Source organism: Streptomyces sp. NPDC088733 (genome assembly GCF_044751185.1).
In the GTDB taxonomy this organism is placed as follows: Bacteria; Actinomycetota; Actinomycetes; order Streptomycetales; family Streptomycetaceae; genus Actinacidiphila.
Map to the genome: position 1 here is coordinate 57,672 of NZ_JBIVLH010000021.1, position 96,780 is coordinate 154,451.

Below are 96,780 nucleotides of genomic sequence, written 5' to 3' on the forward strand. Positions count from 1 at the left end.
AGCACGACGAGTACCAGACGGCGCTGGACTCCCTGGTCGCCGCCCGCCTGGAGGGCGAGCCCGTGCCCGAGACGGCCGAGGTGGCCTCCGCCCCCGACAACGTGGTGGACCTGATGGCCGCGCTCCAGGCCAGCATCGACGCCCGCGGCGCCGAGAAGGCCGGGAGCACCCGGAAGCCGGCCGCCGCGAAGAAGACGGCCGCCAAGAAGGCCCCGGCGAAGAAGACCACCGCGAAGAAGACGACGGCCAAGAAGACGGCGGCGCGCAAGAAGGCCGGCTGAGCACCGGCCCGCGTCACAGGGGCTCTTGCAGCAGCACGATCGTCCCGGAGAAGGTGAGGGCCCCGCCCTCGCGGTAGACGGCGTCGAAATCCCGCTCCCCCAGGTGCGTGCGCAGCCGGGCCGCGTCCTCGTCGAGGCTCTGGCGCTCCCACGGGGTGCAGGCGGTCTGCCGCAGGCTGTCGTGGGCGCCGAGCACCAGCGCGGCACGGCGCGCCGCTTCCCGCGCGTCACCGTCGTCGCGCAGTCCCGCGATGCCGGTGAAGAGTGTGACGGCCGGCGGGAAGAGCAGCACACCCATGCGCGGCCCGATGACCGGGCTCAGTGGATGGGCCTCCATGTAGTCGACGGCCTCGCGGAGATGGGGCAGCCCGCCGTACGGATCCCCGGCCATGCCGGTCAGCCAGCCGCGGATCGCGGCCAGCAGCCCGAAGATGAACGAGGGCATGCCCCGCGGGGGGTCGGCCTGCATGGCGTCGAGCAGTGCGAAGCCCTCGTCCAGGTCGCCGCGCCGGGCGAGCATCGCGACCAGCAGCACCCTGCCGTAGTAGCTCGCGTCGTCGCCGACCGGGCGGAAGCGCTGGGCGTCGGCGATCCCCTCCCGGACCAGCCGCTCGCCCTCCTCCTCCTGACCGCTGTTGGCGAGGGCGTCGCCGAGGCGGACCGTCATCATCGGGATCTGCTGGTGGGCGCCGAGCTTGAGCGCGAGGGCGATCGCCTCGCGGCAGCTCTCGGCGGCGCGGCCCCAGTCGCCGGCGTTGGCGGTCGCCTCGGCCTCGGCCGCCAGCACTTCCGCCAGGCCCCAGTCGTCGCCGGCCTCGCGGAACAGGGCCCGGGCCTCGCGGATGTCCTCCATGGACTGGGCGAACCGGTCCTCGACGTCGTTCATGATCTTGGCCCGCAACTGCAGCGCGAACGCCAGCTCCCACGTCCGGCCGTGCCGCCGGCAACTGCTCACCGTGGAGTCGATCAGCTCGGGCATCAGGTCGAAGCGCCCGGTCAGCATGGCGCCCAGCATGCGGAAGAGCCCTGGCCGCAGGCTGGACTGGGGCAGGTCCGGCGGATAGGCCTCGATGAGCGCCTCGCCGAGCGCGACGTACCGCGGGTCGCTCCAGGCGTCGGTCTCCTCCATGCGGGCGAACACCTCGGCGGTCCGCACCCAGCGCCTGGCCTCGGTGAGCAGCTGCGGCGCCATCGGCAGCGGGTCGTCCAGCGGACCGCGGTCCAGCGGCGGCAGCGCGAGCGGTGCGGCGAAGGCGTCCACCGGACTCATCTTCGCCACCACGCCGGGCCAGTAGCCCATCTCACTGCGGTAGTTGCGCATCTCCCAGAACCAGCTGGAAGCCAGCACCAGGCAGAGCGCCTCCTGCTCGTCGCCCGTCTCCACCGCCCGGCGGATCGCGGCCCGCAGGTTCTCGTGCTCACGCTCCAGGCGGTCCAGCCACAGCAGCTGGCGCGCGCCGCGCAGTTCGGGATCGGCGGTGCGGATGTACTCGCGGAAGTACGCGATGTGGCGGCGCCCCACGATGTCGCGCTCGCCGGCCTCGTCGAGCCGTTCCGCCGCGTACTCGCCGATGGTCTCCAGCGTGCGGTAGCGGGCGCCGTCCTCGGTGAGGTCGGCGACCACGAGCGACTTGTCGACCAGCGAGGCCAGAAGATGGGCGACGTCGCGCGGGTCGACGGAGCCGGCGCCCTCCCCGCCGCACACCGCCTCGGCGGCGGCCAGGTCCCAGCCGCCGGCGAAGACCGCGAACCGGCGCAGCACGGTCCGTTCGGCCTCGGTGAGCAGGTCCCAGCTCCAGTCGACCACGGCCCGCAGCGTCTGCTGGCGGGGCAGCACGGTGCGGCTGCCCGCGGTGAGGATGCGGAAGCGGTCGTCGAGCCGGTCGACGAGCTGACGCGGCGTCATCATCCGCAGCCGGGCGGCCGCGAGTTCGATGGCCAGCGGCAGGCCGTCCAGCCGCCGGCACAGCTCCGCGCACGCCTCGGGATCCTCGTCCGGGGTGAACCCGGGACGGGCCGCGGCGCCGCGGTCGGCCAGCAGGCGCAGTGCGGGGGGCTGCGGCAGCGGGTCCAGCGGCCGGATCAACTCCCCCGGCACGCCCAGCGGTTCACGGCTCGTGGCGAGCACTGCCAGGTCCGGGCAGTCGGCGAGCAGCCGCTCGGTCAGCTCGGCGGCGGCCCCGATCACATGCTCGCAGTTGTCCAGGACGAGCAGCAGCCGGCGGTCCGCGCAGTACTCGGTCAGCTGCAGCAGCGGGTCCTTGGCGACCGCGCCCTTCGCCTCCGCGGCGAGCGCGGCCTCGGTGGCCGAGCCCGCGTGCAGCAGGGTCTCGCGCAGACCGAGGGCGTTGACCACGGCCACCGCCACCGTGCGGGGGTCCTCAACGGGGGCGAGCTCGGCGAACCACACGCCGTCCGGCCAGTGCCCGGCGACCGCGTCCCCGGCCTCCTGCGACAGCCGCGTCTTGCCGGTGCCCCCGGGGCCGGTGATCGTCACCAGCCGGGCGGCGGACAGATCGGACGCCAGCGCCGTCAGGTCCGACTCCCGCCCGACGAAGCTGGTCAGCCGGGCGCGCGCGTTGCCCCGGCGCGGCGGCGGCAGCGGTGCGGGGGCCGGCGTGGCCGGTGCGAGCAGTTCGGCGTGGAGTGCACGCAGTTCCGGCCCCGGGTCGGCACCGAGCGCCTCGGCGAGCTCCCGCCGCACGTCCTCGTATGCGACCAGGGCGTCCGCGGTCCGTCCCGCCTCCCGCAGCGCCCGCAGCCGCAGGGACTGCACCGGCTCGTTGAGCGGATGGGCCGCCGCCAGCTCCGCGATCTCGGGGAGCACCTGCTCGGCGCGGCCCAGCGCGACCTCGGCGGTGATCCGCAGACGGCGGGCGTCCAGCCGCAGCGCGTCGTAGCGGGAGGCGACGGAGACCCGGTCCGGAAGATCGGCCAGCACGGGCCCGCGCCACAGCCCGAGCGCGCCGTCCAGCGCGTCGGCGGCCTTCGCCGCGTCGCCGTCGGCCAGGGCGCGCCCGCCGTCCTCCACCATGCGCTCGAAGCGGAACAGGTCCACGGCGTCCGGCGCCGCGTCCAGCCGGTAGCCGCCGTCCGCGGAACCGACCGCCTCGTGGCCGATCGCCCGGCGCAGCCGCGCCACCAGCGCCTGCAGCGCGCCCGTCGCGTCGGCGGGCGGCTCGCCCTCCCACACCTCGTCGATCAGCGCCTCGGTCGTGCGCACCCGTCCGGGGCGCAGGGCGAGCGCGGCCAGCAACGCCCTCAAGCGCGTCCCGGCAAGGGGCACGGGGGTGCCGTCGTCGCGGTGGGCCTGTGTCGTCCCGAGGATGCCGTAGCGCACGCCCCCCATTGTGTCCGAGTGCGGCGCCGCGGTTCCGTGGGCCCGGGTTTTTCCCCCACCCTCCCTCCCGAGTGCCCGGCACGGTAAGTGCGGGCCCTGCGCTGCGTGCGTTGTGGGGTCGGCGCCGCTCCGGAGTCCGTCCTCGGGGCTCGCGGTTTGCCCCCACATCATTCGGCATCGACCACGCAGTCTCCGCTCGTCCCCTGCGGGCGGACCCCGGCGCACCCCCTCCCGGGCCGGTTGGGGCGACTGACGGCCGGTGGGGGTTCAGAGGGCACTCGCGGCAACCCCGGACAGCCTTCTCGCCCACCCACCGGGGATCAGGCGCTTGCAACTACGGAGGGGGCGGGGTCGTAGGGGTGGCGTTCTGGACACTGGAGCATATTTGGGTGCGTGACCCGGAGTGCTCAAGCCGGATACCTGAGGCACCTAAATGTGCTGTCCAGAATGGCAGCCCCGGAGGCCCCGAACCCGGCCCCCCAACAACTGGCGTCGGGGCGCGTGACTTCACAGGGCACACGGGCGGGCGGGCGGGGAAAGGCGGGCACCCCGGAACGTCTCGCGTTGGCGGAGCGTTATCGGCCCGTGGGTGTGCCCGACCCCGCACGGATGACATGATCGGGCGGCCGGCCCGGCCCCCTCCCCGAACAGCCCTCCGCAGGAGCCCGCACGATGACCACCGCAGCAGCCCGCAGTGAACGGCGGATCAGCCCGATTTTCCTCGGGCTGGTCGCGATCATGGCCGTCTCCGGGTGGGCGGTGTGGACCGGCTTCTCCTCGAACACCGGCTTCGCCGTCTTCCTGTTTGTCGTGTCCGGCTGGGTGGTCTCCCTGTGCCTGCACGAGTACGCGCACGCGCGCACCGCCCTGCACGGCGGCGACATCTCGATCGGCGCGAAGGGCTATCTGACCCTCAACCCGCTGAAGTACACGCACGCGCTGCTGAGCATCGTGCTGCCGCTGGTCTTCCTGATCCTGGGCGGCATCGGCCTGCCCGGTGGCGCGGTGTTCATCGAGCGGGGCCGGATCAGCGGCCGCTGGAAGCACAGCCTGATCTCGGCGGCCGGACCGCTCACGAACGTGCTGTTCGCGATCGCGGCGATGCTGCCGTTCACCCTGCACCTCGTGGACCCCGAGAACCAGGACCAGCTGGCCTTCGCCGCGGGTCTGGCGTTCCTGGCCATGCTCCAGGTGACGGCGGCGATCCTGAACCTGCTGCCCGTGCCGGGGCTGGACGGCTACGGGGTCATCGAGCCCTGGCTCTCGTACAACGTGCGGCGCCAGCTGGAGCCGTTCGCGTCCTTCGGCCTGCTGGCCGTGTTCGGCGTGCTGTGGATCCCTGAGGTGAACTCGGCGTTCTTCGGCTTCGTGGACGCCGTGACGGGCGCCTTCGGTCTGCCGGACGGCCTCTCGGGCCTGGGCTCGCAGCTGTTCCGCTTCTGGGAGAACGGCGGCTTCTAGCCGGCCGCCTTCTCCAGCTTGGCCTTGCGCGCGTAGTACCAGCACATGTTGCTGGTCAGGCCGGTGATCGCGAGCCACAGGACGCCGAGCCAGCTGCCTTCGACGAAGGAGACGACGGCGGCGACCACGGACAGCACGCACACGATGAGCGCGTAGAGGGCGAGGCGGGGCATGGGGGCGGCTCCTGTCGGGTCGGTCACGAACCCGCTCATTGTCCCCCATGCCCTCGCACGGGCCTCGCACGGCCCCACGGCGGCTACACGTCGGTGAGGCGCACCCCCGCGTGCGCCTTGTAGCGGCGGTTGACCGAGATCAGGTTGGCGACCAGCGCCTCGACTTGGTGGGCGCCGCGCAGCCGGCCCGCGAAGACGCCGCGGACGCCGGGGATGCGTGCGGCCAGCGCCTGCACCAGGTCGGTGTCGGCGCGGGACTCGCCGAGGACGAGCACGTCGGTGTCGATGGTCTCGACGTCCGGGTCCTCCAGTGTCACCGCGGACAGGTGGTGGAAGGCGGCGGCGACCCGGGAGTCGGGGAGCAGCGCGGCGGCCTGTTCGGCGGCGCTGCCCTCCTCCGGCTTCAGGGCGAAGGCGCCCTTCTTGTCGAAGCCGAGCGGGTTGACGCAGTCGACGACGAGCTTTCCGGCGAGTTCCTCGCGCAGCGACTCGAGCGTCTTGGCGTGGCCCTCCCAGGGCACGGCGACGATGACGATGTCGCTGCGGCGGGCGGTCTCGGCGTTGTCCGCGCCCTGGACGCCGTGGCCGACCTCGTCGGCGGTGGCCTGCGCCCGGTCGGCGGCGCGGGAGCCGATGATCACCTGCTGGCCCGCCCGGGCGAGCCGGTAGGCCAGGCCGCGGCCCTGCGGGCCGGTGCCGCCGAGGACGCCGACGACGAGGCCGGAGACGTCGGGCAGGTCCCAGGGGTCCTTGGCGGGAACCTTCGGGGCGGGGGTGTCATTGCCACTGTCAACAGTCATGTACGTGATCCTGCCACGGTCACGCCGTGACGCTGCCCTCGCTGAGGCCGCCCCGCCAGTGGCGCTGGAGCACCACCATGAGCAGCATGAGCGGCAGGACGGACAGCAGCGCGCCGCCGACCGTGTACTGGTAGAGCTCCGGCTGCCGGTCGGCGTAGCCCTGCCAGGAGGTGAGCCCGAGCGTCACCGGGTACAGGTCGCTGTCGGAGAGCATGACCAGCGGCAGGAAGAAGTTGTTCCAGATGTGGACGAATTGGAACAGGAAGACGGTGACCAGGGCCGGCGTCATCAGGCGCAGCCCGAGGACGTGGAAGATCCGCCACTCCCCCGCCCCGTCGAGCCGGGCGGCCTCCAGCAGGGAGCGCGGGATCGCGGCGGTGGCGTAGATCCGGCACAGGTACACGCCGAACGGGCTGACCAGGCCCGGGACGAGGACCGACCAGTAGGTGTTGGCGAAGCCGAGGTCGGTGAAGAGCAGGTAGAGCGGCAGGGCGAGGGCCGTGGAGGGCACGAGGACGCCGGCGACGACGGCGGTCAGCACCGCCTCGCGCCCCGCGAAGCGGTACTGCGCGAGGGCGTAGCCCGCGGCGGCCGACAGCCAGGTCGCCCCGAGGGCGCCGACGCCCGCGTAGAGCAGGCTGTTGCCGAACCAGCGGACGTAGACGCCGCCGTCGTAGGTCAGCACCCTGCCGAGGTAGTCGATCGGGTGGGGGTGGGCGAACCAGAGGCCGAAGCTGCCGAAGAGGTCGGCGCTGGACTTGGTGGAGGAGACCGCCAGCCAGTACACGGGGACGAGGAAGTAGACGGCGGCCAGGGCGAGGGCGGTCGCGGTCAGGACGCGGTGGCGGAGCGGGACGGTCATCGCAGTGCCCCGTCCCCGCCGCGGCGGCCGACGAGGCTGAGGAAGCCGAAGGACAGCGCGCACGCGACGAGCGCGAGCAGCACCGCCTCGGCGGCGGCGACGTGGTAGTCGTTGGCCGCGAACGCCTCGTTGTAGGCGTGCAGGTTGGGCGTGTAGCCGGAGTCGATGGCCGGGGAGAGCGGACGCAGCACGAGCGGCTCCGAGAACAGTTGCAGTGTGCCGATGATGCTGAAGACGGCCGTCAGGACGAGCGCCGGGCGGATCAGCGGCAGCTTGATGTGCCAGGCGACGCGTGCCGCGTTCGCGCCGTCGAGGCGGGCGGCCTCGTACAGTTCGGCGGGCACGGCCTTGAGCTGGGCGATCAGGACGAGCATGTTGTAGCCGGTGAACTGCCAGGTCACGATGTTGGCGATGGACCACAGCACGGTGCTCTTGGACAGGAAGTCGACCTGCCAGCCGGCCGAGTGCAGGATCTGCACCAGGGGGCTGATCCCGGGGACGTAGAGGAAGCCCCACAGGATCGAGGCGATCACGCCGGGCACGCCGTAGGGCAGGAAGTACGCGGTGCGGAAGAAGCCGATGCCGCGGGCGGAGGCGCTGTCCAGGAGCAGCGCGAGGGCGGCGGCCAGCGCGAGCATGAGCGGCACCTGCACGACCCCGAACAGCAGCACGCGCCCGAAGCCCGCGAGGAACGAGGGGTCGCGCAGCGCGTGGGCGTAGTTGGCGAGGCCGGCGAACGCGTCGTGCGAGCCGCCGAAGCCGAGCGGCCCGGTGCGCACGGTCCGCAGCAGGCTCTGCTGCACGGCGTAGCCGATGGGGACGACGAAGCAGAGCAGGAACAGCGCGCAGAACGGCAGGAGGAACGCGGCCGCGGTGCGTGCCTCGCGCGAGCCGGCACGGAAACGGCTCCGGGGGCGGGCGGGGCCGGCGCGGTGCGTACGGGCCCCGGACACCGGGGCGGAACCGGGGGCTTCAGGCGGCACGACGTCCGCCCGCGCGGTCATGCGGCCTCCGCTTTCAGGCCCTTGTCGCGCAGGTCGGCGAGGGTGCGGGCCTGGAGTTTCGGCAGGGTGGCGGTGAGGGAGGTGCCGTCGCTGACGGCGCCGCTGAGGGTGTCGGTGAGCCGCTGGAAGAAGGTGTCCATGGTGGGGCCCCAGGTCCAGGCGCGGTCGACCGCGGCGCCGGAGGCGGCGACGACCGCGCCGTAGTCCTGGCCGCCGAAGTAGGCCGCGCGGGTGTTGAGTTCGGCCGGGGTGAAACCGGAGGTGGGGGCGGGGTAGCCGTAGCCGCCGCGGATGAGCAGGCGGACGCTTTCGGGGTCGCTGTTGAGCCACACCGCGAAGTCCAGCGCGGCGCGGGGGTTGCGGGTGCCGGTGAAGACGGCGGTGGTCGAGCCGCCCCAGTTCCCCGAGGAGGGGGCGGCGCCGGAACCGGCGGCGTGCCACTGCGGCATCGGCCGGACCCGCCACTTGCCCGCGCCGCCGGGGGCGTTGCCGGTGAGCAGGGCGTCGCCCCAGCTGCCGCCGGTCCAGCTGACGAGGTCGCCGGACTGGAGGCCGGCGTACCAGGCGCTCTGCATCATGGGCTGGGTGGTGACCAGCCGGTCCTTGATGAGCCGGTCCCAGTGGCGGGTGACGCGGCGGGTGGGCTCGTCGTCGATCGAGACCAGCCAGGTGTCGCCGCCGGCGCGGAACCAGCGGGCGCCGGCCTGCCAGGCCAGGGCGGTGAACCAGCCGGGGTTGGAGGGCGAGAAGGAGGTGAGGTGCGCGCCGCGGCGGCGTACGGCACGGGCCGCTGCGGTGAAGTCGTCCCAGGTGGCGGGGGTCTCGATGTCCCAGCGGTCGAGCAGGTCCTGGCGCTGGAACAGCACCATGGGCCCGGAGTCCTGCGGGATGGCCCAGACGCCTCCCGCGTACACGCTCTGCTGCCACAGCCAGTCGGCGAACCGGGTGCGGTAGCGGTCGGCACCGTGCCGGGCGAGGTCCACCAGGCCCTGGTCGAGCAGGAATCCGGGCACCATCTGGTACTCGACCTGCGCGAGGTCGGGCGGGCTGCCGGCCTTGAGCGCGGCGTGCATCTTGGCGTACTGGGCGCCGCCGCTCGCCGCCACCTTCTCCAGTTCGACGCGGACGCCGGGGTGCAGCCGGTTCCACAGCGCGACGTTGCGCTCGATGCCGGGGACCCAGGACCAGAAGGTGAGGGTGGTGCTGCCGCCCGCCGTGCCGGTGGTGGCGGCGCAGCCGGGCAGGGCGAGCGCCGCCGCCGTGCCGCCGGCCGCCGCCAGCACACCGCGCCGGCCGATCAAGAGACCAGCTCCGCGAGGGGGACGCGGCGGAAGGTGATCGTCTCGTAGGGGCCGAAGTCGCCGGTCTCGTACAGCAGTCCGACGGTGTCCTCGTCCAGCCGCACCAGGTCGGAGTAGGCAGCGGGGAGGCCGTCGACGGTGTGCGCGGTCCGCCAGGTGACGCCGTGGTCGTGGCTGGCCCGGATCGTCATCAGGGCGCGCGCGGCAGGGTGCCCGGGGCCGGAGAGGAGCAGCACGTCGGGGGTGCCGAGGTGCAGGACGCTGCACTGCACGACGGGGGCGACCAGGCCGGCCTGCGGGCGGAAGCGGCGCTCCAGGGTGGCGCCGCCGTCGGCGGAGACGGCGTCGGCGCGGTTGCCGGGGCTGCGGGAGTCGGTGCGGGTGTTGAAGTAGACGGTGCCGTCGGGGAGTTCCGCGGCGGTGGTCTCGTTGGGGTTGACGTAGTCGTCGGACGAGTCGTCGGTGTAGCCGAGTTGCCAGGTCTCGCCGAGGTCGTCGCTGTACAGGCAGTGGCCGCCGTTGTAGCGGGGCTCGGCGCCGGTGTCGGGGCCCTCGGGCGGGCGGGTGTGGTTGCCGGCGACGACGATCCGCCCGGCGTGCCGGCCGGTGCGCAACTGGAGCGCGTGGCCGGGGGTGGTGGCGTACCAGCGCCAGCCGGGGCGTTTGACGGCGGCGGTGATCTCGCGCGGCTCGGACCAGGTGGCGCCGTCGTCGTCGCTGTGCTGGACCCAGACCCGGCGGCCGTCCTCGTCGGGCACCTTGCCGCGGATGATGTCCCGTTCCTCCGCGGTCCCGGCGTTGCGCACGTGGACCAGGACGACGCGGCCCTCGGCGGTCACGACCGGGGCCGGGTTGCCCGCGGTGCCGGAGCCGTTGGACGTCACGACCCGCAGGTCGTCCCAGGTGCGGCCGCCGTCGTGCGACCGCCGCAGGACGAGGTCGATGCGCCCGGTGTCGGCGGCCGAGGCGTGCCGCCCCTCGGCGAAGGCCAGCACGGTGCCCGCGCCGGTCACGACCACCGCGGGGATGCGGAAGCTCGCGTAGACGGGCCCCGGGTCTTCCCCGGAGGTTCCCCCGGTACCGCCTCGGTAGGGGACGGATGTGAGGTATGACATCGGTGTTGCCTCCGATGCGCCCTTGAATGGCAGACGTAGGACGTCCCTTGTCGTCAAGGGACGGTAGACAAGACACTGACGGCACGTCAAGAAAGCACGACAGCACGTGGGAAAGGCGGCCACTTGTGACCAGAACCGCCGGCGGGGGCCGCGGCCCGACGCTCCAGGATCGCATCATCGAGCTCATCCACGAGCAGCGACTCGCCCCCGGCGCCACATTGCCGACCGAGCCCCAGCTGATGGATCTGCTGGGCGCCGGCCGCAACAGTGTGCGCGAGGCGGTGCGCGCGCTCCAGGCGCTCGGCATCGTCGAGATACGCCACGGCACCGGCACCTTCGTGACGGACGCGCCGCTGCGGGTGCTGCTGCCCTCGCTCACCTTCCACATCCGCTCCCGGGTACGGGCGCTGGCCGATCTGGTGGCCGTGCGCGAACTGCTGGAGGTCGGGCTGATAGGCGAGGTGGCCGGCACGATACCGCCGGAGCGGCTCGACGAACTCGACGCGCTCGCCTCCCGGATGGTCACCGATCCGGACGCCGACCGCGCCTTCCACGCGCTGTTGTACGCGACCTGCGACAACGAACTGGTGCTCCAGCTCATGGACCTGTTCTGGAGCGTCTACCAGGACGTCGGCTCCGCCCTGGCGCCCGCCGACGACCCGGTCGAGCGCATCATCGCCAACCACCGCGCGGTGGTGGGCGCGCTGCGCACCGGGGACGCGGGCGCGGCGCGGGCGGCGATGCGCCGGCACTTCACCGACGTACGGGCCAGGGTCTCGAGCGCCCTTCCCGCACATTGACCCCCTTCGGGTGAGCCGGGCGGGAAGCCGCCTGCGACGGCGGGGGCCTGCGCCAGGATCCCGTGGCATGGATGCCGTACGGGTCGAGGTCGTCCGTGAACTGCTGGCCGGCAGCGAGTGGCCGGAACGGACCCGGGCGTTCGCGGGGGCGCTGCGCGGCGCGGTCCGCCGCGGCTCCCCGGGCGGCCTGCTGCTGGTGGGCGGCGGCGGGTACGAACCGTGGCACATGGCCGCGCATCTGGACGACGAGGCCGCCTGGAGCGGGCTGCCGGAGCTCTCCCCCACTCTGGTGCGGCAGTGGGTGCCGCCCGGCGCGCCCGCGCACCTCGCGGTGGGCACGGCCCGGCTGGAGGCCGCGCGGCGCGGCGAGACGGTGCTGGTGGTCGCGCCCGAGCAGGCGGAGCCGGGGTTGCTGGAGCGGGTGGACGGCGCCCGGCGGGCCGGGGCGAGGGTGCTGGCGATGGACGCGGGCGACCGGGAACTGGCCGGCCTCGCCCATGAGGCGCTGTCGGTGCCGCCGGAGCCCGGCGAGGTGGGACTCGAACTGCTGCAGCACCTGGTCAGTGCCGCCGCGGGGCGGCGGGTACGGCTGCGGGACCGGCTGCCGCGGCTCGCGCGGCTCGCCGAGCAGTTCGTGTCGCCGCCCCCGGCAAGCTGGTAGAAGTGGGCGTTATGACCGATATGCACGCCCCCTTGTGCGGCGTCGTACCTCCTCTGTGCACTCCCCTCACTCCCGCGGGCGACGTGGACACCGACGGGCTGCGCGCCCTGGTCGGCCATGTGCTCTCGGCGGGCGTCCACGGCGTCTTCGCGCTCGGGTCGAGCGGCGAGACGGCCTATCTGTCCGACGCGCAACGCCGGATCGCGCTCACCACCGTCGTCGAGGCCGTCGGCGGGCGCGTCCCCGTGCTCGCCGGGGTCGTCGACATGACCACGGCCCGGGTGCTGGACCACGTCCGGGCAGCCGTCGCGGCGGGCGCGGACGCGCTGGTGGCGACCGCGCCCTTCTACACCACCACGCACCCGGCCGAGATCGCCGACCACTTCCGCCGGGTGCGGGACGGCGCCGACGGCCTGCCGCTGTTCGCGTACGACATCCCCTCCGCCGTGCACACCAAGCTGCCCGCGGCGACGGTGCTGGCGCTGGCGGAGAACGGCACACTGGCCGGCCTCAAGGACAGCAGCGGCGCCGACGGCGGCATGCGCCGGCTGCTCGTGGAGCTGCGCCGGCGCGGTCTGTCCGGCTCCTTCTCCCTGCTCACCGGCTCCGAACTCACCGTGGACGCCGCCCTGCTGGCCGGGGCCCACGGTGTCGTGCCGGGACTCGGCAACGTCGACCCGCACGGCTATGTGCGGCTCTACGAGCACGCGCTGGCCGGACGGTGGCGGGAGGCCGCGGCGGAGCAGGACCGGCTCGCCGCGCTCTTCTCCATCGTCGACATCGGCGCCGCGGCCGCCCCGATGAGCGCCAGTGCCTCGGCGCTCGGCGCCTTCAAGGCGGCCCTGCACCTGCGGGGCGTCATTCCCTGCGCCGCCACGGCCGCGCCGCAGGTGCCGCTGGACGACACCGCGGTGAAGGGTATCCGCGAACGCCTGGAGGCGGCGGGCCTCATGGCCTGAACGCGCCCCCTGGGACGGCCCGGTGGACCACGGCGTCCACCGGGCCGGCGCCGGAAAATGCGTTGCACCCCGCCGCCCGCCCGCGAAACATGCGAGGGTGCGCAATCTCCTCCCCGACCTCGCGCCGTGGCGCAGCTCCCGCGACTTCCGCCTGATGTGGTGTGCCGGGCTGATCACGAACTTCGGCAGCTTCCTGACCTTCGTGGCGCTCCCGGTCCAGATCAAGAACCTCACCGGATCGACGCTGGCGGTCGGCGCGCTGGGGGCGGTGGAACTCGTACCGCTGGTGGTGTTCGGGCTCTACGGGGGCGCCCTGGCCGACGCCCTCGACCGGCGGAAGCTGATCCTGTGGACGGAGGCCGCGCTCGGCCTGATGTCGGTCCTGCTGCTGGCCAACACCCTGCTGCCGCAGCCGCTGCTGTGGCCGCTGTACGTGGTGGCGGCGCTCACGAGCGCGCTCGGCGGCCTGCAACGCCCCGCGCTGGAGGCGATCGTGCAGCGCATCGTGCCGCACGACCAGCTCACCGCGGCGGCCTCGCTGAACGCGCTGCGCTGGCAGCTCGGCGCCATCGCGGCCCCCGCGCTGGCCGGCGTGCTGATCGCCTACGCGGGCCTGCGCTGGGCGTACGCCGTCGACGCGCTGACCTTCGCGGTGTCGCTGCTGCTGGGCCTGCGCCTGCGGCCGTCCCCGCCCTCGCACGACGCGGAGCGACCCTCGCTGCGCTCGATCGGCGAGGGCGCGCGCTACGCCTGGAGCCGCAAGGAACTGCTGGGCACCTATGTGGTGGACATCGCCGCGATGGGCCTGGCGTTCCCGATCGCCGTGTTCCCCTTCATGGCGGACGACCTGGGCGCCCCGTGGTCGCTGGGCCTGATGTACGCGGCGCTGCCCGCCGGGGCGATGCTGATGAGCCTGACGAGCGGCTGGTCCTCCCGGGTGCACCGGCACGGCATGGCGATCGTGCTGGCCGCGGCGGGCTTCGGGCTGTGCATGGCGGGCGCCGGGCTGACCCGCAATGTGTGGCTGGTGCTGCTCTTCCTGGTGCTGGCGGGCGCGCTGGACATGATCAGCGGGGTGTTCCGCTCCACGATCTGGAACCAGACGATCCCGGACGCCCTGCGCGGCCGTCTCGCGGGCATCGAGCTGCTGTCCTTCATGACCGGCCCCCAGCTGGGCCAGGTGCGGGCCGGCGGTGCGGCGGCGGTGCTGGGGCTGCGGGCCTCGGTGTGGACCGGCGGCCTGGCGTGCGTGGCGGCGGTCGGGACGCTCGCGGTGTGCCTGCCGACGCTGATGGCGTACGACGCGCGCACCAACGTGCACGCGGTGGGCATGCGGACGGCGGCGGAGGACGCGGTGTCCCCCGCCGCCTGACCCGTGGGGCGGTCGGTGGGCCCGGCCGGTGTGGGCGGCCGGGCCGTGGATCAGCCGGTGAACCCGGCGGTGATCGAGGTGAACTGCCAGGTGCTCTGGTTGATGCCGGAGCAGTTGCTCACCACGCCGCCGCCGGCGCACGGCCGGTCGCGGTTGACGGCCCAGTAGGCGAGCCGCGCGATGTGGTGCGAGTTGGCCCAGTCCCGGATCTGGGTCCAGATCGCCGGGGTGGTGGTCTCCTGCTGGTCGCTGAGGCCGTTCATGCCGGACAGGCCCATGTGGGCGTAGGCGGTGGCGTCGTCCCAGCCGAAGGTGGACTTCAGCTTGGCCTTCAGCCCCTCGGCGGCGTTCACGGTGTTGCCGTACATGTCGGCGCCGCCGCCGAAGTCGAACGGCATGATCGTGAAGACGTCGATGTTGGCGCCGAGCGCGTTGGCCCGGTCGATGAGCCGGCCGCCCCAGTAGGTCGGGCCGGTCGTCGACGTGCCGAAGGTGAGGATCGTCCGGATGCCGGGGTTGTTCTGCTTGACGATCTTCAGCGCGTTGAGGATGCGGTCCTGGACGACCTCGGACTCGAACTCGTCGGTGTTCTCGATGTCGACGTCGATCGCCTTGAGCCCGTAGGCGTTGATCACCTGCTGGTAGGCACCGGCCAGGGCTTCGGGGGTGGAGCAGTTGGGGCCGAGCTTGTTGCCCTGCCAGCCGCCGATGGACGGGACGATGTCGCCGCCGGCCGCGCGGATGGAGTTGATGGTCGACTGGTCGACGCCGCCGGTCAGCGGACGGGAGCCGTCCCAGGCCGGGTTGCAGCCGCCGGAGGAGAGGATGAAGGCCATCGTGAACCACTTGACGCCGGTGGCGCTCATCACGCTGGTCGCGCTCGGCGGGTCGCCCCAGCCGAGGAAGAGGTAGGGCGCGGCCTGCTTGAAGCCGGTGCCACCGCCGCCGCCCGCGTTCGTGGTGACGCTCACCGCGTTGGAGGCCGCCGAGGTGTTGCCCGCGCCGTCGCGCGCCTTGACGGTGAAGGTGTACGCGGTGCTGGCGGCCAGGCCGGTGACGGTGGCGGAGGTGCCGGTCACGGTGGTGGCCAGGGTGCCGCCGCGGTAGACGTCGTAGCTCGTCACCCCGACGTTGTCGGTGGAGGCGTTCCACGCGAGCGAGACGCTGGAGGACGTCTTGCCGGTGGAGGTGAGGCCGCTGGGCGCGGTGGGCGCCTGGGTGTCCCCGCCCCCGCCGCCGCCCGGCCCGTCGAGGCTGATGTCGTCGGCGTTGTAGGTGCCCTGGGCGTACCAGCCGTGGACGTACAGCTGCACGCTGGTCTGCGAGGCCCCGGTGGTGAAGGGGACCGTCAGCTGGGTGTAGGAGCCGGCGGACGGCGTCCAGGTGGAGGCGCCGCCGGTGACACCGAGGTAGACGTACGCGCCGCGCACCCAACCGGTGAGCGAGTAGGCGGTGTTGGGCTGCACGGAGACGGTCTGGGTGCACTGCGCGGTGTCGCTGCTGCTGACGGCGCCGGCCAGCGCCTTGGTGCCGCTGTGCACCGGGCTGCTGACGACGGAGCCGCCCGAGCAGGACCAGCCGGACAGACTGCCGCTCTCGAAGCCGGGGTTGGTGACGAGGTTGGCCGCCTGGGCGGTGCCGGGCAGGACGATCAGGGATCCTGCGGCGGCCAGGAAGGCGGCGGTGACGACGGAGAGGATGCGGGATCTGCGGGATCCCGGACGCGGGACTCGACGACGGAAGAGCACGTGACCTCCCAGTGGGGGACGGGGGGTTCGGGCGGTGCCGGGCAAGTGGTCTGGACCGTTGGTCTGGACCTGTAGTGCCGGATTGAAGCCGAGTGTCGTGCCCGCGTCAAGAGGTCCGGGCCACCGCCGCTTCCTGGTTCGGCGGCGGCCCGGACGGCTGGGTGATCGCCGGAGACCGGCGGAGGGGTCGGCCCGTCAGCCGACGCGCTCGATCCGCGCCTTCCGGATCAGGAACTTCCCGGGCTCGCGGACCTGCTCGAAGGCGGCGTTGTTCAGCAGCGCGCAGCTCCCGGACGGCGATGTCACGGTAACCGTCGTGGACTTGCCGTTGTCGAGGTTGGTCACCTTGAGCCTGGTGCCCATCGGGAACTGGTTGCTGGACGCGGCCGGGGCGCCCGCCTCGCCGGACAGCGTCACCGTCGAACCCGGGCACACCACCTGGCCGGTCACCGCCCCCGCGGGCGGCGCGGCGGGCGGCTGCTGCGCCTGGCCCTGGTTCTGCCCCTGGCCCTGGCCCTGCCCCTGACCCTGCCCCTGGCCCTGGCCCGCGGGCGCGGCGGGCGCCGCCGGAGCCGCCGCCGCGGGAGCCCCCGGGGCCGCGCCGCATCCCGAGGCCTGGCGCTGCACGTTGATCTGCGCGATGACCGCCTCACGGTTGGCGATCCGGGCCGCCGACTGCGCGTCGGGATTCGCCCGCTGCCCCGCGATGAAGGCCTGGTTGTTGCGAATCGCCTGGTCGAGGCCGTCGCACACCACGGAGGCGTGACCGCTGGCCATGGTCGCCACGGCGAAACCGCCGGCGAGCGTCGCCGCGCCCGTCATCAGCGCGATCTTCTGCTTGGTCCCGAGCCTGCGTTTCCTGGACATGGGGCCCCTTTCCTCCGGTTCGTCAGGTTTTCTCGGGCTTCGTCCGACCTGCCGTGGTCGGATCCGGTCCGCATGTCCTGTGAAACGGAGCGCCCTTGGTCTGAACCTCAATACGTTCGAAACCTCGGACGGGAAAGGGGCTGATGTGCTAGACGCGAGTGGCCGCCGGGTGGTCCGGGCCGGTCCGCCGGGACTGGCCAATCGGGTGACGCGGCGGGGGGCGCGGAGGAGTCCTGCCGCCGCACCCCCGCGCCGTGCGCCCGGCAACGGCCGGTCGCTCAGTCGCCCTCGTCCTCGCGCGGCTGGTCCTTCCACCGCGGGTCGTTCTCCCACTGCAGGTTGCGCTCGGCGGCGGTCTCCATCGCGCGTTCGGCGTCGGCCCGGCTGGGGTACGGCCCCATCCGGTCCTTGGCCGGGCACTCCGGGCCCTCCTCCACCTTTCTGTGCTCGATGCAGTAGAACCACTCGCCGGGCTTCCCGGCCGGCTTGCGGACCCTCCTGAACGGCGCCATCGCTCCTCCTCGTACGACATCCTGCCGCCATGCTGCCCGACCGGCCGCCGATACACTCGCTGACATGTCTGTCCTGGTGCCCGGCAAGCTCTCCCCCACGCGTCACGTCCCCGCCTCGATCCCGCGGCCCGAGTACGTGGGCCGTCCGGCCCCGCAGCCGTACGACGGGCCGGAGGTGCAGTCCGCGGAGACCGTCGAGAAGATGCGCGTCGCGTCCCGGATCGCCGCACGGGCGATGGAGGAGGCGGCGAAGGCCATCGCGCCCGGGGTCACCACGGACGAACTGGACCGGATCGCCCACACCTACATGTGCGACCACCAGGCCTACCCCTCGGACCTCGGCTACCGGGGCTTCCCCAAGTCGCTGTGCTCGTCCATCAACGAGGTCATCTGCCACGGCATCCCCGACTCGACCGAACTGCGCGACGGCGACATCGTCAATCTCGATGTGACGGCTTTCATCCACGGGGTGCACGGCGACACCAACGCCACCTATTTCGTGGGCGAAGTCGCCGAGGAATCACGGCAGTTGGTGGACCGCACCCGGGAATCGCTGAATCGCGCGATCAAGGCGGTCAAGCCGGGCCGGCAGATCAATGTGATCGGCCGGGTGATCGAGTCGTACGCCAAGCGCTTCGGGTACGGCGTGGTGCGCGACTTCACCGGCCACGGCATCAACACGTCCTTCCACTCGGGCCTGATCGTCCCGCACTACGACGATCCGCGCGCCACCACGGTGATGAAGCCGGGCATGACCTTCACCATCGAGCCCATGCTGACGCTCGGCACCCACGAGTACGAGATGTGGGACGACGGCTGGACGGTGGTCACCAAGGACCGCAAGCGCACCGCGCAGTTCGAGCACACCCTGGTCGTCACGGAGACGGGCGCCGAGGTACTGACCCTGCCCTGAGCCCCCCGCCCGACCCGCACACCGCCACGCCCCTTCATTACTCTTTCTTTACTCAATAGTGGGCAAGGCGAGATGAGGCTTGGGTAAGTTAGGCAAGCCTTTCCACAGAAAGGCTCACCTAAGTCCTCGCCTCACCGATCCGCCAGGAGCCTGTATGTCCGCCGTCCGCATGTCCGCAGTAGCCGCCGCCGGCATAGTGGTCGCCGTCACCGCCGTGACCGGGTGCGCGGAGAAGGCGGACAGCGCCTCCTCGGACGCGATCACCGTGACCGCCTCGGACACCGCATGCGACGTCTCCAAGACCACCTTCCCGGCCGGGCACGTGCAGCTCGCCGTGGAGAACAAGGGCTCCAAGGTCACCGAGGTCTACGTCTACACGCCCAGCGACAAGATCGTGACCGAGCGGGAGAACATCGGCCCCGGCACCAAGGCCACCATCACCGCCGAGATCAAGGCCGGCTCCTACGAGATCGCCTGCAAGCCCGGCATGCAGGGCGACGGCATCCGCCAGAAGATCACCGTGACCGGCAAGGGCGCCGTCAAGAGCGACCCGCGCCTGGACGCGGCCGTCGCCGCGTACCGCAAGTACGCCCAGGAGCAGGCCGACCAGACCATCCCGGTGGTCCAGCAGTTCGCCGACGCCGTCAAGGCCGGCGACGTGGAGAAGGCCAAGTCGCTCTTCGCGCCGTCCCGCGTCGGATGGGAGCGCACCGAGCCGGTCGCCGAGTCCTTCGGCGACATCGACCCCCTGACCGACACCCGTGAGGACGGTCTGGAGGACGGCCAGAAGTGGACCGGCTGGCACCGGCTGGAGAAGTCCCTGTGGAAGGACAAGAAGGCCGGCGCCGAGGAAGGCACCCTCGCCGACCAGCTCGTCACCGACCTCAAGGACTGGCAGACCCGCGTCGGCAAGGCCGAGATCACCGCCACCAGCATGGCCAACGGCGCCAAGGAACTGCTGGACGAGGTCGCCACCGGCAAGATCACCGGTGAGGAGGACCGCTACTCCCACACGGACCTGTCGGACTTCCAGGCCAACGTCGAGGGCGCGCAGAAGGCGTACGAGCTGCTGAAGCCGGTCGCCGCCGAGAGCGACCCGGCGCTCACCTCCGAACTGGACAAGCAGTTCACAGCCCTGACGGGGCTGCTGGGCAAGTACCGCAAGGGCGACACGTTCGTCTCGTACGACACCGTCGGCAAGGCCGACCGCAAGGAGCTCTCGGACGGCGTCAACGCGCTGGCCGAGCCGCTGTCCAAGCTCGCCGCGGCCGTCGCCAAGTAACCGTCACCACAAAGGACTGGGGAGCATGTCCGAGGAAACCACCACCTCGCGGCGCACACTGCTCGGCTGGACCGGCGCCGGGGTCGTCCTCGGCGCCGCCGCGGCCGGCAGCGCCGTGGCCGCCGTGCGCACCGGGAACGACGTGCAGCCCGCGGCCTCCGCGGGCAGCGCGATCGCCTTCCACGGCCCGCACCAGGCCGGCATCACCACCCCGGTCCAGGACCGGCTGCACTTCGCGTCCTTCGACGTCACGACCGAGGACCGCGAGGAACTGATCGCGCTCCTGAAGGAGTGGACCGAGGCCGCGCGCCGGATGACGCAGGGCCGGCCGGTCGGCGAGGGCGCGGTCGGCGGCCTCGCCGAGGCCCCGCCGGACGACACCGGCGAGGCCCTCGGCCTCCAGCCCTCCCGGCTCACGCTGACCGTCGGCTTCGGCCCCTCGCTCTTCCGCGGCGCCGACGGCAAGGACCGCTTCGGGCTCACCGGGCAGCGCCCCGAGGCCCTGGTGGACCTGCCGAAGTTCCCCGGCGACAACCTGGACGCGAGCCGCAGCGGCGGCGACCTGTGCGTCCAGGCCTGCGCCGACGACCCGCAGGTGGCGGTGCACGCCATCCGCAACCTGGCCCGCATCGGCTTCGGCAAGGTCGCGATGCGCTGGTCGCAGCTCGGCTTCGGCAAGACCTCCTCCACCACGCCCGACGAGCAGACCCCGCGCAACCTGATGGGCTTCAAGGACGGCACGCACAACGTCGCCGGCTCCGACAGGGCCGCCCAGGACAAGCACGTGTGGGTCCCGTCCAACGACGGCCCGGCCTGGATGGCCGGCGGCTCGTACCTGGTGGCCCGGCGCATCCGGATGCACATCGAGACCTGGGACCGGACCTCCCTGCGCGAGCAGGAGGACGTCTTCGGCCGGACCAAGGGCGAGGGCGCCCCGCTCGGCAGGAAGCACGAGCGCGACACCCCGGACTTCAAGGCGATGAAGCCCGACGCGCACGTCCGCCTCTCGCACCCCGACAACAGCGGCGTGACGATCCTGCGGCGCGGCTACTCCTTCACCGACGGCACCGACGGCCTCGGGCGGCTGGACGCCGGTCTGTTCTTCATCGCCTACCAGCGCGACGTGCGCGACGGCTTCATCCCGCTGCAGATGCGGCTGGCCAAGACCGACGCGCTCAACGAGTACATCCAGCACGTGGGTTCGGCCGTCTACGCCGTACCGCCGGGCGTCCGGGACTCCGGCGACTGGTGGGGCCGCGCGCTCTTCGGGAACAACTGAAAGGAAGTGACGGCGGGTGTTCGGCAACTACCTGATCGGACTCCGTGAGGGCCTGGAGGCCAGCCTGGTCGTCTGCATCCTGGTCGCCTACCTGGTGAAGACGGACCGCAAGGACAAGCTGCCGCCGGTCTGGCTCGGCGTCGGCGCCGCGGTGCTGCTGAGCCTCGGCTTCGGCGCCGCGCTGCAGTTCGGCTCCTCCGAACTCACCTTCCAGGCGCAGGAGGCGCTCGGCGGCTCGCTGTCGGTCATCGCGGTCGGCCTGGTGACCTGGATGGTGTTCTGGATGCGGCGCACCGCGCGGCACCTGAAGGCCGAACTGCACGGCAAGCTCGACGCCGCGGTCGCCATGGGCACCGGCGCCCTGATCGTCACCGCCTTCCTCGCGGTGGGCCGCGAGGGGCTGGAGACCTCGCTGTTCATCTGGACCGCCGTGCAGGCCACCGACGACGGCGTACGGCCGCTGGTCGGCGCGGCGCTGGGACTGCTCACGGCCGTGGTCCTCGGCTGGCTGTTCTACCGCGGCGCGGTCCGCATCAACCTGGCCAAGTTCTTCACCTGGACCGGGGCGATGCTGGTCGTCGTGGCGGCCGGCGTCCTCGCGTACGGCTTCCACGACCTCCAGGAGGCCGACTGGCTGCCCGGACTGGGCTCGCGGGCCTTCGACATCAGCACGACGATCCCGGCGGACTCCTGGTACGGGACGCTGCTCAAGGGCGTGTTCAACTTCCAGCCGGACCCGACCTGGCTCCAGGTCGCGGTCTGGGCCCTGTACCTCGCGCCGGCCATGTTCTTCTTCCTGCGCCCCGGCCGCCCCGCCGCGCCGGCGGCGCGCGCCGGTTCCGGCGAGCGAGTGCCTGAGGGGGCACGGCCCGTCGGCGACGGGGGCTGACGCCCGTAGGCGTGGGTCCGTCGGCTCCCGGCCCTGCGGGGCCGGGCCCATGCCGCGCCGCGAGCGCGGCACGCGGGGGCTTCGTGCCGCCGGCACCGCGTGCGGCGGCAGGCCGGTCGTACCGGGGCACGGCCCTTCCGTGCCTCGCACCACACGGCGCGCGGCTGGGCAGGGCATGCGACCTTGCCCCGGATCCGGCGGCGGGCCGCGCTGCTCTTCCGTGTCTCGCTTCGAAGGCCCGAGGCGCCACGGCCGCCGGGCTGCGGTCCTCCTCCTCGCCGCGAGGATCAATACCGGCACCACACACTGACGACAGGCAGCGGATCCAGCGGCAGGCCCGTCCCGGCAGCCACATGCCCAGCCGGACCCCGAACTTCTGCGCCACGCTCCACACCGCGCCTCGACAACGGAAACCGCGACAGCGGCAAAGCGCCACAGCCGGGCGCCGGCCCTCCTTGCCGCGAGCATCACACCGCGCCCATCGACCCCGGCGCCAAGACCCTGGCAACGAGCAGCGGATCCAGCGGCACGCCGGTCGCGGCAGCCACATGCACGGCCGAAACCCGGACTTCTGCGCCTGGGCAACGGGAACCGCGATGGGCCGGACCGCACAACAGGCCCGTCCCGGGGGTCAAGCGACACAGCCGGACGCCGGGCTTCCGCACCCCGCACGGGCCGGGGCCGGCGGCACGGCGGCGTGACGGGCACGTGCCGGGAAGGCTCACCGCCGCCGGGAGGGGCGGCTCAGGCGATCCAGCCGGCCGTTTCGGGCTCGTGCTCGACCTGGGCGCAGGCGTCCGTCAGGACGGCGAGCAGTGGCAGGGGGTCGGGCAGCGGGCGGTCGGGGCCGTGGCCGGGCAGCCAGGTGACGACGGCGCCCGACGGCAGGCGCGAGGGCGGCATCAGCACATAGCTGGCGCGGCAATGCCAGCGCAGGCCGGGGTGCTCGTCGAGGGTCTCGGGGTGGCAGTCCAGTTCGCAGGGCCACCACTCGTCCTCGTCGGCGGTGGCGCGGGTGCCGGTGAAGAACAGGGTCCGGCCGTCGGAGACGGCCACCGGCCCGGTGGCGGCACCCTCGGCGGCCAGGCGTTCCAGGGCGATCCGGCCGGCCTCGGCGGGGACGTCCAGGACGTCGTGGGCGATGCCGGTGGCGGTGATGAAGTTCGCGAGCGGCTCGGTGCGCAGCCAGCGGCGGATCGCCTCGGGGTCCGTGGTGGCCTGGGTCTGCCAGGCGAAGGAGACGGGGTGCCGGCCCGGGGTGGGGCAGCCGATCCGGTCGCAGGAGCAGCGGTAGCCGGACTCGGCGGAGGGGTGCGCGGCGAGGGCCAGTGGCAGGCCGGCCTCGGCGGCCGCGAGCAGCAGGTCGTCCCGGTCGCGGGCGCCCGGGGTCCGCTGGGCGAGGGCGTCCTCGCCGTCGGCGTCCCGCTCCCCCGCTTTCCGGCGCAACCAGCCGGACAACCTGCCCTTGGTGACCATCGAGCCCCTTCCCTCGCCCGTGTGAACCCTCGCTCCACCCTACGTAACGAAGGAAAAGACGTGAGCGGAATCCACGGATGGTGGAATTCCATCCTGCGCCCTGTACGGATCCGGTTTGCACCCGGGGTGCCCGGAAGGTCCCCCGAAGGGGGGATGGGTGCCCGCAAATGACCCCATACCGCCCCACCGGGACGTAGCCTGGTTTCCGACAGGCTGTCGGCAAGCCCATTGACTAAGGCAAGCCTAAGTGGGCACGATTCCTGCACGGCCCGACCGCAGGAGGCTCCCCTTGACGACCGCCGGCCCCTCCGGAGCGCCACCGTTCTCCACCGTGATCCGCGCCGCCTCCCACGACCGCCACACCGAGGCGGAGAACTCCACATTCATCGGCGACCTGCTCGGCGGACGCCTCGGGGTGGCCGCGTACGCCCGGTACACCGAGCAACTGTGGTTCGTCTACCGGGCCCTGGAGGACGGGGCCGCGGCGCTGGCCGGCGACCCCGTCGCGGGCCCGTTCCTGCGGCCGGAGCTGCCCCGGGTCGCCGCGCTCGAACGCGACCTCGGCCACCTGCTCGGCTCCGGCTGGCGGGAGCGGGCGGCGGTCCTGCCCGAGACCGCCGCATACGCCGCCCGCATCACGGAGACGGCGCGCGACTGGCCGGCGGGCTATGTCGCCCACCACTACACCCGCTACCTCGGCGACCTCTCCGGCGGCCAGGTCATCCGCGGCATCGCCGAGAGGACCTGGGGCTTCACCCGCAAGGGCGACGGCGTGCGCTTCTACGTCTTCGAGGCGATCGGCAACCCCGCCGCCTTCAAGCGGGAGTACCGGACCCTGCTGGACGCGCTGCCCGCCGGCGAGCTGGAGAGGCAGCGCGTCGTGGAGGAGTGCCGCCGGGCCTTCGCCCACAACTCGGCGGTCTTCGCCGCGCTCGGACGGGAGTTCCCGCTCACCGCCTGAGCGCGTACGGCTCCCTCATGCCCCGTGCGCCCCCCAGCCGGCCGGGTCGACGCCGCCGGGCACCGGGGCGGCGGGGTCGTAGGGGGTGCGGGTGAGAACGAACGTGCCGACGTCGAGGTGGGTGACGGTGCCGTCGGCCGAGCGGACCACGCGCAGCGTCTCGCCGTCGTAGTAGCCCTCCAGCCCGGTCCAGGTGCCGTCCGGTTCGGCGCGGAAGCGGGCGCCGCGGCCGCCGCCGGGGGTCGCGGGGGCGAGTTCCAGGTCGCGGCCGGCGGTCAGCCGCAGCACGTGCGGGGAGGTGCCCCAGTACCAGGGGCCGGTGAGCGCGAGCAGTTCGGGGTCGGGGTCGGAGACCGGGCGCCAGGGCTCGGGGATGCGCGGCTCGTGCTCGGTGACGATGCGCAGCAGGTCCCGTGCGACCACCCCGGTCTGGGCGCCGGTCGTGGAGTTGGCGAGGACGACGGCGCCCACCTGCTCGGCGACGTCGCACCACAGCCCGGCCACGAAGCCCGGCATCGAGCCGCCGTGCCCGACCAGCGGCCGCCCGTCCGCCGCCGCCGTCAGCTGGAGCCCGAGGCCGTGGTCGCCGCCGGGCGCGGCGGGCCGGCGCATCTCCTCCAGGGTGGCGGCGGACAGGACGGCCTCGTCGCCCGCGGCCAGGAAGGCGGCCCAGCGGCACAAGTCGTCTGCCGTCGACCACAGTTCGCCCGCCGGTGCCATCAGGCCGGTCTCGTGCACGGCCTCCGGCAGCATCAGTTCGGCGTACGGGTGCACGGCCCAGCCGCCCGCGTGCGGGGCCTGCGGGCGGCGGGTGGTGCGGGCCATGCCGAGCGGTTCGAGCACCTGGGACCAGAGCAGTTCGTCCCACGGCTGCCCGTCGTGGAGCCGCTCCACGACGGCGCCGAGCAGGGCGAAGCCCGGGTTGGAGTAGTGGTGGCGCTCACCGGCCGGGTGCAGCCGGGCGTGCTCGCCGAGCAGCCCGTCGATGTCGGGGCGCAGCCCACCGGGGGTCCGTTCCCACCAGGGGCCGGGCGGCTCGGAGGCCAGTCCCGCGGTGTGCGCCAGGAGTTGACGGATCGTCACCCCGGTCGCGGCGGTGGCGCCGAGATGCTTGTCCACCGCGTCGTCCAGCCCGAGGCGTCCCGCGTCGCGCAGCCGCATGACCAGCACGGCCACGAAGGTCTTGGTGATCGAGCCGATCCGGTACTGCGTGTCGCCGTCGGGCGCGTGCCCGTCCACGCAGGACCGCGCGCCGGTCCACAGGGTGCGGCCGTCCCGGACGACGGCCGCCACGAGGGAGGGCGTGCGGGAGGTGGACTGGGCGACCGCGATCCGGTGCAGCAGGGCACGGCGGGTCCCGGGGAGCAGGAGGTCGTCGGAGGCGGTGCTCGGTGTCGGCATGCGCTCACCCTAGAGGCCGCCCACCAGGGCCGAACGGGCATTTTTCGGTCCGCAATCCGGTGCGCGACGTCCGCCGCGGGTCCACCATGTGCACAACGGCCTCAACCACACCGTGAGGAGCCTTCATTGAGCGCAGCGCGAACCGCTTCGTTCCGGCGGTACCTGATGTGTCCCCCCACGTACTTCCGGGTCACCTACTCCATCAACCCGTGGATGGACCCCGCCAAGCCGGTCGATCCCGCGCTCGCCCTCTTCCAGTGGGAGGACCTCCGCGACCGGTACCGCTCGCTGGGCCACGCCGTCGAGATCCTGCAGCCGCTGCCCGGCCTGCCGGACATGGTGTTCGCGGCGAACGGCGCGACCGTGGTGGACGGACGGGTCTTCGGCGCCCGCTTCGCCAACATCGAGCGCCAGGCGGAGGCCCCGGCGCACCGCGACTGGTTCCTCAGCCGCGGCTACACCCACGTCCACGACCCGCAGCACATCAACGAGGGCGAGGGCGACTTCGCGGTCACCGAGAGCTGGCTGCTGGCCGGCAAGGGCTTCCGCAGCAGCCCGCTGTCGCACTCCGAGCTCCAGGAGTACTTCGGCAGGCCCGTGATCGGCCTGGAGCTCACCGACCCGCACTTCTACCACCTGGACACCGCGCTGTGCGTGCTCTCCGGCGACGAGATCATGTACTACCCGGACGCCTTCTCCCCCGGCAGCCGGTCGGTGCTGCGCCGGCTCTTCCCCGACGCGCTGGTCGCCACCCGCGACGACGCCCTCGCCTTCGGCATGAACTGCGTCAGCGACGGGCTGAACGTCCTGGTCCCGGCCGCGGCGAAGGGGCTGCTCAAGCCGCTGCGGGAGCGCGGTTTCGAGCCGCTCACGGTCGACATGTCCGAACTGCACAAGGCCGGCGGCAGCGTGAAGTGCTGCACCATGGAGCTGCGCGACTGACCGTGATACGAAGGGGCCCATGGTTCAGCAGCCGCAGCCGCCGCGGTCCCACCGGCCCCTTCGGACCACCTACGACGCCGTGATCGTGGGCGGCGGCCACAACGGCCTGGTCGCCGCCGCGTACCTCGCCCGGGCCGGCCGCTCCGTACTCCTGCTGGAACGGCTGCCCTCGACCGGCGGCGCCGCCGTCTCGACGCGGGCGTTCAGCGGCTTCGACGCGCGGCTGTCGCGCTACTCGTACCTGGTGAGCCTGCTGCCCCGGAAGATCGTCGACGACCTGGGGCTGCGCTTCGCGGTGCGGCGGCGCCGGATCTCCTCGTACACCCCGCACGGGGACGGCGGCCTGCTCGTGGACGCCGGGTCGGCCGCCCGCACCCGGGAGAGCTTCGTGCGGCTCACCGGCTCCGACCGCGACTTCGAGGCGTGGCAGCGCTTCTACGGGATGACGCAGCGGGTCGCCGAGCGGGTCTTCCCGACGCTGACCCGTCCGCTGCCCTCGCGCGGCGAGCTGGAGCGGATCGTGGACGACAAGGCGGCCTGGGAGCAGTTGTTCGAACGGCCGCTGGGCGAGAGCGTCGAGGCGGCGTTCGACGACGACGTGGTGCGGGGCGTGGTGCTCACCGACGCCCTCATCGGCACCTTCACGCACGCCCACGACCCCTCGCTGCTGCAGAACCGCTGCTTCCTCTACCACGTGATCGGCGGCGGCACCGGCGACTGGGACGTGCCCGTCGGCGGCATGGGCGCGCTCACCGACGCACTGGCGGACGCGGCGCGGGCGGCCGGGGCGGAGATCCTCACCGGCACCGAGGTCACCGCGATCGCCACGGACGGGACCCGGGCGGAGGTGGACTTCGACGGCGGCCGCGTGTCGGCCCGGCACGTCCTGGTCAACGCCTCGCCGCACGCCCTGGCCGGACTGCTCGGCGAGCCCGCCCCGGACCGGCCCGAGGGCGCCCAGCTCAAGGTCAACATGCTGCTGCGCCGCCTGCCGCGGCTGCGGGACGCGGACGCGGACCCGCGCGAGGCGTTCTCCGGCACCTTCCACATCGCCGAGTCCTACAGCGGGCTGCAGAGCGCGTACGAGGAGGCCGCGGCCGGGGCGGTGCCCACGGCCCCGCCGTCGGAGATCTACTGCCACTCGCTGACGGACCCCACGATCCTGGCCCCCGGGCTCGTCGCGGAGGGCATGCACACCCTCACCCTGTTCGGGCTGCACGCTCCCGCGCGGCTCTTCGCGGCCGACCCCGCCGGGGCGAAGGACGCCCTGCTGAGGGCCACGCTCGCGCAGCTGGACGCGGTGCTCGCGGAGCCGCTGGCGGACTGCCTGGCGGTCGACGCGGACGGGCGGCCGTGCATCGAGGCCAAGTCGCCGCTGGACCTGGAGCGGGAGGTCGGCCTGCCCGGCGGGCACATCTTCCACCGGGACCTGTCCTTCCCGTACGCACGGGAGGACAGTGCGGACGGCGAGGACGCCGGCCCCTGGGGCGTCGGGACGGCCCACGCCAATGTGCTGCTCTGCGGCGCGGGCGCCGTGCGGGGCGGCGGCGTCAGCGGCATCCCGGGCCACAACGCGGCCATGGCGGTGCTGGGCGCCTGACGGCGCGGGACCGGGGTGGGCCGGAACGGCCCCGGCCCCGCGGCGGCGACGCGCCACGCCGCGGGCACACCGGCACAGGGCTCGCGACATCCAACACGAAGGTTCAGCCCGGCGCCCAAGCCCGCCACGCAACGCGACGCAGCCGGAACGCCCCCACCGGCTACTCCGGCCGCGTCCAGGGGCGGCCACGCGTCGCCCCACGCCACGTCCCGCGCCGCCCGGTACAGGGCGCCCTGCCACTCCGGCGTCGGCCCGGGCAGGAAAGTGGCGCAGCCGAACCGTCCACGTACGGCAGCGACCCGCCCTTGGCTGGACGGGGCGACGACCCGCGCCCGGCGGGCCCCCTCCCGGACCGGCTACTCCTCAGCCGCCTCCGGGGGCGGCCAGACATCACCCCAGGCCGCGTCGCGCGCCGGTCGGTACGGGGGGCGTGTCATCCGCTCCGGCGTCGGCCCGGGCAGGAAAGTGGCGCAGCCGAACCGTCCACGTACGGCAGCGACCCGCCCTTGGCTGAACGGGGCGACGACCCGCGCCCGGCGGGCCCCCTCCCGGACCGGCTACTCCTCAGCCGCCTCCGGGGGCGGCCACGCGTCGCCCCAGGCCACGTCCCGCGCCGCCCGGTACAGGGGGCCCTGCCGCTTGCTGACCGTGGTGCGCCGCAGCCCCTCCTCGACGGTGCACAGGTCGATCAGCACCTGCCCCTTGCGGATCTGCGGGTGGCGCACCACCCGGTCCGGCGCGGGCCCGGCGGGGAAGCGGGCCGCGGCGACGTAGCTGAACTTCTCGTCCTCGTAGGGCAGCGAGCCGCCCTTGACCTGGCGGTGCAGCGAGGTCCGGGCGACGCGGGCGGCGAAGTGGCACCAGTCGGGGGCCTGCACCGGGCACGCCCCGTCGTGCGGGCAGGGCGCGAGGACGTGGAGGCCGGCCGCGACGAAGGTGTCGCGGGCGGCGAGCACCCGGGCGTAGCCGTCGGGGGTGCCCGGTTCGACGACGAGGACGGCCCCGCGCGCGGCCCGGGCGGCCTCGGCGACGACGGCCTCGCGGTCGGCGTCGGCCAGTTCGCCGATGACGTACGAGAGCGTGATCAGGTCGGCCTCGGGGAGCCGCGCCGCGGTGCCGAGCGGCGCCTTCACCCACTGCGCCTGCCGTACGGCCTCGTGCCCGGCGGCGGCGGCCAGGTCGCGACCGAGGGCGAGGGCGGCGTCCGACCAGTCCAGGACGGTGCTGGTGTGCGTGCCCTCGTCCCAGGCGTCGGCGACGGCCCAGGTCGCGGCGCCCGTGCCGCCGCCCACGTCGAGGTGGCTGTCCGGTGCCCACTCCCCTGCCCGGTCGCGGAACTCCGCGAGCGCCGCGGACACGGCCGCGTAGGTCGCGGGCATGCGGTAGGACGCGTAGGCCGCCACGTCGGAGCGGTCGCGGAGGATCGGCGTGCTGCTGGGCGTACGTCCCCGGTAGGTGGCGATCAGGCGGTCGACGGCCTGGGCGGCGCGGCCCGGGGGGAGCCCGTCGAGGAGATCGGCGAGGGCGGCATGCAGAGTGGACACAAGGGACAAGGGTAAGGGCCGCTTCCGCACCGCCCGCCCGGCCGGGCGGCGCCCCCCGGGTCGCCGTCCCCCGCCGCGCGTCACCCGGACGGCCGAACGTGCGGACGATCGTTCGCCGGTCCCCCGGGTCCGGCCCGCGACGGGCAAACCCACCGGTTGATCTCCACAGGCCGCAACACAGGCGCAATCAGCCACAAAAGGGCGAACGCTTCACTGGAGTGGTCAGATCCAGCCGAACGTGAACTTCAGGACAACGGACCTCCGAAATTTCGTAAACCGCAGCGAACGTACAACTGTTTGGCATAGCGTTCCGGCTTACTACGGCACACCGCTGCTTGGGGAAGTGGCAGGCGTGCCCACTTTGTCGCGTTGTGCCAGGGGGGTCCATGCGGCGGGTCGGTACACCCAGTTCGGAAGAGATACAAACAACTCCCGCGCAGGGCCGCGCCGTCGCGGCACCGCACGGATCGAGCGACAAGGCGCGCTGGTACCTCCCGGTGGCACTCGTCACCGACGCGGCCGGGGCCGGGGTCCCCGTCGAGCTCGTCTTCGACGCCACGGGCCAGCCGCACCCCCTGCTCTGCGCGGGGACCGCGGCGCTGTCCTGGGCCTGTGTGCAGGCCGGGCGGCACCGCTACGCGAGCCGGGTGCTGGGCGAGTCCCGCAGCGCGCGCTCGGTGCTCCACGACTGGCTGATCCTGCTGGGCGTGCTGGCCATGGTCCGCACCGTGGTGGGCGAGGCCTCCGAGCCGCTGGTGGCGCTGCTGGCGCTCACCCCGGGGCTGCTGCTGACCGCCGCCTGCCGCAAACTGACGTACCACCACCTGATCGCCTCGCGGCGCGTGGCCCACGCCGTGCGCCGGGTGCTCGTGGTGGGCGAGCCCAGCGCGGCGGACTACGTGGTCGACCATCTCGCGGCGCGCACCGACCACGAGTACGTGGTGGTCGGCGCGGTCCCGGTCGGCCTGGCCAACCTGGAGTGCGGCGCCCCGGTCGCCGCCCGGCTGGACTCGCTGCCGCCGGCCCGTCCGAGCGGCGACTCGGGCGCGGTCCTCGCCGCCGCCCGCGAACTCGGCGCGGACCTGCTGCTGGTGGCACCCGGTCCGCGGATGGCCGGGGAGCGGCTGCGCCGGCTGTCGTGGGCGGTGCACGACGCGGGGGTGCCGCTGGCCGTCCTGCCCGGTCTGACCGATGTCTCCGAGCGCCGCGTGGAACTCGCCTCTGCCGCCGGGCTCACGCTCCTGCACATCAGCCCGCCGGTGCGGCGCGGGGTGCAGATCACCCTCAAGTCGGCGCTGGACCGGGTCGGGGCGGGGGTCGGGCTCCTGCTGCTCTCCCCGCTGTTCGGGCTCATCGCGGCGGCCATCCGGCTGGGCTCCAAGGGCCCCGTGTTCTACCGGCAGATCCGGCACGGGCTGGACTGCGTGCCGTTCACGATGTGGAAGTTCCGCACGATGGTGGCCGACGCGGACGACCGCAAGCCGGAACTGGCGCCCGCCAACGAGAACGACGGCCTGATGTTCAAGATGCGCCGCGACCCCCGGGTCACCCGGGTCGGACGCATCCTGCGCCGCTGCTCGCTGGACGAACTGCCCCAGCTCCTCAACGTTCTACAGGGTGACATGTCCCTGGTGGGTCCGCGTCCGCCGCTGCCCGAGGAGGTCGCGCGCTACGACGAGGTCGAGCTGCGGCGGCTGGCGGTCAAGCCGGGCCTGACCGGCCTGTGGCAGGTCAGCGGGCGCTCCGAGCTCTCCTGGGACGAGACCCTCCAGCTCGACCTGCGCTACGTGGACAACTGGACGTTCACCAGCGACGTCGACCTGATGGCCCGTACGCTCCGGGCCGTCGTCGACGGCCGCGGAGCGTACTGATGCCCAGGGGCTCAGTCCGCGCCGTGCTCCCGCCACCAGGCATAGGTCGAGGCGATGCCGTCGCGCAGGGCGATCTCCGGCTTCCAGCCGAGGCCGGTCAGCCGGGAGACGTCGAGCAGCTTGCGCGGGGTGCCGTCGGGCTTGCCGGTGTCCCAGACGATGTCGCCCTCGTAGCCGACGACCTCCCGTACGGTGTCGGCCAGTTCGCGGATGGTGAGGTCGGCGCCGCAGCCGATGTTGACCGGCTCGTCGCCGTCGTAGGCGCTCAGCAGCAGCGCGCAGGCGGCGGCGAGGTCGTCCACGTGCAGGAACTCCCGGCGCGGTGTGCCGGAGCCCCACAGCACCACCTCGGGGGCCCCGGCCGAGCGCGCCTCGTGGAAGCGGCGGATCAGGGCCGGCAGCACGTGCGAGGACGCGAGGTCGAAGTTGTCGCCGGGCCCGTAGAGATTGGTCGGCATGGCGGAGACGAAGGACGCGCCGTACTGCCGCCGGTAGGACTGCACTTGGACGATGCCCGCGATCTTGGCCAGCGCGTACGCCTCGTTCGTCGGCTCCAGCGGGCCGGTGAGCAGGGCGTCCTCGCGGATCGGCTGGGGTGCGTGCTTGGGGTAGATGCAGGACGAGCCGAGGAAGAGCAGCCGGGCGACCCCGGCGGCGTGCGCACCGGCGATCACGCTCAGCTGGATCCGCAGGTTGTCCTCCAGGAACTGCACCGGGTAGGTGCTGTTGGCCATGATGCCGCCCACCTTGGCGGCCGCCAGCACCACCGCGTCCGGGCGGGTCCCGGTCAGGAACGCCTCGGTGCGCGCCGCGTCGCGCAGGTCGAGCTCGTCGCGGCCGCGGGTGACCACCTCGTGGCCGTCGGCCTCCAGCCGGCGGACGAGCGCCGATCCGACCAGTCCGCGGTGGCCCGCGACGAAGATCCGGGCACGCTCCGGCAGGGTTGCGTTCGCTTGGGTCATGACAGGCGATTCTGCCAGCCCGGGTCACCCCATAGGGGCTGAACCCAAACATCTGTACGCAAAGGAAACATATCCGACCCCAGGGGGGACAGCGCATGGGCAAGAGCGCCCTGATCACGGGTGTCACCGGCCAGGACGGCTCCTATCTCGCGGAGCTGCTGCTGAGCAAGGGCTACACGGTGCACGGCCTCGTCAGACGGTCGTCCAGCTTCAACACCGAGCGGATCGACCACATCTACCAGGGACCCCAGGAGGCGAATCGTTCCTTCACGCTCCATCACGCCGACCTCTCCGACGGCGTGGCCCTGGTCAACCTCCTGCGCGACCTGCGCCCCGACGAGGTCTACAACCTGGGCGCGCAGTCCCATGTCCGCGTCTCCTTCGACGCCCCGCTCTACACCGGCGACGTCACCGGCCTCGGCTCGATCCGGCTGCTGGAGGCCGTGCGCGCCAGTGGCGTCGACACCCGCGTCTACCAGGCCTCGTCGTCCGAGATGTACGGCGCCACCCCGCCGCCGCAGAACGAGCGGACGCCCTTCCACCCGCGCAGCCCCTACGGCTGCGCCAAGGTGTACGGCTACTGGGCGACCGTCAACTACCGCGAGGCGTACGACATGTTCGCGGTCAACGGCATCCTCTTCAACCACGAGTCCCCGCGCCGCGGCGAGACCTTCGTGACCCGCAAGATCACCCGCGCCGTCGCCCGCATCAAGGCGGGCCTGCAGGACCGGCTCTACCTGGGCAACCTCGACGCGGTCCGGGACTGGGGCTACGCGCCGGAGTACGTCGAGGCGATGTGGCTGATGCTCCAGCGCGACACCCCGGACGACTACGTGGTGGCCACCGGGGAGGCCGCCACCGTACGGCAGTTCCTGGAGACCTCCTTCGCGCACGCCGGCCTCGACCCGTCCGAGTACGTGCGCTACGACCCCAAGTACGAGCGCCCCAGCGAGGTCGACGCCCTCATCGGCGACGCGAGCAAGGCCGCGGACCTGCTCGGCTGGAAGCCCTCGGTGCGGGTGGACGAGCTGGCGCGGATCATGGTCGACGCGGACTGCGAGCAGGTCGCGCGGCAGCTCGCGGGCGCGACCGTGCGCATCGACCGCTGACGCGGCCGCCGGGCTCCCGGCGGCTCCGCGCTGCGCCCCTCCCCGGCCCGCACCTGGCCATATCCGCTTGCACAGGGGCGAATTCCCCCTCGCAGATGTCGGACAGGGAACATCCGGCCGGGTATGGGGTGAACACAATTTCGTCAAACTTTCTACCGGCCCTGTTCGCACACCCCTACGCTGCGGTCCACAGGCGGGCGATTGGGCCGCTTGTGGACGAGTGGGCCTTGGGGGGCACATGCGAAGACTTGGGGCAATGACGGCAGCCGGTGCGCTGGTCGCGGGCGCGCTGGCCGGGGCGGGGGTGGCGGCGGCGCCCGCCGCGACGGCGCTCACCTCGCCGGTGGCCATGACCGCCGACGACCTGCCGACCTGGCAGACCAACGGCATCGTCTGGGCGATGGCCCAGGCGCAGGGGGTCGTCTACGCGGGCGGCACCTTCTCCACCGTCCGGCCGCCGGGATCGGGGCCGGGCAGCAACGAGCAGCCGGCGGTGAACTTCGCCGCCTTCGACGCCTCGACGGGCGCGCCGACCGGCTGCAAGCTGTCGTTCACCATCGGCGCGGGCAGCACGGCCACCGTGCGCGCGCTGGCGGTGTCGCCGGACGGCGGAACGCTCTACGCGGGCGGGTACTTCAGCGCCGTCAACGGCGTCCAGGTCAACAGCCTGACCGCCGTCGACCTGTCCACCTGCACCCCGATCGCCTCCTTCCACCCGGCGGTCTCCGCGACCGTGCGGGCGCTGGACGCGACCGCGGACACCGTCTACGCGGGCGGTGACTTCACCACGGTCGCCGGGCAGTCCCGCCGCTACTTCGCCGCGCTGACCTCCTCGGGGTCCCTGACCTCGTGGAACCCGGCCGGCGACAAGCCCGGGCGTGCGGTGCAGGTCACCCCGGACGGCGACCACGTCATGATCGGCGGGGACTTCGACACGATCGGGGGCGCCGACTCGCACGCCCTGGCGGTCGTCGACGGCGCCGACGGGGCGCTCACGAAGGCGTACCCGATGGGCTTCTTCCCGGCGACCTCGGTCGTCAAGGACATCACCCGGGACGCCACCGGCCTCTACGCGGGCAACGAGGGCACCGGCGGAGGCGTGTTCGACGGCCGCACCGCCTTCGACGCCGGCAGCTTCGACCAGCGCTGGCGCGACACCTGCCTGGGCGCCACCCAGTCCGTCGAGGTCTACCAGACCGTGCTGTACAGCGGCTCGCACGCGCACGACTGCAGCAGCATGGGCGAGTACCCCGACCAGCGGCGCAAGCACCTGCTGGCGGAGTCGGTGACCGATCCGCACCTGCTCGGCTGGTTCCCCGACACCAACGACGGGCTCGGGGAGGGCATCGGCCCGCGCGTGATGGCCGTCTCGTCGCGGAACAGCACCGACTACCTGTGGGTCGGCGGCGAGTTCACCACCGTCAACGGCAGCGCGCAGCAGGGCCTGACCCGCTTCGCGTCCGGCCCCGACACCGGCAACCCGACCACGCCGGAGGCCGGGGCGGCCAGTCTGTCGGCGGGCAAGGCCAAGGTGACCTGGCAGGCGAGCCTGGACAACGACGACAGCGTGCTGACGTACAAGGTCTACCGGGACGGGGGCGCCACCCCCGTGTACACGACCACCGCCACCTCCATGCCGTGGGTGCGCCCGCAGCTGAGCTTCACCGACTCCGGTCTCACGCCCGGTTCCACCCACAGCTACCGGGTGTCGGCCGGCGACGGGACCAACACCAGCCCGCTGTCCTCCACCGCCACGGTGACCGTCGCCTCGGGCAGCAACAGCTACGCGGCCGCGGTCCTGGACGACGGGGCCGCCCTGTACTGGCGCTACGACGAGACGGGCGGGACCTACGCCGCCGACGCCTCCAGCGCGGACGACAACGGCGACTACGTCGGCGCCCCGTCCTACCGGCAGACTCCCGCCGCGGTGACCGGGCCCAGCACGGCGATCGGTTTCAACGGCTCCAACCAGTGGGTCTACAGCGACCGCAGCCACACCCGGCCGGCCACCTTCTCCGTGGAGTCGTGGTTCCGGACCACCACGACCTCGGGCGGCAAGATCGTCGGCTTCGGCAACTCGACCACCGGCACCAGCGGCCAGTACGACAAGCACGTCTACATGACCAACGACGGCCGGCTGGTCTTCGGCGTCTACACCGGGGCCACCAACACCGTCACCACCGGCGCGTCCTACAACGACGGCGACTGGCACCACGTCGTCGCCACCCAGGACGGCGGCGGCATGAAGCTCTACGTCGACGGGGCCCTGGCCGGCACCAACCCGCAGACCGGCAACGAGAACTACACCGGCTACTGGCGCGCGGGCGGGGACAACCTCAACGGCTGGCCCCTGCAACCCTCCAGCAACTACTTCAACGGGCAGATCGACGAGACGGCGGTCTACCCGGCCGCGCTGACCGCCGCCCAGATCGCCCACCACTACGAGCTGGCCAGTGCGCCCGCCGACACGGTGACCACGCTGACCGCGACCGAGGACACGTACGTCAACGCCGGTGCGCCGTCCACCAATTACGGCACCTCCGGCTCGCTCGCGGTGCGCGGCAGCTCGGCGTACCTGACCTATCTGCGCTTCAGCCTGCCGGCCGCCCCGGCCGGCCAGACGCTGAAGAGCGCGTTCCTGCGGCTCACCACCAGCACCGACCCGGCCGCCGGGACCAACGACACCGCCAACGTGGTGCCGGTGACCGGCGCCTGGACGGAGACCGGGGCCACGTACGCCAACCGCCCGGCGCTGTCCTCGACGGTGCTCGGCAGCCTGACGGGTGCCACGGCGATCTCCACGGCGTACGCGGTGCCGCTGGACGCCGCCCAGCTCAGCGGGGCGCTCGGCGGCTCGTACGGCATGGCGGTGACCAGTACCGGGACCGACGCGCTGTGGCTGTGGTCGCGGCAGGCGCCGTCCTCGGCGAACGCGCCGAGGCTCGTGCTGACGTTCGGCTCCTAGCGGGGCAATCCGGAGACCCCGGCGGAAAGTACGCGCCGGGGTCTCCTCCGGGCCGCCCGGTACGGCGTACGCTGCCGTGCCAGGCGGTTCGTCACTTCGCCGCCGGGGGTCGCGAGGGCTGGGGGGCTCATGCGCACTGCGGGAACCGCGAGAACGCTTTCGACCGCGCTCGCACTGACGGCGGCGTCACTGGCCGGGGCGGGGGTCGCGACCGCGCCGCCCGCCGCGGCGCTCACGGCACCGGTCGCGATGACCGCCGACCCGCTGCCGACGTGGCAGACCAACGGCGTCGTGTGGGCGATGGCCCAGCAGGGCGGCACCGTCTTCGCGGGCGGCACCTTCTCCGTCGTCCGGTCCTCCGGTGCGGGCACGACCACGCAGCCCGCCGTCAACTTCGCCGCCTTCGACGCGGCGACCGGCGCGCCCACCGGCTGCCGCCTCTCCTTCACCATCGGCTCGGGCACCGCGACCGTGCGCGCCCTGGAGGTCTCGCCGGACGGGCGGACGCTGTACGCCGGCGGCTGGTTCAACGCCGTCAACGGTGTCACCGTCAGCAGCCTGGCCGCGATCGACATCGCCACCTGCACCCCGGTCGCCTCCTTCCGGCCGTCGTTCTCGGCCACGGTGCGGGCGCTGGCGGTCACCGGCGACACCGTCTACGCGGGCGGCGACTTCACCTCCGTCGCGGGCCAGTCCAGGGCGCGCTTCGCCGCCCTGTCCACGGCCGGGGCGCTGCGGGCCTGGAACCCGGACGCCGACAAGCCCGGCCGGGCGATCCAGCTCGCCCCGGACGGCGCGCACGCCGTCCTCGGCGGGGACTTCGACACCGTGGGCGGCACCGGCTCGCACGCGCTGGCCGTCGTCGACACCGCGGGCGGCGCCCTGACCCGCGCCTACCCGGTGGGCTTCATCCCGCCGACGTCGGTGGTCAAGGACCTCACCGCCGACGCGACGGCGGTCTTCACCGCCAACGAGGGCACCGGAGGAGGGGTCTTCGACGGCCGCATCGCCCTGAACACCTCCGACTTCGGGCAGCGCTGGCGGGACAACTGCCTGGGCGCCACCCAGTCCGTCGTCGTGTACCGCACGGTGCTCTACAGCGGATCGCACGCGCACGACTGCAGCAGCATGGGCGAGTACCCCAACCAGCGGCGCAAGCACCTGCTGGCGGAGTCGGTGGACGACCCGGTGCTGCTGCCCTGGTTCCCCGACACCAACGACGGCATCGGGGAGGGCCTGGGGCCGCGGGTGATGACGGTGGCCTCCTCGGGCGGCACCGACTACCTGTGGGTGGGCGGCGAGTTCACCACCGTCGCCGGGGCCGCCCAGCAGGGTCTGACGCGCTTCGCCTCCGGTCCCGACACCGGGGCGCCGAGCGTGCCCGAGGTCAACGTCTCCAGCGTCCGGGCCGGTGAGGTCGCGGTGCGCTGGCGGTCCAGCCTGGACCTGGACGACGGGCCGCTGACCTACCGCGTCTACCGCGACGGCTCCGGCACGCCGGTGTACACCACCACCGGCGCCTCGCTGCCGTGGTCGCGCCCGCAGCTCACCTTCACCGACACCTCGGTCACCGCGGGCACCACCCACTCCTACCGGGTCAGCGCGAGCGACGGCACCAACACCAGTGCCCAGTCCGCCGCCCAGTCGGTGACGGCGGCCGGCGGCACGCAGGCGTACCCCGCGCGGGTCGTCGCCGACGGCGCGACGCTGTACTGGCGCTACGAGGAGGCCTCCGGCCAGTTCGGCGCCGACTCCTCGCCGGGCGGCGACAACGCGGTCTACCTCAACGGGCCGCTGTACCGGCAGAGTCCAGGCGCGGTGCCCGGCGGCGGCACGGCCATGGGCTTCAACGGCAGCAACGACTACGCCTACAGCGACGCCCGGCACCCGCGCCCGGCCGCGTACAGCATCGAGACCTGGTTCCGGACGACGACCACCTCGGGCGGCCGGCTGATCGGCTTCGGCGACCGCAATGTCGACGACAACCTGAGCGCCAGCTACGACAAGCACGTCTACATGACCAACGACGGCCGGCTGGTCTTCGGCGTGTACTCCGGCGGCACCCGCACGATCGCCACCACCGGCGCCTGGAACGACGGCGCCTGGCACCACGTGGTCGCCACCCAGGGCGGCGACGGCATGAAGCTCTACGTCGACGGGGCCCTGTCGGCCTCCGGCACGACCACCACCAGCCAGGACTACGCGGGCTACTGGCGGGTCGGCGGCGACAACCTCGGCGGCTGGCCGTCGCAGCCGGCGAGCAACTTCTTCGCCGGTCAGCTGGACGAGACCGCCGTGTACCCGCACGTGCTGACCGCCGCCCAGGTCGCCGCCCACCACACCCTGGGCACCGGCGGGGGCGGCACACCGCCGCCGCAGGACACCCAGGTCACGGTGGCGGCGGCCGAGGACACGTACGTCAACGCCGGGGCGCCGTCGAGCAACTTCGGCACCTCGGGGTCGCTGGCGGTGCGCGGCAGTTCGGCGTACGTCACCTATCTGCGCTTCGCGCTGCCGTCCGCGCCCGCCGGGACCGTGCTGAAGTCGGCGGCGCTGCGGCTGCGCACCAACTCCGACCCCACCGCGGGCTCGGCCGACACCGTGAGCGTCGTCCCGGTCACCGGGGCCTGGACCGAGACGGGCGCCACGTACACCAACCGGCCGGCCCTGTCCGCCGCGGTGCTGGGCACGCTCAGCGGCGCGACGGCCTCCCAGACCACGTACACGGCGGCGCTGAGCGCCGCGGGGCTGAGCGGGGCGCTGGGCGGCTCCTTCGACCTGGCGCTCACCAGTGCCGGTACGGACGCGCTGTGGCTGTGGTCGAGCGAAGCGGCGGGCACCGGGAACCGTCCGGAACTCGTTCTGACATTCGGCGCACCTTAGTGCTCACTTTTTCTTCAAACCGCGTCCATCGGACGTATGCCACGCCCTACCCTGCGGTGCACGGGCGCCGAAGGGGAGGCCCGGGTTCTGGGGGCCTTGGGGGGCACATGAGAAAGCTCAGATCCATATCCGCCGTCCTGACCGTCGCGGCGGGCTCGCTCGCGGCCGGCGCGGTGGCACCGCAGCCGGCCGGGGCGCTGACCGCGCCGGTGTCGATCACCGCCGACGCGCTGCCGACCTGGCAGACCAACGGCATCGTCTTCGCGATGGCGGAGGCGAACGGGACGGTCTTCGCGGGCGGCACCTTCTCGTCGGTCCGGCCGTCCGGGGAGGCGGCCGGCGGCGCGGGCGAGCAGGAGGCGGTCAACTTCGCCGCCTTCGACGCCGCGACCGGCGCACCGACGGGCTGCAACCTGTCGTTCACCGTCGGCTCCGGGACGGCGACCGTGCGCGCGCTCGCCGTCTCACCGGACGGCACCACCCTGTACGCCGGCGGCTTCTTCGGCGCCGTCAACGGGACGCCGGTCAGCAGCCTGGCCGCCATCGACACCGCCACCTGCACCGTGAAGTCCGGCTTCGGGGTCGCGGTCAACGCCACCGTGCGCGCCCTCGCCGTCAGCGACGACACCGTCTACCTGGGCGGCGACTTCTCCTCCGTCGGCGGCCAGGCGCGCGACAACTTCGCGGCCGTGAGCACCACCGGCGCCGTCACCCCCTTCACCGCCGACGGCGACGGGCCCGGCCGCGCGCTGGCGCTCACCCCGGACGGGACCAGGGCGATCCTGGGCGGCGACTTCGACCGCGTCAACGGGACGGCCTCGCACGCGCTGGCCGTCGTCGACTCCGGCAGCGGTGCGGTCGTCAAGGGCTACGGTTCCTCTTTCATCCCGTCCACCTCGGTCGTCAAGGACATCACCACCGACGCGACCGGCTTCTACACCGGCAACGAGGGCACCGGCGGCGGCGTCTTCGACGGGCGCATCGCGCTCAACCTCAGCGACCTCAACCAGCGCTGGCGGGACACCTGCCTGGGCGCCACCCAGTCGGTCGAGGTCTACCACGACGTGCTGTACAGCGGTTCGCACGCGCACGACTGCAGCACCATGGGCGAGTACCCCAACCAGCGCCGCAAGCACCTGCTCGCGCAGCGCGTGGACAACCCGGCGAAGCTGGGGTGGTTCCCCGACACCAACGACGGCCTGGGCGAGGGCATCGGCCCGCGCGCCATGAGCCTGGCCTCCTCCGGCTCCACCGACTACCTGTGGGTCGGCGGCGAGTTCACCACCGTCAACGGCGTCGCCCAGCAGGGCCTGACCCGCTTCTCCTCCGGCCCCGACACCGGGGTGCCGACCACGCCGAACGTCAACGCCTCCAGCGTGACGCCGGGCTCGGTCAAGGTCCGCATCCAGACCAGCCTGGACCTCGACGACAGTTCGCTGACCTACCGCGTGTACAAGAACGGCGGCACGACCCCCGTGTACACCACGACGGCCTCGTCGCTGCCCTGGGTGCGCCCGCAGCTCACCTGGACCGACACCGACGTGACCGCGGGCGCCACGTACACCTACCGCGTGACCGCGAGCGACGGCACCAACACCACCGTCAAGTCCCCGACCCAGACGGTGACCGCGGCGACCGTGCCCGAGGCGTATCCGACGCAGGTCCTCGCCGACGGGGCCACGCTGTACTGGCGCTACAACGAGACCGCCAACACCTTCGCCGCCGACACCTCCCCCGCGGACGACGGCGGCAACCACGTCGGCGGTCCGACCCGCGGCGTCAGCCCGGGCGCGCTGACCGGCTCGGCCAGCACGGCGGTCACCTACAACGGCACGACGCAGTGGTCGTACAGCGACGCCAAGCGGGGCCGCACGTCCGCGTTCAGCGTCGAAACCTGGTTCAGGACGACCACCGCCTCCGGCGGGAAGCTCGTCGGCTTCGGCGACCGCACCTCGGAGATCAGCGCCAGCACCGACAAGCACATCTACATGACCAACGCGGGCCGGCTGATCTTCGGCGTGCGCAGCGGCAGCAACCGCACCATCACCACCCCGGCGGCCTACAACGACGGCCAGTGGCACCACGTCGTCGCCACGCAGGGCTCGACGGGGATGCGGCTGTACGTCGACGGCGTGCTGCGGGCGTCCAGTTCCCCCACCACCGGGGGCTCGGACTACATCGGCTACTGGCACGTCGGCGGGGACAGTCTCTCCGGCTGGACCAGCCGCCCCACCAGCGACTACTTCGCGGGCACCCTCGACGAGACCGCGATCTACCCGAGCGCCCTGTCGGCCGCGCAGATCGCCCAGCACTACACCCTCGGAACCACCGGATGACCCGCGCACCCCGCCGGGTCCGCCTCGCCGCCGCCGTCCTCGTGACGGCGGCGGCGGTGCTGCTCACCGGCTGCTCGAGCGGCTCCGGCAGCTCCGCCGGCAACCGGTCCGCGCAGGGCGCACCGGCTCCCTCCGCGACCGCACCCGCCGCCGCGTCCGCACCCGCCACCGGTACCGGTGGCGGCACCACCGCGCCTTCCGCGCCCGCGGACCCCGCCTCGGACGCCGTGCCCAGCGGGCCCAAGGTCCCCCAGAGCGAACTGACCCCGGTCACCGGCTCCTTCACCAAGAAGGAGAAGACCTATCTGACCGGCAGGGTCCCCAAGGGCACCGACCCCGCCGCCGTGCTCCAGCTCGGCCAGGAGACCTGCGACCGCATCGCCTCCGTCGCCGCGATCGACAAGGACGCGGCCATCGGCGGCATCATCACCGGCCAGATCGGCGGCGCCAAGGGCGCGGTCACCCATCTGTGCCCGCAGCAGGAGTCGATCCTCGCGGCCGCCGAGACGGGCTTCGCCGACGGTTCCTACACCGTCGGCGCCAAGGCGGTGGCGGGCCGCGTCATCACGCCCGGCACCTACCGGGCGCTGACCCCCACCAAGGACTGCACCTGGACGGTGGGGACGAAGTCCGGCACCGCCCACAAGGTCACCGTCACCGCCGCGGCCAGGACCTTCGGTTCCCGCGGCTGCTTCGCGTGGGCCAAGGAGGGCTGATGACCGAACTGGTGAGCAGGCTGCCCCTGGTGGTGGCGATCCCCACCAAAAACGAGGCCGAGAACATCGCCACGACCGTCGACGCGGTCGCCGGCCACGTCGAGGCCGTCGTGGTCGTCGACTCCGGCAGCACGGACGACACGTGCGCGATCGCCGCGGCGCACGGCGCGGAGGTCGTCCCGTACACCTGGGACGGCGGGTACCCGAAGAAGAAGCAGTGGTGCCTGGAGAACGTCCACCCGGACGTGCCGTGGCTGCTCTTCCTGGACGGCGACGAGGTGCCGACGCCTGAACTGCTCGCCGAACTGCGGGAGGTCTTCTCCCGTCCGGTGACGGCGGCCGCCTTCGACATCCCGCTGCTGTACTGGTTCGCCGGACGCCCGCTGCGGCGCGGCCACACCGTCGTCAAGCGGTCGCTGCTGGACCGCACACGGGTCTCCTACCCGGAGGTCGACGACCTCGCGGCGCCCGGCATGGGCGAGCAGGAGGGCCACTACCAGCCGACGGCGGACGGCCCGGTCGGGCAGCTCAGGGGGCGCATCGAGCACCGCGACCTGGACCCGGTGCGCACCTGGTTCGACCGGCACAACCGCTACTCCGACTGGGAGGCGTGGCTGGAGCACCACCCCGGCACCAAGGAGCAGGTGCGCGGGCTGAAGACCCGCCAGGGGCGGCTGTTCCAGAAGGTGCCGTTCAAGCCGCTGCTCTTCTTCGGCTACACCTATGTCGCCCGGCGGGGCTTCCTCGACGGCCGCGCCGGTTTCGACTACGCGCTGGCGCTCAGTTTCTACCGGTGGCAGATCGGGCTGAAGACCCGCGAGCGGGCGCCTTCATAGCCGACTCGTACACCTCTTGGAGGGTGTCGAGCACGGCGTCGAGCGACAGCTCGTCCCTGATGAGGCGCCAGGCGGCCGACGAGGCCGCCTGGTTCGCCTCCGTCCCCAGCAGCTCCAGCACCGCCGCGGCGACGTCCCCGGGGCGGTGCACGACCCGGCCCGCGCCCGCCCGCTCGATGTCGGGGGCGAGGCCGTTGGACTCCCGTACGACGACAGGTGTGCCCACCGACATCGACTCCAGCAGCGACATCGCGAACGGCTCGTCCACCGACGGCAGGACGTAGACGTCGGCGGCGCGGAAGGCCTCCAGCGCCTCGGCGTGGCTGAGCGGCCCGACGTGCTTGACCGCGTCCGTCACCCCCAGCTCGCGGACGGCCTCCAAGGTGCCCGCCAGCTCCCCCGAGTCGGGGCCGGCCAGCACGAAACGGGCGTCGGGGTACCGCTCCAGCACCGCGGGGATCGCGGCGGCGAAGTCGCGCGGGCGCTTGCGGGTCTGGAAGCGCGCCAGGTAGAGGACGGTCGGCGGGCCGCTGCGCTTGCGCGGCTGGTGCAGCGCGGTGCCGTTCGGCAGCCGTACGGGACGGGCCAGGCGGCCCGCGCCGGCGACGGCCTCCAGGTCGCCGCGCTCCCACGCGGTGAGGTGCAGGACGGCGTCGGCGCGGCGCAGCAGCCGCTTGGTGGCGAGCGCGTCCAGCACCTTGGCGAGCGGCTTGTCGCTGGGGTCGATCATGCCGTGGGTCTGCAGCACCAGCGGGCGGCCGCACTGGAGTGCCGCCACCGCCACCGGCAGGGTGATCAGGTCCCGCATGAGGTGGACGTGGACGACGTCGGCGGAGCGCACCAGGCGCCGGGCGCCGGCCAGGAGCGAGGGCGAGGTGATGCCGGAGACCTCGAACCGCGGCAGGACGTGCCGGGCCTGGAAGACCCGTGCGGGCACGCCCTCCACCTCGCCGGGCAGCCGTCCCGGAGGGAAGCCGTCGCCCAGGGTGACGAGTTCGGCGTCGACACCGCGCCCGCGCAGGCCCCCGGCCAGGTTGAGGGCGACCCGGGTGGGGCCGCCGAAGGCGTTGGTGGGCGTGTGCAGGGTGACGACGTGCAGCACCTTCATGGCTGGGGCTCCTTGAGCGGGCGCGTGCCGTCGGCCGTGTGCAGGGTGAGCTCGGGGAGGTCCCTGGCGAGCACGGTCCCTGCGGCGACGACCGCGTGCCGGCCGACGGTGACCCCGGCGAGCACGATGGCGCGGGCGGCGACCCAGGCACCGTCCTCCACGGTGATCGGTGCGTTGCGGTAGCGGAAGTCGACGGCGCGGTGGTCGTGGCTGCCGGTGCACAGCAGCGCCTCCTGGGAGACGCAGACGTCGGCGCCGATGGTGATGGGCTCCAGGTTGAGCAGCCAGGCGCCCTCGCCGATCCAACTGCGGTCGCCGACCGTCAGCTTCCAGGGCCACAGCACCCGTACCCGGTGGCGGACGAGCACGCCCTCGCCGATCGTGGCGCCGAACGCGCGCAGCAAGGCGACCCGCAGCCGCGCCGGGCAGAACCAGGCGGCGAAGACGGTGTTCATCACGGCGAACCACAGGGCCTGGACCGCCTTGCCCCGCCCCTTGTCGTACCCGGCCAGTGTGAAGGCCGACAGATCACGTGCCGTCATGGCGCACCCCCCGTGTCCCCCGCACCGGTGCCCTCCCCGGCACCGTCCGCACAGATTATCGGCGCACACGGTTGCGGGGCAGCCGGATCTATAGACTGCCGGAGGGGAATCGTTGGGGGGCTGTTGCATGGCAGTTCAGACGCACGAAATCCAGTCGCGGGGCCTGCCGCCGGGGGAGGTGGAGGTCCCGGCCGTCTCGCCGCGGGCGCTGCTGTCACGGGCACTGGCGGTGCCCCTGATCCTGGGTCTGGCCCTGTTCCTGCCCGCGCTGGTCGCCGTGCAGCCCGGACCGGGCGTGAAGGACAGCGTCTTCTGGTTGCAGATGGTGCTGACCTGCTACGCGGGCATCCGGCTCGCGGTGATGGCGCTGACCGCCCATCGCAAGCTGATCCAGGGCTCGTTCTGGCTCTTCGTGTACGTGGCGATGGGTGTCGCCCCGCTCGCCCAGGACGTGCTGGACCAGACGCCGACGCCGGTGGTCGGCACCCGGGCGGACCTGCTGGTGGCGGTCGCGCTGGTGCTCGTCGGGTGCGCCGCGTTCGACGTGGGCGCGCTGCTGTCGCGGCACCGCCCCGTCCGGCGGGCCCGGCGGCGGGAGCGCTCGGCGTCCTTCCACCGCAGGCGGGTGTTCCTGCTGGCGGCGGTCGCCTTCGCCGGCAGCGCGCTGCTGGTGGTCAAGCTCGGCGGTCCCGCGGTGTTCTTCAGCAGCCGGCAGGCGATCACCGACACCATCCGCGCCGACGGCGCCGCCTCCGCCGAGTCCAACGTGGGCTCCGCCTTCCTGCGCGGCTTCGGCACCGTGCCGGCGCTGGTGGCCCTGCTGATCTTCACCCGCTGGCTGGTGACCTCCCGCCGGGCCCGGCGCCGGCCGCTGGTCATCGCCACGTGGGGTGCCCTGCTGCTGCTGAACGCGGTGGTCAACAACCCCGTCTCCAACCCCCGTTACTGGTTCCTGACGGTGCTGTTCTCCTTCCTGTTCACGGCCTTCCCGAGAAGCCCCGCGATGTACCGGGCGGCGCTGGCCCTCGGCGTCGCCGGCGCTCTGGTGGTCTTCCCCTTCGCCGACCGCTTCCGCTACGACGCCGGCGGCTACAAGCCGGTGGAGACCACGTCGGTCTTCGAACCGCTGGCGGTCAAGGACTACGACCAGGTCGGCATGTTCGCCAACACCGTCACCTTCGCCGACAGCGGGCCCGGCCACTTCTACGGCCGGCAGATCGCCGGCTCCGCGTTCTTCTTCGTCCCGCGCTCGGTGTGGCCGGGCAAACCGCGTGACACCGGCGTCATGATCGGCCAGTGGATGGGCATGAAGAACGTCAACCTCTCCTCCCCGCTGTGGGCGGAGCTGTGGATCGACTTCGGCGCCGGGGGCGTCGTCGCGGGCTTCCTCGGCCTCGGCTACCTCTCGGCGCGCGGCGACCGCCTCTACGCCCGGCGGACCTCCGTCGACCGCCGCCCCGGCAATGTCATGGCGATCGTCATCCCGCTGATCGCCGGGTACTCCTTCATCCTGCTGCGCGGCCCGCTGCTCCAGGCCTCGGGCCGCATCGGCGTGGCGCTGATCTGCTTCGCCCTGGTGACCACCTTGCGCTCCGACCGGCGACGGCTGCTGGGCTGACCGGGCGCGCCGCCCGGACCCCCGCCTACTGCGCGGAGGCCCCCGCGGCGGACGGGGCCAGCGCGTCCAGCGCGCGGCGCAGCTGGGTGCTGGAGGTGTGCACGGTGTACGGGAAGTAGACGACCTCGACCCCGACGGTGGCGAAGTCCCGTTCCAGCCGCAGCCCCTTGTCGGTGCCGCGCCAGTCGTCGCCCTTGAAGATGACGTCGAAGCGGACCTGCTGCCAGGTCTCCAGCTTGTCGGGTACGGTCTCGACAAAGGCGGCGTCGACGAAGCGGACGCTGCGGACGATCTCCAGGCGCTCGATGAGCGGGACGACCGGCGTGCGGCCCTTGGCGAGGGCTGCCATCTCGTCCGAGACCACCCCCGCGACGAGGTAGTCGCACTGACTGCGGGCGTGCCGCAGGATGTTCAGATGTCCGACGTGGAAGAGGTCGTAGACCCCGGGCGCATAGCCCACTCGGTGCGACATGGTGTCAATCCCCCCACAGGAACACAACCTTCTCGCGAGTTGCGGAGTCTCAGACATTAGCGTGAAGGCAGCATGTTTCTCTGGTGAACGGTTAAGGTGAGCTACTGGTCACTTCTGGGGGGAAGGGGTCCGTCTCGTGCCCGAGTTCCAGGGCCGCACTCTGCTGCTGGTCTCCACCAACTACGCACCCGAGCACGCGGGTATCGGCCCGTACGCCACGCAGATCGCCGAGCACTGGGCGGCGCCTGACGGCGGCGGGGCCGAGGTCCACGTGCTCGCCGGGATGCCGCACTACCCGTCGTGGCGGCTCGACCCGGCCTACCGGGGGATGTGGCGCGCCGAGGAGCGGCGCGCCGGCGTCACCGTGCACCGGCGCCGGCACACGGTGCCGCCCCGTCAGACCGCGCTGCGGCGCGCCCTGTTCGAGGCCTCGGTGCTGGCGCACGGGCTGGTGGCGGCGCCGCGGATCCGCCCCGACGCGGTGGTGGCGCAGATGCCGAGCCTGGCGGGCGGTGTGATCGGCGCCCGGGTCGCGGCCCGGCACCACGTGCCGTACATACCCGTGGTGCAGGACCTCATGGGCGCGGCGGCGGCGCAGAGCGGGATCCGCGGCGGGGACCGGGCGGCGGCCGTCGCGGGCGCGGCGGAGGCGTACGCGCTCAAGCGGGCCACCCTGGTCGGCGTCATCCACGAGACCTTCGTCGACAAGGTCGCCGCGATGGGCGTCGACCGCGGCCGCATCCGCCTGGTCCCCAACTGGTCGCACGTGGCCCGTCCTTCGCGCCCGCGCGAGGAGACCCGGGCCCGGCTGGGCTGGAACCGGGAGCGGACGGTCGTGCTGCACTCCGGCAACATGGGCCTCAAACAGGGCCTGGACGTGCTGGTGGAGGCCGCCCGCCGGGACCCGTCGGTGCTGATCGTGCTCATGGGCGACGGCAACCAGCGCGAACGGCTGCGGCTGCTGGCCGCCGACGTGCCGAACCTGGAGTTCGCCCCGCCCGCCGGGGACGCGGAGTTCCCCGACGTGCTGGCCGCCGCCGACGTGCTGGCGGTCACGCAGCGCGCCTCGGTCCTGGACATGAGCATCCCCTCCAAGCTGACCTCGTACTTCGCCGCCGGGCGCCCGGTCGTCGCCTCCGTCGCCGCCGAGGGCGGCACCGCGCAGGAGGTGGTGCGCTCCGAGGCCGGGCTGCTGGTGGCACCGGAGGACCCGGAGGCGTTCCTCAAGGCCGTCAGGGCGCTGGCCCAGGACCCGGAGGCCGCCGACGAACTGGGCGCCCGCGGGCCGGCGTACGTGACGGCGCATCTCAGCCGCGAGGCGGGATTGTCACGGATGAGCGCACTGCTCGCCGAGGCACTGGACACGACGACGCGAGGTGCCGATCCTGTGGGGTCGGACGCATGGGGGGTTCCACGCACGTGAGCGATCAACCGCACGGTTCGCAGATGTCCGAGGCGCAGGACGAACCGGACCTGCTCCGGGACCAGTTCCGGCAGCTCGTCCGCTACCGCGCGCTGCTCGTGACGGGTGTGCTGCTCGGCCTGCTGGGCGGCGGCTACCTGGCGGTGACGGGCAGCGACAGCTACGTGGCCACCAGCGAGGTGGTGCTGCGCGCCGCCACCACCGACCCGTTCGCCGCCGGGGCGTCCTCGCCCGACAAGTCGATCAACATCGGCTCGGAGCGGCAGACCGCGATGAGCAACGAGGTCGCCAAGCGCGCCGCCAAGCGGCTCGGGCTGTCCTCCCGGGCGATCCCCGAGCTCCAGTCCGACCTCCAGGTCACCAACCCGCCCAACACCGTGGTGCTGCGCTTCGCGTACACCTACACCGACGCGGACGAGTCGGCCCGCCGCGCCAACGCCCTGGCCACCGCGTTCATGGACGCACGCAAGGAGAGCACCGAGAACACCATCAAGAACACGGTGCACGGCCTGCAGAAGCAGCTCGACCCGGTCGTCAAGCAGCGCAAGGAGCTCGACGCCCAGATCGCGCACCTCGGCGAGGGGCCCACCCTCGACGCGGCCACCACCGTGCAGGCCACGCTCGTCGGCCGCATCTCCGAACTCAGCAGCCGCATCACCGAGTTGCAGTCGCTGGACACCACCCCCGGCAGCTGGAACCGCGTCGCGAGCCCGCCGTCCGCGCCCTCCGGCCCCGGGCTGCCGATGATGCTCGGTCTCGGCGCGCTCGTCGGCGTCGCCGTCGGGCTGCTCGCCGCCTGGGTGCGGCTGGTCTTCGACCCGAACGCGCGCTCCGAGGGCGACGTGGTGCGGGCGCTGCGCGCACCCGTGCTGGGCACACTGCCGCGCACCAGGAACGGGCCGCTGCTCGCCGTCGACCACGCCGACCCCCGGATCGCCGAGGAGTACCGTTCCGTCGCCTTCCGGCTCGCCTACGACCAGCGCTTCGCCGACCGGCGGCGGCTGCTGGTCGTCGCCCCGCGCGGCACCGGCGAGACCGCCGCCGCGGTCGCGGTCAACCTGGCCGCGTCCTTCGCCGAGATGGGCATGGACGTCCTGCTGGTCGAGGCCGATCTGCGCACCCCCGGGCTGTCGGCACGGCTGCGCGCGGCCGACGGCTCCCGGCCCGGCTGGGCCCGCACCCCCCAGCTCAGCGAGGGCGGCTGGCCGGCCGGCATCCAAGTGCCCGTCGACGCGGGCGAGTCGGGCTCCTTCGACCTCGTGCCGGGACGCCGCGTGCGCAATGTGGCCCGCGCGCTCACCTCCGCCGCGGCCGGCCGGCTGTTCGCGGAGGCCGACGAGCCGGGGTCGGCCGTCGTCGTCCTGGCCCCCGCGGTCCTGACCTACGCGGACGCGCTGGCGCTGGCCGACCGCATCGACGGCGTCCTCGTCGTCGCCGACCCGCACGCCGTGCACCGCGCCGACCTGGACCGGGTGCGGCAGCTCATCAGCGGCGCGGGCAGCACCGTGCTGGGCTCCGTACTGCACAGCTCGCCCGGCGGCGGCCGGTGGGCCAAGCGGCGGCACGCCCGGCGCGCCCGCAAGGCCGCCGCGGCACGCACCGCGGCAACCGGCACGGGCACGGAGACCCCCGCGCCGGCCACGGCCACGACCGCGGTCACGGAGGGCTCCACGGCTCCCGCCCTGCCGGCCGAGGACAAGACCACCGACACCATCCCGCTGCGCACGGTGATCCGGTGACGGCACGGCCGGCGCCCGGCGCCAAGGCCGCCATCGTCTGCTCCGTCCTCGACCAGGGCGTCGCCGCGCTCACGAACATCCTCGTCCTGGTGGTCGCCGCCCGGCTGTCCAGCGCGGCCGGCTTCTCCGTCTTCTCGATGGTCTACGCCGTCTTCTCCGTACTGCTCGGCATCAACGTCTCCTACGTCGGCCAGGCGCTGGTCCTGGAACGCGGCGAGGACTCCGCGGTCCGCGCCGCCTGCCGCTCCGCGGCCGGCTTCGTCGCCGTCGCCTCAACGGTCGCCGGCGCCACGATGGCGGCGGTGCTCGCCCTCGTCCCGGGCGCGACGGCACAGTCGCTCGCGGTCCTCGGGCTGGTGCTGCCCCTGGTCCTCACCCAGGACGGGCTGCGCTACTGCTTCTCCACCCTGCGCCTGCCGCATCTCGCCCTCGTCGGCGACGTGCTGCGGCTCGCCGTCGCCCTGCCCGCGCTCGCCCTCCAGCCCCACGGCACCGGGCCCGCGCGCCTGGTGGCCGTATGGGGGCTGTCGGCCGTGCCCGCACTGCTCGCCGGCATCGCACTGCTCGCCCCCCGGCTGCGCGGCGCCCCGACGGACCTGCGGCGCTTCCTGCGCAAGGGGCACCTCGGGCGCCGCTTCGTGGTGGAGTACGGGGTCGGCAACGCCTCCAGCCAGCTCACGGTCGTCGGACTCGGCCTGTTCGCCAGCCCGTTGGCGGTCGGTGCACTGCGCGGTACGACAACCCTGTTCGGCCCGATGAACGTGCTCTTCAACTCCGCCACCGCCTTCGGGCCGCCCCTGCTCGGCCGCGTCCCCGGCATGCGCGGCCAGGTCCGGGCCACCGCCGTGCTCGCCGGGATCCTGGCCGCCGTCGCCGCCGCGTGGACGGGCGTGCTGACAGCCCTGCCCGACCGCTTCGGCCGCCAGCTCCTCGGCGCCACATGGCAGGCCGCGGAAGGCCTGCTGGCCGCCACCGGCACCCAGTACGCGGCCATCGCGGCGGGCACCAGCGCCCTGCTCACGCTGCGCGTCCTCCAGCCGCGGGCGACCCTCCCCATCCAGGTCGTCTTCTCCCTCGCCTCCATCGCGTTCATGATCTCCGGCTACGCCCTGGCCGCCGTCCCCGGCGCCGCCTGGGGCCTCGCCATCGGCTCCGCCCTCAAGGCCGCCGTCCTGTGGACCCGCGTCACCCTCCTCCGCCGCGACCCCGCCACGGCGGGCCAGGACCCCCGCCCGGAACCGACCCCGGCGAGCGCGTAACCGGCGCCCGGGGCGAGGCGGCCGGTATGCCGTTGCCCGGCCGCGCTTTGGCCGCCGCACAGGGCCTGCCCGCCCTCGCAGGTCACCGCGACCCCACCACACCTGCCACCGGCCAGCCCCCCGGCCCCGAACCGACCCCGGCAAGCGCGTAACCGGCGCCCAGGGCAAGGCCGCCCATATGCCGCTGCCCGGCCGCGCTTTGACCGCCGCACAGGGCCTGCCCGCCCTCGCAGGTCACCGCGACCCCACCACACCTGCCACCAGCCAGCCCCCCGGCCCCGAACCGACCCCGGCAAGCGCCTAACCGGCGCCCAGGGCGAGGCCGTCCTCACAAGGGCACGCTGCCCGGCAGGCGCCCAACCGGCACCCGGGGCGAGCTCGCCCCGACGCTAGGAGCGGCCACGTCGCGTATCGCGTTGCCCGGTCGCCGCACAGGGGTCCGGCGCCCCTGTGGGCCCGCGTCACCCTCGTACACAGCGACTCCGCCATCACCGGCACCGGCCAGAACCCCCGCGCGTTCCCGGCACCCGACGCGAAGTCGCACTCGGCGCCGCACAGCGCCTGACCGTCGGCCAGGCCCCCTGCCCGAACGCACCCCGGCGGCCGCACAACCGGTCCCGAGACCGCCACCCGACGCGAGGAGCGGCGATGCCACGCGCGACCCCGCCACGCCTGCCACCGACCAGGAACCTCGCCTCGAAGCGACGCAGGCAGGCACGTGACCCGGCGCCCGGGGCGAGCCGCGCTCGTCCGAGGAACGCCCGTGCCCGCACCGCGATCACGATCCCCAGCCACGCCCGGGCCGCCGGCCAATCTGCGGCACGTCCCCGGAACGGGCTCGGCCCGATGAGCCGCGCCCCGGCGATACGGCAACCGGGCGGGCGACACGAGGCCTTCGCCGTTCTTCCGCTCCCGTCACGGCATGTCAGCGAAACGGGCCGGACGTCGACGTTCCCCGCACCCTTGCCGCTCAGGTCGCCTCCCGGAGCGACAACAGCCTCGCACCACGCTCGCGCACCAGCGCGCCGCAGGGCCCGTCGTCCGAGGCCGAGTTCACGTCCGGCACGGCAACGGCCGGATGCGGTCACCGGGCCGAAGGCCCGCGGGGTCAGGGCGACGGGGGCGTCGCCGGCGCGAGGCGGGGGAAGAGCGGGGTGGGTGGCGGGAGGGTGCCGTCGGGGGCGGCGGCGCACTGGGCGGCGATGCGGGCCGCGGCGTTCGGGAGGAAGGGGGCGAGTTCCTCGCCGAGGGTGCGGCAGGCGTCGAGGAGCGCGGCCAGGACGGCGTCCAGGCGCGCCCCCGCGGGGGCGTTGCGGTCACGGCGTTCGGCGCGGGCGAGTTCCCAGGGCCGGGTCTCGTCGATGCAGCGGTTGGCCTCGTCGACGATCCGCCACACGGCGGCGGCCGCGCCGCGGAAGTCGACCTCGTCCAGCGCCCGGGCGACGTCCGCCGCGGCGTCGCGGCAGGCCGCGCGCAGGCGTTCCGTACCTGGCTCCGGTACCCCACCCGCGGGCGCCGTGCCGCCGCGGAAGCGGTGGACCATGGTGACGACCCGGTTGACCAGGTTGCCGAAGCCGCCCGCGAGGTCCGCGTCGGCGCGGGCGACGAGCCGTTCACGGGTGAAGTCCGCGTCGCCGGTCCTGGGGACCTCGCGCAGCAGCCACCAGCGCACGGCGTCGGTGCCGCAGGCGGTGGTCAGTTCGACGGGGTCGACGGTGGTGCCCGCGGACTTGCTGATCTTCCGGCCGTCGACGGTGAGGTAGTCGTGGACGAGGATGTCCGTGGGCAGCGGCAGTCCGGCCGACAGCAGCATGGCCGGCCAGTAGACGGCGTGGAAGCGCAGTACGCCCTTGCCCACCAGGTGGACGCGGCGTCCTTCGCCCGCCCACCACCGCTCGTACTCCGGCGACCCCTGGCCGCCGTAGCCCAGGCTGGTGACGTAGTTGCCGAGCGCGTCCCACCACACGTAGACCACCTGGCCGGGGTCGCCGGGCACGGGGATGCCCCAGCCGCGGGCGCGGTGCTGCGAACGGGAGACGGAGAAGTCGCGGAGCCCGCGGGCGAGGAGGGCCAGCACCTCGTTGCGGCGGGCGGCGGGCTCGATGCGCAGCCGGCCGTCCTCGATCAGTTCGCGCAGCACGCCGGTCCAGCGCGACAGCCGGAAGAACCAGTTCTCCTCCGCGACGCGCTGCGGCTCGGTGCCGTGCTCGGCGCAGCGCCCGTCGACCAGTTCGCCGGGGGTCCAGAACTGCTCGCAGCCCACGCAGTACAGGCCCTCGTAGTGCGTGCGGTACAGGTCGCCGGCCGCCGCGCACCGGTGCCACAGCCGCTCCACGCCCGCGCGGTGCCGGGGGTCGCGACTGGTGCGGATGAAGTCGTCGAGCGACAGCGCGAGCGGCCCGTCGAGCGCGGCGAAGGCCGCGGCGTTGCGGTCGACGAACTCCTGCACGGGGACGCCCGCGGCCTCGGCGGCGAGCACGTTCTTCAGGGAGTTGTCGTCGGTGCCGCTCAGGAACCGCACGGGCTCGCCGGCGCGGCGGTGGTGCCGGGCCAGCACGTCGGCCTGCACCAGTTCCAGCGCGAAGCCGAGGTGGGGGCGGGCGTTGACGTACGGGATCGTGGTGGTCACGTAGAACGGGGCGGGTGCGGGACCCGGGGGGTGCGTGGTCATCGGAACCTCCTGCGAAGGGGGGCGGGGCTCCGACGCGCACAACAGCCGAGGCCCCGGTCCAGGGCCTCGGAAAACGCGACGCGTCCGACTCAGCAGCCCCGGCAGCGGGGCATCATGCGGCGAGGGGATGCGGTCGCGATCATGCCGCGATGGTAGCGGAGCGCGGGCCGGGGCCGCCCGCCATTTCCCGCCGGGCGCGGCTCAGCGCAGTTCGCGGAACCACTTGACCAGGAAGGCGGCCAGGTAGAGCGCGTACACCGCGAACAGGGCGGTGTAGGCGGCCAGGAAGACCCGCGGCGCGCCCAGGGTGAGGAAGAGCAGGCAGAAGACGCCGTAGTCGACGGGCAGCAGGGCGACCGCGCGCAGCCGGGACGGCGCGGGGGCGGCCGGCGCACCGGCGGCGGGCGCGGCCTTGGGCTTCAGCTTGTCCGCCAGCAGGCCCCCGCAGAAGAGCAGGACGGCGGCGAGCTGGAAGCCCAGCGGCACCAGCAGCCAGCCGTCGGAGGGCAGGTCGAAGAAGCGGTGGAAGGAGATGAGCACCGCGGAGTGGACCGCGGTGATCTTCGCGGCGTCCACGACGTGGTCCAGCCACTCCCCCGCCGGGCTGCCGCGGCCCAGCAGGCGCGCCAGTTGGCCGTCCGCGGAGTCGAAGGCGAAGCCGACGACCAGGCCCAGCCAGACGGCGACGGCCAGCGGCCAGGACGGCCCGGCCAGGGCGAGCGCGGCAATCGCGCCCAGGCTGAAGGCGGCGCTCACCAACGTGACCTGATTCGGCGTCAGCCGTACCCGGTAGGCGCCCGCGGCGAGCACCCGCCCGGCCGGCCGGTTCACGTACCGCGAGTACAGCGACACGCCCTTGGCGGACTTCTGCGCGGTGCGCAGCTCGCGCAGCGCGCCGGCCATCGTCAGCGTCACGTATCCCCCCGCGCCATGCCTCATTCGTGTGTTTCACATCATGGCAGGGTCCGGTCGGATCAGGGACCGGATGTCATGTCACGCGGGTGAGCAGCAGGGCGATGTCGTCGCTGCGGGGGGCCGCACGGCGGGCCTGTTCGACCAGGGTGTCGGCGAGTTCGTCCAGCGAGAGGTCGCCCGCGCGGTCGACGTGGTCGGCGAGGGCGGCGGTGGCCTCGTCGAGGTCGACGCCGCGGGCCTCGACCAGGCCGTCGGTATAGAGGACGAGCAGGGTGCCCGGCGGCAGCGGGATCTCGATCGTCGGGTAGCGCGCGGCGCGGTCGACGCCGAGCAGCGGCCCCGGCGGCACCCGCAGCAGTTCCGTGCCGCCGCCGGGGTGCCGCAGCAGCACCGGGGGGTGGCCGGCGGTGGCGAGGTGGGCGCGGTTCCTGGCCAGGTCGAGGTGGGCGTAGAAGCAGCTGGTGAGCAGGCCGGGGTCGAGGTCGACCAGGAGGCGGTTGGAGCGGGCCAGGACCTCGCTGGGGGACGCGCCCGCGGTGGCGCGGACGGCGGTGCGGACCTCTCCCATGAGCGCGGCGGCGTTGACGTTGTGGCCCTGGACGTCGCCGATGGTCAGGGCGGTCATCTGCGCGCCGAGGCTGATGACGTCGTAGAAGTCGCCGCCGATGTCGATGCCCTGGGTGGCCGGGAGGTAGCGGGCGGCCACGTCCAGGCCGGCGATCTCGGGGAGGGCCCGGGGCAGCAGGCGGGCTTGGAGGGTGATGGCGAGGTCGTGCTCGGCGTCGTAGAGCCGGGCGCGGTCGAGTGCCTGCGCGATCAGGCCGGCGATGGAGGTGAGGACGCTGCGCTCCCCCGGCGGGAAGGGGTGCGGCCGGTCGTAGGCGAGCACCATCGTGCCGACGGGGCGGCCGGAGGCGATCAGCGGCAGGAAGGCCCAGGCCGCCTTGGTGTCGCGGACCTCGGCGGCGGGGTAGAACCGGCGCAGTTCGGCGACGGTGGCGAAGAAGCCGGGGACGCCGGTCCGCATGACCCGTACGGCGGGGTTGCCCATGCTCAGCGGGGCCATGTCGAGTTCGGCCATCAGCTCCTCGGTGTACCCGCGGTAGCCGATGATCCGCAGCCGGTCGCCCTCCGCGGTCAGCAGGGAGACGCCCTGCACCCCGAAGACGGCCAGCATCTGCTCCATGACCTGGTCGATGACGTCCTGCTCGCCGACGGCCTCGGTGAGCGTCGCGGCCAGGTGCAGCAGGTGGTAGAGCGCCACCGCCCGGTCCTGCGCGCCGGTCTCGGGCAGGCGCGCGGCGGGGGTCTCGGCGTCCACGGGGGCGGGGGCCGCCGCCACGCGGGCGCTGATGCCGGAGGGGTCCGGGTACAGCTCGAAGGAGAGCCAGGCGTCGGGCGGCCGCAGGGTGGTGAGGGCGGCCGGCCGCAGGCTGATGAGCGCGCCGCGGCAGCTGTCCTCGAAGAGCGGGTCGCCGAGCCAGGGCAGGACGTTCCATGGCCGGTGCCCGAGCAGCGCGGGGATCTCCGCGCCCAGCAGGTCGGCGGCGGCCCGGGTGACGAAGGTGAACCGGCCCTCCAGGTCGAGCGCGAAGGACGCCTCCGGGAGCCGCTCCGCGAGGCCGGCCGCCGCCAGCGCCTCACCGGGCCCGTGGACGCGGGTCCGGTGGGGCGACAGCATCCTGGGCTCGTGCCCCCAGGGCGGCGGGGCTCCCTCGTCGGCGGCCTCCCGCAGCAGTACGCCGAGGTGGTGGCAGGCGGCCCGAACGGTGCTGCGCTCCCGCAGCGACATCTGCGGCGCGTGGGAGCCGGGCAGGAAGAGCACGAGGCCGCCCCAGGTCCTGCCGCCGGAGGTGATCGGGGCGGCGGCGAGCGCGAACTCGTACGGGAGCACCAGGGCGATCCGGGGGTACAGCCGTGCGGTCTCCTGGGGGCCGCCGAGCCAGACCAGCCGCTCGTCGCGCACCGCGTCGGAGACGGGGGTGCGGTGGGCCAGTCCGATGCGCGCCCACAGCCCGGCGAACGACTGCGGACCGCCGACCAGCGTCGCCAGGCTCAGCGTCTCGCCGTCGGGGGCCAGCAGGTAGACCAGGCCGATGGACGCGCCGGTCTCCCGGGCCACCTGGAGCAGTGGGGGGTCGAGCAGCTCCGGTCCCGGGCGCGGGGCAGCGGCCCCGGTGCCGTCGGCGTCGGTGGCGACTCCGGCGGGGTTCCGCATGCTGTCCCCTTCCGGCCGCGGACCTCACCCCCCGAACAATCGAACCGTCCCCTTAATGACGATATTCCACTTTCGCGAGGTCGGCGGCGCCGGGCACGGCCGCGCTCACGCGACCCCGAGCGCCCGGGCGAACCGGGTCCCCACGGCCGCGCGGGGAGCGCTTCCGTCGCGCCAAAGGCGGCACGGGTGCACCGAGTTGGCGAGCAGGACGAGGAACGAGTCGGTCGCCGGGTCGATCACCAGGCTGGTCCCGGTGAAACCGGTGTGCCCGGCCGCGCCGCGCCCGGCGAGGGCCCCCATGAACCAGGCCGCGTCCGTCTCGAAGCCCGGGTACGGCCCCCCGGCGTCGAGGAGGGAGCGGCACAGCAGGGCGAGGTCCCAGGCGGTGGAGAACAGGCCCGCATGGCCGGCGACGCCGCCCATGGCGTACGCGTTCTCGTCGTGCACGGAGCCGCGCAGCATGCCGCGGTCCAGCCGGCCCCAGGGGCGGCGCTGGTCCTCGGTGGCGGCGATCCGGGGCAGCCAGGAGGCGGGCGGGTTGTAGCGGGTGTCGTACATGCCGAGGGGGCCGGTGATCTCCTCGCGCACCAGCGCGTCGACGGACTCGCCGGTCTCGCGTTCCAGGGCGTGCTGGAGGGCGATGAGGTTGAGGTCCGAGTAGACGCGCCCGGCGCCCGGCGCGGCGACCGGCTCCTCCTCCCACAGCAGGCGGGCCCGGGCCTCCGCGTCGGCCCGGTCGTAGAAGGGCAGTTCGGGACGGAGCCCGGAGGTGTGGTCGAGCAGCTGCCGCACGGTGATGCGCTGCTTGCCCGCGGCGGCGAACTCGGGCACGTAGTACGCCACCTCGCGGTCCGGCTCCAGCCGGCGCACGGCGACCACCGCGGTGAACAGCTTCGTCAGCGACGCCAGGTCGAAGACGGTGTCGGGCCGCATCGGCACCCACTGCTCCCGGGGCAGCTCGACGCCGCCACCCGATCCCTCGTCGTACCCGCGGTAGCGCACCGCCCAGCCCGCGGCCTCGTGGAGGGCGACGGTGCCGCCGCGCCCGGCGAGTACGACGGCCCCCGCGCACCAGGGATAAGCGGAGGCGGGCGAGGGTTCCAGAAAGGGGGTGATGTCCCCGACGAGCCGGTTCAACTCGTCCGCGCGCAGCTCCGCGTCAGGGCAGGTACCTCTCGACAACCGCGGGGCCATGCTCCTCCAGCAACTTGCGGGCCTGTTCGAGCCGGGCCGGAGTCGGTTCACGTCCGGAGGCCATGACCAGGTCCTCCGGATCGATCATGTGTTCGGACCCGGTGTGCAGGCAACTGTCCGCGGTCTTCCAGGCCCACTTGCTCTCGTCGATCGGCTCGGTCATCACTGCCTCCTGACTCGGCACGGCAATGATCGCAGGGATCACCGTGCATCCACAGTACGCCGCCAGGGGCGGCACAGCCCGACGAAGCAGACCGCCGCGGCCAGCACGCTGCCCAGCTGCACCAGCGCCATCGGCACGGCCGAGTCCTCGCCCGCGACACCCACGAGCGGCGAGGCCACGGCGCCCACGAGGAAGGAGGTCGTGCCCAGCAGCGCGGAGGCGGAACCGGCCGCGTGCCGGGTGCGCATCAGCGCCAGGGCGTTGGTGTTGGGCAGCACCAGGCTCATCGCCGACATCAGGACGAACAGGCCCGCGGCCACCGGCAGCAGCCCGACCCGGCCGAACACGCCGGAGGTCATCGCCAGCAGGGCGAGCGCGGCCAGCGTGATCACCGCCAGGCCCACGGCGACCACCTTGTCCATGCTGACCCGCCCCACCAGCAGCTTGCCGTTGACCTGGCCCAGCGCGACCAGGCCGATGGAGTTGAGACCGAAGAGCAGGCTGTACGTCTGCGGGGAGGCTCCGTAGATCTCCTGCACCACGAACGAGGAGGCGGAGACATAGGCGAAGAGGGCGGCGAAGGTGAACCCGGCGGTGAGCATGTAGCCGGTGAACGCCCGGTCGGCGAGCAGCCCGCGCATCGTGTGCAGGGTCTCCCCCAGGCCGCCGCGGTGCCGGTCGGCCGGGTCCAGAGTCTCCGGCAGGGAGCGCCACACCACCAGGATCAGCAGCGCGCCGACCACCGTGAGCACGACGAAGACCCCCCGCCAGTCGGTGAGCCGCAGCACCTGGCCGCCGATGACGGGGGCGACGATCGGCGCCACCCCGGAGATCAGCATCAGCGTGGAGAAGAAGCGGGCCATGGCGACCCCGTCGTACAGGTCGCGGACGACGGCCCGGGCGATGACGATGCCCGCGGCGCCGGTCAGGCCCTGGAGCAGCCGGAAGGCGATCAGCAGCCCGGCGCTCGGGGCGAACGCGCACACGGCGGTCGCCAGCACGTACAGGACCATGCCCGCCAGCAGCGGGCGGCGGCGGCCCCAGCGGTCGCTCATCGGGCCGACGACCATCTGGCCGAGGGCCAGTCCGGCCAGGCACGCGGTCAAGGTGAGCTGCACCGTGACGGCCGGGCTCCGCAGCGACTCCGTGACCTGCGGCAGCGCCGGCAGATACATGTCCATCGACAGCGCGGGGAGCGCGGAGAGGGCGCCGAGGACGAACGTCACCAGCAGTCCGGTAGGGCCTCCTGGGCGGTCTGCGGCGCGTCGTACCGGGGTCGGCGGCCGCGGTGTGGATATCTGGTCGGGCGGGATCGGGCCGGCTTCCGGCATCTGCGTCTCCGTGGTCGATGAATCGTTCTCTATGCTCTCAGCCATCGCAAGGTGGATGAGACCAGGTGGGGGCAGATCCGTGAGTGATTCAGTCGGTGGTTCCGTCGGCGGTGCCGGCGGACCCTCTTCCGCCGGGTCCGGGCGCAGGATCCGGTGGGGCATCCTCGCGACCGGCGGCATCGCGTCGGCGTTCGCGAGCGACCTGCGGGAGCTCAAGGACGACGCGGAGCTCGTCGCCGTCGGCTCGCGCAGTACGGAGGCGGCGCGCGCCTTCGCCGACCGTTTCGAGGTACCCCGCGCCTACGGCAGCTGGACCGCGCTCGCCGACGACGAGGACCTGGACGTGGTGTACATCGCCACCCCGCACTCGGCGCACCGCGTCGCCGCGGGACTGTGCCTGCGGGCCGGGCGGGCCGTGCTGTGCGAGAAGCCGCTCACCGTCAACGCGGTGGAGGCGCGCGAGCTGGCCGAACTCGCGCGCGGGCACGGCCGCTTCCTGATGGAGGCGATGTGGATGTACTGCAGCCCGGTGATCCGCCGGCTCACCGGCCTGGTGGCCGACGGGGCGATCGGCGAGATCCGGGCGGTGCACGCGGACTTCGGCCTGGCCGGGCCGTTCGAGCCCAGCCACCGGCTGCGCGACCCGGCCCAGGCGGGCGGCGCGGTGCTCGACCTCGGCGTCTACCCGGTGTCCTTCGCCCATCTGCTGCTCGGCGAACCGGACGAGGTCCAGGCCTGGGGGCACCTCACCCCCGAGGGCGTCGACGACGCCACCGGCATGGTGCTCGGCTACGACAGCGGCGCGATGGCGGTGCTGAGCTGCTCGCTGGCGGCCGACACGGCCCGCACGGCGGTGGTGACCGGGACGACGGGCCGGATCGAGTTCCCGCGCGGCTTCTTCTACCCCGAGCACTTCGTGCTGCACCGCGAGGGCAGCGAGCCGGAGGTCTTCGGCCCGCTGCCCACCCCCGCGGGCGGCCCGCGCGGGCTGCACGGCCTCCAGCACGAGGCCATGGAGGTCATGCGCTGCCTGCGGGCGGGCGAGACCGAGTCGCCGCTCGTTCCGGTGGAGGGCAGCCTCGCCGTGATGCGGACGCTCGACACGGTCCGCGACCGCATCGGCGTCCACTACCCCGGCGAGGCCTGACCCGGGCGAGCGACCCCCTCGACGCCCCGGCCGGCGGCGGATCCCCGTGCGGGACGCCGCGGGCCGGGGCGATGTCCTCGACACGGCGGGCAAGGCGCAGCCGAGCGTCGGATCGCTGTGGTGGATCTGCGCGCGGGGTACCGGGCCTCCGCGGGGCGCGCACGGCACCCGGACCGGCGGCGAGGCGCCGGCCGGGAGGGTCCCGCGGGGCGAACGCGCTACGCGGCGCCGTGCGCCGGGGCGATGTCCTCGATACGGCGGGCGAGGTCGAAGTCCTTGGCCGTGAGCCGGCCGCCGGCCGCGTGCGTGGTGACCGTGACGCCGACCGTGTTGTAGCCGAGCGTCAGATCGCTGTGGTGGTTGACCTCGTCCTGGATCTGCGCGATGTGCACCACGAAGACCGCGCCCGGCAGATGCGGGAGCCGGTAGGTGCGCTGGAGGCTCACGCCGTCGTCGGCCAGCGACCAGCCGGGCAGCTCGGTCAGACGGTGCTCGATCTCCTCGTGCGGCAGGGGCTCTGCGTAGGGCGCCATGCGCCCATCGTCGCACCGCCCGCCCCACGCGGCTACGGACGCCCGCGGGGCCGCGGCCGCCGTGACCGGTGCCCGTACGGGCCGGCCGTCCCGCCGGACGTGCTGCCGTAGGCGAGCGCGGACGTCACCGGGCCGGAGGCGGTCGCAGCGTCCGCCGTCCCCGCACCCCGAGGTCGCCCGGGCCGGGCCCCCGGCCAACCCGCCGGACCCGCTGCCGCACGACGACGGGCGGGCGGGGACGTCACCGGCCGCAAGGACCACCGCCGACCCGGGCAACGGCCGCCGGGTTGACCGCCGACACCGCGCGCCGGTGCCAGGTGGACCTCCTCCCCCACGGGCCGGGGCCCCGCCCGGCCGATGCGACGACGACCGCGGAGACCGACGGACGTCACCCGCCCGGAAACGACGGCCTCCGCCGGCACCGCGGGCCGGGACCTCGCGGGCCTCCCCCCACGCGAGCCTCGTCGCACCCGCCATCCCGCCAGGCGAACTGCGTGACAACGACGGGCGCACGGTCGTGGACGTCACCCGCCGGGAGGGGGACCGCCGGCCCACGCGACGACCGCCGGGGCCACCGCCGTCATCCCGACGGACGTCACCCGCCCGGAAGCGACGGCCTCCGCCGGCACCGCGCGGGCCTGCCCCTCCGCGGGCCGCGCCGTCCCGCCGAAGGCGCTGTCGACGGGCGGGCGCGTCACCGGCCGCAAGGACCACCGCCGGCCCACGCGCCGGCCGCCCCCGCCGGGCGAGCCGTCGGACGACGGCCGTGCGGGCCCGCATCGCGGGCTGCCGTGACCGGATTGATCACTTCCGTTTCCCCGGGCGGCCGCCCGCACCGCACCGCGCGCGGCGGATCGACATCGGCGGTGCCGCAACCGACACGACCGGACACGGGGCGGACGGATTCCCGCAGGCGAACGGCGGCCTCGTACCCGAACCGCGCAGGGAGGTGATCAGCGCGGCCCGGACGGTTCTCCCGTCCGCCGGAGGCGAACGCGCAGTTCGCGACCATGATGGCGACGAAGGCGCCCCGCACCGGAGGCGGCTGAGCCTGGCAGAGAACGACCAATTCGCCTATGGAATCGGTCAAGTGCGAAATACGTCCCATAGGACCGCTTGCGTCGCGTTACGTTGCGGCATGCTCTCCAAGCACCACCGTGACGTATGGTCAGAACCACCACCCGTGGACGATCCGGAAGCCGGTACCGGGGTCGACGATCCCGCGACCGAGGTCATATCGCTGCCCGGACCCGTCTTCGTCGATTCCAGCGGGCGACGGGCCCGCGTGGTCCGCAGGGCAGGCTGGGCCATCGGCGCCGCCTGTTCCCTCTACACGGCCGCCCTCGTACTCAGCCTCTCCGGCGCGACGCCGATCGCGCCGAAGACGCTGTTGCCGCTGCCAGGGGTACCGAGCACAGCGCCGGACGACGCCGGCTCCTCGGGGACGGGAGAAGTCGACGTACCGGCCGACCAGGCCGCTCCCCCGGCACCGGCAGGGCTGTTCCGGGCGGGGACGCACACGACTCCGTCCCCGTCCGGCGGCGCCCGGCCGCGGCCGACCGCCTCCGCCGGCCCGCGCACCACGCCCAGCGGCCATGCCTCCGGCAGCACCGGCCCGAAGACCAGCACGTCGCCCACACCGCGCGTGACCAGGAGCGGCCCGCCCCCGGCGTCTCCGACGCCCAGCGCGACGGCGAGCTCGTCGGGCGGTCCGTCGGCCTCGGCGTCGTCGACGCCCTCCGCCCCCTCCTCCTCCGGGCCCGCGTTACCGCCCGCCGGGGGCACCGACCAGCAACCGCAGAGCGGCCCGTGATACCCCTGCGGCCACGGCTCGTCATTCCCGTCCTCGCACTCGTCGTGCTCGTGTGCGTGCTGCTGCTCGGCGGCTACGTCCGCGGCGACTTCGAGGCCGACCACCGGGTGCACCCGCCGGTGGCCACGGACAAGGTCCCCGAGGCGGTGCTGGACGGCGGGCCCGTGGTGGACTCCACCGGCGACCGCCCGCGCTCGTACCGCACGCCGGACCGTACGATCGCCCTCACCTTCGACGACGGACCGGACCCGGTCTGGACGCCGGAGGTGCTCGACGTGCTGCTGCGGCAGAAGGTGAAGGCCACCTTCTTCGTCACCGGCAGCAACGCCGCCCGCCACCCGGACCTGATCCGCCGGATGGTGCGGGAGGGGCACGAGATCGGCGTGCACACGTTCGCCCACCCGGACCTGGTGTACCAGTCCCCGGGGCGGGTCGACCGCGAACTGTCGCAGACCCAGCTCGCGCTGGCGGGGGCGGCCGGCATCCACAGTTCGCTGTTCCGGCCGCCGTACTCCTCCACCGCCGACGCCCTGGACGACCTGTCCTGGCCGGTCGTGCAGCAGGTCGGCCGCAAGGGCTACGTGACCGCCTTCATCGACCAGGACGCCGAGGACTGGCGCCGGCCCGGTGTGCAGGCGATCGTCGACGGCTCTCTCCCCAAGAAGCCCGGGAAGGGCGCCATCGTGCTGATGCACGACGCGGGCGGCGACCGCTCGCAGACGGTGGCCGCGCTCGACCGGCTGATCCCGCTGCTCAAGGAGCGGGGCTACCGCTTCGAGACGGTCGGCGAGGCGGTCGGGGCCAGCTCCACCAACCACCCGGTCGCCGGGGCGGAGTTGTGGCAGGGGCGGATGTTCGTGGCCGCCGTGGAGCTGTCCGAGGCGGCCGTGCCGGCGCTCGCCGTCCTGCTGGCCGGGGTGGGTGTGCTCGTCCTGGCCCGCTTCGCCGCGATGCTGCTGCTGGCCCGCCGGCACGCCCGGCGCCGCCGGGCGCCCGGTTTCCGCTGGGGACCGGCCGTCACGGAGCCGGTCAGCGTCATCGTGCCCGCCTACAACGAGAAGGAGTGCATCGCCCATACGGTCAACTCGCTGGCCGCCGGGGAGCATCCGATCGAGATCGTGGTCGTCGACGACGGGTCGGGCGACGGCACCGCCGACATCGTGGAGGCCCTCGGCCTGCCCGGCGTCACGGTGGTGCGGCAGCCCAACAGCGGCAAGCCGGCCGCGCTCAACAACGGCGTCGCGCACGCCCGGCACGACCTGATCGTGATGATGGACGGCGACACGGTCTTCGAGCCGGCCACCGTCCGCGAACTCGTCCAGCCCTTCGCGGACCCGCGGGTCGGCGCGGTCGCGGGCAACGCCAAGGTCGGCAACCGCAGCCGGATGATCGGCCGCTGGCAGCACATCGAGTACGTGATGGGCTTCAACCTCGACCGCCGGATGTACGACCTGATGCGCTGCATGCCGACCATCCCCGGGGCCTGCGGGGCCTTCCGGCGCGACGCGCTGCGCGACGTGGGCGGCATGAGCGACGAGACCCTCGCCGAGGACACCGACGTCACCATGGCCCTGCACCGGGCCGGCTGGCACGTCGTCTACGCCGAGCGGGCCCGCGCCTGGACCGAGGCGCCGTCCACGGTCCGGCAGTTGTGGAAGCAGCGCTACCGCTGGAGCTACGGCACGATGCAGGCGATGTGGAAGCACCGCGGCGCGGTGCTGGACCGCGGCCACTCGGGCCGGTTCGGCCGGGTGGGGCTGCCGCTGGTGGTGCTCTTCCAGGTGCTCGCCCCGCTGCTGGCGCCGCTGATCGACGTCTTCGCGGTGTACGGGCTGGTGTTCATGGACCCGTTTCGCACCGCGGTCGCGTGGGCCGCGGTGCTGGGTGTGCAGGCGGCGTGCGCCGCGTACGCGTTCCGGCTCGACGGGGAGCGGCTGCGGGACCTGTGGCCGCTGCCGCTCCAGCAGGTCCTGTACCGGCAGTTGATGTACCTGGTGCTGCTCCAGTCCTGCATCACCGCGATCAACGGAGGCCGGCTCGGCTGGCACAAGCTGCGCCGCACGGGCGAGGTCGGCACCCCGCCCGTGGCCGCCGGGAGTGAACGGTGACACCGCGCCCGCCCGACCACACCTTCCCGGAGGACCCGATGCACGCCCACGATCCCCGCGGCGCCCGCCCGGCGGGGCCGCCGCCGGTGCCCGGCCCCGGGGGCGGGCGGCGGCGGCGCGCCCTGGTCACCGCGGAGCACGGCGCGACCGTCGTCGTCGACGCGCCGGAGCGGGACGCGGCGCCGGCCGGGGCCCCCGCCGCAACCGCCGCGAAGGAGGCCCCCGCCGCGGGAGGCGGCGGGGGCCGGGACCGCTACCTCGACCTGCTCCGGGCGCTGGCCCTGGTGCGGGTGGTGGTCTTCCACACCTTCAACTGGGCGTGGCTGACCTTCGCCTTCCCGTCCATCGGCGTGATGTTCGCGCTCGCCGGCTCGCTCATGGCGCACTCGCTCAAGCGCCCGGCGGGCTCGGTGCTGCGCAGCAGGGCGCGGCGGCTGCTCGTGCCGTACTGGCTCTTCGCGGCGGTCGTCGTGGCCGCCATGCTGGTGCACGGCTGGCGGATCCACTCCTGGCCGCGGATGCTGCTGTGGGTGCTGCCGCTGGCGGACCCGCCGCGCATCGCGTGGGCCGAGCAGGTGACGGACCCGCTGTGGTACATCCGCACCTACCTGTGGCTGGTCCTGCTCTCCCCGTGGCTGCTCAAGGCCTTTCGTGCCGCGCCCAGAGCGTGCCTGGCGGTGTGCGGGCTGCTGGTCGTGCTGGCCCAGTACGACCGGCTCCCGCTGACCGAGCCCGCGCTCACCCCCGCCGTCGACCTGGTCACCTTCGCGGCGTGCTGGCTGCTCGGCTTCGCGCACCGGGACGGGCGGCTGGACGCGCTGCGGGCCCGCACCGTGCTGGGCCTGGCGGCGCTGTGCCTGGCGGCGGGCGGCTGGTTCGCCCTGACACACCCCACGGACGAGGGCTTCGACCTCGGGGAGATCCCGCTCGCGCAGGCGCTGTGGTCGGTCGGTTTCGTCCTCGTCCTGCTGCGCTTCCGTCCGCGCCGGCTGACCCGCGTCCCGGTGGCGGACGGCGCGGTGGGGCTGCTCAACGCCCGTGCGGTGACGGTCTACCTGTGGCACGAGGTCGCGCTCGTGCTCAGCGTCCCGCTGATCGACCGCATGTGGGACGTGCCGTTCTTCGAGGCCCATCTGCCGCTGGACGCCACCTGGTTCCAGTTCCTGATGGCCTGGCCGCTGATCGGCGCGGCCATCGTGCTGGCGGGCTGGGCCGAGGACGCCGCCGCGCGGTGCAGGCCGCACCCGTGGCCGACGGGGGGCGGAGGGCGCCGCGCACGTGCCCGCCGTCGTTTGTGAAGGATTCGTGCGCTGATCGCGTACGTCCTGTGTACGCTAACGCTCCTTGTTCGCAACGCCCTTGGGGGGAACCCGCACCATGCGCACCCGTACCACGCTGACCTGCCTGCTCACGGCGATATCCGCGACCGCCGCCGCGCTCGCCCTCGGCGCCCCCGCCGCGGAGGCGGCCGGCTCCGTCCACCTCGCCAAGATCTACTACAACAGCCCCGGCGCCGACCGCGGCTCCGCCGCGAGCCTCAACGCCGAGTGGGTCACGATCACCAACTCCACGTCCCGCGCCGTCAGCCTGAAGGGCTGGACGCTCACCGACGCCTCCCGCCACACGTACACCTTCGGCGCGTACTCCCTCGGCGCCGGCAAGACCGTCAAGGTCCACACGGGCTCGGGCCGCAACACCGCGGGCAACCGCTACCAGAACCGCGGCTGGTACGTCTGGAACAACGACAAGGACACCGCGACCCTGCGCAAGGCCGGCGGCGCGAAGGCCGACACCTGCAGCTACAACAGCACGCGCGCGAACTACAAGAACTGCTGATCTGCTCCCGCGCTGCGGGGATCTGTTCCCACCGTGCACAGCCGCGCCGCCGGGCCCCTCGGGCCCGGCGTGCGTGAAGCGGCAGACGAGCCGAGCCGTACGCCGGGTTCTGTGTCCCGGTCGGCCTCGCGGCCGGCCGGGCGACGGCCATCCATCTAGGACCGGCGTTGCCGCCGGCCTCGTGCGGTCTACCCGCGGACTCGGGCGGGCAGCCCTCGAACGTCCGCGCAGAGCACCTGTTACGGCGCTCCTCTTGACCTTGCTCCAGGTGGGGTTTACCTAGCTGCCCAGGTCACCCTGGGCACTGGTGGTCTCTTACACCACCGTTTCACCCTTACCGGGGGCCTTGCGGCTCCCGGCGGTCTGTTTTCTGTGGCACTGTCCCGCGGGTCACCCCGGGTGGGCGTTACCCACCACCTTGCCCTGTGGAGCCCGGACGTTCCTCGGCAGGACCGGGGTCCTGACGCGGCCGTCCACTCGGCTCGTCTGCCGTCCCGCCATGCTACCCGGCGATCATGCGGGGGCGAAAAGCAGCGTGCGGCGCTCCACGTCGGCCTCGGTGAGCCGCACGCGCAGCGGCTCGCCGAGCGCGAGGGGGGCACTGCCGCCCCGGACGCGGGCGACGACGGCGGGGTCGCAGAGGTGGACCGTGCCGGCGGTGGGGTCGTTCTCGCGGACGTCGATCACGTAGGCGTCGAAGACCTCGCCCACCCGGTCCTGGAGGAGGGCGGCCTCCACCACGGAGAGGGAGGCGCTCTCGATACGGGAGGCGAGCTGCGAGCCGGTGCGCATCCGGTGCGGCAGGTCGCGGTAGGCGTCGGTGACCCACTCCGGCAGGGTGCGGTCCGCGGAGGCGGCGAGGCAGAACTCCCCGGCATAGCGGTCGACCAGCCTGCGCAGCGGCGCCGTGCAGTGGGTGTAGGCGTCGGCGACGGCGGCGTGCAGCAGCGGCGAGGCCGGGTGGCCCGGCCAGAACGGGGTGTAGTCGGCGCCGCGGAAGAGGCTGGTGGCCTCGTGCAGGAAGGCGGCGTGCCCGGTGCGGGCGGGGTCCAGGGAGCGGATCAGCTCCGCGTACGAGGTCATGTGCGGCCAGTCGATGTGCAGGGCCCGGGCGACCCTCCGCAGCCGGGCGACCTCGCCGTGCGGGGCGAGCGGGAGGGTGCGCAGGATGCCGGTGCCCGCGGCGATCATCAGACCGGCGGCGGCCATGCCGGCCAGCAGCGAGATCTGGGCGTTCCAGGACTCGGCGGGCAGCGGCGCGCGGTACTCCAGCGCGTAGCCGTCGCCCTGCTCGACGACCTCCTGCTCGGGCACGTCGAGGGAGATGCCGCCGCGCGCCCGCTCCTGTTCCTGGCGCAGCCGGCCGATGGTCCGCAGCAGGGCCAGCGGTTCCTCGGCGGTGCCGTCGTCGAGGTCGCGCTGGACGCCCGCGTAGTCGAGCCGGGCGCGGCTGCGCACCCGGGCGCGGCGGACGTCGACGCCGGTGACGCCGCCGTCCGCGTCCAGGTCGATGCGCCACAGCACGGCGAGCCGGTCCCGGCCGGGCAGCAGGCTGGCGGCGTCCTCGCTCAGCACGGTGGGGTGCAGCGGGACGCGGGTGTCGGGGAAGTAGAGCGTGGTGACCCGGCGCTGGGCCTCCGTGTCGACCGCGCCGCCGGGGGCGACGAAGGCGGCGACGTCGGCGATCGCGTAGTGCACGCGGTAGCCGCCGTCGCGGCGGGCCAGGTGCATCGCCTGGTCCAGGTCGCGCGAGCCGGGCGGGTCGATGGTGAACAGCGGCAGGCCGGTGGCGTCCTCGTGGCCGTCGACGCCCGGTGTGCGGGCCGCCTGTTCGGCCTCGGCGAGCACGGCGGGCGGGAAGGCGGCGGGCACGTGGAGTTCGGTGCGCAGCGCGCTGAACGCGGTGCGCAGCGGCTCGCCGTCGGCGGCCTTCACACGCAGGGGGCGACGAGGCATGGGGCGAGCGTAATTCCGGCGGCCGTAGGCTGCACGAACGCAAGCGAACGTGAAGGAGAACCGCCGTGCTCGTCCTGCTGCCGCCGTCCGAGGGCAAGGCCGCTCCCGCCACCGGGAAGCCCGTGGACCTGGGCAGTCTGTCGCTGCCCGGCCTCGCCGCCGCGCGCCGCACGGTGCTGGACGAGCTGGTGGGTCTGTGCGCGGGCGGCGACGCCGACGCCGTCGCCGAGGCCGCCGACGTGCTGGGGCTCAGCCCCGGTCTGCACGGCGAGGTGGCCCGCAACGCCGGGCTGCACAGCGCTCCCGCCCGCCCGGCCGGGCAGATCTACACCGGGGTGCTGTACGACGCGCTGAGCCTGGCGACCCTGAGCCCGGCGGCAAAACGGCGGGCGGCGCGCTCGCTGCTGATCTTCTCCGGGCTGTGGGGCGCGGTCGGCGTCAAGGACGCGATCCCGGCCTACCGCTGCTCGATGGGCGTCAGGCTGCCGGCGACGGGGGCGCTCGGCACGTTCTGGCGGGACGCGATGGCGGACGTCCTGCCGGAGGCGGCGGAGGCCGCCGGTGGCGGCCTGGTGCTGGACCTGCGGTCGGCGGCGTACGCGGCGGCGTGGAAGCCGAAGGGCGCGCTGGCCGGGCGGACGGCGACGGTGCGGGTCGTGCAGGCCGAGACCAGGAAGGTCGTCAGCCACTTCAACAAGGCGACCAAGGGGCGCATGGTGCGTGCCCTGCTGGAGTCGGGCGCCCGGCCGGGCGGTCCGGACGAACTGGCCGGTGTGCTGCGGGAGCTGGGCTTCCGGGTGGAGGTGCAGGGTCCGGGGCGGATCGACGTGCTGGTGACAGACGTCCACTGAGGCGCCGGCGTTGCACGTCTCGCAACGATCGTTGCGCGAGCAGTGCCGCCCCGGCAGCATCCGGGGCATGCTGCTCGATCGCGCGCCCGTGATCCCCGTCGTCGTGCTGGAGGACGCCGCCGACGCGGTGCCGCTGGCCAGAGCCCTGGTGGACGGCGGGCTGCCGGTCGTGGAGATCACGCTGCGCACCCCGGGCGCGCTGGACGGCATCCGGGCCGTCGCCCGCGAGGTGCCGGAGGCCTTCGTCGGGGCCGGGACCGTGGTGCGGGAGGCGCAGGCCGCCGCGGCGGTGGAGGCCGGGGCGCGGTTCCTGGTCAGTCCGGGCTGGACCGAGCGGCTGCTCGGCGCCGCGCGGGCGACGGAAGTGCCCTACCTGCCGGGGGTGTCGACCGCGTCCGAGGTGGTGGCGCTGGCCGAACACGGCGTGACGGAGCTGAAGTTCTTCCCGGCCGAGGCGGCGGGCGGCGCTGCGTACCTCAGGGCGCTGGCCTCACCGCTGCCGGAGGTGCGCTTCTGCCCCACCGGGGGCATCGACCAGGCCCGCGCGCCGGCGTACCTGGCGCTGCCGAACGTCGCCTGCGTCGGCGGGAGCTGGATGGTCCCGCGGGACGCGCTGCGGTCCCGGGACTGGCCCCGCGTCCGCGCGCTGGCGCGGACGGCGGCCGGTCTGCGGGGAGCCTGAACGTTCCGTCCGGCTCAGTCGTCGTCGCCGGAACCCTCCGGTCGGCGGTGCCGGCCGTGCGGTGCGGCGGGTGCTTCCTCCGAGGAGGCGGGGCCGCGGTGGCGACCGTGGAGATCCGCCGCGCTCTCGTGGTTCGCGGCGGGGTTCTCGGTTCGGGAGTCGGACATACGAGGACTCTCTGTCGGTGGCGTACGGGTCGCAGGAACCGTGCCGCCGACGTGCCGCCGTACCAGCGCCCGCCGAAAAGACGGCGCAGCCCCCGGCGGGATCCTACCGGTCATGCCCCGGCCGCCAGCGGCGCCTGCTGCAGCGGCAGCACCGGACTGCCCCGGGACTCCTCCGGCGCGGGCTCCGGGACGGCATCGGGGACGACGGCCAGCGCCGGTGGGACCGGCGCGGGGGCGTCGTACTCGACGATCCCGCAGGGGCAGTGCACGCACGCGTACGGCAGCCGCAGCAGCCCCTGCGGCGACCACATGCCCGTCCCCGCGAGCCAGCCCTCCGGGCCGCTGAGCCAGGTGGCACGGCGCTCCCCCGGCCGCCACACCGCCAGCGACGTGCCGTGCGGGCCGTCGGCGCGCAGCGCCACCGCGCACGACTCGGGCATCAGCACCTGGCCCGGCTGCGCGGCGAACGGGGTGAGGACGGCGTCGGGGACCCGCAGGCACTCGGCGAACCGCATCGGCTGCCTGCTGCCGAGCACGCCCCAGCCGATGCGGTCCTCACCGGTGGCGTCGCTGCGGACTATGAGGAGCCCGCTGTCGGGTTCGGCGAGCAGCAGCCGGTCGTTGCTGTCGTCGGTGATCTGCAGCAGCGGGCTGACCGCGCCGCCGCCCCGCAGGTCCACGGCGACGGTCTTGACCGGCCCGTCCGCCTGGCGGTCCAGGGCGAGCACGCCGCCCGCCCGGTCGAGCCACGCGCCGCCCCCGCAGCGGCCGTGGATCTCCGCGAGCCGGCGCGGCGCGCCGTCGTGGCCGTCGTGGACCAGCCACACCGTGGTGCGGGCGGCCGCCGGGTCGTACGCGAGGGCGAACGCGAGCCCGGACGCGGGCGGCGGCAGCAGCCGCACCTCGGTGCCGGAACCGCCCGGGCCGCCCGGGATCGAGCCGAGCAGCAGTTCGCCGGTGCCGGGGCCGGTCGGGTAGAGCAGCGCGAAGTCGTGCCGGTCGGCGACGCGGCGGCGGATCAGGACGCGGCCGTCGGGCAGCGGCAGCACCTCGGAGCACTCCTCCTCGGGCTGGTTGCCGGGCAGCGGCACGGTGTACGGCTCGGGGCCGCCGAGCGTCCAGCGCTCGGGGTACCAGCCGTCCCCGCCGTCCGGCGTCCGGGTCAGGCACGCGGCGTACGAGCCGTCCGCGGCGATCGTGAACCCGGCCCGCGGCACGGCACCGGAGCCGGTGTCGGTGGCGGTCTCGGTTGCGCAGGCTGTCATCGGTGGGTCACCTCCTGGCCACGACGCTAGTTTTCGTACGCGCAACCGCCCGACACGAGTCGGTGTGCTTCACACATAAGGGTGGCTCTCGTCCCGTTCCGTCGGACTTCGTGCGGTCGGTGTGCTCATGACCAGGCGGGAATTCCAGCCGCCCGGTACCGGCGCGGTAACCTCGACCCCGTGCCGAAACTGTCCGACGTCATCGCCGCCCTCGAAGTCCTCTGGCCGCCGGAGTGGGCCGAGCAGTGGGACGCCGTCGGCCTGGTCTGCGGGGACCCGGACGCCGAGGTCCGGCAGGTGCTCTTCGCGGTCGACCCGGTGCAGGAGGTCGCCGACGAGGCGATCCGCCTGGGCGCCGACCTGCTCGTCACGCACCACCCGCTCTGGCTGCGCGGCACCACCACGGTGGCCGCGACCGGCTTCAAGGGCCGGGTGGCGCACTCCCTGATCAAGAACGACGTCGCGCTGCACGTCGCCCACACCAACGCCGACCGAGCCGATCCCGGGGTCTCCGACGCCCTCGCGGCCGCCGTCGGACTGCGCGTCACCGGCCCCCTGGTGCCGGACGCGACCGATCCGGCCGGACGCCGCGGCGCCGGCCGGCTCGGCGAACTGCCGGAGCCGATGACGCTGGCGGAGTTCGCCGACCGGGCGGCCCGGGGCCTGCCGGCCACGGCGACCGGGCTGCGCGTCGCCGGCGACCCGCAGCGGCAGGTGCGCACCGTCGCGGTGTGCGGCGGCAGCGGCGACAGCTTCCTCGACGACGTGCGCAGGGCCGGGGCCGATGTCTACCTGACCGCCGACCTGCGCCACCACCCGGTGTCGGAGGCGCAGCAGGCGGGGCCCCCGGCGCTCGTCGACGCCGCGCACTGGGCCACCGAGTGGCCCTGGTGCGCGCAGGCCGCGCGCCGGCTCGACGAGGTCGCGGAACGCCATGGCTGGGACGTGCGCACCCATGTGTCGCACATCGTCACCGACCCGTGGACGGCCCACGCCCGCGCCGCCGCGCCCACCGCGCATCTTTCGAACGTCCCCTTCGCACCCACGACCTCAGGAGCCCCCCGCTGAACGCCGCGCCCGCAGACCAGATCCGACTCCTCGAGGTCCAGGCACTCGACGCGCGCGTCGCGCAGCTGGACCACAAGCGCCGGACCCTTCCCGAACACGCCGAGATCGAGCGCCTGTCCTCCGACGTGGCGCAGCTGCGCGACCTGCTGGTCGCCGCCCAGACCGAGGAGAGCGACACCGCCCGGGAGCAGACCAAGGCCGAGCAGGACGTGGACCAGGTGCGCAAGCGCGCCGTCCGCGACCAGGAGCGGCTGGACTCCGGCGCCGTCTCCTCGCCGAAGGACCTGGAGAACCTCCAGCACGAGATCACCTCGCTGGCCAAGCGGCAGAGCGACCTGGAGGACGTCGTCCTGGAGGTCATGGAGCGCCGCGAGTCCCTGCAGGAGCGGGTGCAGGAGCTGACCGGGCGCCTGGACTCCGTGCAGGGCAAGGCCACTGAGGCCGAGACCCGGCGCGACGAGGCCCTGCGCGGCATCGACGCCGAAGGCATGACGGTCACCAAGGAGCGGGAGATCATGGCCGGTTCGGTCCCGGCCGACCTGCTGAAGCTCTACGACAAGCTGCGGGCGCAGTCCGGCGGCGTCGGCGCGGCCCGGCTCTACCAGAAGCGCTGCGAGGGCTGCCGGCTGGAGCTGAACATCACCGAGCTGAACGAGGTGCGCGCGGCGGCGGCCGACGCGGTCGTGCGGTGCGAGAACTGCCGCCGCATCCTGGTCCGTACGCCCGAGTCGGGCCTGTAATGGCCCGGACGTTCACCGTCGAGGCCGACGGCGGGTCCCGGGGCAACCCGGGACCCGCCGGGTACGGCGCGGTGGTGTGCGACTCCGCCACCGGCGAAGTGCTCGCCGAGGCCGCGGAGTTCATCGGTACGCACACCAACAACGTGGCCGAGTACCGGGGGCTGATCGCGGGGCTGCGGGCCGCGCGGGCGCTGGACCCCGAGGCGCAGGTGCGGGTGCGGATGGACTCCAAGCTCGTCGTGGAGCAGATGTCGGGCCGCTGGAAGATCAAGCACCCGGACATGCGCCCGCTGGCCGCCGAGGCCCGCGGGATCCTGCCGCCGGCGCAGGTGACCTACGAGTGGATCCCGCGCGAGAAGAACAAGCACGCCGACCGGCTGGCCAACGAGGCGATGGACGCGGGCAAGCGGGGCCGGCAGTGGGAGCCCAGCCGGTCCACGGCCGCCCTGGGCGCGGCCGCGGCACCCGCCGCCGCGGCCGCCTCCGCGGCAGCGGCGGACGAGGAACCCGAACCGCTCGGGGAGTCCGACACCGCGGTGGGCTGGGGCGACGCCGACATGGGCACCCCGACCACCTTCGTGCTGCTGCGGCACGGCGAGACCCCGCTCACCCCGGAGAAGCGGTTCTCCGGCAGCGGCGGCACCGATCCGGAGCTGTCGGAGAAGGGGCTGTGGCAGGCGCGCCGGGCGGCGGACCTGCTGGCCGAGCGGGGCACCGTCCAGGCCGTCGTGTCCTCCCCGCTGAAGCGCACCCGGCAGACCGCGGAGATCGTCGCGCAGCGGCTCGGCCTCGACGTGCGCATCGAGGAGGGTGTGCGCGAGACGGACTTCGGCGCCTGGGAGGGGCTGACCTTCGGCGAGGTCAAGGAGCGCTTCCCGGAGGAGCTGACCGCCTGGCTGGCCTCGCCCAAGGTCGCGCCGCCCGGCGGCGAGAGCTTCGCCGCCACCGCGCGCCGGGTCGCCCTGGCCCGCGACAAGATGATCGCGCGTCATGCGGGCCGCACCGTCCTGGTCGTCACGCACGTCACGCCGGTCAAGACGCTCCTGCGGCTCGCGCTGGGCGCCCCGCCGGAGTCGCTGTTCCGCATGGAGCTGTCGGCGGCGGCGTTCTCCGCGGTGGCGTACTTCGCCGACGGCAACGCGTCGGTGCGGCTGTTCAACGACACCTCCCACCTGCGCTGACCGGTCGGCGCCGGGGCCTCCGCGAGGGTCTCGCGGAGGCGCCGCCCGGGCGGCCGGGCTGACGTTCCGTCAATGACGCCGCCACCCATGACATTTGTCCTGGGGAACCGGGTACTTTCCCCTCTGCCCCGGCCCGCCGGCTCCCCCGTACCGTCGTGGGCATGACGACGACTGTGAGCTTCACCCGGGCGGTCAAGACCTTCGGCGCGGTGCGCGCCGTGGACTCGGTGGACCTGGAGATCCGGCGCGGTGAGTCCGTGGCCCTGCTCGGTCGCAACGGGGCGGGCAAGTCCACCTCGATCAGCCTGCTGCTGGGGCTCGACAGCCCGGACAGTGGCGAGGTCCGGCTCTTCGGCGGCACCCCGCAGGAGGCGGTGCGGGCCGGGCGGGTCGGCGCGATGCTGCAGGACGGCCGGCCGATCCCCCGGGTCACCGTGCGGGAACTGCTCACCTTCGTGGCCCGCACCTACCCCGCCCCGCTGCCCGTCGCCACGTCCCTGGAACTGGCCGGGCTCACCGACTTCGCCGACCGCCGGGCCGACCGGCTCTCCGGCGGCCAGGCCCAGCGCGTGCGCTTCGCCGTCGCCCTGGCCGGCAACCCCGAACTGGTCGTGCTGGACGAGCCGACCGCCGCCCTCGACGTCGAGGCCCGGCGCGCCTTCTGGGACTCCATGCGGGCCTACGCCGCGCACGGCAACACCATCCTGTTCTCCACGCACTACCTGGAGGAGGCCGACGAGAACGCGGACCGCATCGTGGTCATCGACCGCGGCCGCATCGTCGCCGACGACACCGGCGAGCGCATCAAGCGCGCGGTCGGCGGCAACCTGGTCGCCTTCGACCTGGCCGGCGCCGCCACCGAGGGCCTGCGCCAACTGCCCGGCGTGGTCTCCGTGGAGATCCGCGGCGACCGCGCCCACCTGCGCAGCTCCGACTCCGACGCCACCGTGGTCGCACTCGCCGAACGCGGCATGATCCGCGGCTTGGAGGTCACCGCGGCCAGTCTGGAGGACGCCTTCCTCACCCTCACCGCGAAGGACGCCGACGGCACGCCGGCCGACTCCCCCGCCACCCCGGCCGCCCTGAAGAAGGAGAACGTCTGATGCTGCTCGCCTACGTCACCCTGGAGATCCGCCGCACCCTGCGGGACACCGGCTTCGTGATCTTCGGGATCGGCATGCCCGTCATGATGTACCTGCTCTTCACCAACCTCGGCGTCTCCGGCTCCGAGGAGGACAAGGCCGCCGCCCTGGCCGCGATGATCGGCATGGCCGCGTACGGGGCACTGGGCTCCGCCCTGGCCGCCGGCACCGGCGTCGCCGAGGACAAGGGGCACGGCTGGCTGCGCCAGTTGCGCATCACCCCGATGTCGCCGTCCCAGGTGGTCGTCGGGCGCTGCCTCAGCGGCTCGGTCACCGTGCTCCCCTCCATCATCGCCGTGCTGCTGGCCGGCGGCCTCGTCAACGGCGTCGAGCTGCGGGCATGGCAGTGGGCGGCGATCGCCGCACTGCTGTGGGCCGGCACCGCGCCGTTCACCCTGCTCGGGCTCGGCAACGGCTACCGGCTCACCGCGCAGACCACCGGCGTGGTCAACGTCGCCTGCAACCTGGGCCTGTCCGTCGTCGGCGGCCTGTGGTTCCCCACCTCGCTCTTCCCCGGCTGGCTGCGGGCCGTCTCCCGCTGGACCCCGTCCCACCGCTTCGGGGAGCTCGGCTGGGCCGTCACCGGCGGGACGGCGCCCCACCCGGGCACCGTCGTGGTGCTCGCGGGCTGGACGGCGGTGTTCGGCGCCTACGCGGTCTACGCGTACCGGCGCTCGGCGCGCACCGTGTAATGCATCCCCCGACGGACACGCACGAGAGAGGCGGGACGGCCATGACGGTGACGGAGGAATGCGAGGCGGCACGGGCGCCGTGGACGTCCCGCGCCCGGCGCGCGTGGGAACGGCGCCGCCCGCGCGGCCCGCGCGACATCGCGGAGGAGATCGAGGACCTCAAGGCCCCCACCCCCCTGAGCTTCCTGCCCTGGCTGCTCATGGGCGTGGGCGCGCTGTCCCACCTCCTCCAGGGACAGGCGTCCAACCCCTGGCTCGGCGGACTCGGCCTGCTGGCCTTCAACTCCCTCTACGTCGCCGTGGCGTTCACCGCTTTCAAGCCGCGGGCGGTGGCACTCGGGGTGCCGCGGCTGCTGCTGCTCCCGCTGGGCGCCCTCACGTACGCGCTGGCCATCGGCTACGGCGGCAGCTGGCTGCTGTTCTTCCCGCTGTTCTCGCTGGCCGTCGGGATCGTCGTGCGCGGCCGGTACATGGGCCTCACCCTGGTCGGCCTCGCCCTGTCCGCGGGCCTGGTCTCCGGCTGGCGCAGCGGCGACCTGTGGAACGGCGTCTCCATGGGCTACGGATCACTGATCTCCGGCCTGGTGACGGCGGCGATGCTCCGGCTCTTCGACGCCGTCGCCCAACTGCGCGCCACCCGGCAGGAACTGGCCCGGCACGCCGTCGCCGAGGAGCGGCTGCGCTTCTCCCGCGACCTGCACGACCTGCTCGGCCACACCCTCTCGGTCGTCGTCGTGAAGTCCGAGGCCGCACGGCGGCTCGCCCCGCGCGACATCGACGCCGCGCTCGCCCAGGTCGCCGACATCGAGGCGGTCGGCCGGCAGGCCCTCACCGAGATCCGCGAGGCCGTCACCGGCTACCGCGAGGGCAGCCTGTCCACCGAGCTGGACCGGGCCCGCTCGGCGCTCACCGCGGCCGGCGTCGAGGCGGTCGTCGTGGAGACCGGCCCGCCCCTGCCGCCGCAGACCGAGGCACTCCTGGGCTGGGTCGTACGGGAAGGGGTCACCAACGTCGTACGGCACAGCGGCGCGGCCTCCTGCCGCATCGAACTGGCCAGCGGCGGCGGGCACGTGCGCCTGGAGATCACCGACGACGGGCACGGCGTAGTCTCGGAGCCGACCACCTCCGGTTCCGGCCTGAAGGGCCTCACCGAGCGCCTGGCCGCGGCGGGCGGCTCCCTGCGGGCGGGCCCCGCCGCACGCGCCGGGTTCCGGGTGGTCGCCGAGCTTCCGGTGGAGGAGGAACTGGCCGCATGAGCAGCCCCGACGGTGTCGTCAAGGTCCTGCTGGCGGAGGACCAGGGCATGATGCGCGGCGCTCTCGCGCTGCTGCTCGACCTGGAGGACGACATCCAGGTCGTCGCGCAGGTCGCCGCGGGCGACGAGATCGTGGCCGCCGCGCTGGAGGCCCGGCCGGACGTCGCGCTGCTCGACATCGAGCTGCCCGGCCGCAGCGGGCTCGACGCGGCGGCGGACCTGCGCGAGCGGCTGCCCTCCTGCAAGGTCCTCATCCTCACCACCTTCGGCCGCCCCGGCTACCTGCGCCGCGCGATGGACGCCGGCGCCGCGGGCTTCCTGGTCAAGGACGGCCCCGTCGAGGAACTGGCCGCCGCCATCCGCCGCGTCCTGGCCGGTCACCAGGTCATCGACCCCGCCCTCGCGGTCGCCGCCCTCAGCACGGGGCCCAGCCCGCTGACCGCGCGCGAGCGGGACGTGCTCAACGCGGCGGTCGACGGGGCGACGGTCGCGGACATCGCGACGCGGGTGCGGTTGTCGGAGTCGACGGTGCGGAATTATTTGTCGTCGGCGATTGGGAAGACGGGGACGCGGAACCGCACGGAGGCGGTACGGACCGCCCGCCACAATGGTTGGCTCTGAGTTTTTCCCCCACCCGCCCGCCCGTGTGCCCTGTGAAGTCCGGTCGCCCCGACGCGCGTTGTTGGGGGCCGGGTGCGGGGCCTCCGGGGCTGCCATTCTGGACAGCACATTTAGGTGCCTCAGGCGCTTGCCATTGAGCACCCAGGTCATGCACCCAAATATGCTCCAGTGTCCAGAACGCCACCCCTCCGACCCCGCCCCCTCCGTCTCGTCATGCGCCTGATCCCCGGTGGGGGGGCGAGGAGGCGGTCCGGGGTTGGCGCAAGTGCCCATCTGAACCCCCACCGGCCGTAAGCCGCCCCAAGCGACCCGGGAGGGGGTGCGCCGGGGTCCGCCCGTGGGGGCACCTCCCAGCGGTAGCTGGGGGAGACGAGCGGAGACCGCGCTGCGCAGCACGTTGGCGCAACCCGCGAGCGCCGTGGGGGTCCCCCCGGCCGAAGGTTGGGGGAGGACTCCGGAGCGGCGCCGACCCCACAACGCACGCAGCGCAGGGCCCGCACTTACCGTGCCGGGCTGGGGGCACCCCCGGCCGAAGATTGGGGGAGGGCGGGAGGGCGGGGAAAGAACCCGGGGGAACCGTAGGGCACGATGGGGGGCATGCCCACCCCCCGACCCCGCCCGGACGCGCTGGCCGCGTTCACCGCGGCAAAAGGCTTCATGCCTCCCCACGAGGGCCTCGCCCTCTACTCCGCTGCCGCGGACGCGGCCACCCGCCTGCCCGGGCTGCCCCTGCTGGAGGTCGGCACGTACTGCGGCCGGTCCACGATCCTGCTGGCCGCCGCCGCGCGGGAGGCCGGGACGGTCGCCGTCACCGTCGACCACCACCGCGGCAGCGAGGAGCAGCAGCCGGGCTGGGAGTACCACGACCCGACGCTGGTGGACCCCGAGGTGGGCCGGATGGACACGCTGCCGGCGTTCCGGCGGACGCTGCACGCCGCCGGCCTGGAGGAGTACGTGATCGCGGTCGTGGGCCGCTCCCCGCAGGTGGCCGCGGTGTGGGGGAAGCCGCTGGGCCTGGTCTTCGTGGACGGCGGCCACACCGACGAGCACGCCACGAACGACTACGAGGGCTGGGTGCCGCATCTCGCCGAGGACGGCCTGCTGGTGATCCACGACGTGTTCGAGGACCCCGCGGACGGCGGCCAGGCGCCGTGGCGGATCTACCGCCGGGCCCTGGAGTCGGGGGCGTTCACGGAGGTCTCCGTGACCGGTTCGCTGCATGTCCTGCGGCGTACGGGCCCCGGAGTCCGGCCCGGCCGATAGCATCGCTGACGTGTTCAAGACGATGCGCAACACCGCCGTGGTCGTGACCGCGGCGCTGGTGCCGACATGTGCGGCGGGGTGGCTGGTGTGGGGCGCGACGAGCGGCCCCTCGGACCAGGGGCGCGACCGCGACGTCCCCCTGAGTGCGGCGGCGGTGCAGTCGGCCTCCCCGCACTGGCCCGGGACGTCGGACGCCAAGCCCCAGACCACCAAGCCGCTGGCGGGCCGGGTCGTCGTGCTCGACCCGGGCCACAACCCCACGAACAACCGGCACACCTCCGCGATCGCCCGCAAGGTCGACATCGGCACCGCCCGCAAGGAGTGCGACACCACGGGTACGGCGACCAATGCCGGGTACCCGGAGGCGTCGTACACGCTGGACGTGTCGCGCCGGGCGCGCAAGATCCTGGCGGCGCGGGGGGCGGTGGTGAAGTTCACGCAGGACGGCAACCGCCCGTACGGCCCGTGCATCGACGAGCGGGCCCGGATCGGCAACAACGCGAAGGCGAACGCGGTGGTGTCGGTGCACGCCGACGGTTCGGCGGTCGGCAACCGCGGTTTCCACGTCATCCTGCCCGCCTCCGTGCACAAGGGCGTCGCGGACACCCGGGCGATCGTCAAGCCCTCGCGGCTGCTGGGCACCGCCCTCAAGAACCACTTCAAGGCGGCGACGGGCACGAAGCCATCCAACTACATCGGCCACGGCACGGGCCTGGACGTCCGCGGCGACCTGGGCGGGCTCAATCTGAGCAGGGTGCCGAAGGTCTTCATCGAGTGCGGCAACATGCGCGACCCGAAGGACGCGGCGCTGCTCTCCAGCGCGGCGTGGCGCCAGAAGGCGGCGCAGGGTATCGCGGACGGCATCACGGCGTACTTGGAGGGCCGTGGGTGAGCGGCAGGTGAGCGTTGGGTCCCGATCCTGTCACCGGGCCGTACCGGGCGCATCTGCCGGCAACACCCCCCATACGATGGGGAACCACGTGGCTAGAGCGACGACGAGACGACTGAGAAGGACCCCTAGTGAATAACCGCTCCCTCACCCGAGGAGACGGCGCGGCGATCGGCGCGGCGCTTGTGCTGCTGATCGCCTCGTTCCTGAACTTCTACACGCTCAAGGGATGCAGCTCCGACGAGTGCGGGGCCGGCGCGTGGAAGAGCGAGCTGTTCCCGCTGCTGCCGTCGGTGCATCTGCTCGGCCTGATCGCCGCGGGTCTGTTCGTCGCCGCGCGCTTCCAGCCCGAGGGCCGCAAGGTACTGGGCATCGGCCTGGAGCAGTGGGGCGCGGTGCTCGCGGTCGCCGCGGCCTGGGACGCGCTGTGGTCGCTGTTCAACGGCCAGGAGGCGTGGGAGCTGGGTGCCGGCGCGTACCTGTCCTTCATCGCCGCCGCCGCGCTGGCCGCGGTGATCCTGCTCTCGCTGCAGGGCCTGCCGGCCCTCAAGGCGGGTCTGCTGCCGGCGCCGCGCCCGCAGCAGCCGCAGGCGTACGGGCAGCAGCCGGGCCAGCCCTACCCGGGCGCCCAGCAGACGGGCCAGACCGGTTACGGCTACCCGGGGCAGCAGGCCGCCCCGGACCAGTCCTTCGGCGGCGGTGCGCCGCAGTACGGCTACCCGCAGCAGGGACAGCCGCAGCAGCCGCAACCGCAGCAGCAGCCCGCGGCGGAGTTCGCGGCTTTCTGGTTCGCGGTGCCGGTGGCACGCCCGCTGTACGCGGAGGACGGCTCGGGCGCCCCGATCGCCGAACTCACCCCGGGCACCTGGTACCTGGCGGTGGACCAGCAGGGCCAGGCCCTCGTGGCCCAGACCCAGGACGGCCGCCGCGGCGTCCTCCAGGACACCGGCGGGATCCAGCGCGGCTGACCCGTACCGGCCCGTTCCACGCCTTCGCCCCACCGGCCGCGCCGGTGGGGCGAAGTGCTTTCCCAAGCGCAGGTAAATAAAACGTATGAATGTTCGTAGGGACCGGTAGGGTTCGCGCCTGTCCCCGATCACACGATCACCACATCTGCATACGGGAATCCCAGTGAACCTCGACTTCAGCGCCGAGCCGCTCTTCTCCTGGTACGTCGTACTCCTGATCGTCAGCGGCGTCACGATGATCATCATGGGCGCAGTCAACTCCGCCGGGGTCAGCGGCGGTTGGCGGGCCTTCAATGTGGCCGCCGGTCTCGCCTTCACCGGCTACGGCATCTACCTCGGATTCATCTTCCACGGCGGTGAGTACTTCATCATCTTCAAGGCGTTCATCCTGCCGGTCCTGGTGGTGATCAACTTCTTCCGCGGGCTGGCCGCCCGGACCAGGGTTCCCGCCGCCCCGCAGCAGATGATGGCGCCGCCGCCCGCGCCGGCCGTGCACGACGCGGCCGACACGGCTCCCGCTCCCGCCGCGAACCCCGCGCAGCAGGGCTGACGCACACCGCGACAGGGCTGTGCCCCGGACCGCACGGTCCGGGGCACAGCCCTGTCGCCCATGGGTCGGCCGGTCGCGGGCTCAGCCGGCCGCGAGCTGGCTCAGTGACGGGACCTGGTCGGTGACCTTGGCCCCGCCCTGCTCGCCCGCGGACTTCACGTTGGTGATGGCGTCCTGGAAGGAGCTGACGACGTCGTCCGTGCCCTCGCCCTTGCGGAGCTTGGACGGCAGGTTCTTCAGCGACTCGATGCCGGCGGTGAGCGGCGCGACCATCTTGGACAGGGTGGGGTCGGCCTTGGCGTTGTTGGAGGCGGCCTTGAGCCTGTTGTAGGCGAACGCACCGGCCAGTCCCGCCTTGACCAGTGCGGTCTTGCGACCGTCGGCGCCCTTCTTGAACTTGCCCGCCCGGTAGGGCTTGACGATCCACTGGTAGGTGGCTCCGGCGGCGAGGCCGGCGTTGGCGACGAAGCGGGTCTTGGCCAGCTTCTGCTTCTGCACCGTGGAGGTCGGGCTCGCGGTGCCGGCGGAGCCGGTGGTGTCGGAGTCGCCGCCACAGGCGGGAACGAGGAGGAGCAGACCCGCCATCAGGAAGGCGGTCAGGACGCGGCGCAGGGGCATGAAGGACTCTCCGGTGGGGGATGCGGTGCGTGATCGCATCCTCACCCGGGGTGCGCGGACCGGCCAGCGCAGGGGGCCATACGGGGAGTCACGCCCTGGCCGGGGAATGACGTTTCAGTCACCCGATCGGGGCAAGACGGCAGCTATGTCCAGACGATATCGCGGCAATCTCGCCGCCACGGTCATCATGGTCGTGGCGGATGTGGCGGCATTCATCCTGATCCTGTGGATCGTGCTGTGGATGCTCGACGCCAACCGGGGGAACGATCTCGTGGAGTGGATCCACGACATGGCGACCTGGCTCGGCGGTTGGGCCCACAACATCTTCTCCCCCGACTCCGCGTGGGCGCGCACCCTGCTGAACTACGGTCTGCCGGCGGCGGTCTACCTCGTCGTCGGGCACGCCGTGGCGGGACGCGTCAACCGGGCCTGAGGCCCGGCCGGCTCAGCCCCCGGAGCAGCAGCCCGCGGCCTCCGGAACAAGCCCGAGCGGAAGCCGTTCCCCCCCGAAGACCGCCGTCGTCGCCTCGTCCCCTCCCAGGGCGGCGACGGCCAGCAGCACGGCGCCCGCGGTCCAGGTGGTCCGCTCCTCCGGCCAGAAGGCCGGGGCGCCGCCCGTTTCCGCATCCCCTTCGAAGACGTACCCGGTCCAGTACAGGCCGTCCTCGGCCCGCAGGTGCTGGATCGCGGCGAGGATCTCCACGGCACGGTCGGACTCGCCCATCGCCCACAGGGCGAGGGCGAGTTCGGCGCTCTCGCCGCCGGTCACCCACGGGTTGGGGACGACGCAGCGCACACCGAGGCCGGGCACGACGAAGTCGTCCCAGCGGGACTCCAGGCGGTCCTTGGCGGCCGCGCCGCGCAGCACACCGCCGAGGATCGGGTAGTACCAGTCCATCGAGTAGCGGTCCTTGTCCAGGAACCGCTCGGGGTGGTTCAGCACGGCGTGCCCGAGCGCGCCGGCGGCCAGCTCCCAGTCGGGCTGCGGGTCCTCGCGGTGCTCGGCGACGGCCAGCGCGCAGCGCAGCGCCTGGTACATCGACGAGCAGCCGGTCAGCAGCGCCTCGCGGGGGTAGGTCCCGTCCTCCTCCCGCTTCCAGGCGATCGGGCCGCCCGGCAGCCGGAGCTCCAGCACGTACTCGACCGCCGCGTACAGCACGGGCCACATCCGCTCCAGGAACGCGTCGTCCCCGGTGGACAGGTAGTGGTGCCAGATGCCGACCGCGATGTAGGCGCAGAAGTTGCTCTCCCGGCGCCGGTCGGTGGGCTCGCCCTCGGCGCCGTCGGCGTAGCCGTACGCCGCGTACCAGGAGCCGTCCTGGTTCTGCCGGCGGGCGAGCCAGGTGTAGGCCGCGTCGGCGCGGTCGTGCTCGCCGGCGGCGTCCAGCGCCATGGCGGCCTCGACGTGGTCCCACGGGTCGAGGTGGCCGCCGTCGAACCACGGCAGCGCGCCGTCGGGCCGCTGCACCGCGAGGATGCCGGCGACGGTGGCCGCCGCCTGTTCCGAGGTCAGCACGCCGGGCAGGACGAGGTGTTCGGTCCGCCTCACGCGTCGACGCCCGCCTTCGGGGCGTGCGGCTTGGTGGCGTACGCGACGAAGCTCTTGCCGATCAGCGGGTTGAGCGCGTTCTCGGCGAGGCGGGTGGCCAGCGGCTTCTTCATGATGTCCCACACCAGCAGCTTGTGGTACAGCTTCACCGGCAGGGCCTTGTCGTTGTCCACGCCGACCGCGCACTTGATCCACCAGTACGGGGAGTGCAGCGCGTGCGCGTGGTGAGTGCCGTAAGGGCGCAGGCCCGCCTCGCGGATCTTGCCGAGCAGTTCGTCGGCCCGGTAGATGCGGATGTGGCCGCCCTCGACCTCGTGGTAGGCGTCGGACAGCGCCCAGCAGACCTTCTCGGGACCGTAGCGCGGCACCGTCACGGCGAGCAGGCCGCCCGGCTTGAGGACCCGCACCATCTCGGCGAGCACGCCCTTGTCGTCCGGGATGTGCTCCATGACCTCGGAGATGATGACCCGGTCGAAACTGTCGTCGGGGAAGGGCAGGTTGAGCGCGTCGCCCTCCATGGCGGTGGCGGTCGCGCCCGCCGGGGCCTCACCGGCCTCCTTCATGGCGGCGAACCACTTGGCGACCTCGCGGATCTCCTCGCCGTTGCGGTCCAGGGCGACCACGTCCGCGCCGCGCCGGTAGCACTCGAAGGCGTGGCGGCCCGCGCCGCACCCGAGGTCCAGGACGCGGTCCCCCGCGGCGAGGGGGAACCGGGAAAAATCGACGGTCAGCACGGAGCGTCGCCTCTCTCTTGCGGCGGTCGTGTGCGGCGCGGCATCAGATCCGCGCCGCCTGCGTGGCGGGAGTGCGTGCGGCGCCGGGCCCCGGGCCGCCGGCGGCCTCGATCACCGCGCGGTAGTGCTCGGCGGTGCCGATGGCGGCCCGTTCCCAGGTGAAGCGGGCCAGGACGCGCTCCCGGCCGGCGCGGCCGAGGCGGCGGCGCAGCCCGGAGTCGGCCAGCAGCCGGCCGAGCGCCGCGGCCAGCGCGCCGGGGTCGCCGGGCGGCACGGCCAGGCAGGTCTCCCCGTCGGGTCCTGCCACCTCGGGGATGGCGCCGCCGGTGGTGGCGACCAGCGGTGTGCCGGTCGCCATGGCCTCGGCTGCCGGCAGCGCGAAGCCCTCATACAGCGACGGCACGCAGGCGACCTGGGCGCTGCGGACCAGGTCGACGAGTTCCGCGTCGCTGATGCCCTTCACGAACCGCACGGCGCCGGACAGTCCGAGGCGTGCGATGGCGGCGGCGACCGGGCCGTCGTCGGCGCGCTTGCCGACCACGACGAGGTGCGCGTCGGGCTGCTCGGCGCGGACCTCGGCGAGCGCCTCCACGAGGTGGATCAGGCCCTTGAGCGGAACGTCGGCGCTGGAGGTGGTGACGATCCTGCCGGGCACCTCGGGCACCGACGGGTCGGGCGAGAACAGCCGGGTGTCGGCGCCGATGTGCACCACGTGCACCCGGTCCTCGCGCACCCCGAGGTGGTCGACGATCTCCCGGCGGGAGGTGCCGGAGACGGTGAGCACCGACGGCAGCCGGCGCGAGACCCGCCTCTGCATCCGCGTGAAGCCGTACCAGCGGCGCACCGAGGCGCGGCGCTTCCAGCCCTGCGCGGCGTCGAGTTCCAGTTGCCGGTCGACGGTGATCGGGTGGTGGATGGTCGTCACCAGCGGTGCGCCGAGCGCGCCGGGGCCGCCGAGCAGGCCGTAGCCGAGCGTCTGGTTGTCGTGGACGACGTCGAAGGCACCGCGCCGGGCGGCCAGATGGCGGCGGGCCCGCAGGCTGAAGGTGAGCGGTTCGGGGAAGCCGCCGGTCCACATCGTGGCGACCTCGAGGGCGTCGACCCAGTCGCGGTACTCGCCGCGCCCCGGCGTGCGGAAGGGGTCCGGCTGGCGGTAGAGGTCCAGGCTCGGAAGTTCGGTGAGGGTCACTGAGCCATCGGGGTCGTCCACGGCGTCCAGGACGGGGTAGGGCTGGGCGCCGATCACCTCGACGCTGTGGCCCAGCCGGGCGAGTTCGCGGGACAGATGGCGGACGTAGACGCCCTGGCCCCCGCAGAACGGGTTCCCCTTGTAGGTGAGCAGCGCGATCCGGAGCGGCCTGGCCTCTGCGGTCACTCACGGCCCCCTTATCGCTGCGCTTCGGCCGGAGCGTAGCCGCCCGCCCCTTGCTAGAACAAGTTCCAGATTCGGTTACTCGGGAGTTGCCCGAGAGCTTGAAGATACCTGCCCCGGCGCGGGTGCCCTTTGCCGGGACAGGTGATTCGCGCCACTGTGCGCGAGCCCGCCCCGGCACGGGGGCGGCGGGGGCTGCTGACGGGGCTTCCGGCCGGGTCCGGCGGGGGCGGGACAGCCCGCCACGGATGGGGAGCGCGCGGTAATCTGGGGTGAATCCCCGCGCCGCACACCGGATTGGGCCAGATGACCGCAGCTCCCCAGCCGTCCGCGGTGCCGCTGACCGAGCGTCAGGAAGCCCGCCGCCGCCGCATCCTGCGCGCCAGCGCGGCGCTCGCCGGCCGGGGCGGCTTCGACGCCGTGCAGATGCGCGAGGTCGCCGAGCGGTCGGACGTCGCCCTGGGGACGCTGTACCGCTACTTCCCGTCGAAGATCCACCTGCTCGTCGCCACGATGCAGGACCAGCTGGAACGCCTCCACGAGGCGCTGCGCAAGCGCCCGCCCGCGGCCGCCGGGCCGGCGGACCGGGTGGCGGAGACGCTGATGCGGGCGTTCCGCGCGATGCAGCGGGATCCGTACCTCGCGGACGCGATGGTGCGCGCCCTGACCTTCGCCGACCGCTCGGTCAGCCCCGAGGTGGACGCGGTGTCACGGCTGACGACGGAGATCATCCTCGACGCGATGCGGCTGGAGGGGCCGCCGGGCGCGGAGTTGCTGTCCGCCATCCGGGTCATCGAGCACACCTGGCACTCGGCGCTCGTCACCTGGCTCTCGGGCCGCGCCTCGATCGCCCAGGTCAGGACCGACCTGGAGACCGTGTGCCGGCTGATCGACCTGACCGCCCCCGCGGAGGCGGCGGCCGGCTGAGCGCGGTGCGCGCGCGAAGGCACCGCTGACACACCGGCGGAAACCGGCGCACTCCGGAACTGATACCCGTTCCAGTCCTGACGGCCCGCCGGTGGACGGGGCCCGGTCGTTTACGCGGCGGTATGAGCCGTTCCGGTAAGGGCATTGTGAGGGCCGTGTGAGCATCGCCGCACGGGGTGGCCACAACCGGGTATCCGCGCCTGGTTAAAGTGTGGCCGAACAACCCTCCGGTGCCGTGTCCCGCGCTTCCCCCCACCGCGCTCGACCGCTCGACCGAAAGGCACCCGCCGATGCTTCTGCGCCGCACCGCGGCGGCGGCCCTGGCCGCCTTCAGCACCCTCGCGATCGCCGCCTCGCCTGCTCCCTCGACGCACCCCGCCGCGCTGTACGGCGCGGCGGACCCCACGTACGACGGCGTGTGGCGCCAGTCGTACGCGCTGCTCGCGCTCCACGCGGCGGACACCGAGCCGGCCGAGGGCGCGGTGGACTGGCTGGCCGGACAGCAGTGCGCCGACGGCGGCTTCGCCTCGTACCGCGCGGACCCGACCGTGCCGTGCGACACCGCGGCGGAGGACACCAACGCCACCGGCATAGCCGTGCAGGCCCTCGCCGCCTACGGCGACGACTTCGCCGCCAAGCGGGGCGCCGACTGGCTCGCCAAGGTGCAGAACCGGGACGGCGGCTGGTCCTACAACCCCGGGGGCACCACCGACGCGGGCTCCACCGGCGTCGCGATCGGCGCCCTCAAGGCCGCCGGGACCGACGTGAAGTCCGTGACCACCGACGGCATGAACCCGTACGACGCGCTGCGCGCCCTGCAACTGCCCTGCGGGCACGCGGACGGCGGCGCCTTCGTCCGCCTGCGCGACGGCGGCACCGGCGGACCGGCGGCGAACGCCAAGGCCACCGCGGACGCGGTGCGCGCGGCCGAGGGCGCCGGATTCGTCGTGGAGGCCCCCGCCCAGGACATGCCGCCGCGCACGGGCTGCGAGGGCAGCGCCGCCGACGCCGGCGCCGCCTGGCTGGTCCGGCAACTCGACCAGGGCGGCGGCTACTTCAGCTCCGGTCCGCAGATGCCGGACTACGGGACCACCGCCGACGCGGTGGTCGCCCTCGCGGCCGGCGGCCATCTCGACGCCGCCCGCGGCGTCTACAACTGGCTGGCGAGCCACTCCGCGGGATGGTCGCAGGACAACCCCGCTGCCCTGGCCCAACTGGCCCTGGCCGCGTACGCGACCGACAACCCGACCCGGGACCCGGTCACCCGGCTCGGCGCGCTCGTGCCCCCGCCGCAGCAGCAGGCCGAGTCCTCCGGTTCGGGCTCCGTCTGGTGGCTGGCGGGGACGGGGCTGGTCGCCGTCCTCTGCCTCGGCGTCCTCCTCACGGGGCGCAAGACCCGTATCTGAGCGCCGGGTCCGGGGCTCTGCTCAGATCCGCTGGATGATTGTGGCGGTCGCCTGCGCACCGCCCGCGCTCATCGCGATCAAGGCGAACTCCTGGTCACTGCGCTCCAGTTCGTGCAGGGCGGTGACGATCAGGCGGGCGCCGGTCGCACCCACCGGATGACCCAGCGCGATGGCCCCGCCGTTGACATTGACCTTCTCCAGGTCCTGGCCGAAGACCCGCGCCCAGGACAGCACCACGGAGGCGAACGCCTCGTTGATCTCGACCAGGTCGATGTCGTCCAGCGTCATGCCCGCCCTGCCGAGCACGGCCCGGGTCGCGTCGATCGGCCCGTCGAGGTGGAAGCGGGGATCGGCGCCGACCAGCGCCTGGGCCACGATGCGGGCCCGCGGGCGCAGCCGCAGCGCCCGCGCCGTCCGCTTGGACGCCCACATCACCGCCGCGGCGCCGTCGGCGACCTGCGCGCAGGTCCCGGCGGTGTGCACGGCCGCCGGCATGACCTGACGCAGTCCGGGGGCCTCCTCCGTGCCGATGTCCCGCGGGCCCTCGTCCCGCTCGACCGGCCGCGCGAGGCCCTGCCCGGCGAGCCGCTCCTCCTCGGAGGTGGGCACCTGCACCGCGAAGGTCTCCCGCTTGAAACGCTCCTCGGCCCAGGCGCGCGCCGCCCGCTCCTGCGAGAGCAGCCCGAGCCCGTCCGCGTACTCCCGGGTCAGCCCGCGGCGCCGGGCGATGCGCTCGGCGGCCTCGAACTGGTGGGGCAGGTCCACGTTCCACTCGTCGGGGAAGGGCCTGCCGGGTCCGTGCCGGGATTCGCTGCCCGGCGGCACCCGCGACATGGCCTCCACGCCGCAGCCGATGCCGATGTCGATCACCCCGGCCGCGATCATGTTGGCGACCATGTGGTTGGCCTGCTGCGAGGAGCCGCACTGGCAGTCGACGGTCGTCGCGGCGGTCTCGTACGGCAGGCCGGCGGCCAGCCACGCGGTCCGCGCGGGGTTCGCCGACTGCTCGCCGGCCTGCGTGGCCGTACCGCCGACGATCTGCTCGACGGCGTCGGGCTGGACGCCGGTGCGGGCGAGCAGTTCCCGGTACGTCTGGCCGAGCAGGTGCGCGGGGTGCAGGCCGGCGAGCGCGCCGCCACGGCTGCCGATGGGAGTGCGTACGGCTTCGACGATGACGGGTTCAGCGGCCATGTACCTCGCCCTTTCACGGCGGCGGCTAGTACGCGTTCTATTTCATTCGCCAGGCAGTCTGCTTACCGCCGGTAGAGCGGCGCAAGAGGTGTGCACGAGGACGCGCGGACGGTCCTTGCCTCGCGGCGGGGCGGCAACTACCGTCTCCCCATGTAACTGACGCACCGTCAGTTCTCAGGTCTCCCCCACCTGCCGGGAGGCAGCCTCCGATGACCGCCGCCACCGGCCGCACCCGCCTTGCCTGCCCAGCCCTCCCCGACGGCTTCGACCCCACCGACCCCGGCCTCAACCACGAACGCGTCCCGCTCCCGGAGTTCGCCGCCCTCAGGGAGACCGCCCCCGTCGCCTGGATCCCGCAGCCGCACGGCCTCGCCGGCTTCGGCGACGACGGCTACTGGGCCGTCACCCGGCACGCCGACGTCCGGACGGTGTCCACCAGCCCCGAGACCTTCTCCTCCTGGGCCAACACCGCGATCATCCGCTTCCACGAGCGCATGACGCGCGACCGCATCGACGCCCAGCGGCTGATCCTGCTCAACATGGACCCGCCCGAGCACACCCGGCTGCGCCGGATCGTGCAGCGCGGCTTCACCCCGCGCGCCGTCCGCGCCCTGGAGGACGCCCTGCGCGAGCGCGCCGGCCGCATCGTCGCCGAGGCCGCCGCGCGGGGCGGCGGCGACTTCGTCACCGACATCGCGAGCGAACTGCCCCTGCAGGCCATCGCCGAACTCATCGGCGTGCCCCAGGAGGACCGGGCCAGGATCTTCGCGTGGTCCAACAGGATGACCGGCTACGACGACCCCGAACTCGCGGTCACGGAGGAGACCGCCGCCCAGGCGTCCGTCGAGCTCATCTCGTACGCCATGGGGATGGCCGCGGAACGCAAGGCCCGCCCCGCGCGGGACATCGTCAGCACGCTCGTCGCCGCCGAGGACGAGGGCAGTCTCAACGGGGACGAGTTCGGCTTCTTCGTCCTGCTGCTGGCGGTCGCGGGCAGCGAGACCACGCGCAACGCCATCACCCACGGGATGCACGCCTACCTCACCCACCCGGAGCAGTGGAAGCTCTTCCGGGCGGAGCGGCCCCGTACCGCCGCCGACGAGATCGTCCGCTGGGCGACCCCGGTCACGTCCTTCCAGCGCACGGCGACCCGGGACACGGAACTCGGCGGCACCAGGATCGCCGCCGGCGACCGCGTGGGCCTGTTCTACGCCTCCGCCAACCACGACCCGGAGGTCTTCACCGACCCGGGGACGTTCGACATCACCCGCGACCCCAACCCCCACCTCGGCTTCGGCGGCGGAGGCCCCCACTTCTGCCTCGGCGCCGGCCTCGCCCGCCTCGAGATCGACCTGATCTTCGCCGCCCTCGCCGACACCGCCCCCGCCATCCGCCTCGCCGGCACCCCCCGCCGCCTCCGCTCCCCCTGGCTGAACGGCGTGAAGGAACTCCGCGTGACCTACGCCTGACCGCGCGCGTGCGATTGCTGGGCAGGGGGTATGGCAGGGTAGGCTGTGCTTTCCTGTGTCCAGCGGGCGTGTAGCTCAGCGGTAGAGCGCTGCCCTTACAAGGCAGATGTCGGCGGTTCGAAACCGTCCACGCCCACCAGCCCTAGCACATGGCAAAGGCCCAGGTCGTCCGGTGTGAGTCCGGATGCCTGGGCCTTGATCTTTTGCCGAGGGTGAGGGCCGTCGTGCCACCTACGTGCCAGATGGATCGGCGTCGGTCCCCTTCACCCGCCGGATCTGGTCGTCCACGTGGCCCGCGATCTGCCGCCACGGGGCAGGAAGGCACCAGAAGGGGCATCGCGCAAGGGGTGGTGGTGCTGGTCAAGCCCAGAGAGGTGGAAGAAGCTCTTCCGGATGTGCGCATTGGACCCACGCCCGGCTGGTGAAGACCGGTCGGCTGAACGTACGGTCGCCGTTTCCCGTGGAGCGCAGGACCAGACCTAGAGAGGGGAAGCTGGGTTCCCCGTAGACGCTGGTGTGGACCGGCTCAGTGTGTGCGACCTTCTCGATCCACAGGTTCAGCTCAGAGGGAGCCCGCCCGGTGAAAGTGGTCCCGTCATAGTGGACCTGAGGCCCGTCAAGAGCATCGGCGATGACAGCCATCAGGCCTCCGTCCTCATGCTTTTCGTAGTAGGTGCGGATGCCCAGGTCGTCGAAGTGCGCCCACCGATGGTCTTGGTCCCATCCGGTTGAGGCAACACTGCCGAGAGCCTCGATCACATCATCTTGACTTGCCCCGAACCGCAGGGGTCCCACGCTCTCAAGCGGCACCCATGCCCACTGCAGCCGGTCCACGTCCGGAACGATCTTCTGTTCCCACCACCACATGAGCACCCGCCCGTGAATATGCCGTATGCGCGATCAGCATCATCACACACGACCTTCCACAGCAGCCACGTCGTCCGGGGCCAGCAAGTAGTCATCAAGCGCGCCGGTGGACACGAAGAGAGGCCCGCCGGTTACTGGACTCCATGATGCTCGTCTTGGCGTCTCGTCTGACCGATGTCGTGCCAGATGCGTGCCAGATCGAGCGGCGAACCACGGTCAACGCCGGGCCGCGCAGGACCCTCTGACGCGGGCAGCAGCGGATCATCTACCTAAGTCACGAGTACGCGTGGGCACCAACGGCCGGTGATTTCCAAGCTCAGATCGCGAATTCGATTCTCGTCACCCGCCCCACCAGAAAACCCCAAGCCGGCGGCCCGGGGCTTCTTCGTTGCAGACCTCTCTAGGCGTCGCGCACCAGATCGACACCAGGTGCCCTTGCGCGCTTTGCACGCATGCGTGCGTCGAGAGCTGCGGCGACCTCCCGCTGCTGCTCCAACACGGGATCGAAGCCGGGGACGATGGGGGTGAAGGAGTCGCACAGGGGTCACGAAGGTCACATGCCGAGGGTCCGTGTCATTCAGCCTGCCTCAGAGTTCGCTAGCGCGCGCAAAACTGCACGTTATCGAACTCGAAGTTGGCCTGCTCTACGGCTTCCGGCTTCGTAGCGTGACACGTGTCTGTCAGGACTTCCCAGTCGGCAGAGCAGTAGAACAGGTAGAAGTCCGGATCTCCGCTGTATCGCGCGATCACTAGGTTGGCGATCCTCTCCTCGAATCCATCGACCGAGTGCCTGGTTCGCTGGGTCGACCGCTGGGCGTCTCCCACCTGCGCGTGCAGCTCGACCGAAGCTCCGTCAAGAGCCGACGGCACAAAGATACTCACGACACAATCTCCAGACTGATGTTCTCGCCCGACAGAAAAGCTGAACGGGAAGCCTAGCTCCAGCAGCACAGCACCTACCCGACACGTGCCCGCCTGACGGGCGAACCAACAGGAGGAACTACAGGGATCGCACCATTTCGGGGCCGCCTCTGGGCCGTTCGACGGTATCCAACGACGACAGATGACAGCAGTCGCCGACGCCCCTTCCCCCTGCTCAAGGGCGGTACGCCGGACACCGTCGCAAGTGCCGTCCCCCGGACGGAAGTAGAGGAAGTCCAGAGATCCGGCGTCACCCTCACAGGTCTGGGGTCAGGTGTCGACACACGCCCACGCGTGCCAACTGCAGGAGGACGACGAAGTAGTGATCCGGTTCGACTCCACCCGACCGGAACGGTCATCGTCGGCATCGAGGTCCTGGACGGGAGAACCCTGGAACCGCAGTACCGGCCACCACCGGCGGAAACCTCACTGCGGAGAGCTGATCACGTGAGGTAAAACGGCGGCATGGACGTCGCTGAACTGGAACGACTGCTGGATGAGACCTTCGATCACGCTGTCGTGCACCACGGATACACCGACTACATGCGCGACTGCGAAGTCATCGTCTACATGACTACGGATCCACGAACCGGCATCGAGCCGGCCCATCGGAGGTACCTCTTCAGGTACTGCGTCGAAGCCCGGTGCGAGTCATCTGTGCCGCCCGAGACTTGGCGCGCCTCCCTGGACGACCGCCTCATCGACCACGTGACGGGTGCCGACCTCGATGGCTACGTCTGGGGCGTCAAGTGGCACTGCTTGTACCCGGGTGCGTCGATTCTCCCTGAGTCAGAAGCGGCTCGCCGTTGGTCCCGCGCCACTGGACTCGGCTTTCATGAAGTCTGCATCGAGACGAACGCGCACCGCCTCACCTTGCTCTTCTCTGACCTGCACGTCAGTGAAGTTCCGACCGGATACGCCCCCTTCACCACGAACTGAACGAGGCAGGGCGTGTGTGCGACGCTGGACGCATTGCTCGCATCGACTACTTCAACGACCCAAGCTCCCCGAGGGCGAGCAGCATCGTGTCCCCGGTCACGGCGGTCGCCCTCAAGGCCGGGAGCTCCTGCTCATCTACGAGTCGCTCGACGTCACCGGCGGGACCGAGGTCGAGCACCCCGAGCAAGGACGCTTCGCCAATACCGGCGTCATCACGCGCCTGGACATGATCGACGTCCACGTCACCCGCGTGTCCGAGGACGTCACGGTCAGACCGCCCCGCGCCGCCGAAGTCGAGGCCCTGAGCATCGAGTCCGGCGTCCACGTTTTCTGCATCCAGCGCACATTCAGCACCGACGAACGCCCCGTCGAGATCGCCGACATCATCGTCCCCGGCGACCGCTACTCACTGAGCTACGAGTTCCGCGTCACCGACGAAGACGATCCGACAACCGACGGAACTCTCACGTAACGGGCTATTGTCGCCACACCGGGCCCATCAACCACATCGCGGAAGTCCATTCCGACGAGCCGATGTCAGTAGCGCCCGAGGAGCAGGTTGATCCCGAAGCCCACCACCACGTACAGCGAGCCCAACGTCCCTACCCAACCAAAGCCGAGGATGCCCAGCCGACGGCTGTCGCGAAGGCGATCGTCTGGCTCGCCGCTATCGGTCCAGCGAGTCCGCCAGTCCTTGAAGTCGAAGACCAGGGCACCGCATATCAACCCGATCCCAGCAAAGAGAACGACAATGCCGATCAAGAGCCACATGTGGAGCAGACCTCCTAGTAGTTAGAACAGTTTCCGTCACTGCTGCCAGCTGTCACAGGTTTCTCTACCTCATTGCTCCGCCGGGCGCGCGATATTGTGCGGGCAGGCGGGATACCGCGCGAATGCACATGCGTCTGTCGGGCTGCCCCGGGGGGCCGTGATTTTCTTGCTCGGGCTATGCCTGGTGTCCGGGCTGTGGATGGCTTTGGTCGCGCTCGGCATACACGGCTTGCTGGTCGGGCGCATGCCGGGCCGATGGTTCCAACGCCAGGTCCGGCAGCCGAGACTTTGGGGAGCCGGTGCCCTACTCGTGGCACTCGCCGGGCTTGGATACAAGACGCTCATCGTGGTCGGTCTCGACCTCATAGCGTTGGGGCACGTCGTGAAATCCGATCCAAAATCGTCCAGTGATCCTGACGGGGGCCGTCTCCGGGCCGTCCGAGGCAGGTCAGCGTTGACGGACGATGACAACCGATACCAGCGTTGCTACAGGTCAGGTGCTACGCAGGTCACGCCGCAGACCGCCCCACCTCGCTCCCAAAGCGGGTATCGACGGCACCCCGCTTCGGTGGCAGGCGGGGGGGGAACTACTCGAAGGGGGGAGCGGCTGCCACCAACATCTTGCTGTGGGAACTCGTATCGGCTGCGGCGGCGGTGGGGTCGATGCTCGATTCCTCTGCCACCGTCGTCGCCCAGCACTCCCCCCAAGCCGCCGCCCATTCGCCGGCCAGATCACTGTCGGGGTCAAGATCCTCGGGCTTGCCCGTGATGCCGTAGGCGTCGAGGAGTCGTCGCTCGATGCCGAACGGTTCCCCCAGGGCGAGCTCCGGGTACTCGCTGATCCAGCGCCTGAGGATCCGTCCGTGTTCAGCGATCAACCACGCTTCTCCGTCGTTTTGCTCACTGTGGAAGAAGAGTTGGGCTTTGCCGAAGTGCGCGCTCAATTTTCGGCACAGGTCGGTGACGTGCGCCGTCTGTGACAGGTGGGGTAGGCCAAAGTACCGTCCGAACACCAGCGTCCACCCCTGCACAGACGGGGTGATGATGACTGTGGGGAACGGCTTCTCCTCGTCATGTGCCACCTCGTCGATGAGTTCCACCCCATCGGTCCAGGCGGTCTCCCGTACCTCCGTCAGGCCGAGGGCCTTCACCACCGCTGCCTGATCGGCGGTCTCAACTGCGAGCCAGGAGAGCCAACAGGCGCGTATGAGTGGCGCGGATTCGGATGTCCCCATGACCTGCATCGTAGAGGCAGTTCGGCACACGGCGGTCTGCGCCCCCATCAGCCGAGTGGTCGTCGCCGAGTAAGTGACTACGGGATGTCGGCGACGCCTGAATTCTGAGCCGCTTCCGACGGGTGAAAGGTGACCCCCGTTGCTTCGGTTGATGTTGGTCATTCCCCGGTGTTGGCGGCG

83 protein-coding genes, 1 tRNA gene, 1 other RNA gene and 1 pseudogene (1 of these 86 cut by a window edge) are annotated in these 96,780 nt (G+C 73.1%); 48 read left to right on the top strand and 38 right to left on the bottom strand.

Translation table 11 applies throughout. The features are described from left to right. A protein-coding gene (locus ACIP64_RS30685) for a Ku protein (protein ID WP_401592982.1) crosses the window boundary here: on the top strand, positions 1-281 show its 3' end. It extends 619 nt beyond the left edge of the window; only the last 281 of its 900 coding nucleotides appear in the window; the start codon falls outside the window, past its left edge; it ends in the stop codon at positions 279-281. Between the two features lie 13 nt (positions 282-294). On the opposite strand, the gene ACIP64_RS30690 is transcribed toward ACIP64_RS30685, so the two are convergent. Then, a complete protein-coding gene (locus ACIP64_RS30690) occupies positions 295-3,630 on the bottom strand; it encodes a BTAD domain-containing putative transcriptional regulator (protein WP_401592984.1) in 3,336 nt (1,111 codons plus the stop codon). Positions 3,631-4,293: 663 nt separating this feature from the next. Between ACIP64_RS30690 and ACIP64_RS30695 the strand changes: the two genes are divergently transcribed. Next, positions 4,294-5,082 (top strand): site-2 protease family protein, encoded by a 789-nt coding sequence (locus ACIP64_RS30695; protein WP_401592986.1) that lies wholly within the window; start codon positions 4,294-4,296, stop codon positions 5,080-5,082. Here ACIP64_RS30695 and ACIP64_RS30700 read toward each other — a convergent pair. The 6 genes from ACIP64_RS30700 to ACIP64_RS30725 are packed head-to-tail and all read right to left on the bottom strand — an operon-like array spanning position 5,079 to position 10,337. Beyond that, a complete protein-coding gene (locus ACIP64_RS30700; protein WP_401593138.1) occupies positions 5,079-5,282 on the bottom strand; it encodes a hypothetical protein in 204 nt (67 codons plus the stop codon). The genes ACIP64_RS30695 and ACIP64_RS30700 overlap by 4 nt on opposite strands. 56 nt (positions 5,283-5,338) lie before the next feature. Next, positions 5,339-6,055, bottom strand: a complete 717-nt coding sequence (gene npdG / locus ACIP64_RS30705; RefSeq protein ID WP_401592988.1) for an NADPH-dependent F420 reductase — start codon at positions 6,053-6,055, stop codon at positions 5,339-5,341. A 19-nt stretch (positions 6,056-6,074) separates the two neighbouring features. Further along, a complete protein-coding gene (locus tag ACIP64_RS30710) occupies positions 6,075-6,917 on the bottom strand; it encodes a carbohydrate ABC transporter permease (protein WP_401592990.1) in 843 nt (280 codons plus the stop codon). Beyond that, positions 6,914-7,921: a carbohydrate ABC transporter permease gene (locus ACIP64_RS30715; protein WP_401592992.1), complete on the bottom strand. Its 1,008-nt coding sequence runs from the start codon at positions 7,919-7,921 to the stop codon at positions 6,914-6,916. Before ACIP64_RS30715 ends, ACIP64_RS30710 begins: the two co-directional genes overlap by 4 nt. Beyond that, on the bottom strand, positions 7,918-9,222 hold the full coding sequence (locus ACIP64_RS30720; protein WP_401592994.1) for an ABC transporter substrate-binding protein: 1,305 nt from the start codon (positions 9,220-9,222) through the stop codon (positions 7,918-7,920). The genes ACIP64_RS30715 and ACIP64_RS30720 overlap by 4 nt, the downstream gene beginning before the upstream one ends. Then, entirely contained in the window at positions 9,219-10,337 is a 1,119-nt protein-coding gene (locus tag ACIP64_RS30725; protein WP_401592996.1) for an exo-alpha-sialidase, read from the bottom strand. The genes ACIP64_RS30720 and ACIP64_RS30725 overlap by 4 nt, the downstream gene beginning before the upstream one ends. A gap of 125 nt (positions 10,338-10,462) precedes the next feature. On the opposite strand from ACIP64_RS30725, the gene ACIP64_RS30730 reads away from it, so the two are divergent. The 4 genes from ACIP64_RS30730 (at position 10,463) to ACIP64_RS30745 (ending at position 14,129) form a co-directional block, all read left to right on the top strand. Continuing rightward, complete coding sequence (locus tag ACIP64_RS30730; protein ID WP_401592998.1) at positions 10,463-11,137, top strand: FadR/GntR family transcriptional regulator; 675 nt, start codon at positions 10,463-10,465, stop codon at positions 11,135-11,137. Positions 11,138-11,204: 67 nt separating this feature from the next. Then, positions 11,205-11,798, top strand: coding sequence for a hypothetical protein (locus ACIP64_RS30735; protein WP_401593000.1), 594 nt, complete (start codon positions 11,205-11,207; stop codon positions 11,796-11,798). Positions 11,799-11,809: 11 nt separating this feature from the next. Next, positions 11,810-12,757, top strand: coding sequence for a dihydrodipicolinate synthase family protein (locus tag ACIP64_RS30740; protein WP_401593002.1), 948 nt, complete (start codon positions 11,810-11,812; stop codon positions 12,755-12,757). Between the two features lie 97 nt (positions 12,758-12,854). Continuing rightward, a complete protein-coding gene (locus tag ACIP64_RS30745) occupies positions 12,855-14,129 on the top strand; it encodes an MFS transporter (protein WP_401593004.1) in 1,275 nt (424 codons plus the stop codon). A 50-nt stretch (positions 14,130-14,179) separates the two neighbouring features. On the opposite strand, the gene ACIP64_RS30750 is transcribed toward ACIP64_RS30745, so the two are convergent. The 3 genes from ACIP64_RS30750 to ACIP64_RS30760 form a co-directional block, all read right to left on the bottom strand. After that, positions 14,180-15,829, bottom strand: a complete 1,650-nt coding sequence (locus tag ACIP64_RS30750) for a carbohydrate binding domain-containing protein (RefSeq protein ID WP_401593124.1) — start codon at positions 15,827-15,829, stop codon at positions 14,180-14,182. Between the two features lie 243 nt (positions 15,830-16,072). Continuing rightward, the gene (locus tag ACIP64_RS30755; protein ID WP_401593006.1) at positions 16,073-16,744 is read right to left on the bottom strand and encodes a hypothetical protein; all 672 of its coding nucleotides are present in this window, start codon (positions 16,742-16,744) and stop codon (positions 16,073-16,075) included. Between the two features lie 278 nt (positions 16,745-17,022). Further along, complete coding sequence (locus ACIP64_RS30760) at positions 17,023-17,256, bottom strand: hypothetical protein (protein WP_360913559.1); 234 nt, start codon at positions 17,254-17,256, stop codon at positions 17,023-17,025. 64 nt (positions 17,257-17,320) lie between these two features. On the opposite strand from ACIP64_RS30760, the gene map reads away from it, so the two are divergent. From map to efeU, 4 genes are all read left to right on the top strand, one after another. After that, positions 17,321-18,169 (top strand): type I methionyl aminopeptidase, encoded by an 849-nt coding sequence (map, locus tag ACIP64_RS30765; RefSeq protein WP_401593008.1) that lies wholly within the window; start codon positions 17,321-17,323, stop codon positions 18,167-18,169. 154 nt (positions 18,170-18,323) lie between these two features. After that, entirely contained in the window at positions 18,324-19,451 is a 1,128-nt protein-coding gene (gene efeO / locus ACIP64_RS30770) for an iron uptake system protein EfeO (protein ID WP_401593010.1), read from the top strand. Positions 19,452-19,476: 25 nt separating this feature from the next. Continuing rightward, entirely contained in the window at positions 19,477-20,730 is a 1,254-nt protein-coding gene (gene efeB / locus ACIP64_RS30775; RefSeq protein ID WP_401593012.1) for an iron uptake transporter deferrochelatase/peroxidase subunit, read from the top strand. Between the two features lie 16 nt (positions 20,731-20,746). Then, positions 20,747-21,619 (top strand): iron uptake transporter permease EfeU, encoded by an 873-nt coding sequence (gene efeU, locus ACIP64_RS30780; RefSeq protein ID WP_401593014.1) that lies wholly within the window; start codon positions 20,747-20,749, stop codon positions 21,617-21,619. A 744-nt stretch (positions 21,620-22,363) separates the two neighbouring features. Here efeU and ACIP64_RS30785 read toward each other — a convergent pair. Then, positions 22,364-23,095, bottom strand: a complete 732-nt coding sequence (locus ACIP64_RS30785) for a bifunctional DNA primase/polymerase (RefSeq protein WP_401593016.1) — start codon at positions 23,093-23,095, stop codon at positions 22,364-22,366. 289 nt (positions 23,096-23,384) lie between these two features. On the opposite strand from ACIP64_RS30785, the gene ACIP64_RS30790 reads away from it, so the two are divergent. After that, the gene (locus ACIP64_RS30790) at positions 23,385-24,056 is read left to right on the top strand and encodes a heme oxygenase (biliverdin-producing) (RefSeq protein ID WP_401593018.1); all 672 of its coding nucleotides are present in this window, start codon (positions 23,385-23,387) and stop codon (positions 24,054-24,056) included. Positions 24,057-24,071: 15 nt separating this feature from the next. On the opposite strand, the gene ACIP64_RS30795 is transcribed toward ACIP64_RS30790, so the two are convergent. Next, positions 24,072-25,457 carry a serine hydrolase domain-containing protein gene (locus tag ACIP64_RS30795; RefSeq protein WP_401593020.1) on the bottom strand — a complete coding sequence of 462 codons (1,386 nt, stop codon included), beginning with the start codon at positions 25,455-25,457 and terminating at the stop codon, positions 24,072-24,074. A 126-nt stretch (positions 25,458-25,583) separates the two neighbouring features. On the opposite strand from ACIP64_RS30795, the gene ddaH reads away from it, so the two are divergent. Beyond that, entirely contained in the window at positions 25,584-26,399 is an 816-nt protein-coding gene (gene ddaH, locus ACIP64_RS30800; protein ID WP_401593022.1) for a dimethylargininase, read from the top strand. A gap of 19 nt (positions 26,400-26,418) precedes the next feature. Further along, entirely contained in the window at positions 26,419-27,999 is a 1,581-nt protein-coding gene (locus ACIP64_RS30805) for a phytoene desaturase family protein (protein WP_401593024.1), read from the top strand. A gap of 557 nt (positions 28,000-28,556) precedes the next feature. Here ACIP64_RS30805 and ACIP64_RS30810 read toward each other — a convergent pair. Beyond that, positions 28,557-29,543 carry a small ribosomal subunit Rsm22 family protein gene (locus ACIP64_RS30810; protein WP_401593026.1) on the bottom strand — a complete coding sequence of 329 codons (987 nt, stop codon included), beginning with the start codon at positions 29,541-29,543 and terminating at the stop codon, positions 28,557-28,559. Positions 29,544-29,929: 386 nt separating this feature from the next. Here ACIP64_RS30810 and ACIP64_RS30815 point away from each other — a divergent pair, with 386 nt between their 5' ends. Then, the gene (locus tag ACIP64_RS30815) at positions 29,930-31,414 is read left to right on the top strand and encodes a sugar transferase (RefSeq protein WP_401593028.1); all 1,485 of its coding nucleotides are present in this window, start codon (positions 29,930-29,932) and stop codon (positions 31,412-31,414) included. 11 nt (positions 31,415-31,425) lie between these two features. Here the strand turns inward: ACIP64_RS30815 and ACIP64_RS30820 are convergent, their stop codons facing one another. Then, on the bottom strand, positions 31,426-32,376 hold the full coding sequence (locus tag ACIP64_RS30820) for a GDP-L-fucose synthase family protein (protein WP_401593030.1): 951 nt from the start codon (positions 32,374-32,376) through the stop codon (positions 31,426-31,428). Between the two features lie 95 nt (positions 32,377-32,471). Here ACIP64_RS30820 and gmd point away from each other — a divergent pair, with 95 nt between their 5' ends. From gmd to ACIP64_RS30850, 6 genes are all read left to right on the top strand, one after another. Continuing rightward, positions 32,472-33,485 (top strand): GDP-mannose 4,6-dehydratase, encoded by a 1,014-nt coding sequence (gene gmd / locus ACIP64_RS30825; RefSeq protein WP_401593032.1) that lies wholly within the window; start codon positions 32,472-32,474, stop codon positions 33,483-33,485. Between the two features lie 256 nt (positions 33,486-33,741). Continuing rightward, positions 33,742-36,450, top strand: coding sequence for a LamG-like jellyroll fold domain-containing protein (locus ACIP64_RS30830; RefSeq protein ID WP_401593034.1), 2,709 nt, complete (start codon positions 33,742-33,744; stop codon positions 36,448-36,450). Positions 36,451-36,579: 129 nt separating this feature from the next. Further along, positions 36,580-39,333, top strand: coding sequence for a LamG-like jellyroll fold domain-containing protein (locus ACIP64_RS30835; protein WP_401593036.1), 2,754 nt, complete (start codon positions 36,580-36,582; stop codon positions 39,331-39,333). A gap of 107 nt (positions 39,334-39,440) precedes the next feature. Continuing rightward, on the top strand, positions 39,441-41,669 hold the full coding sequence (locus tag ACIP64_RS30840; protein ID WP_401593038.1) for a LamG-like jellyroll fold domain-containing protein: 2,229 nt from the start codon (positions 39,441-39,443) through the stop codon (positions 41,667-41,669). Further along, positions 41,666-42,385, top strand: coding sequence for a hypothetical protein (locus tag ACIP64_RS30845; RefSeq protein ID WP_401593040.1), 720 nt, complete (start codon positions 41,666-41,668; stop codon positions 42,383-42,385). Before ACIP64_RS30840 ends, ACIP64_RS30845 begins: the two co-directional genes overlap by 4 nt. Beyond that, the gene (locus ACIP64_RS30850) at positions 42,385-43,221 is read left to right on the top strand and encodes a glycosyltransferase family 2 protein (RefSeq protein WP_401593042.1); all 837 of its coding nucleotides are present in this window, start codon (positions 42,385-42,387) and stop codon (positions 43,219-43,221) included. The genes ACIP64_RS30845 and ACIP64_RS30850 overlap by 1 nt, the downstream gene beginning before the upstream one ends. Here the strand turns inward: ACIP64_RS30850 and ACIP64_RS30855 are convergent. After that, positions 43,166-44,329, bottom strand: coding sequence for a glycosyltransferase (locus ACIP64_RS30855; RefSeq protein ID WP_401593044.1), 1,164 nt, complete (start codon positions 44,327-44,329; stop codon positions 43,166-43,168). The two genes, ACIP64_RS30850 and ACIP64_RS30855, sit on opposite strands and share 56 nt — an antisense overlap. Beyond that, the gene (locus ACIP64_RS30860; RefSeq protein WP_401593046.1) at positions 44,326-44,871 is read right to left on the bottom strand and encodes a WcaF family extracellular polysaccharide biosynthesis acetyltransferase; all 546 of its coding nucleotides are present in this window, start codon (positions 44,869-44,871) and stop codon (positions 44,326-44,328) included. The genes ACIP64_RS30855 and ACIP64_RS30860 overlap by 4 nt, the downstream gene beginning before the upstream one ends. A 127-nt stretch (positions 44,872-44,998) precedes the next feature. Here ACIP64_RS30860 and ACIP64_RS30865 point away from each other — a divergent pair, with 127 nt between their 5' ends. Beyond that, a complete protein-coding gene (locus ACIP64_RS30865; RefSeq protein WP_401593048.1) occupies positions 44,999-46,489 on the top strand; it encodes a hypothetical protein in 1,491 nt (496 codons plus the stop codon). Positions 46,490-46,514: 25 nt separating this feature from the next. Here the strand turns inward: ACIP64_RS30865 and ACIP64_RS30870 are convergent, their stop codons facing one another. After that, on the bottom strand, positions 46,515-46,961 hold the full coding sequence (locus ACIP64_RS30870) for an adenylyltransferase/cytidyltransferase family protein (protein ID WP_360913513.1): 447 nt from the start codon (positions 46,959-46,961) through the stop codon (positions 46,515-46,517). Between the two features lie 166 nt (positions 46,962-47,127). Between ACIP64_RS30870 and ACIP64_RS30875 the strand changes: the two genes are divergently transcribed. From ACIP64_RS30875 to ACIP64_RS30885, 3 genes are read left to right on the top strand one after another with little or no spacing between them, the layout of a single operon-like run. Beyond that, positions 47,128-48,384 carry a glycosyltransferase family 4 protein gene (locus ACIP64_RS30875; protein ID WP_401593126.1) on the top strand — a complete coding sequence of 419 codons (1,257 nt, stop codon included), beginning with the start codon at positions 47,128-47,130 and terminating at the stop codon, positions 48,382-48,384. 23 nt (positions 48,385-48,407) lie between these two features. After that, positions 48,408-50,123 carry a lipopolysaccharide biosynthesis protein gene (locus tag ACIP64_RS30880; RefSeq protein ID WP_401593050.1) on the top strand — a complete coding sequence of 572 codons (1,716 nt, stop codon included), beginning with the start codon at positions 48,408-48,410 and terminating at the stop codon, positions 50,121-50,123. Beyond that, positions 50,120-51,382, top strand: coding sequence for a hypothetical protein (locus tag ACIP64_RS30885; RefSeq protein WP_401593052.1), 1,263 nt, complete (start codon positions 50,120-50,122; stop codon positions 51,380-51,382). Before ACIP64_RS30880 ends, ACIP64_RS30885 begins: the two co-directional genes overlap by 4 nt. Positions 51,383-52,490: 1,108 nt before the next feature. Here the strand turns inward: ACIP64_RS30885 and ACIP64_RS30890 are convergent. The 6 genes and pseudogenes from ACIP64_RS30890 to ACIP64_RS30915 form a co-directional block, all read right to left on the bottom strand. After that, positions 52,491-54,053 (bottom strand): methionine--tRNA ligase, encoded by a 1,563-nt coding sequence (locus tag ACIP64_RS30890; RefSeq protein ID WP_401593054.1) that lies wholly within the window; start codon positions 54,051-54,053, stop codon positions 52,491-52,493. Between the two features lie 201 nt (positions 54,054-54,254). Continuing rightward, complete coding sequence (locus ACIP64_RS30895; protein WP_401593128.1) at positions 54,255-54,956, bottom strand: CDP-alcohol phosphatidyltransferase family protein; 702 nt, start codon at positions 54,954-54,956, stop codon at positions 54,255-54,257. Positions 54,957-55,041: 85 nt separating this feature from the next. Next, positions 55,042-57,186 carry a SpoIIE family protein phosphatase gene (locus ACIP64_RS30900; protein ID WP_401593056.1) on the bottom strand — a complete coding sequence of 715 codons (2,145 nt, stop codon included), beginning with the start codon at positions 57,184-57,186 and terminating at the stop codon, positions 55,042-55,044. A gap of 111 nt (positions 57,187-57,297) precedes the next feature. Further along, a pseudogene (locus ACIP64_RS30905) lies at positions 57,298-58,380 on the bottom strand (serine hydrolase domain-containing protein); the annotation flags it as partial. Then, entirely contained in the window at positions 58,346-58,543 is a 198-nt protein-coding gene (locus ACIP64_RS30910; protein WP_360913503.1) for a hypothetical protein, read from the bottom strand. The pseudogene ACIP64_RS30905 and the gene ACIP64_RS30910, both read right to left, overlap by 35 nt. 38 nt (positions 58,544-58,581) lie before the next feature. Next, on the bottom strand, positions 58,582-59,874 hold the full coding sequence (locus ACIP64_RS30915) for a multidrug effflux MFS transporter (RefSeq protein WP_401593130.1): 1,293 nt from the start codon (positions 59,872-59,874) through the stop codon (positions 58,582-58,584). A 148-nt stretch (positions 59,875-60,022) separates the two neighbouring features. Between ACIP64_RS30915 and ACIP64_RS30920 the strand changes: the two genes are divergently transcribed. Then, the gene (locus ACIP64_RS30920; protein ID WP_401593132.1) at positions 60,023-61,021 is read left to right on the top strand and encodes a Gfo/Idh/MocA family protein; all 999 of its coding nucleotides are present in this window, start codon (positions 60,023-60,025) and stop codon (positions 61,019-61,021) included. A gap of 218 nt (positions 61,022-61,239) precedes the next feature. Here the strand turns inward: ACIP64_RS30920 and ACIP64_RS30925 are convergent, their stop codons facing one another. After that, the gene (locus tag ACIP64_RS30925) at positions 61,240-61,554 is read right to left on the bottom strand and encodes a 4a-hydroxytetrahydrobiopterin dehydratase (protein ID WP_401593058.1); all 315 of its coding nucleotides are present in this window, start codon (positions 61,552-61,554) and stop codon (positions 61,240-61,242) included. A 1,329-nt stretch (positions 61,555-62,883) separates the two neighbouring features. Further along, complete coding sequence (locus ACIP64_RS30930; protein ID WP_401593060.1) at positions 62,884-63,339, bottom strand: hypothetical protein; 456 nt, start codon at positions 63,337-63,339, stop codon at positions 62,884-62,886. A 24-nt stretch (positions 63,340-63,363) separates the two neighbouring features. Here ACIP64_RS30930 and ACIP64_RS30935 point away from each other — a divergent pair, with 24 nt between their 5' ends. The 3 genes from ACIP64_RS30935 (at position 63,364) to ACIP64_RS30945 (ending at position 67,311) form a co-directional block, all read left to right on the top strand. Then, positions 63,364-65,475, top strand: coding sequence for a bifunctional polysaccharide deacetylase/glycosyltransferase family 2 protein (locus ACIP64_RS30935; RefSeq protein WP_401593062.1), 2,112 nt, complete (start codon positions 63,364-63,366; stop codon positions 65,473-65,475). Next, positions 65,472-66,773 carry an acyltransferase gene (locus ACIP64_RS30940; RefSeq protein WP_401593064.1) on the top strand — a complete coding sequence of 434 codons (1,302 nt, stop codon included), beginning with the start codon at positions 65,472-65,474 and terminating at the stop codon, positions 66,771-66,773. Before ACIP64_RS30935 ends, ACIP64_RS30940 begins: the two co-directional genes overlap by 4 nt. A 79-nt stretch (positions 66,774-66,852) precedes the next feature. Next, a complete protein-coding gene (locus ACIP64_RS30945) occupies positions 66,853-67,311 on the top strand; it encodes a lamin tail domain-containing protein (protein ID WP_401593066.1) in 459 nt (152 codons plus the stop codon). 82 nt (positions 67,312-67,393) lie between these two features. Here ACIP64_RS30945 and rnpB read toward each other — a convergent pair. Both rnpB and ACIP64_RS30955 read right to left on the bottom strand, forming a co-directional pair. Next, an RNA gene (rnpB, locus tag ACIP64_RS30950) (RNase P RNA component class A) lies at positions 67,394-67,796 on the bottom strand. 28 nt (positions 67,797-67,824) lie between these two features. Beyond that, on the bottom strand, positions 67,825-69,267 hold the full coding sequence (locus tag ACIP64_RS30955) for an RNB domain-containing ribonuclease (RefSeq protein WP_401593068.1): 1,443 nt from the start codon (positions 69,265-69,267) through the stop codon (positions 67,825-67,827). Between the two features lie 65 nt (positions 69,268-69,332). Here ACIP64_RS30955 and yaaA point away from each other — a divergent pair, with 65 nt between their 5' ends. Further along, positions 69,333-70,118: a peroxide stress protein YaaA gene (gene yaaA, locus ACIP64_RS30960; protein ID WP_401593070.1), complete on the top strand. Its 786-nt coding sequence runs from the start codon at positions 69,333-69,335 to the stop codon at positions 70,116-70,118. Between the two features lie 67 nt (positions 70,119-70,185). Then, entirely contained in the window at positions 70,186-70,800 is a 615-nt protein-coding gene (gene eda, locus ACIP64_RS30965; protein WP_401593072.1) for a bifunctional 4-hydroxy-2-oxoglutarate aldolase/2-dehydro-3-deoxy-phosphogluconate aldolase, read from the top strand. A 14-nt stretch (positions 70,801-70,814) separates the two neighbouring features. Here the strand turns inward: eda and ACIP64_RS30970 are convergent, their stop codons facing one another. Both ACIP64_RS30970 and ACIP64_RS30975 read right to left on the bottom strand, forming a co-directional pair. After that, positions 70,815-70,967 carry a hypothetical protein gene (locus tag ACIP64_RS30970; protein WP_401593074.1) on the bottom strand — a complete coding sequence of 51 codons (153 nt, stop codon included), beginning with the start codon at positions 70,965-70,967 and terminating at the stop codon, positions 70,815-70,817. Positions 70,968-71,077: 110 nt separating this feature from the next. Next, positions 71,078-72,232, bottom strand: a complete 1,155-nt coding sequence (locus ACIP64_RS30975; protein WP_401593076.1) for a hypothetical protein — start codon at positions 72,230-72,232, stop codon at positions 71,078-71,080. Positions 72,233-72,412: 180 nt separating this feature from the next. Between ACIP64_RS30975 and ACIP64_RS30980 the strand changes: the two genes are divergently transcribed. From ACIP64_RS30980 to ACIP64_RS31030, 11 genes are all read left to right on the top strand, one after another. Then, complete coding sequence (locus ACIP64_RS30980) at positions 72,413-73,300, top strand: Nif3-like dinuclear metal center hexameric protein (RefSeq protein WP_401593078.1); 888 nt, start codon at positions 72,413-72,415, stop codon at positions 73,298-73,300. Beyond that, entirely contained in the window at positions 73,297-74,040 is a 744-nt protein-coding gene (locus ACIP64_RS30985; RefSeq protein ID WP_401593134.1) for a zinc ribbon domain-containing protein, read from the top strand. The genes ACIP64_RS30980 and ACIP64_RS30985 overlap by 4 nt, the downstream gene beginning before the upstream one ends. Next, the gene (locus tag ACIP64_RS30990) at positions 74,040-75,221 is read left to right on the top strand and encodes a bifunctional RNase H/acid phosphatase (protein WP_401593080.1); all 1,182 of its coding nucleotides are present in this window, start codon (positions 74,040-74,042) and stop codon (positions 75,219-75,221) included. Before ACIP64_RS30985 ends, ACIP64_RS30990 begins: the two co-directional genes overlap by 1 nt. 161 nt (positions 75,222-75,382) lie before the next feature. Further along, on the top strand, positions 75,383-76,324 hold the full coding sequence (locus ACIP64_RS30995) for an ABC transporter ATP-binding protein (RefSeq protein ID WP_401593082.1): 942 nt from the start codon (positions 75,383-75,385) through the stop codon (positions 76,322-76,324). Further along, positions 76,324-77,055: an ABC transporter permease gene (locus ACIP64_RS31000; protein WP_401593084.1), complete on the top strand. Its 732-nt coding sequence runs from the start codon at positions 76,324-76,326 to the stop codon at positions 77,053-77,055. The genes ACIP64_RS30995 and ACIP64_RS31000 overlap by 1 nt, the downstream gene beginning before the upstream one ends. 41 nt (positions 77,056-77,096) lie before the next feature. After that, the gene (locus tag ACIP64_RS31005) at positions 77,097-78,311 is read left to right on the top strand and encodes a sensor histidine kinase (RefSeq protein WP_401593086.1); all 1,215 of its coding nucleotides are present in this window, start codon (positions 77,097-77,099) and stop codon (positions 78,309-78,311) included. Beyond that, entirely contained in the window at positions 78,308-78,931 is a 624-nt protein-coding gene (locus ACIP64_RS31010) for a response regulator (protein ID WP_401593088.1), read from the top strand. The genes ACIP64_RS31005 and ACIP64_RS31010 overlap by 4 nt, the downstream gene beginning before the upstream one ends. A 588-nt stretch (positions 78,932-79,519) precedes the next feature. Further along, entirely contained in the window at positions 79,520-80,194 is a 675-nt protein-coding gene (locus ACIP64_RS31015) for a class I SAM-dependent methyltransferase (RefSeq protein ID WP_401593090.1), read from the top strand. A 22-nt stretch (positions 80,195-80,216) separates the two neighbouring features. Further along, positions 80,217-81,086 (top strand): N-acetylmuramoyl-L-alanine amidase, encoded by an 870-nt coding sequence (locus tag ACIP64_RS31020; RefSeq protein WP_401593136.1) that lies wholly within the window; start codon positions 80,217-80,219, stop codon positions 81,084-81,086. Positions 81,087-81,214: 128 nt separating this feature from the next. After that, positions 81,215-82,051: a hypothetical protein gene (locus ACIP64_RS31025; protein ID WP_401593092.1), complete on the top strand. Its 837-nt coding sequence runs from the start codon at positions 81,215-81,217 to the stop codon at positions 82,049-82,051. Positions 82,052-82,214: 163 nt separating this feature from the next. Continuing rightward, positions 82,215-82,601 (top strand): hypothetical protein, encoded by a 387-nt coding sequence (locus tag ACIP64_RS31030; protein WP_401593094.1) that lies wholly within the window; start codon positions 82,215-82,217, stop codon positions 82,599-82,601. Between the two features lie 81 nt (positions 82,602-82,682). On the opposite strand, the gene ACIP64_RS31035 is transcribed toward ACIP64_RS31030, so the two are convergent. Next, positions 82,683-83,219: a hypothetical protein gene (locus tag ACIP64_RS31035; RefSeq protein WP_401593096.1), complete on the bottom strand. Its 537-nt coding sequence runs from the start codon at positions 83,217-83,219 to the stop codon at positions 82,683-82,685. Positions 83,220-83,364: 145 nt separating this feature from the next. Here ACIP64_RS31035 and ACIP64_RS31040 point away from each other — a divergent pair, with 145 nt between their 5' ends. Next, on the top strand, positions 83,365-83,652 hold the full coding sequence (locus tag ACIP64_RS31040; RefSeq protein ID WP_360913463.1) for a hypothetical protein: 288 nt from the start codon (positions 83,365-83,367) through the stop codon (positions 83,650-83,652). 12 nt (positions 83,653-83,664) lie between these two features. Here ACIP64_RS31040 and ACIP64_RS31045 read toward each other — a convergent pair whose 3' ends face one another. From ACIP64_RS31045 to ACIP64_RS31055, 3 genes are read right to left on the bottom strand one after another with little or no spacing between them, the layout of a single operon-like run. Further along, a complete protein-coding gene (locus ACIP64_RS31045; RefSeq protein ID WP_401593098.1) occupies positions 83,665-84,768 on the bottom strand; it encodes a prenyltransferase in 1,104 nt (367 codons plus the stop codon). Next, entirely contained in the window at positions 84,765-85,502 is a 738-nt protein-coding gene (locus ACIP64_RS31050; protein ID WP_360913459.1) for a class I SAM-dependent methyltransferase, read from the bottom strand. The genes ACIP64_RS31045 and ACIP64_RS31050 overlap by 4 nt, the downstream gene beginning before the upstream one ends. 43 nt (positions 85,503-85,545) lie before the next feature. After that, the gene (locus tag ACIP64_RS31055; RefSeq protein WP_401593100.1) at positions 85,546-86,877 is read right to left on the bottom strand and encodes a glycosyltransferase family 4 protein; all 1,332 of its coding nucleotides are present in this window, start codon (positions 86,875-86,877) and stop codon (positions 85,546-85,548) included. A gap of 303 nt (positions 86,878-87,180) precedes the next feature. Here ACIP64_RS31055 and ACIP64_RS31060 point away from each other — a divergent pair, with 303 nt between their 5' ends. Next, positions 87,181-87,801, top strand: coding sequence for a TetR family transcriptional regulator (locus tag ACIP64_RS31060; RefSeq protein WP_401593102.1), 621 nt, complete (start codon positions 87,181-87,183; stop codon positions 87,799-87,801). A gap of 290 nt (positions 87,802-88,091) precedes the next feature. Then, positions 88,092-89,207 carry a prenyltransferase/squalene oxidase repeat-containing protein gene (locus ACIP64_RS31065; protein WP_401593104.1) on the top strand — a complete coding sequence of 372 codons (1,116 nt, stop codon included), beginning with the start codon at positions 88,092-88,094 and terminating at the stop codon, positions 89,205-89,207. Positions 89,208-89,228: 21 nt separating this feature from the next. Here ACIP64_RS31065 and ACIP64_RS31070 read toward each other — a convergent pair whose 3' ends face one another. Continuing rightward, on the bottom strand, positions 89,229-90,398 hold the full coding sequence (locus ACIP64_RS31070) for a steroid 3-ketoacyl-CoA thiolase (protein WP_401593106.1): 1,170 nt from the start codon (positions 90,396-90,398) through the stop codon (positions 89,229-89,231). Between the two features lie 209 nt (positions 90,399-90,607). On the opposite strand from ACIP64_RS31070, the gene ACIP64_RS31075 reads away from it, so the two are divergent. Next, positions 90,608-91,867 (top strand): cytochrome P450, encoded by a 1,260-nt coding sequence (locus tag ACIP64_RS31075; RefSeq protein WP_401593108.1) that lies wholly within the window; start codon positions 90,608-90,610, stop codon positions 91,865-91,867. A gap of 64 nt (positions 91,868-91,931) precedes the next feature. Then, a tRNA-Val gene (locus ACIP64_RS31080) sits at positions 91,932-92,006 on the top strand. 221 nt (positions 92,007-92,227) lie between these two features. On the opposite strand, the gene ACIP64_RS31085 is transcribed toward ACIP64_RS31080, so the two are convergent. Both ACIP64_RS31085 and ACIP64_RS31090 read right to left on the bottom strand, forming a co-directional pair. After that, entirely contained in the window at positions 92,228-92,701 is a 474-nt protein-coding gene (locus ACIP64_RS31085) for a hypothetical protein (RefSeq protein ID WP_401593110.1), read from the bottom strand. A 630-nt stretch (positions 92,702-93,331) separates the two neighbouring features. After that, positions 93,332-93,616, bottom strand: coding sequence for a hypothetical protein (locus ACIP64_RS31090; protein ID WP_401593112.1), 285 nt, complete (start codon positions 93,614-93,616; stop codon positions 93,332-93,334). Between the two features lie 504 nt (positions 93,617-94,120). On the opposite strand from ACIP64_RS31090, the gene ACIP64_RS31095 reads away from it, so the two are divergent. Both ACIP64_RS31095 and ACIP64_RS31100 read left to right on the top strand, forming a co-directional pair. Then, positions 94,121-94,594, top strand: coding sequence for a hypothetical protein (locus tag ACIP64_RS31095; protein WP_401593114.1), 474 nt, complete (start codon positions 94,121-94,123; stop codon positions 94,592-94,594). A 16-nt stretch (positions 94,595-94,610) separates the two neighbouring features. Further along, positions 94,611-95,066 (top strand): UTRA domain-containing protein, encoded by a 456-nt coding sequence (locus ACIP64_RS31100; protein WP_401593116.1) that lies wholly within the window; start codon positions 94,611-94,613, stop codon positions 95,064-95,066. A 65-nt stretch (positions 95,067-95,131) separates the two neighbouring features. Here ACIP64_RS31100 and ACIP64_RS31105 read toward each other — a convergent pair whose 3' ends face one another. Beyond that, positions 95,132-95,365 (bottom strand): hypothetical protein, encoded by a 234-nt coding sequence (locus ACIP64_RS31105; RefSeq protein ID WP_401593118.1) that lies wholly within the window; start codon positions 95,363-95,365, stop codon positions 95,132-95,134. Between the two features lie 587 nt (positions 95,366-95,952). Beyond that, positions 95,953-96,600 carry a hypothetical protein gene (locus tag ACIP64_RS31110; protein ID WP_401593120.1) on the bottom strand — a complete coding sequence of 216 codons (648 nt, stop codon included), beginning with the start codon at positions 96,598-96,600 and terminating at the stop codon, positions 95,953-95,955. Positions 96,601-96,780 lie beyond the last annotated feature (180 nt).

Bases quoted from the DNA above. Each gene is read 5' to 3' on its own strand.
- ACIP64_RS30925 (WP_401593058.1), bottom strand. From the start codon at position 61,554: ATGGCGCCCTACGCAGAGCCCCTGCCGCACGAGGAGATCGAGCACCGT.
- ACIP64_RS31110 (WP_401593120.1), bottom strand. From the start codon at position 96,600: ATGGGGACATCCGAATCCGCGCCACTCATACGCGCCTGTTGGCTCTCC.
- ACIP64_RS30760 (WP_360913559.1), bottom strand. From the start codon at position 17,256: ATGGCGCCGTTCAGGAGGGTCCGCAAGCCGGCCGGGAAGCCCGGCGAG.
- ACIP64_RS30895 (WP_401593128.1), bottom strand. From the start codon at position 54,956: ATGGCCGGCGCGCTGCGCGAGCTGCGCACCGCGCAGAAGTCCGCCAAG.
- ACIP64_RS30710 (WP_401592990.1), bottom strand. From the start codon at position 6,917: ATGACCGTCCCGCTCCGCCACCGCGTCCTGACCGCGACCGCCCTCGCC.
- ACIP64_RS30715 (WP_401592992.1), bottom strand. From the start codon at position 7,921: ATGACCGCGCGGGCGGACGTCGTGCCGCCTGAAGCCCCCGGTTCCGCC.
- ACIP64_RS30945 (WP_401593066.1), top strand. From the start codon at position 66,853: ATGCGCACCCGTACCACGCTGACCTGCCTGCTCACGGCGATATCCGCG.
- ACIP64_RS31015 (WP_401593090.1), top strand. From the start codon at position 79,520: ATGGGGGGCATGCCCACCCCCCGACCCCGCCCGGACGCGCTGGCCGCG.
- ACIP64_RS30990 (WP_401593080.1), top strand. From the start codon at position 74,040: ATGGCCCGGACGTTCACCGTCGAGGCCGACGGCGGGTCCCGGGGCAAC.
- ACIP64_RS31060 (WP_401593102.1), top strand. From the start codon at position 87,181: ATGACCGCAGCTCCCCAGCCGTCCGCGGTGCCGCTGACCGAGCGTCAG.
- ACIP64_RS30900 (WP_401593056.1), bottom strand. From the start codon at position 57,186: ATGCGGAACCCCGCCGGAGTCGCCACCGACGCCGACGGCACCGGGGCC.
- ACIP64_RS31075 (WP_401593108.1), top strand. From the start codon at position 90,608: ATGACCGCCGCCACCGGCCGCACCCGCCTTGCCTGCCCAGCCCTCCCC.
- npdG (WP_401592988.1), bottom strand. From the start codon at position 6,055: ATGACTGTTGACAGTGGCAATGACACCCCCGCCCCGAAGGTTCCCGCC.
- ACIP64_RS30785 (WP_401593016.1), bottom strand. From the start codon at position 23,095: ATGGTCACCAAGGGCAGGTTGTCCGGCTGGTTGCGCCGGAAAGCGGGG.
- ACIP64_RS30740 (WP_401593002.1), top strand. From the start codon at position 11,810: ATGACCGATATGCACGCCCCCTTGTGCGGCGTCGTACCTCCTCTGTGC.
- ACIP64_RS30735 (WP_401593000.1), top strand. From the start codon at position 11,205: ATGGATGCCGTACGGGTCGAGGTCGTCCGTGAACTGCTGGCCGGCAGC.
- ACIP64_RS31040 (WP_360913463.1), top strand. From the start codon at position 83,365: ATGTCCAGACGATATCGCGGCAATCTCGCCGCCACGGTCATCATGGTC.
- eda (WP_401593072.1), top strand. From the start codon at position 70,186: ATGCTGCTCGATCGCGCGCCCGTGATCCCCGTCGTCGTGCTGGAGGAC.
- ACIP64_RS30880 (WP_401593050.1), top strand. From the start codon at position 48,408: ATGTCCGAGGCGCAGGACGAACCGGACCTGCTCCGGGACCAGTTCCGG.
- ACIP64_RS30915 (WP_401593130.1), bottom strand. From the start codon at position 59,874: ATGCCGGAAGCCGGCCCGATCCCGCCCGACCAGATATCCACACCGCGG.
- ACIP64_RS31095 (WP_401593114.1), top strand. From the start codon at position 94,121: ATGGACGTCGCTGAACTGGAACGACTGCTGGATGAGACCTTCGATCAC.
- ACIP64_RS31005 (WP_401593086.1), top strand. From the start codon at position 77,097: ATGACGGTGACGGAGGAATGCGAGGCGGCACGGGCGCCGTGGACGTCC.
- ACIP64_RS31105 (WP_401593118.1), bottom strand. From the start codon at position 95,365: ATGTGGCTCTTGATCGGCATTGTCGTTCTCTTTGCTGGGATCGGGTTG.
- map (WP_401593008.1), top strand. From the start codon at position 17,321: ATGTCTGTCCTGGTGCCCGGCAAGCTCTCCCCCACGCGTCACGTCCCC.
- ACIP64_RS30795 (WP_401593020.1), bottom strand. From the start codon at position 25,457: ATGCCGACACCGAGCACCGCCTCCGACGACCTCCTGCTCCCCGGGACC.
- ACIP64_RS30805 (WP_401593024.1), top strand. From the start codon at position 26,419: ATGGTTCAGCAGCCGCAGCCGCCGCGGTCCCACCGGCCCCTTCGGACC.
- gmd (WP_401593032.1), top strand. From the start codon at position 32,472: ATGGGCAAGAGCGCCCTGATCACGGGTGTCACCGGCCAGGACGGCTCC.
- ACIP64_RS30860 (WP_401593046.1), bottom strand. From the start codon at position 44,871: ATGACGGCACGTGATCTGTCGGCCTTCACACTGGCCGGGTACGACAAG.
- ACIP64_RS30955 (WP_401593068.1), bottom strand. From the start codon at position 69,267: ATGCCTCGTCGCCCCCTGCGTGTGAAGGCCGCCGACGGCGAGCCGCTG.
- ACIP64_RS30855 (WP_401593044.1), bottom strand. From the start codon at position 44,329: ATGAAGGTGCTGCACGTCGTCACCCTGCACACGCCCACCAACGCCTTC.
- efeB (WP_401593012.1), top strand. From the start codon at position 19,477: ATGTCCGAGGAAACCACCACCTCGCGGCGCACACTGCTCGGCTGGACC.
- ACIP64_RS30725 (WP_401592996.1), bottom strand. From the start codon at position 10,337: ATGTCATACCTCACATCCGTCCCCTACCGAGGCGGTACCGGGGGAACC.
- ACIP64_RS31070 (WP_401593106.1), bottom strand. From the start codon at position 90,398: ATGGCCGCTGAACCCGTCATCGTCGAAGCCGTACGCACTCCCATCGGC.
- ACIP64_RS31000 (WP_401593084.1), top strand. From the start codon at position 76,324: ATGCTGCTCGCCTACGTCACCCTGGAGATCCGCCGCACCCTGCGGGAC.
- ACIP64_RS30975 (WP_401593076.1), bottom strand. From the start codon at position 72,232: ATGACAGCCTGCGCAACCGAGACCGCCACCGACACCGGCTCCGGTGCC.
- ACIP64_RS31065 (WP_401593104.1), top strand. From the start codon at position 88,092: ATGCTTCTGCGCCGCACCGCGGCGGCGGCCCTGGCCGCCTTCAGCACC.
- ACIP64_RS30830 (WP_401593034.1), top strand. From the start codon at position 33,742: ATGACGGCAGCCGGTGCGCTGGTCGCGGGCGCGCTGGCCGGGGCGGGG.
- ACIP64_RS30840 (WP_401593038.1), top strand. From the start codon at position 39,441: ATGAGAAAGCTCAGATCCATATCCGCCGTCCTGACCGTCGCGGCGGGC.
- ACIP64_RS31020 (WP_401593136.1), top strand. From the start codon at position 80,217: ATGCGCAACACCGCCGTGGTCGTGACCGCGGCGCTGGTGCCGACATGT.
- ACIP64_RS30695 (WP_401592986.1), top strand. From the start codon at position 4,294: ATGACCACCGCAGCAGCCCGCAGTGAACGGCGGATCAGCCCGATTTTC.
- ACIP64_RS30850 (WP_401593042.1), top strand. From the start codon at position 42,385: ATGACCGAACTGGTGAGCAGGCTGCCCCTGGTGGTGGCGATCCCCACC.
- ACIP64_RS30835 (WP_401593036.1), top strand. From the start codon at position 36,580: ATGCGCACTGCGGGAACCGCGAGAACGCTTTCGACCGCGCTCGCACTG.
- ACIP64_RS30870 (WP_360913513.1), bottom strand. From the start codon at position 46,961: ATGTCGCACCGAGTGGGCTATGCGCCCGGGGTCTACGACCTCTTCCAC.
- ACIP64_RS31010 (WP_401593088.1), top strand. From the start codon at position 78,308: ATGAGCAGCCCCGACGGTGTCGTCAAGGTCCTGCTGGCGGAGGACCAG.
- ACIP64_RS30845 (WP_401593040.1), top strand. From the start codon at position 41,666: ATGACCCGCGCACCCCGCCGGGTCCGCCTCGCCGCCGCCGTCCTCGTG.
- ACIP64_RS30910 (WP_360913503.1), bottom strand. From the start codon at position 58,543: ATGACCGAGCCGATCGACGAGAGCAAGTGGGCCTGGAAGACCGCGGAC.
- ACIP64_RS30995 (WP_401593082.1), top strand. From the start codon at position 75,383: ATGACGACGACTGTGAGCTTCACCCGGGCGGTCAAGACCTTCGGCGCG.
- ACIP64_RS30865 (WP_401593048.1), top strand. From the start codon at position 44,999: ATGGCAGTTCAGACGCACGAAATCCAGTCGCGGGGCCTGCCGCCGGGG.
- ACIP64_RS31035 (WP_401593096.1), bottom strand. From the start codon at position 83,219: ATGCCCCTGCGCCGCGTCCTGACCGCCTTCCTGATGGCGGGTCTGCTC.
- ACIP64_RS30970 (WP_401593074.1), bottom strand. From the start codon at position 70,967: ATGTCCGACTCCCGAACCGAGAACCCCGCCGCGAACCACGAGAGCGCG.
- ACIP64_RS30890 (WP_401593054.1), bottom strand. From the start codon at position 54,053: ATGACCACGCACCCCCCGGGTCCCGCACCCGCCCCGTTCTACGTGACC.
- ACIP64_RS30690 (WP_401592984.1), bottom strand. From the start codon at position 3,630: ATGGGGGGCGTGCGCTACGGCATCCTCGGGACGACACAGGCCCACCGC.
- ACIP64_RS30820 (WP_401593030.1), bottom strand. From the start codon at position 32,376: ATGACCCAAGCGAACGCAACCCTGCCGGAGCGTGCCCGGATCTTCGTC.
- ACIP64_RS30815 (WP_401593028.1), top strand. From the start codon at position 29,930: ATGCGGCGGGTCGGTACACCCAGTTCGGAAGAGATACAAACAACTCCC.
- efeO (WP_401593010.1), top strand. From the start codon at position 18,324: ATGTCCGCCGTCCGCATGTCCGCAGTAGCCGCCGCCGGCATAGTGGTC.
- ACIP64_RS30755 (WP_401593006.1), bottom strand. From the start codon at position 16,744: ATGTCCAGGAAACGCAGGCTCGGGACCAAGCAGAAGATCGCGCTGATG.